Annotated in this window: 116 protein-coding genes, 1 tRNA gene, 1 other RNA gene and 2 pseudogenes (1 of these 120 only partly in view); 89 read left to right on the forward strand and 31 right to left on the reverse strand. The window is 42.4% G+C overall.

Annotated elements, in window-relative coordinates; genetic code table 11:
- The first annotated feature begins 23 nt into the window (after positions 1-23).
- From HT680_RS07760 to HT680_RS07820, 13 genes are all read left to right on the forward strand, one after another.
- Positions 24-97: transfer RNA gene (locus HT680_RS07760), tRNA-Asn, on the forward strand.
- A 398-nt stretch (positions 98-495) separates the two neighbouring features.
- A complete protein-coding gene (gene comW, locus HT680_RS07765; protein ID WP_000484932.1) occupies positions 496-732 on the forward strand; it encodes a sigma(X)-activator ComW in 237 nt (78 codons plus the stop codon).
- A 229-nt stretch (positions 733-961) separates the two neighbouring features.
- Positions 962-2,248 (forward strand): adenylosuccinate synthase, encoded by a 1,287-nt coding sequence (locus HT680_RS07770; RefSeq protein ID WP_173259635.1) that lies wholly within the window; start codon positions 962-964, stop codon positions 2,246-2,248.
- A 199-nt stretch (positions 2,249-2,447) separates the two neighbouring features.
- Positions 2,448-2,915: a tRNA adenosine(34) deaminase TadA gene (gene tadA, locus HT680_RS07775; RefSeq protein ID WP_038804313.1), complete on the forward strand. Its 468-nt coding sequence runs from the start codon at positions 2,448-2,450 to the stop codon at positions 2,913-2,915.
- A gap of 32 nt (positions 2,916-2,947) precedes the next feature.
- An RNA gene (gene ffs, locus HT680_RS07780) (signal recognition particle sRNA small type) lies at positions 2,948-3,046 on the forward strand.
- 55 nt (positions 3,047-3,101) lie between these two features.
- Positions 3,102-3,545: a dUTP diphosphatase gene (locus tag HT680_RS07785; RefSeq protein ID WP_173259460.1), complete on the forward strand. Its 444-nt coding sequence runs from the start codon at positions 3,102-3,104 to the stop codon at positions 3,543-3,545.
- Position 3,546: 1 nt separating this feature from the next.
- Complete coding sequence (locus HT680_RS07790) at positions 3,547-4,062, forward strand: histidine phosphatase family protein (RefSeq protein ID WP_173259462.1); 516 nt, start codon at positions 3,547-3,549, stop codon at positions 4,060-4,062.
- A 10-nt stretch (positions 4,063-4,072) separates the two neighbouring features.
- Entirely contained in the window at positions 4,073-5,437 is a 1,365-nt protein-coding gene (gene radA / locus HT680_RS07795) for a DNA repair protein RadA (RefSeq protein WP_173259637.1), read from the forward strand.
- A gap of 72 nt (positions 5,438-5,509) precedes the next feature.
- The gene (locus tag HT680_RS07800) at positions 5,510-6,004 is read left to right on the forward strand and encodes a carbonic anhydrase (RefSeq protein ID WP_004246703.1); all 495 of its coding nucleotides are present in this window, start codon (positions 5,510-5,512) and stop codon (positions 6,002-6,004) included.
- A gap of 214 nt (positions 6,005-6,218) precedes the next feature.
- A complete protein-coding gene (locus tag HT680_RS07805) occupies positions 6,219-7,187 on the forward strand; it encodes a ribose-phosphate diphosphokinase (protein ID WP_173259464.1) in 969 nt (322 codons plus the stop codon).
- A 311-nt stretch (positions 7,188-7,498) separates the two neighbouring features.
- Complete coding sequence (gene abpA / locus HT680_RS07810) at positions 7,499-8,131, forward strand: amylase-binding adhesin AbpA (protein ID WP_173259467.1); 633 nt, start codon at positions 7,499-7,501, stop codon at positions 8,129-8,131.
- An 83-nt stretch (positions 8,132-8,214) separates the two neighbouring features.
- Positions 8,215-9,051 (forward strand): class B sortase, LPKTxAVK-specific, encoded by an 837-nt coding sequence (srtB, locus tag HT680_RS07815; RefSeq protein WP_173259469.1) that lies wholly within the window; start codon positions 8,215-8,217, stop codon positions 9,049-9,051.
- Positions 9,052-9,174: 123 nt separating this feature from the next.
- Complete coding sequence (locus tag HT680_RS07820) at positions 9,175-9,612, forward strand: CoA-binding protein (protein ID WP_173259471.1); 438 nt, start codon at positions 9,175-9,177, stop codon at positions 9,610-9,612.
- 29 nt (positions 9,613-9,641) lie between these two features.
- Here HT680_RS07820 and HT680_RS07825 read toward each other — a convergent pair whose 3' ends face one another.
- A complete protein-coding gene (locus HT680_RS07825) occupies positions 9,642-10,652 on the reverse strand; it encodes a YeiH family protein (protein ID WP_173259473.1) in 1,011 nt (336 codons plus the stop codon).
- Between the two features lie 151 nt (positions 10,653-10,803).
- Between HT680_RS07825 and HT680_RS07830 the strand changes: the two genes are divergently transcribed.
- From HT680_RS07830 to purB, 25 genes are all read left to right on the forward strand, one after another.
- A complete protein-coding gene (locus tag HT680_RS07830; protein ID WP_173259475.1) occupies positions 10,804-11,973 on the forward strand; it encodes a pyridoxal phosphate-dependent aminotransferase in 1,170 nt (389 codons plus the stop codon).
- A complete protein-coding gene (recO, locus tag HT680_RS07835; RefSeq protein ID WP_173259478.1) occupies positions 11,970-12,740 on the forward strand; it encodes a DNA repair protein RecO in 771 nt (256 codons plus the stop codon). The genes HT680_RS07830 and recO overlap by 4 nt, the downstream gene beginning before the upstream one ends.
- On the forward strand, positions 12,737-13,729 hold the full coding sequence (gene plsX / locus HT680_RS07840; RefSeq protein WP_173259480.1) for a phosphate acyltransferase PlsX: 993 nt from the start codon (positions 12,737-12,739) through the stop codon (positions 13,727-13,729). The genes recO and plsX overlap by 4 nt, the downstream gene beginning before the upstream one ends.
- Before the next feature lie 4 nt (positions 13,730-13,733).
- Complete coding sequence (locus HT680_RS07845; protein WP_173259482.1) at positions 13,734-13,970, forward strand: acyl carrier protein; 237 nt, start codon at positions 13,734-13,736, stop codon at positions 13,968-13,970.
- 577 nt (positions 13,971-14,547) lie between these two features.
- On the forward strand, positions 14,548-14,736 hold the full coding sequence (locus HT680_RS07850; RefSeq protein ID WP_173259484.1) for a class IIb bacteriocin, lactobin A/cerein 7B family: 189 nt from the start codon (positions 14,548-14,550) through the stop codon (positions 14,734-14,736).
- 17 nt (positions 14,737-14,753) lie between these two features.
- On the forward strand, positions 14,754-14,921 hold the full coding sequence (locus tag HT680_RS07855) for a class IIb bacteriocin, lactobin A/cerein 7B family (RefSeq protein WP_173259486.1): 168 nt from the start codon (positions 14,754-14,756) through the stop codon (positions 14,919-14,921).
- A gap of 9 nt (positions 14,922-14,930) precedes the next feature.
- Positions 14,931-15,119, forward strand: a complete 189-nt coding sequence (locus HT680_RS07860; RefSeq protein WP_173259489.1) for a hypothetical protein — start codon at positions 14,931-14,933, stop codon at positions 15,117-15,119.
- A 24-nt stretch (positions 15,120-15,143) separates the two neighbouring features.
- On the forward strand, positions 15,144-15,353 hold the full coding sequence (locus HT680_RS07865) for a bacteriocin immunity protein (RefSeq protein WP_173259492.1): 210 nt from the start codon (positions 15,144-15,146) through the stop codon (positions 15,351-15,353).
- Positions 15,354-15,676: 323 nt separating this feature from the next.
- Positions 15,677-15,871 carry a hypothetical protein gene (locus HT680_RS07870; protein WP_173259494.1) on the forward strand — a complete coding sequence of 65 codons (195 nt, stop codon included), beginning with the start codon at positions 15,677-15,679 and terminating at the stop codon, positions 15,869-15,871.
- Positions 15,872-16,036: 165 nt separating this feature from the next.
- Entirely contained in the window at positions 16,037-18,190 is a 2,154-nt protein-coding gene (comA, locus tag HT680_RS07875; RefSeq protein WP_173259496.1) for a peptide cleavage/export ABC transporter ComA, read from the forward strand.
- 12 nt (positions 18,191-18,202) lie between these two features.
- Positions 18,203-19,552 carry a competence pheromone export protein ComB gene (comB, locus tag HT680_RS07880; RefSeq protein WP_173259498.1) on the forward strand — a complete coding sequence of 450 codons (1,350 nt, stop codon included), beginning with the start codon at positions 18,203-18,205 and terminating at the stop codon, positions 19,550-19,552.
- A 167-nt stretch (positions 19,553-19,719) separates the two neighbouring features.
- Positions 19,720-20,427, forward strand: coding sequence for a phosphoribosylaminoimidazolesuccinocarboxamide synthase (gene purC / locus HT680_RS07885; RefSeq protein ID WP_173259500.1), 708 nt, complete (start codon positions 19,720-19,722; stop codon positions 20,425-20,427).
- A gap of 55 nt (positions 20,428-20,482) precedes the next feature.
- Positions 20,483-24,208 carry a phosphoribosylformylglycinamidine synthase gene (locus HT680_RS07890; protein WP_173259502.1) on the forward strand — a complete coding sequence of 1,242 codons (3,726 nt, stop codon included), beginning with the start codon at positions 20,483-20,485 and terminating at the stop codon, positions 24,206-24,208.
- A gap of 12 nt (positions 24,209-24,220) precedes the next feature.
- Positions 24,221-25,663: an amidophosphoribosyltransferase gene (gene purF, locus HT680_RS07895; RefSeq protein ID WP_173259504.1), complete on the forward strand. Its 1,443-nt coding sequence runs from the start codon at positions 24,221-24,223 to the stop codon at positions 25,661-25,663.
- Between the two features lie 40 nt (positions 25,664-25,703).
- Entirely contained in the window at positions 25,704-26,726 is a 1,023-nt protein-coding gene (gene purM / locus HT680_RS07900; RefSeq protein ID WP_173259506.1) for a phosphoribosylformylglycinamidine cyclo-ligase, read from the forward strand.
- A complete protein-coding gene (purN, locus tag HT680_RS07905; RefSeq protein WP_173259508.1) occupies positions 26,723-27,274 on the forward strand; it encodes a phosphoribosylglycinamide formyltransferase in 552 nt (183 codons plus the stop codon). Before purM ends, purN begins: the two co-directional genes overlap by 4 nt.
- A 44-nt stretch (positions 27,275-27,318) precedes the next feature.
- A complete protein-coding gene (locus HT680_RS07910) occupies positions 27,319-27,783 on the forward strand; it encodes a GNAT family N-acetyltransferase (RefSeq protein ID WP_000571268.1) in 465 nt (154 codons plus the stop codon).
- 1 nt (position 27,784) lies between these two features.
- Positions 27,785-29,332 (forward strand): bifunctional phosphoribosylaminoimidazolecarboxamide formyltransferase/IMP cyclohydrolase, encoded by a 1,548-nt coding sequence (purH, locus tag HT680_RS07915; RefSeq protein WP_173259510.1) that lies wholly within the window; start codon positions 27,785-27,787, stop codon positions 29,330-29,332.
- A gap of 121 nt (positions 29,333-29,453) precedes the next feature.
- The gene (gene purD, locus HT680_RS07920; RefSeq protein WP_173259512.1) at positions 29,454-30,716 is read left to right on the forward strand and encodes a phosphoribosylamine--glycine ligase; all 1,263 of its coding nucleotides are present in this window, start codon (positions 29,454-29,456) and stop codon (positions 30,714-30,716) included.
- 94 nt (positions 30,717-30,810) lie between these two features.
- On the forward strand, positions 30,811-30,927 hold the full coding sequence (locus tag HT680_RS09280; protein ID WP_326845923.1) for a phosphoribosylaminoimidazole carboxylase: 117 nt from the start codon (positions 30,811-30,813) through the stop codon (positions 30,925-30,927).
- Between the two features lie 28 nt (positions 30,928-30,955).
- A complete protein-coding gene (gene purE, locus HT680_RS07925) occupies positions 30,956-31,444 on the forward strand; it encodes a 5-(carboxyamino)imidazole ribonucleotide mutase (RefSeq protein WP_000805610.1) in 489 nt (162 codons plus the stop codon).
- Positions 31,431-32,510 carry a 5-(carboxyamino)imidazole ribonucleotide synthase gene (purK, locus tag HT680_RS07930; RefSeq protein WP_173259514.1) on the forward strand — a complete coding sequence of 360 codons (1,080 nt, stop codon included), beginning with the start codon at positions 31,431-31,433 and terminating at the stop codon, positions 32,508-32,510. The genes purE and purK overlap by 14 nt, the downstream gene beginning before the upstream one ends.
- Positions 32,511-32,595: 85 nt before the next feature.
- Positions 32,596-34,056, forward strand: coding sequence for an ATP-binding protein (locus HT680_RS07935; protein WP_173259516.1), 1,461 nt, complete (start codon positions 32,596-32,598; stop codon positions 34,054-34,056).
- Positions 34,057-34,060: 4 nt separating this feature from the next.
- On the forward strand, positions 34,061-34,540 hold the full coding sequence (locus HT680_RS07940; RefSeq protein ID WP_173259519.1) for a hypothetical protein: 480 nt from the start codon (positions 34,061-34,063) through the stop codon (positions 34,538-34,540).
- A 267-nt stretch (positions 34,541-34,807) separates the two neighbouring features.
- Positions 34,808-36,106, forward strand: a complete 1,299-nt coding sequence (purB, locus tag HT680_RS07945; protein ID WP_173259521.1) for an adenylosuccinate lyase — start codon at positions 34,808-34,810, stop codon at positions 36,104-36,106.
- A gap of 57 nt (positions 36,107-36,163) precedes the next feature.
- Here purB and strH read toward each other — a convergent pair whose 3' ends face one another.
- Both strH and HT680_RS07955 read right to left on the reverse strand, forming a co-directional pair.
- On the reverse strand, positions 36,164-40,159 hold the full coding sequence (strH, locus tag HT680_RS07950; RefSeq protein ID WP_173259523.1) for an LPXTG-anchored beta-N-acetylhexosaminidase StrH: 3,996 nt from the start codon (positions 40,157-40,159) through the stop codon (positions 36,164-36,166).
- Between the two features lie 299 nt (positions 40,160-40,458).
- A complete protein-coding gene (locus HT680_RS07955; RefSeq protein ID WP_001007187.1) occupies positions 40,459-41,175 on the reverse strand; it encodes a GntR family transcriptional regulator in 717 nt (238 codons plus the stop codon).
- 315 nt (positions 41,176-41,490) lie between these two features.
- On the opposite strand from HT680_RS07955, the gene HT680_RS07960 reads away from it, so the two are divergent.
- The 8 genes from HT680_RS07960 (at position 41,491) to HT680_RS07995 (ending at position 49,484) form a co-directional block, all read left to right on the forward strand.
- On the forward strand, positions 41,491-43,278 hold the full coding sequence (locus tag HT680_RS07960; protein WP_173259525.1) for a beta-galactosidase family protein: 1,788 nt from the start codon (positions 41,491-41,493) through the stop codon (positions 43,276-43,278).
- Positions 43,275-43,751, forward strand: a complete 477-nt coding sequence (locus tag HT680_RS07965) for a PTS system mannose/fructose/N-acetylgalactosamine-transporter subunit IIB (RefSeq protein ID WP_000156959.1) — start codon at positions 43,275-43,277, stop codon at positions 43,749-43,751. Before HT680_RS07960 ends, HT680_RS07965 begins: the two co-directional genes overlap by 4 nt.
- Positions 43,752-43,777: 26 nt before the next feature.
- Positions 43,778-44,683 (forward strand): PTS mannose/fructose/sorbose/N-acetylgalactosamine transporter subunit IIC, encoded by a 906-nt coding sequence (locus tag HT680_RS07970; RefSeq protein WP_173259528.1) that lies wholly within the window; start codon positions 43,778-43,780, stop codon positions 44,681-44,683.
- On the forward strand, positions 44,670-45,491 hold the full coding sequence (locus HT680_RS07975; RefSeq protein WP_000185284.1) for a PTS system mannose/fructose/sorbose family transporter subunit IID: 822 nt from the start codon (positions 44,670-44,672) through the stop codon (positions 45,489-45,491). The genes HT680_RS07970 and HT680_RS07975 overlap by 14 nt, the downstream gene beginning before the upstream one ends.
- 3 nt (positions 45,492-45,494) lie before the next feature.
- Positions 45,495-45,899, forward strand: a complete 405-nt coding sequence (locus tag HT680_RS07980; protein ID WP_000045700.1) for a PTS sugar transporter subunit IIA — start codon at positions 45,495-45,497, stop codon at positions 45,897-45,899.
- Between the two features lie 228 nt (positions 45,900-46,127).
- Positions 46,128-47,294, forward strand: coding sequence for an SIS domain-containing protein (locus tag HT680_RS07985; protein ID WP_173259530.1), 1,167 nt, complete (start codon positions 46,128-46,130; stop codon positions 47,292-47,294).
- Between the two features lie 10 nt (positions 47,295-47,304).
- A complete protein-coding gene (gene lacD, locus HT680_RS07990; RefSeq protein ID WP_173259532.1) occupies positions 47,305-48,300 on the forward strand; it encodes a tagatose-bisphosphate aldolase in 996 nt (331 codons plus the stop codon).
- A 146-nt stretch (positions 48,301-48,446) separates the two neighbouring features.
- Positions 48,447-49,484, forward strand: a complete 1,038-nt coding sequence (locus HT680_RS07995; protein ID WP_173259534.1) for an aldose epimerase family protein — start codon at positions 48,447-48,449, stop codon at positions 49,482-49,484.
- Between the two features lie 78 nt (positions 49,485-49,562).
- On the opposite strand, the gene HT680_RS08000 is transcribed toward HT680_RS07995, so the two are convergent.
- From HT680_RS08000 to HT680_RS08030, 9 genes and pseudogenes are all read right to left on the reverse strand, one after another.
- Positions 49,563-50,120, reverse strand: coding sequence for an SMI1/KNR4 family protein (locus HT680_RS08000; protein WP_173259536.1), 558 nt, complete (start codon positions 50,118-50,120; stop codon positions 49,563-49,565).
- 12 nt (positions 50,121-50,132) lie between these two features.
- Positions 50,133-50,855: a DUF4241 domain-containing protein gene (locus HT680_RS08005; RefSeq protein WP_173259538.1), complete on the reverse strand. Its 723-nt coding sequence runs from the start codon at positions 50,853-50,855 to the stop codon at positions 50,133-50,135.
- Between the two features lie 96 nt (positions 50,856-50,951).
- A pseudogene (locus HT680_RS09205) lies at positions 50,952-51,110 on the reverse strand (SMI1/KNR4 family protein); the annotation flags it as partial.
- Positions 51,089-51,220 carry a hypothetical protein gene (locus tag HT680_RS09250; protein WP_275690370.1) on the reverse strand — a complete coding sequence of 44 codons (132 nt, stop codon included), beginning with the start codon at positions 51,218-51,220 and terminating at the stop codon, positions 51,089-51,091. The gene HT680_RS09250 and the pseudogene HT680_RS09205, both read right to left, overlap by 22 nt.
- Before the next feature lie 25 nt (positions 51,221-51,245).
- Complete coding sequence (locus HT680_RS08010) at positions 51,246-52,310, reverse strand: ankyrin repeat domain-containing protein (protein ID WP_173259540.1); 1,065 nt, start codon at positions 52,308-52,310, stop codon at positions 51,246-51,248.
- A 45-nt stretch (positions 52,311-52,355) separates the two neighbouring features.
- Positions 52,356-52,763 (reverse strand): hypothetical protein, encoded by a 408-nt coding sequence (locus HT680_RS08015; protein WP_173259542.1) that lies wholly within the window; start codon positions 52,761-52,763, stop codon positions 52,356-52,358.
- A 51-nt stretch (positions 52,764-52,814) separates the two neighbouring features.
- Positions 52,815-54,047, reverse strand: a complete 1,233-nt coding sequence (locus tag HT680_RS08020; protein ID WP_173259544.1) for a HAMP domain-containing sensor histidine kinase — start codon at positions 54,045-54,047, stop codon at positions 52,815-52,817.
- On the reverse strand, positions 54,048-54,722 hold the full coding sequence (locus tag HT680_RS08025) for a response regulator transcription factor (RefSeq protein ID WP_173259546.1): 675 nt from the start codon (positions 54,720-54,722) through the stop codon (positions 54,048-54,050).
- A 9-nt stretch (positions 54,723-54,731) separates the two neighbouring features.
- A complete protein-coding gene (locus HT680_RS08030; RefSeq protein WP_173259639.1) occupies positions 54,732-55,364 on the reverse strand; it encodes a GTP pyrophosphokinase family protein in 633 nt (210 codons plus the stop codon).
- 170 nt (positions 55,365-55,534) lie between these two features.
- Between HT680_RS08030 and HT680_RS08035 the strand changes: the two genes are divergently transcribed.
- From HT680_RS08035 to HT680_RS08050, 4 genes are all read left to right on the forward strand, one after another.
- A complete protein-coding gene (locus HT680_RS08035) occupies positions 55,535-55,792 on the forward strand; it encodes a metal-sensitive transcriptional regulator (protein WP_173259548.1) in 258 nt (85 codons plus the stop codon).
- A gap of 53 nt (positions 55,793-55,845) precedes the next feature.
- Positions 55,846-57,159: a DUF6630 family protein gene (locus HT680_RS08040; RefSeq protein ID WP_173259551.1), complete on the forward strand. Its 1,314-nt coding sequence runs from the start codon at positions 55,846-55,848 to the stop codon at positions 57,157-57,159.
- A gap of 31 nt (positions 57,160-57,190) precedes the next feature.
- Positions 57,191-57,469 (forward strand): hypothetical protein, encoded by a 279-nt coding sequence (locus HT680_RS08045; protein WP_084945498.1) that lies wholly within the window; start codon positions 57,191-57,193, stop codon positions 57,467-57,469.
- Positions 57,470-57,600: 131 nt separating this feature from the next.
- Positions 57,601-58,089, forward strand: coding sequence for a prolyl-tRNA synthetase associated domain-containing protein (locus HT680_RS08050; RefSeq protein ID WP_173259553.1), 489 nt, complete (start codon positions 57,601-57,603; stop codon positions 58,087-58,089).
- A gap of 43 nt (positions 58,090-58,132) precedes the next feature.
- On the opposite strand, the gene HT680_RS08055 is transcribed toward HT680_RS08050, so the two are convergent.
- From HT680_RS08055 to HT680_RS08065, 3 genes are read right to left on the reverse strand one after another with little or no spacing between them, the layout of a single operon-like run.
- Positions 58,133-58,429, reverse strand: a complete 297-nt coding sequence (locus HT680_RS08055) for a rhodanese-like domain-containing protein (protein WP_173259555.1) — start codon at positions 58,427-58,429, stop codon at positions 58,133-58,135.
- Positions 58,419-60,074: an FAD-dependent oxidoreductase gene (locus HT680_RS08060; RefSeq protein WP_173259557.1), complete on the reverse strand. Its 1,656-nt coding sequence runs from the start codon at positions 60,072-60,074 to the stop codon at positions 58,419-58,421. Before HT680_RS08060 ends, HT680_RS08055 begins: the two co-directional genes overlap by 11 nt.
- Positions 60,075-60,094: 20 nt before the next feature.
- Positions 60,095-60,403 carry a rhodanese-like domain-containing protein gene (locus tag HT680_RS08065; protein ID WP_000468869.1) on the reverse strand — a complete coding sequence of 103 codons (309 nt, stop codon included), beginning with the start codon at positions 60,401-60,403 and terminating at the stop codon, positions 60,095-60,097.
- 174 nt (positions 60,404-60,577) lie between these two features.
- Between HT680_RS08065 and HT680_RS08070 the strand changes: the two genes are divergently transcribed.
- Together HT680_RS08070 and HT680_RS08075 are read left to right on the forward strand one after the other, a co-directional pair.
- The gene (locus HT680_RS08070; protein ID WP_173259559.1) at positions 60,578-61,141 is read left to right on the forward strand and encodes a sugar O-acetyltransferase; all 564 of its coding nucleotides are present in this window, start codon (positions 60,578-60,580) and stop codon (positions 61,139-61,141) included.
- A 277-nt stretch (positions 61,142-61,418) separates the two neighbouring features.
- Positions 61,419-62,651 carry a carbohydrate-binding domain-containing protein gene (locus HT680_RS08075; protein ID WP_173259561.1) on the forward strand — a complete coding sequence of 411 codons (1,233 nt, stop codon included), beginning with the start codon at positions 61,419-61,421 and terminating at the stop codon, positions 62,649-62,651.
- 197 nt (positions 62,652-62,848) lie between these two features.
- Here HT680_RS08075 and HT680_RS08080 read toward each other — a convergent pair whose 3' ends face one another.
- A complete protein-coding gene (locus HT680_RS08080; RefSeq protein ID WP_345890223.1) occupies positions 62,849-63,883 on the reverse strand; it encodes a beta-eliminating lyase-related protein in 1,035 nt (344 codons plus the stop codon).
- 130 nt (positions 63,884-64,013) lie between these two features.
- Between HT680_RS08080 and HT680_RS08085 the strand changes: the two genes are divergently transcribed.
- The 8 genes from HT680_RS08085 to rpsD all read left to right on the forward strand — a co-directional run bounded on the left by HT680_RS08085 (position 64,014) and on the right by rpsD (position 72,333).
- Positions 64,014-64,919: a LysR family transcriptional regulator gene (locus HT680_RS08085; RefSeq protein WP_173259566.1), complete on the forward strand. Its 906-nt coding sequence runs from the start codon at positions 64,014-64,016 to the stop codon at positions 64,917-64,919.
- Between the two features lie 140 nt (positions 64,920-65,059).
- Positions 65,060-65,824 (forward strand): nucleoside phosphorylase, encoded by a 765-nt coding sequence (locus tag HT680_RS08090; protein ID WP_173259568.1) that lies wholly within the window; start codon positions 65,060-65,062, stop codon positions 65,822-65,824.
- A 33-nt stretch (positions 65,825-65,857) separates the two neighbouring features.
- The gene (locus tag HT680_RS08095; RefSeq protein WP_173259570.1) at positions 65,858-67,234 is read left to right on the forward strand and encodes a potassium transporter TrkG; all 1,377 of its coding nucleotides are present in this window, start codon (positions 65,858-65,860) and stop codon (positions 67,232-67,234) included.
- 13 nt (positions 67,235-67,247) lie between these two features.
- Positions 67,248-67,913, forward strand: a complete 666-nt coding sequence (locus HT680_RS08100) for a TrkA family potassium uptake protein (RefSeq protein WP_173259572.1) — start codon at positions 67,248-67,250, stop codon at positions 67,911-67,913.
- 155 nt (positions 67,914-68,068) lie between these two features.
- Complete coding sequence (locus HT680_RS08105) at positions 68,069-69,709, forward strand: fibronectin-binding SSURE repeat-containing protein (protein ID WP_173259574.1); 1,641 nt, start codon at positions 68,069-68,071, stop codon at positions 69,707-69,709.
- A gap of 80 nt (positions 69,710-69,789) precedes the next feature.
- Positions 69,790-70,488, forward strand: a complete 699-nt coding sequence (locus HT680_RS08110) for a response regulator transcription factor (RefSeq protein WP_173259576.1) — start codon at positions 69,790-69,792, stop codon at positions 70,486-70,488.
- Positions 70,485-71,519: a HAMP domain-containing sensor histidine kinase gene (locus HT680_RS08115; protein WP_173259578.1), complete on the forward strand. Its 1,035-nt coding sequence runs from the start codon at positions 70,485-70,487 to the stop codon at positions 71,517-71,519. The genes HT680_RS08110 and HT680_RS08115 overlap by 4 nt, the downstream gene beginning before the upstream one ends.
- A 202-nt stretch (positions 71,520-71,721) precedes the next feature.
- Positions 71,722-72,333 carry a 30S ribosomal protein S4 gene (rpsD, locus tag HT680_RS08120; RefSeq protein WP_000092756.1) on the forward strand — a complete coding sequence of 204 codons (612 nt, stop codon included), beginning with the start codon at positions 71,722-71,724 and terminating at the stop codon, positions 72,331-72,333.
- 131 nt (positions 72,334-72,464) lie between these two features.
- On the opposite strand, the pseudogene HT680_RS08125 reads toward rpsD, so the two are convergent.
- The 3 genes and pseudogenes from HT680_RS08125 to HT680_RS08135 all read right to left on the reverse strand — a co-directional run bounded on the left by HT680_RS08125 (position 72,465) and on the right by HT680_RS08135 (position 74,150).
- Positions 72,465-72,983, reverse strand: a pseudogene (locus tag HT680_RS08125) (HXXEE domain-containing protein).
- A gap of 202 nt (positions 72,984-73,185) precedes the next feature.
- Positions 73,186-73,524, reverse strand: coding sequence for a Cd(II)/Zn(II)-sensing metalloregulatory transcriptional regulator CadX (gene cadX / locus HT680_RS08130; RefSeq protein ID WP_000711085.1), 339 nt, complete (start codon positions 73,522-73,524; stop codon positions 73,186-73,188).
- A gap of 11 nt (positions 73,525-73,535) precedes the next feature.
- Complete coding sequence (locus HT680_RS08135; protein ID WP_021002064.1) at positions 73,536-74,150, reverse strand: CadD family cadmium resistance transporter; 615 nt, start codon at positions 74,148-74,150, stop codon at positions 73,536-73,538.
- A gap of 28 nt (positions 74,151-74,178) precedes the next feature.
- Here HT680_RS08135 and HT680_RS09210 point away from each other — a divergent pair, with 28 nt between their 5' ends.
- Positions 74,179-74,352, forward strand: coding sequence for a FanG protein (locus HT680_RS09210; RefSeq protein ID WP_084975733.1), 174 nt, complete (start codon positions 74,179-74,181; stop codon positions 74,350-74,352).
- Positions 74,353-74,429: 77 nt separating this feature from the next.
- Here HT680_RS09210 and rpmG read toward each other — a convergent pair whose 3' ends face one another.
- Both rpmG and rpmF read right to left on the reverse strand, forming a co-directional pair.
- On the reverse strand, positions 74,430-74,579 hold the full coding sequence (rpmG, locus tag HT680_RS08140) for a 50S ribosomal protein L33 (protein ID WP_001265622.1): 150 nt from the start codon (positions 74,577-74,579) through the stop codon (positions 74,430-74,432).
- A gap of 15 nt (positions 74,580-74,594) precedes the next feature.
- Positions 74,595-74,777 (reverse strand): 50S ribosomal protein L32, encoded by a 183-nt coding sequence (gene rpmF, locus HT680_RS08145; RefSeq protein ID WP_000290417.1) that lies wholly within the window; start codon positions 74,775-74,777, stop codon positions 74,595-74,597.
- Between the two features lie 230 nt (positions 74,778-75,007).
- On the opposite strand from rpmF, the gene ilvD reads away from it, so the two are divergent.
- Positions 75,008-76,711 carry a dihydroxy-acid dehydratase gene (gene ilvD / locus HT680_RS08150; protein WP_173259580.1) on the forward strand — a complete coding sequence of 568 codons (1,704 nt, stop codon included), beginning with the start codon at positions 75,008-75,010 and terminating at the stop codon, positions 76,709-76,711.
- 174 nt (positions 76,712-76,885) lie between these two features.
- Here ilvD and HT680_RS08155 read toward each other — a convergent pair whose 3' ends face one another.
- Entirely contained in the window at positions 76,886-77,227 is a 342-nt protein-coding gene (locus HT680_RS08155; protein WP_001204052.1) for a metal-sulfur cluster assembly factor, read from the reverse strand.
- Positions 77,228-77,350: 123 nt separating this feature from the next.
- On the opposite strand from HT680_RS08155, the gene HT680_RS08160 reads away from it, so the two are divergent.
- The 15 genes from HT680_RS08160 to HT680_RS08230 all read left to right on the forward strand — a co-directional run bounded on the left by HT680_RS08160 (position 77,351) and on the right by HT680_RS08230 (position 88,487).
- Positions 77,351-78,202 (forward strand): Rgg/GadR/MutR family transcriptional regulator, encoded by an 852-nt coding sequence (locus tag HT680_RS08160; protein ID WP_173259582.1) that lies wholly within the window; start codon positions 77,351-77,353, stop codon positions 78,200-78,202.
- 311 nt (positions 78,203-78,513) lie between these two features.
- A complete protein-coding gene (locus HT680_RS08165; RefSeq protein ID WP_173259584.1) occupies positions 78,514-79,761 on the forward strand; it encodes a transporter in 1,248 nt (415 codons plus the stop codon).
- Between the two features lie 77 nt (positions 79,762-79,838).
- Complete coding sequence (gene hisS, locus HT680_RS08170) at positions 79,839-81,119, forward strand: histidine--tRNA ligase (protein ID WP_173259586.1); 1,281 nt, start codon at positions 79,839-79,841, stop codon at positions 81,117-81,119.
- Entirely contained in the window at positions 81,119-81,583 is a 465-nt protein-coding gene (locus HT680_RS08175; RefSeq protein ID WP_173259588.1) for a hypothetical protein, read from the forward strand. The genes hisS and HT680_RS08175 overlap by 1 nt, the downstream gene beginning before the upstream one ends.
- Before the next feature lie 9 nt (positions 81,584-81,592).
- Positions 81,593-81,799 carry a helix-turn-helix transcriptional regulator gene (locus HT680_RS08180; protein WP_173259590.1) on the forward strand — a complete coding sequence of 69 codons (207 nt, stop codon included), beginning with the start codon at positions 81,593-81,595 and terminating at the stop codon, positions 81,797-81,799.
- Positions 81,799-81,987 carry a hypothetical protein gene (locus HT680_RS08185; RefSeq protein WP_001046118.1) on the forward strand — a complete coding sequence of 63 codons (189 nt, stop codon included), beginning with the start codon at positions 81,799-81,801 and terminating at the stop codon, positions 81,985-81,987. The genes HT680_RS08180 and HT680_RS08185 overlap by 1 nt, the downstream gene beginning before the upstream one ends.
- Positions 81,974-82,171, forward strand: coding sequence for a hypothetical protein (locus HT680_RS08190; protein ID WP_001046130.1), 198 nt, complete (start codon positions 81,974-81,976; stop codon positions 82,169-82,171). The genes HT680_RS08185 and HT680_RS08190 overlap by 14 nt, the downstream gene beginning before the upstream one ends.
- Positions 82,172-82,173: 2 nt before the next feature.
- The gene (locus HT680_RS08195) at positions 82,174-82,524 is read left to right on the forward strand and encodes a PspC domain-containing protein (RefSeq protein ID WP_173259592.1); all 351 of its coding nucleotides are present in this window, start codon (positions 82,174-82,176) and stop codon (positions 82,522-82,524) included.
- Between the two features lie 13 nt (positions 82,525-82,537).
- Positions 82,538-83,239 (forward strand): DUF3169 family protein, encoded by a 702-nt coding sequence (locus tag HT680_RS08200; protein WP_038804363.1) that lies wholly within the window; start codon positions 82,538-82,540, stop codon positions 83,237-83,239.
- Between the two features lie 11 nt (positions 83,240-83,250).
- Positions 83,251-84,075, forward strand: a complete 825-nt coding sequence (locus HT680_RS08205; RefSeq protein WP_173259594.1) for an ABC transporter ATP-binding protein — start codon at positions 83,251-83,253, stop codon at positions 84,073-84,075.
- A complete protein-coding gene (locus tag HT680_RS08210) occupies positions 84,068-84,766 on the forward strand; it encodes an ABC transporter permease (protein WP_173259596.1) in 699 nt (232 codons plus the stop codon). Before HT680_RS08205 ends, HT680_RS08210 begins: the two co-directional genes overlap by 8 nt.
- 9 nt (positions 84,767-84,775) lie before the next feature.
- Entirely contained in the window at positions 84,776-85,417 is a 642-nt protein-coding gene (locus HT680_RS08215) for a type II CAAX endopeptidase family protein (RefSeq protein ID WP_173259598.1), read from the forward strand.
- Between the two features lie 17 nt (positions 85,418-85,434).
- A complete protein-coding gene (locus HT680_RS08220; protein WP_038804236.1) occupies positions 85,435-85,653 on the forward strand; it encodes a hypothetical protein in 219 nt (72 codons plus the stop codon).
- Positions 85,654-85,804: 151 nt separating this feature from the next.
- Positions 85,805-87,568 carry an aspartate--tRNA ligase gene (aspS, locus tag HT680_RS08225; RefSeq protein WP_173259600.1) on the forward strand — a complete coding sequence of 588 codons (1,764 nt, stop codon included), beginning with the start codon at positions 85,805-85,807 and terminating at the stop codon, positions 87,566-87,568.
- Positions 87,546-88,487 (forward strand): YitT family protein, encoded by a 942-nt coding sequence (locus HT680_RS08230; RefSeq protein ID WP_173259602.1) that lies wholly within the window; start codon positions 87,546-87,548, stop codon positions 88,485-88,487. The genes aspS and HT680_RS08230 overlap by 23 nt, the downstream gene beginning before the upstream one ends.
- A gap of 33 nt (positions 88,488-88,520) precedes the next feature.
- Here the strand turns inward: HT680_RS08230 and HT680_RS08235 are convergent, their stop codons facing one another.
- The 5 genes from HT680_RS08235 to HT680_RS08255 all read right to left on the reverse strand — a co-directional run bounded on the left by HT680_RS08235 (position 88,521) and on the right by HT680_RS08255 (position 94,027).
- The gene (locus HT680_RS08235) at positions 88,521-89,507 is read right to left on the reverse strand and encodes a LacI family DNA-binding transcriptional regulator (protein WP_084973520.1); all 987 of its coding nucleotides are present in this window, start codon (positions 89,505-89,507) and stop codon (positions 88,521-88,523) included.
- Positions 89,508-89,516: 9 nt separating this feature from the next.
- Positions 89,517-90,317, reverse strand: coding sequence for a DUF1189 domain-containing protein (locus tag HT680_RS08240; RefSeq protein WP_084973522.1), 801 nt, complete (start codon positions 90,315-90,317; stop codon positions 89,517-89,519).
- 180 nt (positions 90,318-90,497) lie between these two features.
- Positions 90,498-91,340: a sugar ABC transporter permease gene (locus HT680_RS08245; RefSeq protein WP_061418910.1), complete on the reverse strand. Its 843-nt coding sequence runs from the start codon at positions 91,338-91,340 to the stop codon at positions 90,498-90,500.
- 1 nt (position 91,341) lies between these two features.
- Positions 91,342-92,634, reverse strand: coding sequence for a sugar ABC transporter permease (locus HT680_RS08250; RefSeq protein WP_000414944.1), 1,293 nt, complete (start codon positions 92,632-92,634; stop codon positions 91,342-91,344).
- 124 nt (positions 92,635-92,758) lie between these two features.
- Positions 92,759-94,027: an extracellular solute-binding protein gene (locus HT680_RS08255; protein WP_173259604.1), complete on the reverse strand. Its 1,269-nt coding sequence runs from the start codon at positions 94,025-94,027 to the stop codon at positions 92,759-92,761.
- 474 nt (positions 94,028-94,501) lie between these two features.
- Here HT680_RS08255 and malQ point away from each other — a divergent pair, with 474 nt between their 5' ends.
- Positions 94,502-96,019: a 4-alpha-glucanotransferase gene (gene malQ, locus HT680_RS08260; protein WP_173259606.1), complete on the forward strand. Its 1,518-nt coding sequence runs from the start codon at positions 94,502-94,504 to the stop codon at positions 96,017-96,019.
- A 24-nt stretch (positions 96,020-96,043) separates the two neighbouring features.
- A complete protein-coding gene (gene glgP / locus HT680_RS08265; RefSeq protein ID WP_173259608.1) occupies positions 96,044-98,302 on the forward strand; it encodes a glycogen/starch/alpha-glucan family phosphorylase in 2,259 nt (752 codons plus the stop codon).
- Between the two features lie 62 nt (positions 98,303-98,364).
- On the opposite strand, the gene HT680_RS08270 is transcribed toward glgP, so the two are convergent.
- Positions 98,365-99,213 (reverse strand): putative RNA methyltransferase, encoded by an 849-nt coding sequence (locus tag HT680_RS08270; protein ID WP_125416802.1) that lies wholly within the window; start codon positions 99,211-99,213, stop codon positions 98,365-98,367.
- Positions 99,214-99,364: 151 nt separating this feature from the next.
- Between HT680_RS08270 and HT680_RS08275 the strand changes: the two genes are divergently transcribed.
- Complete coding sequence (locus HT680_RS08275) at positions 99,365-99,643, forward strand: DUF6110 family protein (RefSeq protein ID WP_000910908.1); 279 nt, start codon at positions 99,365-99,367, stop codon at positions 99,641-99,643.
- 1 nt (position 99,644) lies between these two features.
- Positions 99,645-101,705, forward strand: coding sequence for a heavy metal translocating P-type ATPase (locus HT680_RS08280; protein ID WP_125416800.1), 2,061 nt, complete (start codon positions 99,645-99,647; stop codon positions 101,703-101,705).
- Positions 101,706-101,782: 77 nt separating this feature from the next.
- Here the strand turns inward: HT680_RS08280 and tyrS are convergent, their stop codons facing one another.
- Positions 101,783-103,039, reverse strand: a complete 1,257-nt coding sequence (gene tyrS / locus HT680_RS08285) for a tyrosine--tRNA ligase (protein WP_084936846.1) — start codon at positions 103,037-103,039, stop codon at positions 101,783-101,785.
- 140 nt (positions 103,040-103,179) lie between these two features.
- On the opposite strand from tyrS, the gene pbp1b reads away from it, so the two are divergent.
- The 6 genes from pbp1b (at position 103,180) to HT680_RS08315 (ending at position 109,831) form a co-directional block, all read left to right on the forward strand.
- Positions 103,180-105,642: a penicillin-binding protein PBP1B gene (pbp1b, locus tag HT680_RS08290; protein WP_173259610.1), complete on the forward strand. Its 2,463-nt coding sequence runs from the start codon at positions 103,180-103,182 to the stop codon at positions 105,640-105,642.
- Positions 105,643-105,723: 81 nt separating this feature from the next.
- Complete coding sequence (locus HT680_RS08295) at positions 105,724-106,632, forward strand: DMT family transporter (RefSeq protein ID WP_061418879.1); 909 nt, start codon at positions 105,724-105,726, stop codon at positions 106,630-106,632.
- Positions 106,633-106,717: 85 nt separating this feature from the next.
- Positions 106,718-107,416, forward strand: a complete 699-nt coding sequence (gene dapD / locus HT680_RS08300; protein WP_173259612.1) for a 2,3,4,5-tetrahydropyridine-2,6-dicarboxylate N-acetyltransferase — start codon at positions 106,718-106,720, stop codon at positions 107,414-107,416.
- A 69-nt stretch (positions 107,417-107,485) separates the two neighbouring features.
- Positions 107,486-108,616 carry an N-acetyldiaminopimelate deacetylase gene (locus HT680_RS08305; protein WP_173259614.1) on the forward strand — a complete coding sequence of 377 codons (1,131 nt, stop codon included), beginning with the start codon at positions 107,486-107,488 and terminating at the stop codon, positions 108,614-108,616.
- An 11-nt stretch (positions 108,617-108,627) separates the two neighbouring features.
- Positions 108,628-109,167 carry a 5-formyltetrahydrofolate cyclo-ligase gene (locus HT680_RS08310; RefSeq protein WP_173259616.1) on the forward strand — a complete coding sequence of 180 codons (540 nt, stop codon included), beginning with the start codon at positions 108,628-108,630 and terminating at the stop codon, positions 109,165-109,167.
- The gene (locus tag HT680_RS08315) at positions 109,151-109,831 is read left to right on the forward strand and encodes a rhomboid family intramembrane serine protease (RefSeq protein ID WP_173259618.1); all 681 of its coding nucleotides are present in this window, start codon (positions 109,151-109,153) and stop codon (positions 109,829-109,831) included. The genes HT680_RS08310 and HT680_RS08315 overlap by 17 nt, the downstream gene beginning before the upstream one ends.
- A 66-nt stretch (positions 109,832-109,897) precedes the next feature.
- Here HT680_RS08315 and galU read toward each other — a convergent pair whose 3' ends face one another.
- Positions 109,898-110,797, reverse strand: coding sequence for a UTP--glucose-1-phosphate uridylyltransferase GalU (gene galU, locus HT680_RS08320; protein ID WP_173259620.1), 900 nt, complete (start codon positions 110,795-110,797; stop codon positions 109,898-109,900).
- Positions 110,798-110,818: 21 nt separating this feature from the next.
- Positions 110,819-111,835 (reverse strand): NAD(P)H-dependent glycerol-3-phosphate dehydrogenase, encoded by a 1,017-nt coding sequence (locus HT680_RS08325; protein WP_173259622.1) that lies wholly within the window; start codon positions 111,833-111,835, stop codon positions 110,819-110,821.
- A 206-nt stretch (positions 111,836-112,041) separates the two neighbouring features.
- Here HT680_RS08325 and HT680_RS08330 point away from each other — a divergent pair, with 206 nt between their 5' ends.
- Positions 112,042-113,748 (forward strand): ABC transporter ATP-binding protein, encoded by a 1,707-nt coding sequence (locus tag HT680_RS08330; protein ID WP_173259624.1) that lies wholly within the window; start codon positions 112,042-112,044, stop codon positions 113,746-113,748.
- A 1-nt stretch (position 113,749) separates the two neighbouring features.
- Positions 113,750-114,762: the 5' portion of an ABC transporter ATP-binding protein gene (locus HT680_RS08335; protein ID WP_173259626.1), read on the forward strand. It continues 754 nt past the right edge of the window; the window shows 1,013 of its 1,767 coding nt (coding positions 1-1,013); its start codon is at positions 113,750-113,752; its stop codon lies off the right edge, out of view.

Here is a 114,762-nt window from a genome sequence, read left to right on the forward strand (position 1 = left end):
ATATGGAAGTCGCTTAGCTTTTATCCGCCATAGCTCAGTTGGTAGTAGCGCATGACTGTTAATCATGATGTCGTAGGTTCGAGTCCTACTGGCGGAGTATAGTAAGGGACGTTCTGATGAACGTTTTTTTTTGCTCTTTGTCAACTGTAGCAGCTTGAAGTCAGCTAATATTTGAAGGGAACCAATTTGCTCCCCTCCTTAGCACAGAAATTACAGAGCCTTTATTTTTTTATTCGATGTTTTTCAATCTATTTCGCTCTGTAAGGAGAGAAATATGGTACCAAAAGCTCATAGCTTATCTCACACGCTGTGAATATAGAGGAAAGGTCATCTATAATCAATTTTGAAATAGATGATTTTTTCTCTTTTCTTTCAGTATTTTTTATTTTTTTGTTCGTTTAGATTGCTATTTTCACTTTACAGGAATTTTGGACTAAAGTTTTTAAATTTTTGATATCCTAATACTATAAAAAAATGAAATGGAGATTATTGAGGATGTTTCAAGATATCTATGAACAAATTATTGAATTTTGTGATGCTGTTGAGCAGGAGTACAAAGGGTTATTTGCTGATAAAACGAAATGGGAAACCACACATCTTGGTTATTTGCATTATTATTTAATTCGCTATAAGATTACTGATGAAAGAGATTTTATTATCTATCATTTTAGAACATCTTATCGTTTATTTTTAGAAAAATTTGTGATGAAAAGGAATTTTATTTCTAATTGAGTCAAGGTTATTAAAAAACGAACAATAAACAACTAATTAGATTATATTAATAGTAATTAACAATTATTTTTCTTTAGATATTTTTAAATGGAGAGAATTTCCAGATGTTTCTACGCTGACTCTTGAAAAAATGATGAAGTTTTATTATAATAAATTGTAAGATATGATTGCGGGTGAGACTCCTGCCATGTATATGAGAAAGGAAGAGCCTAGCGGCTCAGACAAGATTATGACTTCAGTTGTTGTTGTAGGTACCCAATGGGGCGATGAAGGTAAAGGGAAAATTACAGATTTTCTTTCAGCTAATGCAGAAGTGATTGCTCGTTATCAAGGTGGTGATAATGCTGGTCACACAATTGTTATTGATGGTAAGAAATTTAAGTTGCACTTGATTCCATCTGGAATTTTCTTCCCTGAAAAAATTTCAGTTATTGGAAACGGTATGGTTGTAAACCCTAAATCTCTTGTGAAAGAGTTGAGCTATCTTCATGATGAAGGTGTGACAACTGATAACTTGCGTATTTCTGATCGTGCGCATGTTATTTTGCCTTACCACATTGAGTTGGATCGCTTGCAAGAAGAAGCTAAGGGTGATAATAAGATTGGTACTACAATAAAGGGAATTGGTCCAGCATATATGGACAAAGCTGCTCGTGTTGGAATTCGTATTGCGGATCTTTTGGATAAAGAGATTTTTCGTGAGCGTTTAGAACGCAATCTTGCGGAAAAGAATCGTTTGTTTGAAAAATTATATGATAGTGAACCTATTTCAGTTGATGATATTTTTGAAGAGTATTATGAGTATGGCCAACAAATTAAGCAGTATGTGACAGATACATCTGTTATCTTGAACGATGCGCTTGATAATGGCAAACGTGTACTGTTTGAAGGTGCGCAAGGTGTCATGTTGGACATTGACCAAGGGACTTATCCATTTGTTACTTCTTCAAACCCTGTCGCTGGTGGTGTGACAATTGGGTCAGGTGTTGGTCCAAGTAAGATTGACAAGGTTGTAGGTGTATGTAAAGCCTATACGAGTCGTGTAGGTGACGGACCTTTCCCAACGGAATTGTTTGATGAAGTGGGAGATCGTATCCGTGAAGTAGGTCATGAATACGGTACAACAACTGGCCGTCCACGTCGTGTAGGTTGGTTTGATTCAGTTGTGATGCGTCATAGCCGCCGTGTATCTGGGATTACAAATCTTTCATTGAACTCTATTGATGTTTTGAGTGGTTTGGATACAGTTAAAATCTGTGTAGCCTATGATCTTGATGGTCAACGTATTGACTACTATCCAGCTAGTCTTGAACAGTTGAAACGTTGCAAGCCAATCTACGAGGAATTGCCAGGTTGGTCAGAAGACATCACTGGAGTCCGTAATTTAGAAGACCTTCCTGAGAATGCACGTAACTATGTTCGTCGTGTGAGCGAGTTGGTTGGGGTTCGTATTTCTACTTTCTCAGTAGGTCCTGGTCGTGAACAAACCAATATTTTAGAAAGTGTTTGGTCATAGGAGATTTTTAAGATTAGTTTAAGACAGGGCGGGTATACTATAGATAGTTACAAGAAGACCTCCTAACTTGTTGTAACAAATATCCTAAACTTTTCTTTTTCATAATAATCTCCCTATTAAGTCACCCCATTGGGTGGCTTTTTTTGTGTTGGGAATCATGATATAATAATAAAACGACAAGCAGGAAAAGAGAGAAACTATGGATTATACAGTTGAAGAAAAAGAAGCTTTTATGAGAGAGGCTTTGAGAGAGGCTGAGATTGCCCTAGAACACGATGAAATTCCAATTGGTTGTGTGATTGTCAAGGATGGAGAGATCATTGGTAGGGGGCATAATGCGCGCGAGGAGTTGCAACGGGCGGTTATGCATGCAGAAATCATGGCCATAGAAAATGCGAATGCAAGTGAAGAGAGTTGGCGTCTGCTTGATTGTACGTTGTTTGTGACCATTGAGCCTTGTGTTATGTGTAGTGGGGCGATTGGGCTTGCACGCATTCCAAATGTAGTCTACGGGGCTAATAATCAGAAATTTGGTGCAGCTGGAAGTTTGTACGATATTTTGACAGATGAGCGTCTCAATCATCGTGTAGAGGTCGAAACGGGAGTTTTGGAGAGTGAGTGTGCAGCGATTATGCAGGACTTTTTCCGAAATCGACGGAAAAAATAATTTCTCTTTAAAAATAGAGGGGAATGTGGTATAATAAATAATGGAGCAACAGTTCTGCGTGAAGCGGGTCAGGGGAGGAATCCAGCAGCCCTAAGCGAGTGTGAATTGTGTGCTCTTTTTTCGTGCTTTTTTCGAATAAATAAGATAAAATAGCCTAGAATAAATGATTATAGAAAAGAGAAAAATATGAAAATTCGTGGTTTTGAATTGGTTTCGAGTTTTACAGATGAAAATTTGCTACCGAAGCGTGAGACAGCTCATGCAGCTGGTTATGATTTAAAGGTTGCGGAACGCACTGTGATTGCTCCAGGAGAGATTGTTCTCGTTCCGACTGGTGTCAAGGCTTACATGCAGCCGACAGAAGTGCTCTATCTCTATGACCGTTCTTCAAATCCTCGTAAGAAGGGTCTGGTCTTGATCAACTCTGTGGGGGTTATTGATGGGGATTATTATGGCAATTCCGGTAATGAGGGACATATCTTTGCGCAGATGAAAAACATTACTGATCAGGAAGTGGTTCTTGAAGTTGGGGAACGTGTGGTTCAGGCTGTCTTTGCACCATTTTTAATCGCAGACGGAGATGAGGCAGACGGCGTGCGAACTGGTGGATTTGGATCAACAGGGCACTAAGATGAAGATTATCTTTGTACGTCATGGGGAGCCAGATTACCGTGAGTTAGAGGAACGTTCTTATACAGGTTTTGGGATGGATTTGGCCCCCTTATCTGAGAAGGGACGACAACAAGCTCAGGAACTTTGCCAAAATCCTTTGCTACAATCAGCTAACCTACTAGTGACTTCTGCGGTGACGCGAGCTTTAGAAACGGCTTCTTATGTTTCTTGTGCTACTGGACTTCCTTTGAGAGTGGAGCCTATGTTACACGAATGGCAGGTCTATGAAACAGGAATAGAAAACTTCGAAAAAGCTAGAAGATTATTTTTAGAAAACAAGGGGGAGTTGCTTCCTAATAGCCCTATTCAATATGAGACAGCTGCGGAGATGAAGTCTCGTTTTCTAGAATGTATGGCTAAGTATCGAGAACATCAGACTGTGGTAGTTGTCGCTCATCGAATGCTCATGCGCCAGTTTGTACCAAATGAAACCATCGATTTTTGTCAAGTGATTGAGTGTGAGGTAGAGATTTAGAAAGAGGTTTATCATCGCAAAGAAAAAAGCGACATTTGTATGTCAAAATTGTGGGTATAATTCCCCAAAATATCTGGGGCGTTGTCCTAACTGTGGGTCTTGGTCTTCTTTTGTAGAAGAGGTTGAGATTGCCGAGGTCAAGAATGCGCGTGTATCCTTGACAGGGGAGAAAACCAAGCCCATGAAACTGGCTGAGGTGACTTCAATCAATGTCAATCGAACAAAGACCGAGATGGAGGAATTCAACCGTGTGCTTGGAGGCGGAGTAGTACCCGGAAGTCTTGTTCTCATCGGTGGGGATCCAGGGATTGGGAAATCAACCCTTCTCTTACAAGTATCAACCCAGCTGTCTCAAGTGGGGACTGTTCTCTATGTCAGTGGGGAGGAGTCTGCTCAGCAAATCAAGCTACGAGCAGAGCGCTTGGGTGATATTGATAGCGAGTTTTATCTCTATGCAGAGACCAATATGCAGAGTGTTCGTGCAGAAGTAGAAAGAATTCAGCCAGACTTTCTCATCATCGACTCTATTCAGACCATTATGTCTCCTGAGATTTCAGGGGTGCAAGGTTCTGTGTCTCAAGTACGTGAGGTGACGGCTGAGCTTATGCAGCTGGCTAAGACCAATAACATTGCTATCTTTATCGTAGGGCATGTGACCAAGGAAGGAACCTTGGCGGGTCCGCGTATGTTGGAGCATATGGTGGATACAGTGCTTTACTTTGAAGGGGAACGTCACCATACCTTTCGTATCTTGAGAGCGGTCAAAAACCGTTTTGGTTCCACTAATGAGATTGGCATCTTTGAGATGCAGTCGGGCGGATTGGTTGAGGTGCTCAATCCGAGTCAAGTTTTCCTAGAAGAGCGTTTGGATGGGGCTACTGGTTCATCAATCGTGGTGACTATGGAAGGGACCCGTCCGATTTTGGCGGAGGTTCAGGCTTTGGTGACACCGACCATGTTTGGAAATGCTAAACGCACGACGACAGGACTTGATTTCAATCGTGCGAGTTTGATTATGGCTGTTTTGGAAAAACGAGCAGGGCTTCTCTTGCAAAATCAGGATGCCTATCTCAAATCAGCTGGTGGTGTCAAATTGGATGAGCCCGCCATTGACTTAGCAGTTGCAGTGGCTATTGCCTCTAGTTACAAGGACAAGCCTACCAATCCTCAAGAATGTTTTGTGGGAGAACTTGGTTTGACCGGAGAAATTCGACGCGTAAATCGTATCGAACAACGCATCAATGAAGCGGCAAAACTGGGCTTTACCAAGATCTATGTACCCAAGAATTCCTTGACAGGAATCACTCCACCCAAAGAAATTGAGGTCATTGGTGTGACAACGATTCAGGAAGTTTTGAAAAAAGTCTTTGCATAATCCGTGACAAATCCTCTTAAAAATGATAAGATAGGAGAAATGTTTGATGATCAAATTTTTAAGGGGGAAATCGTGTCGTATTTTGAACAGTTTATGCAAGCCAATCAGGCTTATGTTGCCCTTCATGGGAAATTAAATCTGCCACTTAAGCCGAAAACAAGAGTAGCAATTGTGACCTGTATGGACTCACGGCTACACGTCGCGCAAGCTCTGGGTCTGGCACTTGGGGATGCCCATATCTTGCGGAATGCGGGTGGTCGAGTAACTGAGGACATGATTCGTTCACTGGTGATTTCCCAGCAACAAATGGGAACAAGAGAAATTGTGGTGCTTCACCATACAGACTGTGGAGCTCAAACTTTTCAAAATGAGTCTTTTCATGAACATTTGAAACACGAGCTCGGAGTTGATGTGTCTGATCAAGATTTTTTACCATTCCAGGATGTTGAAGAGAGTGTGAGAGAGGACATGCAGTTGCTTCGAGAATCTCCACTGATTCCTGATGATGTGGTTATTTCAGGTGCTGTCTATGATGTGGATACAGGAAGTATGAGAGAAGTATACTAACTTTGTCTCGAAAAAATTTCATCCTAGCATAAAATCGATTGTTAAAATGTAGGATTTTTAATTTTAATATAGCTAATATAAAAAAGTAAAAAACAAGGGTATAAATGTTTGCTCTTGTTTTATTTTTGATTGAAAAATAAAGGAAAAAGCGCTACAATGGTAGATGTAAAATGTTGTGTAAAAAACAAGCGATACATAAATACCGGAGGAAATCATGTCTTTTTCTGATTTAAAGCTGTTTGCCCTTTCTTCAAATAGAGAATTGGCAGAGCGTGTGGCGCAAGAGATTGGGATTGAGTTGGGGAAATCGACTGTTCGCCAATTTTCAGATGGGGAGATTCAGGTCAACATCGAAGAATCAATCCGTGGAAAACACGTCTTTATCCTACAATCAACGAGCTCACCTGTAAATGACAATCTGCTCGAAATTTTGATTATGGTAGATGCCTTGAAGCGGGCTAGTGCAGAATCTGTCAACGTTGTTATGCCTTACTATGGTTACGCACGTCAGGATAGAAAAGCAAGAGCGCGTGAGCCAATCACTTCAAAACTCGTTGCCAATATGCTAGAAGTGGCTGGAGTGGATCGTTTGTTGACGATTGATTTGCACGCTGCACAGATTCAGGGATTCTTTGATATTCCTGTAGATCACTTGATGGGTGCTCCATTGATTGCGGACTATTTTGAACGTCGTGGCATGGTCGGCTCTGACTACGTGGTTGTCAGTCCAGACCATGGTGGGGTGACTCGTGCTCGTAAGTTAGCAGAGTTTTTGAAAACTCCGATTGCGATTATTGACAAACGTCGTAGTGTAGATAAGATGAATACCAGCGAAGTGATGAATATTATCGGTAAGGTAGAAGGTAAGACTTGTATCTTGATTGACGACATGATCGATACAGCTGGAACCATTTGTCATGCAGCGGATGCGCTTGCTGAAGCGGGTGCAGTAGCAGTTTATGCAAGTTGTACTCACCCAGTTCTTTCAGGACCGGCTATGGATAATATCCAAAAATCAGCTATTAAGAAATTAGTTGTTTTGGATACTATCTACCTACCAGAAGAGCGTTTGATTGATAAGATTGAACAAATTTCGATTGCTCATCTTCTGGGCGATGCTATTATTCGTATCCACGAAAAACGTCCACTTTCTCCTCTATTTAGTATTGAGAAAACAATTTAAATCTCGTATCTGAAAGTCTATGAGCCTTCAAAAGTAGAGAAATTATCCTTAGATAGTGATGAAGTGTCGTTTTCAGAGGTAATGATTAAGGAGAAATCACCAAAAATGTTCGTCTTTTAGCCATTTATATCAGCTATTGCTAGTAAGAAAATCGCTTGTACAGCTTGTGCAGAGAAATTTTTCTTTGCTTTATCAGATTTTTTTGAAAAAAAATTAAAAAAGACTTGACAACCGACATATATATGATATACTTGTAGGTAATAAGGCTTGTCCTTATAAATTAATTATGAATTTAAAGAGGAGATAAAACAATGAAAAAAGTTTTATTATCATCAGTAGCAGCACTTGCAGTATTTTCTGCAGCAGCTCCAGCTTTTGCTCAAGGTGAAAACCCAAATTCTTCTAACCAATTGATCCAAAAGAAATATGTTTCTGAACGTGATATTGCTGATGAAGTTAATACACAAGTAGCAGCACACGAAGCTGAAATCAACGAAGAAGCTGAACGTCAACCAGCAGTTGTAGCAGCTAAGGCAGCTCTTGAAGCATACGGTTCAGGTCACCTTTACGGAGAATATGTAGCTAAAGTTGAAGCAGCTCGTACAGAAGCACGTAACATCGTTCGTAACCGTTATGTTCAAGTAATCCAAGAAAAAGTACGTGAAGCAGCAAAAGCTCAAGGTAACTACTGGAACGACCCAACTGGTATTGAAGACAACAAACCAAACGATGTTCGTAAAGCTGAAGACCAAGCTAACCAAACAGGTAAAGGATCAGGTAAAGGATCAGCTAAACCAACAGATGGTAAAGGATCAGCTACTCCAGAACCAGGTAAACCAGGTGTTGTAGATCAAGCTAAAAAAGCTGATGATGCAGCTAAAAAAGCTGGTGTAGCATCAAAAGCTGGTCAAAAAGCTCTTCCAAAAACACACGCTGCTAAATAATTCATTGATTTGATGAAGTAGCCTATCACTGAAACTTCGTTTCAGTGATTTTTTTGGTAAATAGGATAGATGAAGGAGAAAAGATGAGTATACGTTCTAAGAAAAAGAATTTGTCCATTTGGAAAATTATTGCTTCCGTAGTCGCAGTTGCTATTGTTGTGGTTGGTGGGTATTTTGTCATTAATAACCTTTCTACTCCCAACGACTCAACCAACGAACCAAAAGTTACTCAGGAAACTAAAAACCCAGCTTATACAGCCAGCGCAGAAGAAAAAGAATACCTTTCAAATAAATTTAAGGGCTTGACTTCGACCAACTCGGATACAATCGCTTATGTCTATGCTCCTGGTACACAGCTAGATGAGCCTGTTGTTCAAACAAAGGACAATGAGACCTACCTCAATAAAACTTTTGAAGGGGACAATGTTCCTTATCTAGGTGCTGTATTTATGGATATGGACAATAAGAAAGATTTTAGCGATCGCTTGACATGGTTGTTTGCTCATGCGAGAGGAAGCAAGCTCGGAGACCATCGTATGTTTAATGATGTGAACTATTATAGCCGTCAAGACTATTTTGATGAGAATCCTTATGTTGTTATCGAAACACCTGAGAGAAAGTTCTATTATGAAGCTGTTGCGATGATCATTGTACCAGAAGAAACAGCCTTCTATCGCACTAGTTTTGATGATGATAAAGATTTTGAAAAACAGCTAACCACTATTTACGACACAGCAGAGGTTAAAAAACCAAATGTGAAAGTATCTGCTAAAGATAAGTACCTTGTTCTTTCTACTTGTCGCGAAGAGGATGATACTATTCGTGCTAATCTCTATCTTCGTCAAATTCCTGACTCTGAGATGAGTGAGTTTGTCAAACAACATGGAGAGAAACTGACTTATAAACCAACCAGATCATAAAACCAAATCCTCCTAAAATCAGATAATATGATTTTAAGAGGATTTTTTGCATTTAGATAGTTTGTAGTAAAATCCTGCAAGCCTTTTCAAAATATGCTATACTGATGAAAAAGGAGGATTTCTATGAGTCAAGAATTTATCAATCCAAGTGATGGTGTGATTCGTCAGTATCTTGCAACCAGTAAAACATTAGCGGTAGTGGGTTTGTCTGACCGTGAGGAAACAACTAGCAATCGAGTGACTAAGGAAATGCAGGCTCGGGGCTATAAAATCATTCCAGTCAATCCCAAGGCTGCAGGTGGCGAAATCTTGGGAGAAAAGGCCTATGCAAGCCTAGCTGAGATTCCTTTTCCTGTAGATATTGTCAATGTATATCGTCGCAGTGAATTTTTACCTGATGTAGCACGAGACTTTCTCAAGGCGGATGCCAAAATTTTCTGGGCTCAACTGGGACTTGAAAGCCTAGAATCAGAAGAAATCTTGCGTGCTGGAGGATGCGACGACATCGTAATGAATCGCTGTATCAAGAGAGAACATACACGCTTAATTCTTGAACAATAAAAAGGTATCCAGTAGGCTACCTTTTTATTTTATAAAGTACCAATCAATGCTTGCATGCCAAGACTGGTGAGGATGATAGCAATCCAGCAAAGGGCTCCAAGAAGAATGGATTTACCGCTGGATTTGATCATGGCTACTAGATTGGTTTTGAGACCGATGGCACTCATAGCCATGATAATGAGAAATTTGGAGAGTTGTTTGAGAGGGGTGAAGAAGCTACTAGACACACCGAGAGAGGTGAGAAGAGTCGTTAAGAGAGAGGCTAAGATGAAATAAAGGATAAAAAGTGGGAAGACTTTTTTTAGTTGGAAATCTTGGCTGTTTTTTTGTTGGCGGCTTTGCCAGTAGGAGAGAAAGAGCGTAATAGGAATGATTGCTAAGGTGCGCGTGAGTTTAACAATGGTTGCGGACTCGAGGGTATTGCTTTGGTAAAGACTGTCCCAGGCGCTAGCTGTAGCCGTTACAGAGGAAGTGTCATTGACCGCAGTTCCTGCAAAGAGGGCGAAGCCTTCATTGGATAGGTGAAGCCAGGTTCCTAGAGTTGGAAAGATGAGCGCAGCAAAGACATTGAAGAAAAAGATAACGGAAATGGCTTGGGCGACTTCTTTTTCCTTGGCCTGGATAACGGGCGCTGTCGCGGCAATAGCAGAGCCACCACAGATAGAAGATCCCACTCCAATCAAGGTAGCAAGTTTAGTATCCAAAGCAAAAAAGCGCTGGAAGAGGTAGGCGACGATTAAGGAAATAGAAATGGTGGAAAGGATGACAGGGAGTGAAGATTGTCCAACTGCGAAGACTTGCGAGATATTGAGACCAAAACCGAGTAAGATAACGGCATACTGGAGCAATTTTTTGGAACTAAAGGTCAAACCTGCATCTAGTTGTTTGTAGGGTGAGAGCCAGGGGTGGAGGAGCATTCCAGCAAAAATTGCAAAGACAGGTGCGCCCACGACGGGGAAAAATCCTCCTAGAAACCAAGAAATGATAGAAATGAGAAGGCAGGCCAAGATTCCTGCCCCGTTTTTTGATAAAAATGACATATGAACCTCCGAAAATAAGCACTTATTATTATAGTCCTGTCGAGAAGAAAAGTAAAACAGAAAGTGAAAAATCCGGGTTTCAGATGGATTTTGCGGTCAGGGAGCTTTTGTAGTATAATAGTACTATGTTCTGTAAGCAAGGGGGATATCTATGGACTTAACCAAGCGCTTTAATAAACAGTTAGACAAGATTCAAGTTTCCTTGATTCGCCAGTTTGACCAGGCAATTTCAGCGATTCCTGGGGTCTTGCGTTTGACCTTGGGGGAACCTGATTTTACAACGCCAGATCATGTCAAGGAGGCAGCCAAGCGGGCCATTGACCAGAACCAATCCTACTATACAGGGATGAGCGGTTTGCTGACTTTGCGCCAGGCTGCTAGCGACTTTGTAAAAGAAAAATACAAATTGGACTACAATCCTGAAAATGAAATCCTGGTCACTATCGGAGCGACAGAGGCTTTATCTGCTACTTTGACGGCTATTTTGGAAGAGGGGGACAAGGTGCTCTTGCCAGCTCCTGCCTATCCAGGATATGAACCGATTGTCAATCTAGTTGGGGCAGAGATTATCGAGATTGATACAACTGAAAATGGTTTTGTCTTGACTCCTGAGATGTTGGAAAAGGCCATTTTGGAGCAAGGGGATAAGCTCAAGGCAGTTATTCTCAACTATCCAGCCAATCCGACAGGAATTACCTATAGTCGGGAGCAGTTGGAAGCCTTGGCAGACGTTTTACGCAAGTACGAGATTTTTGTTGTCTGTGATGAGGTTTACTCAGAATTAACCTATACAGGGGAAGCCCATGTATCTTTGGGAACTATGCTGAGAGACCAGGCTATTATTATCAATGGTTTATCTAAGTCTCATGCTATGACAGGTTGGCGTTTAGGCCTTATCTTTGCTCCTGCGGCTTTCACAGCTCAGTTAATCAAGAGTCACCAGTATTTGGTTACTGCTGCAAATACGATGGCTCAGCATGCTGCGGTGGAGGCTTTGACCGCTGGTAAAAACGACGCAGAGCCTATGAAAAAGGAATACATCCAGCGTCGAGATTATATCATCGAAAAGATGACTGCTCTTGGTTTTGAGATTATCAAACCAGATGGGGCCTTCTATATCTTTGCTAAGATTCCAGCGGGCTACAATCAAGACTCCTTTGCTTTTCTGAAGGATTTTGCTCAGAAGAAGGCCGTTGCCTTTATCCCTGGTGCAGCCTTTGGACGTTACGGAGAAGGCTATGTGCGTCTGTCTTATGCAGCCAGCATGGAAACAATCAGAGAGGCCATGAAACGACTTGAGGAGTACATGAGAGAAGCATGATTCAGTCTATCACGAGTCAAGGTCTCGTACTCTACAATCGTAACTTTCGTGAGGATGACAAGCTAGTCAAAATTTTTACCGAGCAGGCGGGCAAGCGCATGTTTTTCGTTAAACACGCTGGCCAGTCCAAACTAGCTCCAGTTATTCAGCCCTTGGTGTTGGCACGATTTCTCTTGCGCATCAATGATGATGGGCTTAGCTACATCGAGGACTACCATGAGGTGATGACCTTCCCCAAGATTAATAGTGATCTCTTTGTCATGGCCTATGCAACCTATGTGGCTGCCCTTGCAGATGCTAGTTTGCAGGATAATCAGCAGGATGCTCCCTTGTTTGCTTTTTTGCAAAAGACTTTGGAGTTGATGGAAGCAGGCATAGATTATCAGGTTTTAACCAATATTTTTGAAATTCAAATCTTGACTCGATTTGGAATCAGCCTTAATTTTAATGAGTGTGTCTTTTGCCATCGGGTGGGTCAGGCCTTTGATTTTTCTTTTAAATATGGAGCCTGCCTCTGCCCAGAGCATTATCATGAAGATGAGAGACGTTGTCATCTCAATCCCAATATCCCTTATCTGCTCAATCAATTTCAAGCCATTGATTTTGAAACCTTGGAGACCATTTCGCTTAAGGCAGAAATCAAGCAAGAGCTACGCCATTTTATGGATCAACTCTACGAAGAGTACGTTGGGATTCACCTTAAATCAAAGAAATTTATTGATTCCCTAGCAGACTGGGGACAATTACTAAAAGAGGAAAACAAATGAAAAAAATTGCAGTAGATGCTATGGGGGGCGATTACGCACCTCAAGCCATCGTTGAGGGTGTCAACCAAGCCCTTGCTGACTTTTCAGATATTGAGATTCAACTCTACGGAGATGAAAGCAAGATCAAGCAATATCTAACGGCGACAGAGCGTGTCAGCATTATCCATACGGATGAGAAAATCAACTCAGACGATGAGCCGACAAAAGCTATTCGTAAGAAGAAAAATGCCAGCATGGTATTAGCAGCCAAGGCAGTCAAGGAGGGAGAAGCAGACGCTGTCCTCTCAGCTGGGAACACAGGTGCCTTGTTGGCTGCAGGATTCTTCATTGTGGGTCGTATCAAAAATATCGATCGTCCAGGACTCATGTCTACCTTGCCGACCATTGATGGAAAAGGCTTTGACATGCTAGACCTTGGAGCCAATGCGGAAAATACAGCCCATCATCTGCACCAATACGCTGTTTTGGGTTCCTTCTATGCGAAAAATGTTCGTGGGATTGCACAACCACGTGTTGGTTTGCTCAACAATGGAACAGAAAGCAGCAAGGGAGATCCGCTTCGTAAGGAGACATACGACTTACTAGCGGCTGATGAAAGCTTGAATTTTGTCGGAAACGTGGAAGCGCGTGATTTGATGAATGGTGTTGCGGATGTTGTCGTAACAGATGGTTTCACGGGAAACGCTGTTCTCAAATCCATTGAAGGGACAGCCATGGGTATCATGGGCTTGCTTAAGACAGCTATCACAGGTGGTGGTCTTCGAGCGAAGCTAGGTGCTCTACTTCTCAAGGATAGTCTTAAGGGGTTGAAGACACAGCTCAACTATTCAGATATTGGAGGGGCAGTTTTGTTTGGTGTCAAGGCGCCAGTTGTAAAAACTCATGGCTCAAGTGATGCCAAGGCTGTGTACAGTACGATTCGTCAGATTCGTACCATGCTCGAAACAGACGTAGTTGCTCAGACTGCGCGTGAATTTTCAGGAGAATAAAAAGATGACAGAAAAAGAAATTTTTGACCGTATTGTAGCCATTATTCAAGAGCGACAGGGAGAAGACTTTGTCGTGACAGAAGCCTTGAGTTTGAAGGACGATCTCGATGCGGACTCAGTGGACTTGATGGAGTTTGTCTTGACGCTAGAAGATGAATTTGGAATCGAAATCAGCGATGAGGAAATTGACCAACTTCAAAATGTAACAGATGTAATTGAAACCATTAAAGGTAAAATATAGCAAAAAGCAACATGCAAGTCATGTTGCTTTTTTTGTTTGCAGGAAAAAGGAAAAATTTGAAACATTTTTGTAGAAATTGCGAATATAGAGATGAGACAGAAAAAAGGAGGACAGTTCATGTACATGCCAATCTTGTATCCATGGTTCATTAAGTGGTTTTTAAAATAAAAATAAAATAGTTGTTCATTTTCGAATAGTTTTTCGAATAGATAGGTAAGAAGAAAAGGAAGGAGACTACGCGATGTATTTACCAATCTTATTGCCATGGTTTATCAAATGGTATTTAAAATAAATGAAATTTATCTGTTCATTTTAAATCACTTCTCGAATAGATAAGTGAGAAGAAAAGGAAGGAGATTGCTTCATGTTTATGCCAATCATGTATCCATGGTTCATTAAGTGGTTTTTAAAATAAATTTGATTTAGCTGTTTATTTTAAAATTATTTCTCGAATAGACAAGTGAGAAGAGGAAGGAGATTAGAAATGATTATTTCAGTTATTTATCCAATCTGGTTTTTAAAATGGTTTAAGAGCTAGAAGTCGTAAACTAAAAAATAGAAATAAAGGAGAAAAAAGATGACAAACTTTGACAAAATGGAACAGAACTTTGCAGCTCTTACAGAAGAAGAGTTGATGGATGTGGATGGAGGAGCATGGCCGATTGTAGCTTGGGTGATTGCTAATCCTGTGACAGCAGCTAAAATTGCTGGTGGAATTACTGCAGCAGGAATTGCAGGTTATAATTATGTGACGAGTAGATGGTAATAGAAGGAGGAGATGATATGGAAAAATCTATTTTAAAATTTGAAACAATGACTGAGACGGACTTGCAGGAAATTCAAGGGGGAGCCTTTCCCCTTCTTATCCCTGTGGCAGTCGGTTTTGTAAAAGGTTTTGTATATACAGGTGGAGCTATTTTAACAACTCGAGCACTCTTGTCAGGTAAATAGGAGTCTACCATGAAAAAATTCTTATTAGGATTTGCTGAGGGGTATTTTATCGTATCGCTTATTATCTACATCGCAACGTATTTGATTTTGAAAAATCCGATCAATACCCTATTTTATCCAGAAACCTATCCAATTCTGCTTGGTCTGTTTTATGTAGGATACAAGTACAAAACAACAGAAAGTAAGATAGGAAATTGATTGACCATCAGATTGGAGTTTAAGATGAAAGTTGTTCGATTACTACGAAAAGCTTGGCCAGAGACCACTGTATTATTTAGCTTGATGGCTTATCTAATTATTAGAATCGTAGCTGATGTAAACAAAATAGACCTACCTAAATGGTTTGAATATTTTGATATACCTGCGATTTCATTATTTTTGATGACCTTTATCTTACTTTATAGAAGTGAAGAAAAAGATAACAAACGATGATAACATGAGTCTGATTTCTGTAGCTCCAGCATAAAGAAATCTTGGAGTGTTAGACCAATGGACCGTAATCTGCATTTAGTGAGGAAGGTGTTCGTATGTTAAAAAAGAAGTGATCTTATTAGGGGGCCTTCTACTAGTACGCATTGTACTTTCTATCCTTCAAGTTTTAATGGACTATAAGCTATTACTAGGAAAGTATAGTGTAAATTTCATGGAAGTTTCAGACCTGTTTTCTTACCCTCTACTTCTTTTAATCATTTACATAGCGGTAAAATACCACACTATTCTCGAAAGAAAAAGTAAAGAAGGTGATGAGGACGGGAATGAATAAGATTTTAAAATCTTTTGTTGTATTTGTTTTTCTATTTTTAATGAATATTCTCATCTTTACGATACTAGCAACTCTTGGATTTCAGGTAACAATGAGTGAAAGTAGTTATCTGGTGCCCCCTGTGTTTGCTTTTATCGTTTTATACACCATTCACAAAAGAAGTGGGAAAGGTAAGAAATCTCTGTAATTGAATGTTCTAGGCAGGACTCTTGTTCTGCCTATTTTCCTTGGCAAAAAGTGCTGTTCAGGTATGAATATTGTTTTTTCAGAAATAATTCCCTTATTTCTTCTTCGTTTGGTTAAAATAATCTTACAAAGTTTTTAAGAGATTGTTAGAAAAAAGGAGATAGATATGAAATTTGGGAAAAGACACTATCGCCCTCAGGTGGATCAGATGGATTGCGGCGTGGCTTCCTTGGCTATGGTATTTGGCTACTACGGTAGTTATTACTCCTTGGCTCATCTACGAGAGTTAGCCAAAACGACCATGGATGGGACGACTGCTTTGGGTCTTGTAAAGGTGGCAGAGGAGCTTGGTTTTGAAACGCGGGCTATCAAGGCGGATATGACGCTCTTTGACTTGCCAGATTTGACCTTTCCTTTTGTAGCCCATGTGCTCAAGGAAGGGAAATTGCTCCACTACTATGTGGTGACAGGTCAGGATAAGAAGACCATTCATATCGCTGATCCAGATCCTGGTGTCAAGCTGACTAAGATTTCTCGTGAGCGATTTGCGCAAGAGTGGACAGGGATCAGTCTCTTTATGGCGCCATCTCCAGACTATAAACCCCATAAGGAGAAAAAACAGGGGCTCCTATCTTTCTTGCCAATCTTACTCAAACAGCATGGCTTAATTACCAATATCGTCCTAGCGACACTCTTGGTAACCCTGATTAACATTGTGGGTTCTTATTATCTTCAGTCTATCATTGATACCTATGTGCCAGACCAGATGCGTTCGACACTGGGCATCATCTCTATTGGGCTGGTCATCGTCTATATCCTCCAGCAGATCTTGTCCTACGCGCAGGAGTATCTCTTACTTGTTTTGGGGCAACGTCTGTCAATTGATGTGATTTTGTCCTACATCAAGCATGTTTTTCACCTGCCAATGTCCTTTTTTGCGACACGCAGGACAGGGGAAATCGTGTCTCGTTTCACGGATGCTAACAGTATCATTGACGCGCTAGCGTCGACCATTTTATCTATCTTTTTGGATGTGTCGACGATTTTGATTATTTCGCTTGTCTTGTTTTCACAAAATATGACACTCTTTTTCATTAGTCTGCTTGCCCTTCCCATCTATACAGTGATTATCTTTGCCTTTATGAAACCTTTTGAAAAGATGAATCGGGACACTATGGAAGCCAATGCGGTTCTGTCTTCTTCTATCATCGAGGACATCAACGGTATTGAGACCATTAAATCTTTGACTAGTGAAAGTTCACGCTATCAAAAGATTGACAAGGAATTTGTAGCTTATCTGAAAAAATCCTTTACCTATAGTCGGGCAGAAAGCCAGCAAAAGGCTCTGAAAAAAGTTGCCCAGCTCCTGCTCAATGTTGCCGTTCTCTGGATGGGAGCAGTTCTCGTCATGGATGGAAAAATGAGTTTGGGCCAGCTGATTACCTATAATACTTTGCTTGTTTACTTTACCAATCCTTTGGAAAATATCATCAACCTGCAAACCAAACTTCAGACAGCGCAGGTTGCCAATAATCGCTTAAATGAGGTTTATCTAGTAGCTTCGGAGTTTGAGGAGAAGAAAACAGTCGAAGATTTGAGCATGATGAAAGGGGATATGACCTTTAAACAAGTCCACTATAAGTATGGCTATGGTCGTGACGTCTTGTCGGATATCAATTTGACTATCCCGCAAGGTTCTAAGGTGGCTTTTGTGGGGATTTCAGGGTCAGGCAAGACCACCTTGGCCAAGATGATGGTTAATTTTTACGATCCAAGTCAGGGAGAGATTAGTCTGGGTGGTGTCAATCTCAATCAGATTGATAAAAAGGCCCTGCGCCAGTATATCAACTACCTGCCTCAACAGCCCTATGTCTTTAACGGAACGATTTTGGAAAATCTTCTCCTTGGAGCCAAGGAGGGGACGACACAGGAGGATATCTTACGGGCTGTTGAATTGGCAGAAATTCGGGAGGATATCGAGCGGATGCCACTGAATTACCAGACAGAATTGACTTCGGATGGGGCTGGGATTTCTGGTGGGCAACGGCAGCGAATCGCTCTGGCGCGTGCTCTTTTAACGGATGCACCTGTTTTGATATTGGACGAGGCGACCAGCAGTCTGGATATCTTGACGGAGAAGCGGATTGTGGATAATCTCATGGATTTAGACAAGACCTTGATTTTCATTGCCCACCGCTTGACCATTGCTGAGCGGACAGAGAAGGTTCTTGTCTTGGATCAGGGCAAGATTATCGAAGAAGGAAACCATGTAGATTTGCTTGCTCGAGGTGGCTTTTACGCCCATTTGGTGAATAGCTAGAAAGAGGAGAAGATGCAACCAGAATTTTTAGAAAGTGCGGAGTTTTACCATCGTCGTTATCATAATTTTTCCAGTCGAGTGATTTTACCCATGTTTCTTCTACTCGTGTTTCTACTGGGATTTGCAGTCTTTGCAGAGAAGGAGATTAGTTTGTCTACCAGAGCGACTGTCGAACCTAGTCGGATCATTGCCAATATCCAATCGACTAGCAATCAACGCATCGTGGCCAATTATCTAGAAGAAAACAAACTAGTCAAGCAGGGTGATCTCCTTGTTCAGTACCAGCAAGGGGCAGAGGCTGTTCAAGCTGAAGCATACGCCAGTCAGCTGGAGATGTTAAAGGATCAAAAAAAACAGTTAGGGTATTTGCAATCCAGTTTGAAAGAGGGGAGTGATCAATTTCCAGAGGCGGATAAGTTTGGTTATCAGGAGATGTTTCGAGACTATCTCAGCCAAGCTAGTAGTCTTAGGAGTAATGTTTCTCAGCAAAATGCCAGCATCTCCTCTCAAAATGCGGTAGCAAGTCAGAGCCAGGCCGAGATTGGCAATCTTATCAGCCAAACACAGGATAAAATTCGAGATTACAAAACAGCTAAGTCAGCGATTGAAACAGGAGCTCAACTGGATAGTCAAAATGCAGCCTACTCATTTTATCAGACCTATAAAAACCAAGGTGAAGAAGATCCGCAAGCTAAATTGCAAGTTATTGCACAGGTGGATGCACAAATCACCCAGCTAGAGTCTAGTTTAGCTACTTATCGTGTGCAGTATGCGGGATCTGGGGCTCAACAAGCCTACGCAACGGGACTGGATAGTCAACTTGAATCCCTCAAGTCTCAGCACCTAGTCAAAGTCGGCCAGGAATTAACCCTTTTGGATCAGAAAATTTTAGAAGCAGAGTCGGGTAAGAAAGTCCAAGGAGGTCTGCTGGACAAGGGGAAAATTACAGCAAGTGAGGATGGGGTGCTTCACCTTAATCCTGAAACCAGTGATTCTACAATGGTTGCAGAGGGGACCTTGCTAGCCCAACTCTATCCATCCTTGGAAAAAGAAGGCAAAACTAAACTCACGGCTTATCTCAGTTCAAAAGATGTTGCAAGGCTCAAAGTAGGTGATTCTGTTCGCTTTACCACAACCAAGGATGCCAACAAAGAGCTCGTTCTTGTTTCTGCGATTACGAATATTGATGCGACAGCTACCAAGACTGAAAAGGGAAATTTCTTTAAAATAGAGGCGGAGACCAGTCTGACTCCTGAACAGGCAGAAAAACTTCGCTACGGTTCAGAAGGACGTTTGACACTAATCACAGGAAAGAAGAGTTATTTGCGCTATTATTGGGATCAATTTTTGAATAGAGAATAATGTTTGTCTTTAACGCAATATTATACTTTTAAAACTGTAAAATGTTTTGATTTTACAGTTTTTCTTAATATTAAAAAGAGCTAACTCCGACGTCGTTCGCAAATTCTTGCTATTTCCGTTATTTTGTAGTAGAATGAAGTAAAGAAATACGAAAGGCGAACTTTAAAATGTCAAAAAAACTGATCTATTCGGGAAAAGCCAAGGATATCTATACAACTGAGGATGAAAATCTCATTATTTCGACTTACAAAGACCAGGCGACTGCTTTCAACGGTGTCAAGAAGGAGCAGATTGTGGGCAAGGGAGTGTTAAATAATCAGATTTCATCTTTTATTTTTGAGAAATTAAATGCGGCTGGTGTAGCGACTCACTTTGTGGAGAAACTTTCAGACACGGAACAACTCAATAAAAAAGTTGAGATCATTCCTTTGGAGGTTGTGCTTCGCAACTACACGGCTGGTTCCTTTTCAAAACGTTTTGGCGTTGATGAGGGCATCGCATTTGAGACTCCGATCGTTGAATTTTACTATAAAAATGATGATTTGGATGATCCGTTTATCAATGATGAGCATGTGAAATTCCTAAAGATTGCAGATGACCAGCAGATTGCTTACTTGAAGGAAGAAACCCGTCGTATCAATAAACTTTTGAACGTTTGGTTTGCTGAGATTGGTCTCAAATTGATTGACTTTAAGCTAGAGTTCGGTTTTGACAAGGATGGTAAGATCATCTTGGCAGACGAATTTTCACCAGATAATTGCCGCTTGTGGGACGCAGATGGCAACCACATGGACAAGGATGTTTTCCGTAGGGGATTGGGAGAACTAACCGATGTTTACGAAGTTGTCTGGGAAAAGTTGCAGGAATTGAAATAACACCTAAAGGTCATTTAGGAATATTGCAAGAGCTGAAATAAAGGAATAAGAATTGATGGATAAACGTATTTTTGTTGAGAAAAAGGCTGATTTTCAGGTCAAGTCAGAGAGTTTGGTAAGGGAACTCCAGCATAACTTGGGACTTTCAACTTTGAAAAGTATTCGCATTGTGCAAGTTTATGATGTCTTTGATTTGGCTGAGGACTTGTTTGCGCCTGCAGAGAAACACATCTTCTCTGAGCAGGTGACCGACCATGTATTGGACGAAGCGGCCGTGCAAGAGGATCTTGCTAACTATGCTTTCTTTGCCATTGAAAGCCTGCCAGGGCAGTTTGACCAACGTGCAGCTTCTTCACAGGAAGCCTTGCTTTTGCTGGGAAGTTCGAGTGACGTGACGGTCAACACAGCCCAACTTTACTTGGTTAATAAAGATATTGATGCGACTGAGTTGGAAGCGGTCAAGAACTACTTGCTCAATCCAGTTGATTCTCGTTTCAAGGACATCACGACAGGGATTGCCAAGCAGGAATTCTCAGAGTCAGACAAGACCATTCCTAAATTGACTTTCTTTGAAAGCTATACAGCAGAAGACTTTGCTCGCTACAAGGCAGAGCAAGGGATGGCCATGGAAGTGGACGATTTGCTCTTTATCCAAGACTACTTCAAGTCAATCGGGCGCGTGCCAACGGAAACAGAGCTTAAGGTTTTGGACACTTATTGGTCCGACCACTGCCGTCACACGACTTTTGAGACAGAGTTGAAACAGATTGATTTCTCAGCTTCTAAATTCCAAAAGCAATTGCAAGCGACTTATGACAAGTATATTGCCATGCGTGATGAGTTGGGGCGTTCGGAGAAACCACAAACCTTAATGGATATGGCGACTATTTTCGGTCGTTATGAGCGTGCTAATGGGCGTTTGGACGACATGGAAGTGTCAGACGAAATCAATGCCTGCTCGGTTGAAATCGAAGTGGACGTTAATGGTGTGAAAGAGCCATGGCTTCTTATGTTCAAAAACGAAACCCACAACCACCCAACGGAAATTGAGCCATTTGGTGGCGCGGCTACTTGTATTGGTGGCGCCATTCGTGACCCGTTGTCAGGCCGATCTTACGTTTACCAAGCCATGCGTATCTCTGGTGCGGGTGATATTACGGCTCCGATTTCGGAAACGCGTGCTGGTAAATTGCCACAACAAGTCATTTCTAAAACAGCGGCTCATGGGTATTCTTCATACGGGAACCAGATTGGTCTGGCAACGACTTACGTTCGTGAATACTTCCACCTAGGCTTTGTAGCTAAACGCATGGAGCTTGGTGCTGTTGTTGGCGCCGCTCCTAAGGGTAACGTTGTCCGTGAAAAACCGGAAGCGGGCGATGTGATTATCCTCCTTGGAGGCAAGACCGGCCGTGATGGTGTCGGTGGTGCGACAGGGTCTTCTAAGGTTCAAACAGTTGAGTCTGTGGAGACTGCTGGTGCTGAGGTTCAAAAAGGGAATGCCATCGAAGAACGCAAGATTCAACGTCTTTTCCGTAATGGCGATGTCACTCGTCTTATCAAGAAGTCCAACGACTTTGGTGCAGGTGGTGTCTGTGTGGCCATCGGTGAATTGGCAGACGGTCTTGAAATCGACCTTAATAAGGTTCCTCTTAAATACCAAGGTTTGAACGGTACAGAAATTGCCATTTCTGAATCACAAGAACGGATGGCAGTTGTGGTGCGTCCTGAAGACGTAGATGCCTTCGTTGCGGAATGTAATAAAGAAAATATTGACGCTGTTGTTGTGGCAACAGTGACTGAAAAACCAAATCTAGTCATGCACTGGAATGGTGAAACGATTGTCGACTTGGAACGTCGTTTCCTTGATACAAACGGTGTGCGCGTAGTCGTTGATGCCAAGGTTGTGGACAAAGATGTCAACCTTCCAGAAGAGCGCACAACAAGTACTAACACACTTGAAGCAGATACTCTTGCGGTTCTGTCTGATCTCAACCATGCGAGTCAAAAAGGATTGCAAACCATCTTTGACTGTTCGGTCGGTCGTTCAACGGTCAATCACCCACTTGGTGGTCGCTACCAACTCACACCAACTGAAGCATCTGTTCAGAAATTGCCAGTTCAGCACGGGGTGACTCACACTGCGTCTGTCATGGCCCAAGGATTCAATCCATATGTGGCAGAATGGTCTCCATACCACGGTGCGGCTTATGCGGTTATCGAAGCAACTGCTCGTTTAGTGGCTGCTGGTGCAAACTGGTCCAAGGCTCGCTTCTCTTACCAAGAGTACTTTGAGCGCATGGACAAGCAGGCAGAGCGTTTTGGTCAGCCGGTAGCAGCTCTCCTAGGTTCTATTGAAGCACAAATCCAACTTGGCTTGCCATCTATCGGTGGTAAGGACTCTATGTCTGGTACCTTTGAAGAATTAACCGTACCACCAACCTTGGTTGCTTTTGGGGTGACGACAGCAGATAGCCGCAAGGTGCTCTCTCCTGAGTTCAAGACTGCTGGTGAAAACATCTACTACATCCCAGGCCAAGCCCTCTCTGCAGAGATTGATTTTGACTTGATTAAGCGCAACTTTGCTCAATTTGAAGCCATCCAAGCTGGCCACAAAGTAACATCTGCATCAGCTGTTAAATACGGAGGTGTCCTTGAAAGCTTGGCACTTGCTACCTTTGGAAATCATATCGGTGCAGAGGTGACCTTGCCTGAACTTGAAACAGCCTTGACAGCTCAATTAGGCGGATTTGTCTTTACATCTCCTGAAGAAATCACTGGAGTAGAGAAAATCGGTCAAACAAAAGCAAACTTTACACTCCTTGTCAACGGTGTGAAGCTAGATGGACAGAAACTTGACAGTGCCTTCCAAGGTAAACTGGAAGAAGTTTATCCAACAGAATTTGCCCAAGCTAAAGAATTGGACGAAGTGCCAGCTGTCGCTTCTAAGGCAGTCATCAAAGCCAAGGGAACTATTGAAAAACCTGTGGTTTACATCCCAGTCTTCCCAGGTACCAACTCGGAATATGACTCAGCCAAGGCCTTTGAAAAAGAAGGTGCAGAAGTCAACTTGGTGCCATTCGTGACCTTGAATGGAGAAGCCATTGTCAAGTCAGTTGAAACCATGGTTGACAATATCGGCAAGGCAAACATTCTCTTCTTTGCAGGTGGATTCTCAGCTGCGGATGAACCGGATGGATCAGCTAAGTTTATTGTCAATATCTTGCTCAATGAAAAAGTGCGTGCAGCCATTGATGGCTTTATCGCTCGTGGTGGCTTGATTATCGGTATCTGTAATGGGTTCCAGGCCTTGGTCAAATCAGGTCTTCTTCCATACGGAAACTTCGAGGATGCAAGCAGCACTAGCCCAACCCTTTTCTACAATGATGCCAACCAACACGTGGCTAAGATGGTGGAAACTCGGATTGCCAATACCAACTCGCCATGGTTGGCTGGTGTGCAAGTGGGCGATATCCACGCTATTCCTGTTTCGCACGGTGAAGGGAAGTTTGTCGTGACAGCTGAGGAATTTGCAGAGCTCCGTGACAATGGACAAATTTTCAGCCAATACGTTGACTTTGAAGGCAAACCAAGTATGGATTCTAAGTACAATCCGAATGGTTCGGTAAATGCCATCGAAGGAATTACCAGCAAGAATGGTCAAATCATCGGTAAAATGGGACACTCAGAACGTTATGAAGACGGTCTTTTCCAAAATATCCCAGGAAATAAAGACCAGCACCTGTTCGCGTCAGCTGTGCGTTATTTCACGGGGAAATAAAAGGTATAAAAAATGACATACGAAGTAAAATCTCTTAATGAAGAATGTGGTGTTTTCGGTATCTGGGGGTATCCAGATGCTGCTAAATTGACCTATTTTGGTCTCCATAGTCTTCAGCACCGTGGTCAGGAGGGGGCAGGAATCCTCTCCAATGATCAAGGACAATTGAAGCGTCATCGTGATATGGGGCTTTTATCAGAAGTGTTCAGAAATCCAGCTAATTTGGATAAACTAACTGGAACGAGCGCGATTGGGCATGTGCGTTATGCGACTGCTGGCGAAGCTTCTGTGGATAACATTCAGCCCTTCCTCTTTCGCTTTCATGATATGCAGTTTGGGCTGGCTCACAATGGAAATCTGACCAATGCCGAATCGCTCAAGAAAGAATTGGAACAAAGAGGTGCTATTTTCAGCTCAACCTCTGATTCAGAAATCTTAGCTCATTTGATTCGTCGTAGTCACAATCCTAGTTTGATGGGCAAAATCAAGGAAGCGCTCAGTCTTGTCAAAGGTGGCTTTGCTTATATCTTGCTTTTTGAGGACAAGTTGATTGCGGCGCTTGACCCTAATGGCTTCCGTCCGCTTTCGATTGGGAAAATGACCAACGGAGCGGTAGTGGTTTCCTCCGAAACCTGTGCTTTTGAAGTTATTGGTGCTGAGTGGATTCGAGATTTGAAGCCTGGAGAGATTGTGATCATTGATGATAAGGGCATCCAGTATGATAGCTATACAGATGATACACAGTTGGCGATTTGCTCTATGGAGTATATCTATTTTGCTCGCCCCGATTCCAATATCCACGGTGTCAATGTCCATACAGCTCGCAAACGTATGGGAGCTCAATTGGCGCGTGAATTTAAGCATGAAGCGGATATAGTGGTCGGTGTGCCAAATTCATCACTCAGCGCAGCCATGGGATTTGCGGAAGAGTCTGGTCTGCCAAATGAAATGGGGCTGATTAAAAACCAATACACGCAACGAACCTTTATCCAACCGACTCAAGAATTGCGGGAGCAAGGGGTACGGATGAAACTGTCTGCCGTTTCGGGTGTTGTCAAAGGCAAACGTGTGGTCATGATTGATGATTCCATTGTTCGTGGGACAACCTCTCGCCGTATCGTTCAGCTTTTGAAAGAAGCGGGTGCTTCTGAGGTTCACGTTGCTATTGGAAGTCCTGCGCTAGCTTATCCATGTTTCTACGGGATTGATATCCAGACTCGTCAGGAGCTGATTGCTGCCAATCATACGGTCGAAGAAACTCGCCAAATCATTGGTGCGGATAGCCTGACCTATCTTTCTGTTGAAGGTTTGATTGATTCGATTGGTATTGAAACAGATGCTCCGAACGGTGGTCTCTGTGTCGCTTACTTTGACGGCGACTACCCAACTCCTCTCTACGACTATGAGGAAGAATATCGTAGAAGTTTGGAAGAAAAGACCAGTTTTTACAAATAGGCGGATAACGATTTTCCATTAAAGGAAAGGAATGAACAAAATGACGAATAAAAATGCTTATGCGCAGTCTGGTGTGGATGTTGAAGCGGGTTATGAAGTAGTTGAACGAATAAAAAAACATGTGGCTCGCACGGAGCGTGCGGGTGTCATGGGAGCTCTTGGTGGTTTCGGTGGCATGTTTGACCTTTCAAAGACAGGTGTCAAAGAGCCGGTCTTGATCTCAGGGACTGACGGTGTCGGAACCAAGCTCATGCTGGCTATCAAGTACGACAAGCACGATACCATCGGGCAGGACTGTGTGGCTATGTGTGTCAACGATATTATTGCTGCAGGTGCGGAGCCTCTTTACTTCCTCGACTATGTGGCGACAGGGAAGAATGAACCAGCCAAGCTAGAACAAGTCGTCGCTGGTGTGGCAGAAGGTTGTGTGCAGGCAGGCGCTGCCCTCATCGGTGGGGAAACGGCTGAAATGCCTGGTATGTATGGCGAAGATGACTACGACTTGGCTGGTTTTGCAGTTGGTGTGGCTGAAAAATCTCAAATCATTGACGGCTCAAAGGTGGCAGAAGGCGATGTTCTTCTCGGGCTTGCTTCAAGTGGGATTCACTCAAATGGTTACTCACTTGTTCGTCGTGTCTTTGCCGACTATACAGGTGAGGAAGTCTTGCCAGAATTGGAAGGCAAGAAACTCAAGGAAGTCCTGCTTGAGCCGACTCGTATCTATGTCAAGGCTGTCTTACCGCTCATCAAAGAAGAGTTGGTCAACGGTATTGCCCATATCACTGGTGGTGGCTTTATCGAGAATGTCCCTCGTATGTTTGCGGATGACCTAGCTGCGGAAATTGAAGAAGACAAGGTCCCAGTGCTTCCGATTTTCAAGGCTCTTGAAAAATACGGTGAAATCAAGCATGAGGAAATGTTTGAAATCTTCAATATGGGTGTGGGACTCATGTTGGCAGTTAGCCCTGAAAATGTAGCTCGTGTCAAGGAATTGCTGGATGAACCAGTCTATGAAATTGGTCGCATCGTCAAGAAAGAAAACGAAAGTGTCATTATCAAATGAAAAAAATAGCGGTTTTTGCCTCTGGTAATGGGTCGAATTTTCAGGTGATTGCCGAAGAATTTCCGGTGGAGTTTGTCTTTTCAGACCATCGTGACGCCTATGTGCTCGAGCGTGCAGATAAGCTCGATGTTTTGTCCTATGCTTTTGAACTCAAGGAGTTTGAGAACAAGGCAGACTACGAAGCAGCCCTTGTCGAACTCTTGGAAGAACACCAGATTGACTTGGTTTGCCTCGCCGGCTACATGAAAATCGTTGGGCCAACCTTACTTGGAGCCTACGAGGGGCGTATTATCAATATCCATCCAGCCTACCTGCCCGAATTTCCAGGAGCTCATGGGATTGAGGATGCTTGGGATGCTGGGGTTACTGAGAGTGGCGTGACCATTCACTGGGTGGATTCAGGTGTAGATACTGGAAAGATTATCAAGCAGGTCCGTGTGCCACGGCTAGATGATGATACTATCGAAAGCTTCGAAGCTCGTATTCATGAGGCTGAGTACAAGTTGTATCCAGAGGTGCTGGATAGCTTGGGAGTGGAGAGAAGGTAAGAAGTAAATCAAGTTTTGATTGCGCAATCTTGCTAGGAGAAAAAATGATTGAACTGAAATTGGTAGATGAGAGCAGTTTTCAGGCAGTGCTGGATTTGAAAATATCAGAAGCTGATGAACGAGCACGTTTCGTAGCTCCAAATGTGCGCTCTTTAGCTGATGCATGGCTCTACCGGAAAAACGAAGATGTGTTTCCGATGGCAATCTATTGGGATAAGCAAGTGGTTGGCTTTCTCCTGCTAGAAATAGACAAGGATGAAGCGGAATACTTTATCTGGCGGATAATGATTGGTCAGCAGTACCAAGGAAGAGGTTATGGTCGAAAAGCCTTGGAAGTTCTAATCAAAGAGGCCCAGATGGATAGAGCTTGCAGTCATATTACCGCAGATTATGTGGTTGGAAATGAAAAAATGAAGCACCTGTTGACTAGTCTGGGTTTTCAGGAAACAGGATTTATAGAAGAAAATAACGAAGTCGCTATGCGCTTGGATCTAAAGAAAGAGGAATAGAATGACGAAAAAAGCCTTAATCAGCGTCTCAGACAAAGCGGGCATTGTTGAATTTGCCCAAGAACTTAAAAAACTCGGTTGGGAGATTATCTCGACAGGTGGGACCAAGGTTGCCCTTGATAATGCTGGGGTGGAGACCATTGCGATCGATGATGTGACGGGCTTCCCAGAAATGATGGACGGTCGTGTCAAGACCCTTCACCCAAATATCCACGGTGGTCTCCTCGCTCGTCGTGACTTGGATAGTCACCTGGAAGCGGCCAAAGACAATCAAATCGAGCTCATTGATCTTGTAGTGGTCAATCTCTATCCTTTCAAGGAAACGATTCTCAAACCAGATGTGACGTACGCTGATGCAGTCGAAAACATCGATATCGGTGGTCCGTCTATGCTTCGTTCAGCAGCTAAAAACCACGCCAGCGTAACGGTTGTGGTAGACCCTGCTGACTATGCAGTGGTGCTTGACGAATTGGCAGCAAATGGTGAAACGACTTATGAAACTCGTCAACGTTTGGCAGCCAAGGTTTTCCGTCACACAGCAGCTTATGATGCCTTGATTGCAGAATACTTCACAGCTCAAGTGGGTGAAGAAAAACCTGAAAAGCTCACTTTGACCTATGACCTGAAGCAACCAATGCGTTATGGGGAAAATCCTCAGCAGGATGCGGACTTCTACCAAAAAGCTTTGCCGACAGACTACTCAATTGCATCAGCCAAACAGCTCAACGGTAAAGAATTGTCCTTCAATAACATTCGTGACGCTGATGCTGCCATTCGTATTATCCGTGACTTCAAAGACCGTCCAACCGTTGTAGCTCTCAAACACATGAACCCGTGCGGTATCGGTCAAGCTGATGACATCGAAACTGCTTGGGACTACGCATATGAGTCTGACCCAGTGTCTATCTTTGGTGGCATTGTCGTCCTTAACCGTGAGGTGGATGCTGCGACAGCTGAGAAGATGCACGGCGTTTTCCTCGAAATCATCATCGCACCAAGCTATACGGATGAAGCGCTAGCCATTTTGACCAACAAAAAGAAAAACTTGCGTATCCTTGCCTTGCCATTTGACGCTCAAGAGGCTAGTGAAGTGGAAGAGGAATACACAGGTGTGGTCGGTGGACTTCTGGTGCAAAACCAAGACGTGGTCAAGGAAAGCCCAGCTGACTGGCAAGTGGTGACCAAACGCCAACCAACTGAGACAGAAGCGACAGCCCTTGAGTTCGCTTGGAAAGCAATTAAGTACGTCAAATCAAACGGGATCATCATAACCAACGACCACATGACACTTGGTGTTGGCCCAGGTCAAACCAACCGAGTGGCTTCTGTTCGCATCGCCATTGACCAAGCTAAAGACCGCCTTGACGGAGCTGTTCTTGCTTCCGATGCCTTCTTCCCATTCGCCGATAACGTGGAAGAAATCGCTAAAGCAGGAATTAAGGCTATCATCCAGCCGGGTGGCTCTGTCCGTGACCAAGAATCCATCGAAGCAGCGGACAAATATGGCTTGACTATGGTCTTCACAGGCGTGAGACATTTTAGACATTAAGAAGACAAAAGGGAGGAGAACAGTTTCTTTCCTTTTTTTGCTTAAAAAACGGAGCGGAACGAGATTAAAACGAACGTTTGTGATATAATATTAGTAAATAATTCGCAAAAGAGGTTGAAAGATGAAGCTGTTGGTTGTCGGTTCGGGTGGTCGTGAACATGCGATTGCTAAGAAGTTGCTTGAATCAAAAGATGTTGAAAAGGTCTTTGTAGCTCCAGGAAATGACGGGATGACTCTGGATGGGCTGGAGTTAGTAAATATCTCTATTTCCGAACATTCTAAGTTAATTGAATTTGCAAAGGTCAACGATATCGCTTGGACCTTCATTGGGCCGGATGATGCTCTTGCCGCTGGAATAGTGGATGATTTCAATGCAGCAGGCCTCAAGGCTTTTGGTCCGACTAGGGCTGCAGCCGAGCTGGAGTGGTCCAAGGATTTCGCAAAGGAAATCATGGTCAAATATGGTGTTCCGACAGCAGCCTATGGCACTTTTTCAGATTTCGAGGAGGCCAAGGCCTATATCGAGGAGAAAGGCGCTCCAATCGTCGTCAAGGCGGATGGATTGGCTCTTGGGAAAGGTGTCGTCGTTGCTGAAACGGTTGAGCAAGCGGTTGAAGCCGCTCATGAGATGCTCTTAGACAATAAATTCGGTGATTCTGGTGCGCGTGTGGTTATTGAGGAATTCCTTGACGGGGAAGAGTTCTCTCTCTTTGCCTTTGTCAATGGAGACAAGTTCTACATCATGCCAACGGCTCAGGATCACAAACGTGCCTACGATGGCGACAAGGGGCCTAACACTGGTGGCATGGGTGCCTATGCGCCAGTTCCTCACTTGCCACAGAGCGTGGTTGACACAGCGGTCGAGACCATTGTCAAACCAGTTCTTGAAGGGATGATTAAAGAAGGTCGTCCGTATCTTGGTGTCCTCTACGCGGGGCTTATTTTGACTGCTGACGGACCTAAGGTTATAGAGTTTAACGCTCGTTTTGGAGATCCTGAAACTCAGATTATCCTGCCTCGTCTGACATCTGATTTTGCTCAAAATATCACAGATATCCTCGATGGCAAGGAGCCGAGCATTACTTGGACGGACAAGGGCGTGACTCTGGGTGTGGTTGTCGCATCAAACGGTTACCCGCTAGATTATGAAAAGGGTGTCAAGCTTCCAGCCAAGACCGAAGGCGACATCATCACCTACTATGCAGGGGCTAAGTTTGCGGAAAATAGCAGAGCACTGATATCAAACGGTGGACGTGTCTACATGCTAGTTACCACAGCAGACACCGTCAAAGAAGCCCAAGAAACCATCTACCAAGAACTCTCCCAACAAAAAACAGAAGGCCTCTTTTACCGAACAGATATCGGAAGTAAGGCTATTAAGTAAAGATATAAGAATAACGCGACGAAGTCGCCAAATACGATAATGGTCGTTTGATTTGCGAGCATTAGCGAGCTGATATAGAGCAATCACCGCCGTTGTGAAAGAACGATTGGATTATAAGCCAATCGTTCAGGGAAATCGGAAGACCTTGGGCTTCCGATTTAGGCATGAGACAACTTTGGTGGCTGCTGCCGTCCCTCACAACCTAAGGTGATTGTTGAAAGGAAGAAAAAGGAGAAGAAATGAAACCAGTAATTTCCATCATCATGGGCTCAAAATCCGACTGGGCAACCATGCAAAAAACAGCAGAAGTCCTAGACCGCTTCGGTGTAGTCTACGAAAAGAAGGTTGTCTCTGCCCACCGTACACCAGACCTCATGTTTAGACATGCGGAGGAAGCACGTAGTCGTGGTATTAAGGTCATTATCGCGGGTGCTGGTGGCGCAGCCCATTTACCAGGTATGGTTGCTGCTAAAACAACCCTTCCTGTCATCGGTGTACCTGTCAAATCGCGCGCTCTTAGTGGCGTGGATTCACTCTACTCTATCGTTCAGATGCCAGGTGGGGTACCAGTCGCAACCATGGCCATTGGTGAAGCAGGTGCGACCAATGCGGCCCTCTTTGCACTCCGTCTCCTTTCAGTAGAAGATCAGGCTATCGCGACAGCTTTAGCAGATTTCGCAGAAGAGCAAGGAAAAATCGCAGAGGAGTCTACCAATGAGCTCATCTAAAACAATCGGAATTATCGGTGGCGGTCAGCTAGGGCAGATGATGGCCATTTCTGCTATCTACATGGGGCACAAGGTCATCGCGCTGGATCCTGCGGCGGATTGCCCAGCTTCTCGTGTGGCAGAAATCATCGTGGCTCCTTATAACGATGTGGATGCCCTTCGTCAGTTAGCTGAGCGATGCGATGTTCTGACCTATGAGTTTGAAAATGTCGATGCTGATGGTCTTGATGCTGTTATCAAGAATGGTCAGCTCCCTCAAGGGACAGACCTACTCCGCATTTCTCAAAATCGCATCTTTGAAAAGGATTTTCTCTCAAACAAGGCACAAGTCACTGTGGCACCTTACAAGGTCGTGACCTCAAGCCAAGACTTGGCAGATATTGACCTATCGAAAAACTATGTTCTCAAGACTGCGACTGGTGGCTATGATGGGCATGGACAAAAGGTTATTCGCTCAGAAGCAGATTTAGAAGAAGCTTATGCACTAGCGGATTCAGCAGATTGCGTTTTAGAAGAATTCGTCAATTTCGACCTTGAAATTTCTGTCATTGTGTCAGGAAATGGCAAGGACGTGACAGTTTTCCCGGTTCAGGAAAATATCCACCGCAACAACATTCTTTCGAAAACCATTGTCCCTGCTCGCGTTTCAGAAAGTCTAGCAGCCAAAGCCAAAGTCATGGCAGTACGAATCGCAGAGCAACTGAACTTGTCTGGAACTCTTTGTGTGGAAATGTTTGCGACCGCTGATGACATCATCGTCAATGAAATTGCGCCACGTCCACACAATTCTGGCCACTACTCCATTGAAGCCTGCGACTTCTCCCAGTTTGACACCCATATTCTCGGTGTTCTCGGAGCACCATTGCCAGCTATCAAACTCCAAGCGCCCGCTGTTATGCTCAATGTTCTCGGTCAGCACGTCGAGGCTGCTGAAAAATATGTCACAGAAAATCCAAGCGCCCACCTCCACATGTATGGTAAAATAGAAGCGAAGCACAACCGCAAGATGGGGCATGTGACTTTGTTTAGTGATGAACCAGATAGTGTGGATGAGTTTGGGGAGTAAGACAAAATTCAGAAAAGTAATTTTTATAACAACTTAATAAAAGATTTTATGCTGTTTGAGTTGTTTTTTTTGAAAGGAATACATAATGTCTGCAAAATTAAAAACGTTAATATTAGAAAATTTTAAAAGTTTTGATGGAAGGAGCAATTTTTTTGTTGAAGAATTGACAACTATTATTGGTTTAAATGCTTCGGGTAAATCCAATGTTATTGAAGCGCTTTCAATATTATCTATGGTTAGTAGAGATATATTAATTACAAATATTTTAAACAATACAAGTACAGTGGCCTTACCTATTAGGGGAGGAGCGCAAGGCTGTTTAAGAGGTAATAAGAAAACATTTGGTCTTGGGTGTACAATAGAAAAAGAAAATGGGAGTGTATTAGAGTATTTTATTAAATTTAAAGTCGAAAATAGTGATAGAGTTTTTGTAGATGAAGAGTCTCTCTTTGAGTTGCACATGAAAAAGCATGAGGATAAATCTCTCATATTTAAAACAATCAAAAGTAAAAATAGTATTGCAGATATTAATGTAGAATATGATAATAAAAAACGCGGGAAAAATCCTAGAATGATGATGGATAGAAGTCGTTCAATCTTATCACAATTAGATCGGAATCGTATTGATACGAGCACTCAATTAAATAATTTTTATGATTTTATTGAAAGTGCTAAAAAATCAGGGAAAGAAATAAATATTAATGAGTTCGATGAAATAAAGGAGATATCACGTAGCGAGAATACAATATTCAAAGAAATAGAGATTGTAAAAGAAGTATTAAAATCTATGTTCATATTGAATATTGATTCAAATAAGATTAGATCTTATACACGTAGAGATAATTCACGATTAACCTATGATGCCGGGAATCTATCTGCGGTTTTAGATAGATTATACATTGATGTTAAACGTTATCGTAAAATCAACCCATCTTCATCTATGATAGTAGACCGGATGACTATGAGTAAAAGAAAATGGGATAGTATATTAGATACTATCAGTGTGATACCTGAGTACAAGATTGTTGATTTGACCATTACTGTTACACCACTTCCTTATCGTGATGTTATTTTTACTTGTACGGAGCAAATAGAAGGAAAAGAAGTTAAAATCCCAGCGACATCTTTATCTGATGGGACAATCTCAGTTATTGCGATTACAACGGCTGTTGCAACATATCCTGAAAATTCTATTATTGTAATTGATGAGTTTGACAATGGTATTCATCATAGTAAGGCAATAAAATTTTTAGAGAAAATACAAAGAATTGCTCAAAAAAAGAATATTACTTTGGTATTAACTACACATAATACCACCTTATTAAATTCCTTACAAGGTAGAGATTATAAGGGGATTAACATAATATATAGGGAACAAAATACTAGTAATAGTAGTATATTAAGATTTGTAGATTTACAAAATTATGAGAAAGTAATAGCTACTGGAGGCATAGGTAATGCTGTTGCAAAAGATGGACTGCTTTCGTATATAGAGCAAGAAGAATATGAAATTGAGTTACCTAGTTGGTTGAGAGGTTTGGAATAGACTTATGAAAGAGACTAGATTTATTGATACTAGTATTTTATTGGAGATTTTAGAAGTTCCAGATAAATGTGAGGATCCTAAAAAATATCAAAAAGAATTTGCAGACTTTACTACACAATCACAGGCAAATGTGATTATGCCTATTTCTGTATTAGTCGAGACAGGGAATCATATTAATCATATTAAGTCGAATCCACAAGCAAAGGAAACATCGACTAAAAGATTTCTTGAAATTTTAAAATTATTTATCAATAGTGCTAACCCATGGTTTTTCTATGGATATGATTTTAATGCAGATGATATTGAGAGAGTGATAGAAAAATATCAAGAATTGAGATATACTGGTACAGGTATAGGAGATATATTCATTCTAGATTCCTATAATGAATATGTTTCTAAGTTGAAAGATGGAGGTAACCAAAATCACAAAATTGTGATATGGACTTTGGATAAACATTTGCAAGGTTATTGTGAAATACTCTAATTTCAAAATCATAACGGAATATGAGTATAGGATTTAGCCCAATTAGGATAGAATAAAATAGAAAGGAACAAGGGCATCGTATTCACTAAAACTGAATATGGGTTCCGGACTTCCTGATTGTAAACAAAGAAAGGAAACGGGTACCTAGTTTGCAGAACTGAACCCGGGCGGAAAGCTCGGAATTTAGATAAACCTCCTAGGACGTAAGCGTCCGTCGTTGGTTTCCTAAAATTCAGTCGCTTTCTAGTCGCCCTTGGTATCTTAATCATGATCAACCGTTACTCTCGCCCTGAGATGGCGAATATTTGGAGTGAAGAAAATAAATACCGTGCTTGGCTTGAGGTGGAAATCTTGGCTGATGAGGCATGGGCTGAGTTGGGAGAAATCCCTAAGGAAGATGTGGCTTTGATTCGCGAGAAGGCGGACTTTGACATCGACCGTATTTTGGAGATTGAGCAGGAGACGCGTCACGATGTGGTTGCCTTCACGCGTGCGGTTTCTGAGACGCTTGGTGAAGAGCGCAAGTGGGTTCACTATGGGTTGACTTCTACCGACGTGGTGGATACGGCCTATGGTTACCTTTACAAGCAGGCCAACGACATCATCCGTCGTGACCTTGAAAACTTCACAAACATCATCGCTGACAAGGCTAAGGAGCACAAGTTCACTATCATGATGGGTCGTACCCATGGTGTGCACGCTGAGCCGACAACTTTTGGTCTTAAATTGGCGACTTGGTACAGCGAAATGAAGCGCAACATCGAGCGTTTCGAGCATGCAGCTGCTGGTGTGGAAGCTGGTAAGATTTCTGGTGCGGTTGGTAACTTTGCCAATATCCCACCGTTTGTAGAACAATACGTCTGCGACAAGTTGGGTATCCGTGCTCAAGAAATCTCTACACAGGTGCTTCCTCGTGACCTTCACGCTGAGTACTTTGCAGTTCTTGCTAGCATCGCAACTTCAATCGAACGTATGGCGACTGAGATTCGTGGTCTGCAAAAGTCTGAGCAACGCGAAGTGGAAGAGTTCTTTGCCAAGGGGCAAAAGGGGTCTTCAGCAATGCCTCACAAACGCAACCCTATTGGTTCTGAGAACATGACAGGTCTTGCGCGTGTCATCCGTGGGCACATGATTACAGCTTATGAGAACGTCGCTCTCTGGCACGAACGTGATATCTCTCACTCATCAGCTGAGCGCATCATAACACCAGATACGACCATTTTGATCGACTACATGCTCAACCGTTTTGGAAATATCGTCAAGAACTTGACAGTCTTCCCAGAAAATATGATCCGCAACATGAACTCTACTTTTGGTCTGATCTTTAGCCAACGTGCCATGTTGACCTTGATTGAAAAAGGCATGACCCGTGAGCAAGCCTATGACTTGGTGCAACCAAAAACAGCCTATTCTTGGGACAATCAAGTGGACTTCAAACCACTTCTTGAAGCAGATCCAGAAGTGACTTCACGCCTGACTCAAGAGGAAATCGACGAAATCTTCAACCCAGCATACTACACCAAACGAGTGGATGATATCTTTGAACGTATCGGACTTGGTGATTAATCCTAACAATAAAAAGCGAGATTCAATCTCGCTTTTTTGTATGCTTATCGAAGGGGGTTAATCTTCTTTTCTCTTAGTGAGCCCGTAGGCTGCTAGTGTGGCCATGAGTCCTACTGCGACCAAGCCTGCAGAGTCTTGGCTTCCTGTTGCAGGGAGTTGTTTTTCTTCTGCTTTGCTAGTAGTTGCTTCAGCTTGCTCAGCTTTCTCAACGGCAGTTCCGACTTCGACAACCTGAGCGACCGCTTCCTGCGATACCGCACTATTGACAAGGGTTCTTTCTTCCTTGCTATCAGCAGTAGTGCTAACAGAGTAGAAAATCGTACGGCGACCATTTACTCCAGCAACGACTACTTGCGTTTGTCCTTTTGGCAATTGAGGATTTTCACGTGTCACAGTAGTGAATGGAATTTCTTCTTCTTGGATATCCAGTCTTGGTTTTGTTTCTGCAGCTGGAGCAAGACCGTGTTCGTCTCCTACATGGGTTACAAGGGTTCCGACTTCAATAACTTGGGTCACTGCTTCTTGAGTCACAAGGCTATCTACAAGAGTTTTCACTTCCTTACCGTCAGCACTAGTGCTTACAGAGTAGTAATGACTGCGACGACCGTTAACACCTTCGGTAAGGACTTGAGTCTTCCCTTTGAGCAAGAGTGGATTTTCACGTGTCACGGTGGTGAAAGGAATCTCTTCCTCTTGGATGTCCAGTCTAGGTTTTGCCTCCGCGGCTGGGGCAAGACCGTGTTCATCCCCTTTGTGAGTAATAGGGGCACCGATTTCAACCACTTGGGTCACAGGTTCTTTGGTCACTTGGCTATCTAGAACTATTTCTGTTTGTTTCCCATTTTCAGTAAGAACAGAGATGTAATGGGTGCGTTCGCCCTCTACACCTGGTGTGATGATCTTTTTCTGACCAGCTGGGAGATTCGGATTTTCCTTCTTGATGACCTCAAATGGAATCTTTTCTGCTCTTGTGATGAGTTCCGGTTTGCTTTCAACATTGGCAGCTAGTTCATTTTCATCGAGGCTTCCTGAGTGAGTTGCCGCTGGCTTTAGGCCTAGGCGGGCTGCCTTGAGTTTGGCTACGAGAGCGTCTAACTCGGCTTGTTTGTTACGGTTGAGGTTGTAGTTGAGAGCTTCTTTAGCTACATTTAGAGCGTCCAAGCTTTCCTTGCTGTATCCATCCAAGTTTGCAGGGATTTGAGCAAGTTCCTCACGGAGTGCATTGTAGTTAGCGCGGAAGTAGTCTTTGTTATGGTCTGCAAAGGCAGTCATGAGTTCAAAGATTTCTTCTTCCTTGTACTCAGCACTTGGTTTGTCTGCCCAGATAGCAAGCATGCTTCCAACTGTTGGAAGGTCTACCTCAGGATATTTGGTAGATGCAAGCTGGTTAAATGGTGTTTTTTTAGTGTTTTCAATTGCTTTTTTGAGGAAACCGCCACCATCTTCAGGTTTTTGGCCGAGAATGTAGTACCAGTCTCCGTTGGTGTTAAGGAATTTGTAGCCTTTGCTTGCCAGGTACTGAGGCGTTGCAAGGTTGTAACCCCACCATCCCTTAGACCAGTAAGAGATGATGACATCCTTGTCAAACTCAACATCATCCTTGTCTTCATAGTAGAAACCATCGTTGAAGGCCATTGGTTGAAGGCCTCTTTCTTTGGCCATGGCAGCAAGGGTGTTAGAGTACTCAGCAAATTTGCCATAGAGTCCATACCATTTGAGGTAGTACCAGCCTTGAGCGTTGGTGGCATCATTGGCATATTCGTCTGTACCGTAGTTGAAGATCTTTGTCTTGCCTGCAAAGAAGTCCATGTACTTGCCGATGAGGGCTTTGACAAAGTTCATCGCCTCTTCGTTTTCAAGGTCCATGGTTGTTTTAGAGACCTTGTCAAAGTTGGCTTGAGGATTCTTGATTCCAAGTTTTTCCATAGCGACGAGCATGGCATCCATGTGACCTGGGCTGTTGATTGCTGGGATGAGTCCGAGGCCTTTTGATTTTGCGTACTCGATCAATTCAGTGATTTCAGCTTGACTAAGAGTAGTTCCGTTTGGATCATCGTAGTAAGCTTTTGTTCCTTCGATGATGGCCTTTTTGACATCGTCACTTGCATAAGTTTTTCCGTTAGCTGTGATGGTCATGTCATCAAGGAGGAAGCGAAGTCCATCATTTCCTAGGAGAAGATGCACATCAGAGTAGCCGAGCTCGCTCGCCTTGTCTACGATGCGTTTGAGTTGGTCGAGCGTGAAGTACTTACGTCCGGCATCGATAGAGATTACCTTGTTCTTGGCAAGTTTTTCAACTTCGCGTTTCGCGTCTTCTTCTTTTTGAGCTTCTGGTGTGAAGGTCAAATTGCTTACAGCCTCTTGGAGTTTTGCGATTGCTTGATCAATGGTGTCTTGTTGAGCACGGCTGAGGTTGCTATCGAGTGAGCGAATGGTTTTTTCAGCTTCTTTTACAGCTGCGACACTTTCTGCAGTATAGCGGTTAAGGTCTGTTGGTACTTCTTTCAGAGCTTGCTCAGCAGACTCATAGTCAGCTGCGAAGTATTCAGCATTGGCATTTGCGAAGCTACGCATGAGTTTGAAGAGGCGTGATGGTGAATAGCGTGCAGATGGGGTATCCGCCCAAGCAGCTACCATACCACCGATGAATGGGATAGTAGCCCCATCAGATTTTGGTACAGAAGTGATTGGAGTGTTCTTGATACCATTGAGTCCTTGGTCGAGGTTGTACCAGCCTTGACCATCGGCATTTCGTCCGAGGACGTAGTACCAAGCATCGTTGGTGTTAAGGATTTGGTGGCCTTTTTCAACTAGAAGTTTAGAAGAAGCGACGTCGTATCCGCCCCATCCACCAGTCCACATTGAAACGATGATGTCTTTGTCAAAGGTTCCAAAGCTAGTATCACTATTGTAGTAGATACCATCGTTGAAGGCCATCGGTTTGAGTCCGTGAGATTTAACGATACGAGCAAGGTCATTGGCGTAGGCGATAAATTTTTCATATCCTCCTACAGGGTATCCTTCATTTGGATAGTATTTATCAGCCTGAAGAACGCTCCAGCCTTTAGCATCTGTAGCATCATTGGCGTACTCGTCTAGCCCGATGTTGAAGATGTCAGATTTGCCAGCGAAGTAAGCAGCATACTTGTCGATCAGAGCTTTGGTAAATGCAACAGCCTCCTTGTTATCAAGGTCAACGGTACGAGCAGATTCCTTACCAAAGTAGTTGAAGTTCGGTTTTTGGATGCCTAGTTCTTTCATGGCATGCAAAATCGCATCCATATGACCAGGGCTGTTTACAGTTGGGATGAGACCAATACCTTTATTTTTAGCATAGTTGATCAAGTCCGTCATCTGACTTTCTGTCAAATGGTTGCCGTTCGGATCCTTGTAGTAGGCATCGGTTCCGTTTTCGAGTGCACGTTTGACATCGTCACTTGCATAGGTTTTGCCATTGGCTGTGATCGTCATGTCGTCCAACATAAAACGCATGCCGTCATTTCCAACTAGTAAATGAAGATCAGTATAACCGTAGTGTTTGGCTTTGTCGATGATTTCTTTGAGTTGGTCTGGAGAGAAGTACTTGCGTCCAGCGTCGATTGAGATCATTTTTCTTTTTGCCAGTTTTTCATTTACCTGAGCTGCACGTTCCGTGCTAGGAGTGGCTACTGCAGGTGTGACGGCTTCATTTCTCTTGTCTTCGTCGGTTTTTACTGGTTCTGAGTTTTCTTCTGAAACAGGAGTAGCTTTTTCAGTGACTGGAGTCTCGTCAACTTTCTCTGCAACTGCTGGGGATTCAGTTTTTTTGACTGTTGGAGCGAGTGTGGCTGAGGCTTCCTTTGTCTCGACTGTTTCTTCAAGCTTGCTTTCAGTCGATGTTTCAGCAGTCTGTGGCTGTTCCTGAGCAGTTTGAGCTGCGCTTGGATTTTCTGGTGTTGGAGTGACGCTGTTGGCAGACACGACTTGGGTACCAAAAGCAAATCCTATGAGTACAGAAGCTGCTCCAATAGCGTACTTACGAATGGAGAAGCGCTGTTTCTTTTCTAGTTTCATGATAAAACCTCCCTGTTATTATATTGTATGATAGCGTTTACATAAAACTGTTTTTATTTTATTATCTAAGATATAAAAAGTCAAGTGGCTTTATGAAAGAACTATAATAAATGGAGGAAATCATAAGATTTAGGAAAAAATTGTAAAAAAACTAAAAACAAGGAAAATCTAGCCAATATTTAACTTGTTTTTAGTAAAAGCACTACTAATTAAAGAATTACCCTTCGTCATATGTTCATACTAAATGGTGCATGCTATAATGAACATAGAAAAAGCCTGAGCTAGGCTCAAGCTTTTTCTTAATGACCTCGATCACACGAGATGAATTTGATTTTGTAGTAGTCAGCTCGCTTATAAGTTTCACTATAGGCAAGGACTTGGCCAGTGGCTTCAAGTTTTGTAGTCTTTGTTTGGAAGACAGTTGGAAATTGTGTATCAATTCCCAACGTAGAAGCAGCATGCTCGGGTGTTGGGAACGCGATTTCGTTGATTTCCTCAAAATGCTCATCAGTCATGTGAATGCGGTAATCCAATTTAAAACGTTTATAGATAGAACTATAATAGTCAAGATTTGGATAGTTGGCATTGATATATTGTTCGGGAATATAAGAAGTGTGGTAGATATAGGTCACACCGTTAGTTTGACGTGTCCGTTCGATCTTGTAGTAGAACTGGTCTCCACGCAAACCAAGTTTTTCCAAATATTCAAGCTTATTTCCACGTTCGATAGAAAGGACAGTTACCTTATCGTCTTTTGTTTCAAAAATTTCTACGTCTGAAAACTCAACGAGTTTGTGCTTACGAGCGCGTGAAACAAAAGTTCCTTTTCCTTGTTGGCGGACAATATAGCCATCTTTGGCAAGGTCGTTCAAGGCACGAACAACTGTGATAGAACTGACATCATACATGGCGATCAACTCTGCTTCAGTATAAAACTTGTCTCCACTCGCAAATTGACCTGAGATGATTTTATTCTTGAGTTCGTCTTTAATATATTGGTATTTTGGAATAGCCATAATTGCACCTCAATTTTTTTCTTTCTCCTTCTTTGATTTTACCACAAACACAAAGAAAATAGTAGCATTTAGATGAAAAAATAACATAATACATTAAAAATATTATTTTGCACATATATAAAAGCACCATCAAAACAGAGGTCGTGCAAAAGCCCTCATTTCATGCTATTTTTAGACAATTTTGGTAAAAAAGAAGTAAAAAAATAGAAAAATTTTAAAGAATTTTCTAAAACCTATTGACAAATGCAAAAGATTTGATTATAGTTAATATTATAATAAATGAAAGCGCAAACTTAATTCGTCAGAGGTAATAACATGACAAGATTTAAAATTGAGGACGATTTCTATTTAGACGAAAAACCGTTCAAGATTTTGTCCGGCGCCATTCATTATTTTAGGATTCCAGCAGAGGATTGGTATCATTCCCTCTATAACTTAAAGGCGCTTGGCTTTAATACAGTCGAGACTTATGTGGCTTGGAATTTACACGAACCTGTTGAAGGGGAGTTTGATTTTGAAGGTGCCAGAAATTTGGAGAGATTTCTTCAAATTGCACAAGATTTGGGTCTCTATGCCATTGTACGCCCGTCTCCATTTATCTGTGCGGAATGGGAATTTGGTGGCTTGCCGGCTTGGCTCTTGACCAAGGACATGCGAATTCGCTCGTCTGACCCGGCCTACATCGAGGCTGTTGCTCGCTATTATGACCAATTATTGCCAAGGCTTGTACCTCGCTTGTTGGATAATGGCGGAAACATTCTCATGATGCAAGTCGAAAATGAATATGGCTCTTATGGAGAAGATAAGTCTTATCTGAGAGCGATTCGAAAATTGATGAAAGACCGAGGGATTGATTGCCCACTCTTTACTTCAGATGGTCCATGGAGGGCTACTCTGAAAGCCGGAACCTTGATCGAAGACGACCTCTTTGTGACAGGGAACTTCGGTTCTAAAGCTCCGTACAACTTTTCACAGATGCAAGAATTCTTTGATGAGTATGGCAAAAAATGGCCCCTCATGTGTATGGAATTCTGGGATGGTTGGTTCAACCGTTGGAAAGAACCCATCATCACACGTGATCCCAAAGAATTGGCAGAAGCTGTTCGAGAGGTATTGGAGCAAGGCTCTATCAACCTTTACATGTTCCATGGTGGCACAAACTTTGGTTTCATGAATGGTTGCTCGGCTCGAGGAACTCTGGATTTGCCACAAGTTACATCTTACGACTATGATGCCCTTCTCGATGAAGAAGGAAATCCAACTGCTAAATACCTGGCAGTCAAGAAGATGATGGCAACACACTTCCCAGAGTATCCACAGTTGGAACCACTCTATAAGGAAAGCATGGAAATGGAATCCATTCCACTAGTCGAAAAAGTTTCCTTGTTTGAAACCCTGGATAGTCTCTCTAGTCCTACTGAAAGCCTCTATCCAAAAGCGATGGAAGAACTTGGTCAAAGTTATGGCTACCTTCTCTATCGTACCGAAGCAAGTTGGGATGCAGAAGAGGAACGTCTACGTATCATCGATGGACGTGACCGAGCTCAACTCTATGTAGATAGTCAATGGATTGCTACTCAATACCAGACAGAGATTGGTGAAGATATCTACTGTCAAGGCAACCGAGAAGGCTTTTCAGAGATTGACATCTTGATCGAAAATATGGGGCGTGTCAACTACGGGCATAAGTTCTTGGCAGATACGCAGCGTAAAGGAATTCGAACAGGTGTCTGCAAGGATCTACATTTCTTACTGAATTGGAAACAATATCCACTGCCACTGGATAATCCTGAGAAAATTGATTTTTCAAAAGGATGGACAGAAGGACAACCAGCCTTTTACGCTTTCGACTTTACGGTCGAAGAGCCGAAGGATACCTACTTAGACTTGTCTGAGTTTGGTAAGGGAGTTGCCTTTGTCAACGGGCGTCACCTAGGACGTTTCTGGAATGTCGGCCCGACCCTCTCACTTTATATCCCTCATAGCTACCTCAAGCAAGGTGATAACCGCATCATCATCTTTGAAACTGAGGGTGAATATAAAGAAGAGATTCATTTAACTCGTAAACCTACACTAAAACACATAAAGGGGGAAAATTTATGACAATTGTAGGATGCCGTATCGATGGACGTTTGATCCACGGTCAAGTAGCCAATCTTTGGGCTGGAAAACTAAATGTTTCGCGCATTATGGTTGTAGACGATGAAGTCGTTAACAACGATATTGAAAAGAGCGGCTTGAAACTTGCGACACCACCAGGTGTGAAACTTAGTATCTTGCCAATTGAGAAAGCAGCAGCAAATATCCTTGCTGGTAAATACGATAGCCAACGTCTCTTTATCGTTGCACGTAAACCAGACCGTTTCCTTGGTTTGGTCGAAGCAGGTGTACCGCTTGAAACACTCAACGTCGGCAATATGTCTCAAACACCAGAAACTCGCTCTATCACACGTTCTATCAACGTGGTAGATAAGGATGTGGAAGACTTCCACAAACTTGCAGAAAAAGGTGTTAAACTCACTGCTCAAATGGTTCCAAATGATCCAGTTTCAGACTTTTTGAGCTTATTAAAATAGGAAAAAATTTTTAGGAGGTCATTGTTATGATACAATGGTGGCAAATTTTACTTCTCACTTTGTACTCAGCTTATCAAATCTGTGATGAGTTGACAATCGTTTCATCTGCAGGTTCCCCTGTATTCGCTGGTTTCATTACTGGTTTGATCATGGGAGATGTGACAACTGGTTTGTTTATCGGTGGTAGCTTGCAGTTGTTCGTTCTCGGTGTTGGTACCTTCGGTGGTGCTTCTCGTATTGACGCAACTTCTGGTGCGGTTCTTGCAACAGCATTCTCTATCTCTCAAGGTATTGATACAGACCTTGCGATTACAACAATCGCTGTACCAGTAGCAGCACTTTTGACATACTTCGACGTTCTTGGACGTATGACAACTACTTTCTTTGCACACCGTATTGATGCTGCAATCGAACGCTTTGACTACAAAGGTATCGAACGCAACTACCTACTTGGTGCGCTTCCATGGGCTCTTTCTCGTGCCCTTCCAGTATTCTTCGCTCTTGCTTTTGGTGGTGCTTTCGTACAATCAGTAGTAGACCTTGTTAAAGAATACCAATGGGTTGCAGACGGTTTGACACTTGCAGGTCGTATGCTTCCAGGTCTCGGATTTGCAATCTTGCTTCGTTACCTTCCAGTTAAACGTAACCTTCACTACCTTGCAATGGGATTCGGTTTGACAGCTATGTTGACTGTTCTTTACTCATATGTAACAGGTCTTGGTGGAGCTGTTGCGGGTATCCTTGGTACTCTACCTAAAGATGTTGCTGAAAAAATTGCTTTTGCGAATAACTTCAAAGGTTTGTCTATGATTGGTATTTCTATCGTAGGTATCTTCCTTGCAGTTGTTCACTTTAAGAACAGCCAAAAAGTAGCTGTAGCAGCACCTTCTACACCATCAGAAAGTGGGGAAATCGAAGATGACGAATTCTAATTACAAACTTACAAAAGAAGATTTTAATCAAATCAACAAACGTAGCTTGTTTACTTTCCAATTAGGTTGGAACTACGAACGTATGCAAGCTTCTGGTTACCTTTACATGATCTTGCCTCAATTGCGTAAAATGTATGGGGATGGAACTCCTGAATTGAAAGAAATGATGAAAGTTCATACTCAATTCTTCAATACTTCACCATTCTTCCACACAATTATCGCTGGTTTTGACCTTGCCATGGAAGAAAAAGATGGTGTGGGTTCAAAAGATGCCGTTAACGGTATCAAGACAGGTTTGATGGGACCATTTGCTCCTCTTGGAGATACAATCTTTGGTTCACTTGTACCTGCTATCATGGGATCTATCGCAGCAACTATGGCTATCGCTGGCCAACCATGGGGTATCTTCCTTTGGATCGCAGTTGCAGTTGCTTATGACATCTTCCGTTGGAAACAATTGGAATTTGCCTATAAAGAAGGGGTTAACCTTATCAACAACATGCAAAGTACCTTGACAGCTTTGATTGACGCTGCATCTGTACTTGGTGTCTTCATGATGGGTGCTCTTGTAGCAACAATGATCAACTTTGACATTTCTTACAAATTGCCAATCGGTGAAAAGATGATTGACTTCCAAGACATCTTGAACTCAATCTTCCCACGTTTGCTCCCAGCAATCTTTACTGCCTTTATCTTCTGGTTGCTTGGTAAGAAAGGTATGAACTCTACTAAAGCGATCGGTATCATTATCGTTCTTGCAGTAGGTCTTTCATTCATCGGTAAATTCTTGCTTGGAATGGGCGCATAATTTATGAGTAAATCATTAATTTTGGTGAGTCATGGTCGTTTCTGTGAAGAACTTAAAGGTAGCACAGAAATGATCATGGGTCCACAGGACAACATTCATGCAGTGGCTCTTCTTCCAGAAGATGGTCCAGAAGAATTTACTGCAAAATTTGAAGCTGCTATCGAAGGATTGGATGATTTCCTAGTCTTTGCGGACCTTCTCGGTGGTACACCATGTAACGTGGTAAGCCGTTTGATCATGGAAGGTCGCGACATTGAACTCTACGCAGGGATGAATCTTCCAATGGTGATTGAATTTATCAATGCAAGCCTTACAGGTGCAGATGCGGACTACAAGAGCCGTGCTGCAGAAAGCATCGTAAAAGTCAACGATTTGTTAGCGGGCTTCGATGATGACGAAGATGAATAAGATGTGACAACGTGAAAATCACAGGGAAAATAGGCGATAGGAGGATGGAGCGATGCTCCGACGATAATCGGTTTTTTTCCCCAAGATTTTAGTTGAAACTCAATTCAATAAGATGTGATAACGGCTAAATCGTTAGAACAGCTTGTATAGAATATACATGGGAATGGGAGTCAATCCCATTCCCATATTTTCAATAGGAATGAAACAACAATAGATTAGAGGAACTCTATGCTAAATTACACAAAAGAAGAATTGCTTGAACTGGGTGCAGAAATCACGACTCGTGAGATCTACCAACAGCCTGATGTATGGAAAGAAGCTTTTGAAGCCTATCAAGCGAAACGAGAAGAAATTGCAGCCTTTCTGCAAGGGATCGCTGATAAACATGACTATATTAAGGTCATCTTGACGGGTGCGGGTACTTCCGCTTATGTGGGAGATACCTTGGTGCCTTACTTTAAGGAAGTCTATGACGAACGCAAATGGAATTTCAATGCCATTGCGACAACAGATATTGTTGCCAACCCAGAAACCTATCTGAAAAAAGATGTGGCGACTGTTCTTGTTTCCTTTGCTCGTAGTGGAAATTCACCTGAAAGTGTGGCGACGGTTGATTTGGCTAAAGCCTTGGTTGACGACCTCTATCAAGTGACCATTACATGTGCTGCAGAAGGGAAATTAGCTCTTCAAGCTCATGGCGATGACCGCAATCTCTTACTCTTGCAACCAGCTGCTTCCAATGACGCTGGATTTGCCATGACTTCTAGCTTTACGTCCATGATGCTAACAGCTCTCTTGGTCTTTGATCCTACAGAATTTGCTGTGAAAGCTGAACGTTTTGAAGTTGTGACTAACCTTGCGCGTAAGGTTCTAGACAATGCAGCAGATGTTAAAGAGCTGGTTGACCTTGACTTTAACCGTGTTATCTACCTGGGCGCTGGTCCTTTCTTTGGACTTGCTCATGAAGCTCAGCTCAAGATTTTGGAATTAACAGCTGGTCAAGTGGCGACTATGTATGAAAGCCCAGTCGGCTTCCGTCACGGTCCAAAATCATTGATCAACGAAGATACCGTTGTTTTGGTCTTTGGCACAACGACAGACTACACTCGCAAGTACGACTTGGACTTGGTTCGTGAAGTGGCTGGTGACCAGATTGCTCGTCGTGTTGTGCTCTTGAGTGATCAAGCTTTTGGTCTTGAGAATGTCAAAGAAGTAGCCCTTGGTTGTGGCGGTGTCTTGAACGATATTTACCGTGTCTTCCCTTACATCGTTTATGCTCAACTCTTTGCCCTATTGACTTCACTCAAGGTAGAAAATAAACCAGATACACCGTCTCCTACAGGCACAGTAAACCGTGTGGTACAAGGTGTGATCATTCATGACTATCAAAAATAAGGAAGTGTCTATGAGTAAATTACAATTAAGTCCTAATAAAGTAGCCTGCTTGCAAAAACTCTCTGACGAGAACGGCATTATCTCAGCTCTTGCCTTTGACCAACGTGGTGCTTTGAAACGCCTCATGGCTCAGTACCAAACAGAAGAGCCAACAGTGGCTCAAATGGAAGAACTCAAAGTCTTGGTAGCAGATGAATTGACAAAATACGCATCCTCTATGCTTCTAGACCCTGAATATGGTCTTCCAGCTACAAAAGCGCTTGATGCCAATGCTGGCCTTCTCCTTGCTTATGAGAAAACTGGCTACGACACAACTAGCACCAAACGCTTGCCTGACTGCTTGGATGTTTGGTCTGCCAAACGCATCAAAGAACAAGGCGCTGACGCAGTCAAATTCTTGCTTTACTACGATGTAGACAGTTCTGACGAACTCAACCAACAAAAACAAGCCTACATCGAACGCATTGGTTCTGAGTGTGTGGCAGAAGACATTCCATTCTTCCTTGAAATCCTTGCTTACGATGAAAAAATCGCTGACGCAGGTTCTGCAGAATACGCAAAAGTGAAACCACACAAGGTTATCGGTGCTATGAAGGTCTTCTCAGACCCACGCTTCAACATTGATGTTTTGAAAGTGGAAGTTCCAGTCAACGTCAAATACGTTGAAGGCTTTGGCGATGGTAAAATCGTTCATACACGCGAAGAAGCAGCAGCCTTCTTTAAAGCACAAGATGAAGCAACTAACTTGCCATACATCTACTTGAGTGCAGGAGTGTCAGCAAAACTCTTCCAAGAAACACTTGTCTTTGCTCATGAATCAGGCGCAAACTTTAACGGTGTTCTTTGCGGACGTGCAACATGGGCAGGATCAGTTGAAGCCTACATCAAAGACGGTGAAGCAGCAGCTCGTGAATGGCTACGCACAACTGGATTTGAGAACATTGACGAACTCAACAAAGTTCTCCAAACCACAGCGACTTCATGGACTGAACGTGTGGAAGCATAAAACAAGTATAGAAGAACCCCTTTTTGTTAAGAAGATACTTAAGGTTTTCTGACAAAGGATTCTGAAAATAGAAACTACAACCATAGATGGTGAATACACTCTCTATGGTTTGTTTACTTAAGAGAAATGAGTCAAAGGAGAGAAGAATGAAAGCATACACAGAGCGTGTATTTGGAAATCATGAGGGCAAGGATGTCTTGGTCTATCGCTTTGAGACTGAGGCAGGTTATCAGCTAGAGGTCATGACTTATGGTGCGACCATCTTGCGCTATGTCACACCTGACAAGGCTGGAAATTTTGCCAATGTTATCTTGGGCTTTGATGATTTTGATAGCTATGTAGGCAATAGTCCCAAGCATGGAGCAAGTGTAGGTCCTGTAGCGGGCCGTATTGCAGGTGCGACATTTGAGCTCAATGGTAAGACCTACAATCTTGAAGTCAACAATGCCAGCAACTGTAACCATAGTGGTTCAACAGGTTGGGATTCGAGCTTGTTTGAATTGGTCGAGGTGAGCGACCATGGCTTGACTCTCTACACAGAGCGTACAGACGGGACAGGAGGATTTCCTGGTAATCTCAAGATCTGGATCAGCTATCACTTGGAAGAGACTGGTGCTTACGAAGTCAGCTACAAGGTAACGACTGATCAGGATACGCTTGTCAATCCAACCAACCACAGCTACTTCAACTTGTCTGGTGATTTTACGCAGACAATTGACCGCCATGTCTTCCAGCTAAATACGGAGGGCATTTACCCAATTGCTCCGGACGGTGTTCCGGCTAAGACCCCAGACGCTACTCGTGATGTGGTTAAACATATCTACAATGGTGCTTTGTTGAAGGACATCTTTGCAGAGGAAGATGAGCAAATCCAGCTGGTATCTGGTTTGGATCACCCATTTGCTCTTCCTGCCGGTCATGACAATGCTGGTTTCCTTTATGACCAAAACTCAGGTCGTTTCCTGCTGTTCAAGACAGAGGCCCCTTGCTTTGTGGTCTACACAGCAAACTTTGTGGATGAGAGTGTGCTCATAGCTGGTCAGCCAATGGTACAGCACAATGGGATTGCCCTTGAAGCGCAAGCTTTACCAGATGCCATTCACAGCGACCTCAAAGACCAAGTCATTCTCAAAGCAGGGGAAACTTTCACCAGCAAAACTCGTTACGAGCTTGTTGTTAAATAAAAAGAAGAGCTGGTTTCCAGCTCTTTTGAGTTTCGTGCTATTGTGATGACATTTGAGATAACTTTACTAGTCCAAGGCTTATTTTCCTTTTTTCTGTTTCTCGATTCTCTCTAACATTCTGTTTTTACGCTCCTCCAGTTCTTGGATTTGCTTGAGTAAAAGATCTGAAAAGTCACTATCGAGCTCTTCAGCCTCTCCACTACTATACCAATCTAAGGCGACAATGTGATTATTTTTATCAAAGCAGAAAATCACATCTCCATCACCGATGATAGACAGAAAAGGGATATAATCTACAAAGCCAAGTTCATGTAATTCTTTGGTCTTCAGTCGAATATCTAGAAAGTCAGGAATCCCATTTGCAATACCATAGACTTTAATACCACGGCAAAATGTCCAAAATGGTGCCACATCAAATGCTTTAGCTCTAGGCCACAGTTCCTCCCTGACTTCCATATAGAGTCCGCCTAGGGATGACATGGTAAATTCTTTAAAGTCGTCTGGAAGACTGATTTGATACAGTTTTTCAAAATCTTCTATATCCTGTTCGGAGGGTTCATTTCCCATGCAGGCTACAACTTGGTAGGTTTTAGAATCATAATGATGAAAATAATCATAGACTTTTTCTAGTGACATGACTACACCTTTCTATCCTAGGTAAATATATTCGACAACCAAATCACAAAGCTGATTATCCTTATCATAGCCAAAGTAGACGGGATAGACTCCGTCTCCAAAACCTGATTGGATCATCGGAATGCTTAGGTCAGTGTTGGGGATTTTAAAATTAATCCAATCCCCACCCTCACGTTGATAAAGGGGATTGTCTATGGCATTTTGAGCAAAAACTGCTGCAAAGAAATCATCGTAGATATTTTTGTCAGGATTTTCTTTATACCAATTATCTTCAAAATCGCAGTAGGCATTCTTGGTTTCAACATCTACTATCGTTGCCAGACCTGCATCAACTGCAAATCCAAAATAAGAGTCTTTTTCAACAGTGTCTATATCTTCATCACCAGTCAGTGCTTCATAGTAGATGACTGGTACTTGATCTGTAAATTGGATTCTCGTTGCTACATACCTGTAGTGATCTTCTTCTAACTTGGCTACTAAGGTTTTTATTCTATATGTTCCTTTGGGAACAGATTGTAAGTAGGGTTTTTCCTCTCTACGGAGCCAGACCAAAGGATCGCGAACCAGAATTTCTCCGCTAGGGAAAGTCACTTCCCCCATATCCAAAACAAAAATTTCTGCACCCTGTATTTCTTTCCTCTCAAAATACTCTGCATAATTGACAGACGAAGTGAGCAGGTGTTTTATTTCTTGGTATTTCTGTAACCACTCTTGTGAAGTTTGTATTTTTTCCATAAACGGTTTCTTTCTAAATCTTTTATTTTAGGTTGGTACTTTCTGAGTTAGAGAATTGTGTACTCATTATACATTTTCCTACACAAAGGATGCATTTTATGCTTTTATTTCCCTAATGATCGAAAAAATTAGGTCTTTAAGATTTTCTGCCACATACACAACTTCATCAGGATCATGAATATAGCAAAGAATCTGACCTTCTTTTCCTTCTTTGTCAGGATCAAAATCCAGCATCAGGAAACAACTGTCACAATATCCCATCCCTTTGAAAAATACTCATCTAGTGCGGGTATATTTCCCTTTATAATATCATCTACAATTTGTGGAACAGATTTAAAATTTCCTATATCTTTTAATTTGACCATTTTAAGTCTCCTACAGATTATGTACTCATCTGTTATAATTTATTTCCCCTAAAGGAAGTGGATCAGGATTTAAGCTTACCCAGAGAACCGAAAGTTCACACAAACGTTCAGTTATAGTATCTTCATCACTGTCTTTTGCACGGATGCTGGAGATCAGTTCCTTAGTTTCTTCCAGTTCTTCTTCGGAAAGTGGTGTACCTGAAGCGAAATGATTTGGCAGGGCTTTCAGCATGTTCCGATAGTGTTTATCCCAGTTGACACCGCCATTTCTATAGAGCTCATCCTGTACGCGCCCTGTTATACGGATCACTTCGCCTTGTACAGTTTTCGCTGGCCCGCTTGAAGGAATGAGTAAATCCCAAAGCTCGTTATACTGCTCCTTCCAAGAACCTTTTTTTACAATAATAGGAGAAACTCCGTCATGTATCTTGCGTTTCGGAGCAGGCTTTACATCAAACAGTGCATAGAGTCTCTCAAGCCCTGCTTCTGTTTCAGTCAAGTAATCTTTATTAAAGTTTTCTCTGTGAAATTCAAAATCCTTTCCGATTAGTTCGACTCTTTCTGCCATATCAGGAGTTACCTCAGCGCCCGCCTTTATGAGCATTTCTGCAATTTCTGCTACCTGTGCAATATTAATCTGCCTACAAGTAGCAAGGGCTTCAGCTAAAGGAGTTCGTCCCATAACAGTTTTGGGATTAACATCTGCACCTTTTTCAATCAAAAAACTGACTATCTTAGGTCGGAAAAACCTTGCTGCCGTATGTAGAGGTGTACTCCCATATGTATCAGTTTTTTGTATATCTCCGCCTAATTCATATAGCAGTTTTACAGTATCTCTCCCCAGAGCGGCATGTGTATATAATGGTGTACGTCCATAATAATCAGGAGTATTTACATCTAAACCCTGTTCCACCAGCCAGATAACAAGCTCATCAGGAACACCTCCAAAATGAAGTGCCGTATTTAAGCTGTATCTGCCGTCATGAGCAGTAAGCTCACATTTATCATATACGGCTTTAAGAGCTTCAATATCTCCTGCTGTAATCAGTTCATCAAAATTTTTAGGTAAGGTCACTCTTTTTTTGGCCATTGTTCTTCTCCTTTAATATAAAACTAACATTTGCATTTTACATTTCTAAAGCCACTTAAGCCCATCAACATTTTTTAAAATCCTAGATCTTCCATCGTAGTCATTTTTTAACTCGATTTCTTTTTCCTTGACCGAAATGTTGTTGTACCAGTGGTCCAAACTTGCATATTTTCCTGTATGGATATTGATAAGCATGCTTGTTATAGGATTCCAAGTGCCCTTTTCCACTGTTTCTGCAAGCAAATAATAGGCATCTAAAAATATGAGATTTCTTCCATACATCCAAAATGGAAGTTGAATATTTAACAAAGGCAATCTTGCAGAAAAAATATCATCTCCATGTGGTGGCACGGTTTCATAATGAAATTCTATCTCACTCCCATAATATGCTATCGTTGCTCCTTCGCAACCGATGCTTTGAGGAATCCCCTCCTCAACTACTAAAAATTCCATTGGCGTCTCCTTATGTTGTAATTGAATGAACTCCGACTAGACTCTCCACGTTTACAACCAGATGGTAAAGGTAATCACCTGTTTTTTGTAGGTGACAAAGATTTTCCCTCTAAACAGGCTGACAAGGTGTTGAGCCATAGAGAGGCCAATGCCATACCCAGAGGTGGTTTGGTTATTGTGTGATGTTTCAGCGCGATAAAAGCGGTCAAAGAAGCGTTTAATATTGGCAGGTCGCCCGTCTTTGTAGTCGTTAGATACGGTGATACAGGTGCGCTTGCGTAGGAGATAGGCTTTGCGTTTGAGAGTTAGACGGATGGTGCCTGCTGGATCACAGTATTTGCGGGCATTATCGAGTAAAATACTGAGTAATTCGTAAAATTCCTCCTGAGAAACTTTTTCTATGATATCTGCTTCAATCAGGCTTTCAAATTTTTTATCCTCTTTGGTAAAGAGAGGAGCAAAGTCTGAGGCGACCTTTTCAGCGATGACGGAGATGTTTTGAGGAGCTAGCTTGATATCTTCTTGTTCTTCGAGACGAGCAAGTCGGATCAGTCTTCCAATCAAGTGATTGAGACGCTCGGTCTGTTCCTTGGTACTGATGCTCCACTCGGTCTCTCCTTCCATGAGTTCCTGAAGCTCGGTATTGGCCGAAATGATAGCCAGCGGTGTTTTGAGTTCATGACCTGCATTGGTGATAAACATCCGTTGTTTTTCATAGTTCTTGACAAAGGGACGGATAACAATCCCAGAAATCAAGGTAAAGAGCAGAGCAAGGAGAAATAGGCTAGCCAGTGATAACCAGATAGAGACTTGAAAGAGGGTATCCCGTTCGCGAATGTAGTTGGTAGCTTCAAAGAAGACTAGGAGCTTGCCCGAAGCTGTCTGACTAATCTGGTAGGTGAAGTAGCGCCCGTTGCGAGTAATCGTGCCATAGGTTTCCGGTTTTTTAAGAATTTTCTGGAGAAAACCTCTGACGTCTGCTTCGGTTAGTGATTGGACATTCCCTAGAGAAATAGTGTAGTCATTCCCCTTTTCTCTGACAGAGAAGTACTGAAAATTGTAGATAATCCCTTCTTGGATGTTCTTTTTGGTGAAACTCTCCTTGATTTCATCTGTAATTGGGAGTTCGCCTTCATTTTTAGACAAGATGGAGAGGACGGTTTGGATATTATCCTCTGTCTGAGTATAGACGATGCTATTCATCAAGACCAGAAAGAAAGCAAGAATCAGAGCGATAGCAGCAGTGGCTGTGACAATAAACTTGATGCGTAGTTTTCGAAACATCTAGTCTCCTCCTATCAGTTGGAAAGGCCCTTCTGCAGATCCTAAGATTTGCAAGTTGGACTGAACGCTTTGGAGTTTTTGGCGGAGATAGGAAATATAGAGAAAAACGAGCTCGTAATCACTTTCTTCCAGCTCCTCTGGCCAGACTTGCTCTAGTAGTTGTTGACAACTGAGGGTCTGGTTAGCATGCTGAATGAGGAGGGTCAAGAGTTGAGTCTCCTTTTTCCCTAAACGAATGCTGTTTGTAGCAGCTAATTCTTGTTCGTCAATATCCAAGCGAGTATTTCCTAATTGGACCGTATCTGGGGTATAGTCCTCCAGACGGCGGGCAGTAGAACGGAGTCTAGCCAATAGTTCCTTGAGAGAGAAGGGTTTGGTCAAGTAGTCGTCGGCACCTGCATCTAGTCCAGTTACGCGGTCGTCCACTTCGGCCATGGCTGTCAGCATGATGACGTGGGTCGTATTGCCCAACTGACGGATTTCTTTGAGGGCTTCGATTCCAGTTTTGATTGGCATCATGATGTCAAAAATCATGAGGTGATAGTGGTTAGTTGTAGCTTTTTCGACAGCATCTTGTCCATTAAAAACAGAATCAACGCTATAGCCCTCGCGTTCTAAAGCAACAGTGATGACGCGATTTAGTTGAGTTTCATCTTCGGCAAGTAGGATTTTCATAGGTTCTCCTTAGTCTTGGTCAGATCGCTGAATCAAATCACGGATGGTCTGCATGGTCAAGTCACAAGAAGCAAGCTCATCGGCACAACGTTTGAGCTCACGTGTGATTCGCTCAGGATTTTGGATGTTTTTCTTATATTTCATCTGGTGTTCAAGGCTGGCCCAAGAGTCCATAGCAATCGTGCGTAGCTGGATCTCGATAAAGTAGGTACCTTGGGCATTTCCCAGACAGTCTGGGTAGGGGGTAGTCACCTCGAGAATCAGATGGTAGGAACGGTAGCCATTGGGCTTGACCTGACGGATATAGTCTTTCTCTTTGAAAATATGGATGGTGGGTATCTGACGAATATACTCTACGATGCGGTAGATATCATCTGTAAAGCCTGTGATGATCCGAACACCGATAGCATCTCGGATTTCTTTAAGAGCGGATTGACTCGTCTGAGGAAGGCCTTTGCGTTGGCATTTTTCACGCATACTTTCCTCGGTTTTGATACGCGCATGCAAATGCTCATATAGTTTGAGGGAGGTTTCTTTTTTATAATTAGCTGCGGCTTCTTCCATATCTTGAATAAAAGTCTGCAAGATAGTGGGTAAGTAGACTTCGCAAGGGCCATAGATAGAGTTCATAGGCTGGTCCATTCTAAGAATGACTCGTATTGCTACGAGCATAGATTCTAATAGTATTTGTCATTCTATTATACCATGAAAGCGATAGCAGGGTAAGATTCTATAGATAAAGAGGGAACGAGAACTTTGACAAAGGAGTCCATTAGAGATATAATGAAGAAAAATCGACCAAGGATAAATAAATGACAAACTCAAAGTATATAACACGCCTGAAACGTTCAGAGGGGCAGTTGCGTGGAATTCAAAAGATGATCGAAGAAGATCGTGATTGTGCAGATATCATTACTCAGTTGACAGCGGTTCGTTCGAGTGTGGAGCGCGTGATTGAGATGATCATTACCGAGAATCTCACGGCCTGCATCAACCAACCCCTAGACGACCCTGAGGCTCAAAAAGAGCGCTTAGAAAAGGCTGTTCAGTACCTAATCAAACGAAAATAGTAGTTCTCTATGTGATAGAACAAGATAAGAAAGTGGATCACAGGAGGGGAAAGATGACAAAAGAAGAACGAGCAGAAAAATGGTTTCAGAGTGTTCCTGAGGCAGAAGCTATTCCTATACAAGCTAAAATGGAGATCTGTAGTCAGGCAGCGAAACGAATGGCGCTTATCTGGCTTGGCCTACTTGGTGTGGAATGTTTGTTCCTATTCTGGTTCACTGGGGGTGGACTGTTCAATCAAGTAGCGAACTTTCTAAATCAGCTATCAGAAGGGAGCCCCACAAAAAATCGATATAAGGGTCTCGCACTTGCAGGGACTCTTATTTGTCTGCCTGTCTTGATCTTTCCTAGCGTTGTTGCCCATTTCTTTAGACAAGTTTGGATTCAAAAAGAGGCTGAAAAGGTAGTCAAAGAGATGGCCCCTGTTACAAGTGATCAGCCTTATCTAGCAGGAGATGAGGGAGAAGATTTTGCGAGTATTTCCGGAAGAATCTTTGCGGATTGGGTGCTAGATGATGGTGAGAAGGAACAAAATGGCTTTGAACTTGAGGAAGTATGGCAGCAACTGGCAGCTGTCCAAGATGGTGATAGGGATTTTCTCACTTTAATACCTCAGCAACCAGTTAAACTAAAGGGGAGTCAGCTTGTATCGGATTTTGTACAGGTTTGTCAGGATGAAGATTCGGACGCTTTTCGTTTTGAGATCAGTATTGCCGACGCCGAACGAATCAACGAGAATGTAATCTACGAAAAAAATGGTCTGAGCGAGAAAGAAACTCAAGACTTGCTTCGGGCATATTTGGAGAACAGAGTCACACCGGACCTAGAAGACTGGGAAATTGTATTAGATATGCGGACAGATGAGCAGAAAAATATCGCAATCTATCAGGAAATAACCCAATTGCTAACAGATGATAGTGAGGTACGATCTCGTTTGACCTTCTGTTTTGAGTCACCGAAAGCCTATTTCAAGCAGTATGCAGAGAGATATGACGAGCGGGGCATAGGAGAAGAAGTCAATGAAGCTACGATAAAATGGCTTGCTATTGCTGATGAACTGCTCACTGTGAATACAGTCATTGAGTTAGACTGGAAGACAGATAAGGAAGAATTCTTGTACCAACTAGAGCCTCTGGCAACTAAACAAACTCTTGATTTGGAGGAGAATTGGTTCGACGAGGGTGATGACCTCCCTACTTGGTGTAAAATTTTGGACGAAAGATGGGCTGGACACGATTTCTGTCTTGCTTGTATGGATATTAATAGCGATAGTTATGTGCTATTTATCTGCAAGAGGGATATTCTGGAAAAATTAGTCACCTTAAGTCACACAATCAATCAGCGTTTCGGCCATGCAAAAAATATGTAATGGCTAGTGTATTTCAAGGAGGGAGTTCAAGATGATTTTTGCATTTAAGGATGCACCCAACACAGCCTGTATAGTTTGTCACCATGTCTTGGCTGGCAAAAATCCGATCACCTTTATCTCCCACGATGAAGAGGATGGCATGTGGCAATTTTTGTGTTCAGAAGACCACACTGGAGAGGATGCACGTCTCATTTCCCTAGCTGAAGCATTTAAACTAGACGCATCTATCGGACAAGTCGCGGATATACCTTGTGGCTATGCGGTGGAAAGAAAAGATGGGCTTGCTGGCTGGAAATCATGCCCATCCTAACAGTTGGGGCTCTGTCTAAGATAACTTGTATGAAAATGAAAGAAACCTAGAGATACTTGGATATAAATTGGAAGAAACCCCATTTTTTGGTATAATTAAAGGTAGTAAGACAAGTTAAAGGAGGCCAGCAAATGGAAGCATACGAAAAAGTAGTAGAGATGCTAAATGAGCTAGATATTCCCTTTGAAATCGTGGAGCACGAGCCAGCCTTGACGACAGAGCAAGCCGATAGCTTTATCGAAGGGATCGAAGGTGTCCGTACCAAAACCATGTTTCTCACCAACAAAAAGAAAACAGCCTATTATCTCGTGATTATGGATGATAAGAAACGTTTGGATATGGACCTCTTGAAAGACTTGGTAGGAGCCAATAGAATCCGTATGGCTTCCTCTGAGAGCTTGTTTGAAAAAATGAGCTTGCCCGCAGGCGTTGTCTCTCCATTTGGCTTGCTGAACAATACTGACAAGGACATTCAAGTTTATTTTGACAAAGAAATCATGTCTGAAAAACGGATGAGTTTTCACCCCAATACCAATGAAAAAACTCTCTTTTTAGATACGACAGATATACTCAAATTCCTAGAAGCCTTTGGCTATGAGGCTCATATCATCGAGTTATAAATATTAAAGAAACCGACTAAGTTCATCTTAATCGGTTTTTTGATTATTCTACTTGACCGGGCCAAGCATTCATACCACCTTCTACGTTGATAACGGTGAGACCTTGGGCACTAAGAAATTGACAGGCAGAGGCAGAACGCACTCCACCTTGACAGATGACATGGTATTCATGGTCAGGTTTGAGTTCTTTGTAGCCTTGCTCCAAGGTACTTAACGGAAGATTTTTTGCACTTGGCGCATGTCCTGCTTGAAACTCATGTACTTCACGTACATCGATAAGATCTAGTTTTTCATTTTGATATTTTTCATAAAAGTCAGCCATGCTGATATTAGTTACCATATTCTACTCCTTCTGGGTTAGCCATTTTGTATAGTGAATAAGCGCCGTCAAGGTTTTGAACGGTAAATCCTGCTTGTTTGAGGATACGCTCTGCGATATAGCTGCGCAAACCACTGTGGCAGCTAACGATGTAGGCTTGGTTCTTGTCCAGTTCATCCAAGCGTTCACGAAGTTCGTTTAGGGGAATGTGGATAGTGTCGACTTTGAGTCGACCACTCTGAAATTCGCCACTTGTCCGCACATCTAGGAATTTCTTACCAGAAGCTAGTTCGTCTTCGAGCTGGTACCATTGAACGTTGTCGCTGAGACCTTCGATAAGGTTCAAGGCTGCGTAACCCAGCATATTGACGGGATCCTTAGCGGAGCCAAATGGTGGCGCGTAGGTGAACTCCAATTCTGGTAAGTCAAAGACGGTGAGATTTCCCTTGATAGCAGTTGCCAGGATATCGATTCGCTTGTCAACACCTTTCTTCCCGACTCCTTGGGCACCGTAGATTTTTCCAGTGGTTGGGTCAAAGAGGAGCTTCAAGGTCATATCAGTAGCGCCTGGATAATAACCAGCGTGGTCTTTCCCACTGACATGAAGGGCTTGATATGGGATTTGGTTGGTACGAAGAGTACGCTCGCTGAGACCAGTCGAAACAGCTGTCATATCAAAGGCACGAACGATAGCAGTGCCGATACTGCCCTTGTTTGTACGACCGAGTCCTGCGATGACGTCCGCCACTTGGCGTCCTTGACGATTGGCAGGAGAAGCTAGAGAGATGAGGGCATCTTGGCCAGTAATCTCTTGCTTGACGACGATGGCATCTCCAACTGCAAAAATATCTTTTTGACTGGTTTCGTAGTGTTCGTCGACCAAGATACCGCCACGTAGTCCCAGTTCAATCCCAGCTGCCTGAGCCAGTCCGTTTTCAGGTTCAACACCGACAGAAAGGATGGTGAGGTCAGAAGCAATCTTTTGACCATTTTCGAGAACGATGGTTTTTCCTTGCTCTTCAAATCGAGTCGCAGACTGAGAAGTGATAACGAGAACGCCGTTTTTGACCAATTCTGCTTGGACAAAGGCCGCCATTTCCTGATCTAATGGTGGCAAGACATGGGGTGCTTTCTCCACGATGGTGACTTGCAATCCACGTTTTGCCAGATTTTCAGCCATTTCAAGCCCGATAAAGCCTGCACCGATAACGACAGCTTCTTTTGGATGATTGTCCAAGGCTGCCATAATTTCGTCGAGATCAGGAACATTGCGAAGCGTGTAGGTATGCTTAGCTTCTGCCAAGCCTTCGATGGTAGGGATAAAGGGCTTGGCTCCTGGGGAGAGAATCAGCTTGTCGTAGCTTTCTGTGAATTCCTGTCCATCGTGTCGCACCGTTACAGTGTGTTCTTCTGGCGAAATCTGGATGACCTCGTGAAATGGCCGCACATCGAGATTAAAGCGTGCCCGGAGACTTTCAGGAGTTTGGACCAATAAACTCTCACGGTTTGCAATTTCTCCTGAAACATAGTAAGGAAGTCCGCAGTTTGCAAAGGAAACAAAGGGACCTTTCTCAAAAATAGTGATTTCAGCGTCTTCCATGAGGCGTCTGAGACGGGTTGCTGCTGACATACCGCCTGCAACTCCTCCGACAATGATAATTTTCATTGACTTTCTCCTTTATACTTCTAGATGACCTTACCTGTCCAAGCGCTCATACCGCCTCGGACATTGATGACATCGTAGCCTTTTTTCTTAAGCTTTTTCGCAGCTAGTTTGCTTCGTACACCAGAATGACAAATGACATAGAGTGTTTCTTTTGTCGCTGGTGTGTAAGAACCGATTTCCGTTAAAGGAACATTTTTGGCATTTTTGATATGACCTCTACGGAATTCCATAGGCGTCCGAACATCTAGTAGCTGAATCGGTTCCTTGAGTTTAGCTTCTAACTCGCTGGTAGAAATACTGTCAATTTTTGTAAATAATAAGTGAAACATAGGCACCTCCAAATATACCCTTATGGGGTATATTAAACCATGAAGTCAAGCTTTTGTCAAGCAAGTTGTTTTAACTTGGAGGGGATTGGTTTTGAGAGTCTAGAAAGCAGGCTATTCTTGACCTTTCAAAGGCTTTTTGATATGATGAGTCCAAAGTAAGTATGAGGTGTTAAGATGACCAGCGAATACCAGAAAATGATAGCGGGAGAGCCCTATCATCCGTTTGATCCCGAGTTGCGGGCCTTGGCTCAGACAGCACGTCAGAAGCAGGCTGATTTCAACCAGGAGTTAGATCCCTTGAAAGGGGCGGAGATTATCAAGACTTGGTTTGGTTCAACTGGGCAAAATCTCTATGTCAATTCACGCCTGGTGGTCGATTATGGAGTCAATATCCATCTAGGGGAAAATTTTTATTCTAATTGGAATTTGACCATGCTGGATGTTTGTCCGATTCGCATCGGCAACAATGCCATGCTTGGCCCCAACTGTCAGTTTTTAACCCCACTCCATCCACTGGATCCGCATGAACGCAATTCAGGGGTCGAATACGGCAAGCCCATCACCATCGGAGACAATTTCTGGGCTGGAGGTGGCGTCATTGTCCTTCCTGGAGTGACACTGGGAAATAACGTAGTGGCGGGAGCAGGGGCTGTGATTACCAAGTCCTTCGGAGACAATGTTGTTTTAGGTGGCAATCCTGCGCGTGTGATTAAGGAGATACCTGTAAAAGAAAATTAAAAAGTACAGCTGGGGCTGTTCTTTTTGTAATCTTTATCGTAGTCTTATAAATTTTTCTTCTTTTTGGCTTTTTTGGTTAGAGTGACATGGCACAGGGGGATGTTGGTTTTAAAAACTATTAACTGTACTTTAGTATTCTCAAATTGTTTCTAGTAGCCTTTTCAAAAGAATACTAAGTGAAACTATATTTAAGGAAACTTTCAGAAAAGTTTTAGTTTTGTTTCAGGAATCTTCTGTAGACTGTCTAGCTATATCATACGAAGGAGAGGAAAAAGGTATGAAATCAAAAAAATGGCTCCTACTCGCAACGAGTCTAACAGCAATGGTGCTGATGGCAGCATGTGCCCAGTCAACAACTACATCCAATACCAATGCAACTACAAATAATGCAACAACTTCAACCAAAACAAACCAAACTTCCTATTTCACAGAGAAGGACTATGATACTTCCTATAATGAAAGCACAGCTTCTAAGATCGAGCTATCTGGCTCATCTGCAAACGTCTCTGGAGATGGTGTGACAGTCTCTGGCTCAACAGTGACCATCACAAAATCTGGAACCTATGTAATTTCAGGTCAGTCTGACGGAGTACAGATCAAGGTTGAAGCAGATGAGTCGGCAAATGTTCAGCTAGTCTTAAAAGGTGTTACCATGACCAATAGCAATGCAGCGATATCTGCTACATCAGCTGGTCATGTCTACCTGACTCTAGCAGAAGGAACAACCAACAGTCTTTCTGACTCAAGCTCGAACAGCGACGAAAAAGGCGACGCAGCCTTATTTTCTAAGGTGGATTTAACCATCAACGGGAAAGGAACTCTTAATGTAGAAGGTAAGAAAAATAATGGTATTAAGGCTAACGACACCCTCCATATCACGGGTGGAATCTATAACATCACAGCAGTTGGCGATGCCTTTAATGTCAATGATGAACTCAATATCACTGGTACAACCATGACCATCGATGCTAAAGAAGATGGAGTCAAGGTGGACAATGATGAGGATACTTCAGTCGGAACCATGTACCTATCTAACAACAACATCACCGTTACAGCAGGGGATGATGGCATCCACGCTTCTGGGGACCTTGTCATCGATAGTGGGACCTACACCGTCAAGAATTCGATAGAAGGACTTGAAGGTAAGTCAATCACTATCAACGGAGGGGACATTAGCATCTATTCAACAGATGATGGAGTCAACGCGGCTAATAAAAACGCCCAACAAAGTGAAATCTTCTTCACCATGAACGGTGGAAATCTAACAGTAGAAGTAGGCCAAGGGGACACAGACCCAATCGACTCAAACGGGAACGTGACGGTCACAGGCGGAACCATTAAAATGACAGGTCAAACAGGTTTTGACTTTGATGGAACTGCGACCTATACAGGCGGAGACATCTATCTCAACGGTGAAAAACAAACGGAAATTGTCAATTCTATGCCTGGAGGCGGTGGACCGAATGGGGGTCCTCAAGGCGGAGGACCAGCTCCTGGCGGACAAGGATAAACAAAAAAGGATAGCATTCAATTAGATTGCTATCTTTTTTAATTAGTAATTTCTGTGTATCTTATTCTGGGGAAGTAGATTTTGTTTTTATTTATACTCAATGAAAATCAAAGAGCAAACTAGGAAGCTAGCCGCAGGCTGTACTTGAGTACGGCAAGGTGAAGCTGACGTGGTTTGAATTTGATTTTCGAAGAGTATTATAACTCCTCAATCGCCTTGCATAGAGCCTCTACATCTTCTTTTCGACTAGACCAAGAAGTAGCAAAACGTATGATGGTATGCTTATCATCGTATTTTTCCCAGTAAGAGAAGCTCACCTTTTGCCCCAGTTTTTTCATCTGTTCATCATTCACAATACAAAAGACCTGATTTGTTGGATTTTCAAAATAAAGGGGGAGACCAGTATTTTTACAAGCTAGACGAATCTGGTTGGCGTAGGAAATCGCATCTTTGCCAATCGTTTGATAGAGATTGTCTTTAAACAACTCGTCAAATTGGATACCGAGAAGTCTTCCTTTAGCTAGAAGGGCACCATGTTGTTTGATAATGGTGGTCATGTGAGGAAGAAGTTGAGGATTTGGGATAACGACTGCTTCCCCGAGAAGAGCGCCACATTTGGTACCTCCGATATAGAAAGCGTCGCATAAGCGAGCCAAATCAGCAAGATTAACATCATTTTTAGGGCAGGCAAGAGCGTAAGCAAGACGAGCACCATCTACAAAGAGTTTAACATTCTTTTCCTTACAAACTTGAGAAATAGCTTCTAATTCTGCTTTTGAATAAAGGGTTCCAAGCTCAGTTGGTTGAGAGAGATAGACCATTCCTGGCATGACCATATGCTCATGGTTTTTATCAGCCCAATAGTCTTCAATAGTTTCTTTGACTTGCTGGGCTGTCAATTTTCCATCTGCTCCCTCCAGTTCGAGTATCTTGTGACCTCCAAATTCGATAGCACCAGCCTCATGAACGCTGATATGACCCGTTTTTGCAGCAATCACCCCTTGGTAAGATTGGAGGAGACTGTCAATCATGACTTGATTGGTTTGGGTTCCACCGACAAGAAGATGAACCGCTGCCTGTGGACAAGCGCAGGCTTTGCGAATGTTTTCAACAGCACTGGCACTAATCGAATCGCTCCCATATCCGCTCATTTCCATTTCGTTGGTTTCCATGATTCGTTGAAGAATCGCAGGGTGTGCTCCTTGAAGATAATCATTTGCAAAATTTAGGATTTCGTTTGTCATAAAAGACCTCTTTCTTGATTGATGTATTTATTGTACAAGAAATACATTCATTACACAAACGTCAAAAAATCATATCAACTATGATAAAATGGAATAGATAAAAGAAAAGGAGTGAAAAATGGACACAAGTAAATGCCAGGCGGTTCTAATTGCCAGTGAAACAGGTTCTTTTTCAGCTGCAGCAGAACAACTCAACTATACTCAGTCAGGGATCACTAGAATGATTTCTAGCTTGGAAGAGGAATTAGAATTTTCTTTGTTTATCCGCAGTAAAAAAGGAGTTCGTTTAACTGAAAATGGGAAATTGATGTTGCCTTATTTCAGGGAAATCGTTGAATCTAGTCAGGCTGCGCAAGAGATGAGCGATGATATAAAAGGAGTCGTCCGTGGTTCTATCACGATTGCCTGCTACTTTAGTGTATCCTCTATGTGGATGCCTCGTCTTTTAAAAGTCTTTTCAGAAAGCTATCCCAATATACAGATTAAGTTGTTGGAGGGTGGGAATAAGGAAATAGCTAAGTGGTTGGCAGAAAAATCTGTCGATATCTGTTTATGTGCAGAACCTCAAGATAAGACGGATTATAGTTGGGAAGAACTCTATCGGGATCCACTTCTTGTTTGGCTTCCTAAAAATCATCCTAAGGTTAGACAAGCTCAATACGAGATAAAGGATTTAGAGGCAGAGGATTTTATTCATACCTTACCAGCTCAAGACACAGATCAGGACAGACTAATTGAGCAAGAAGGTTTACATTTAAAAACACGTTTTACAACAAAAGATGGATTTACTACCTATCAGTTAGTAAAAGCAGGATTAGGAGTGAGTTTTAATCAGGCTATGATAGCACAGGATTGGAAAGAAGATGTAGTCCAGTTGCCCCTAAACCCACCACGGTTTGTCTCACTCGGGCTTGCTTTGCCAAGACAGAGACCAACTTCTCCAGCAGTGCAACGATTTCTTAAATGTATGGAAGAGGAGCTTTCGGAATTGCTAATATTCAATGAAAATCAAAGAGCAAACTAGGAAGCTAGCCGCAGGCTGTACTTGAGTACGGCAAGGTGAAGCTGACGTGGTTTGAATTTGATTTTCGAAGAGTATAAAGACAACTCCTTGACACTGTGTCATCTTTTGATACAATAGTACAAAATTAGAGGAGGTGGGCTATGATTCAGAAGCATGCGATTCCCATTTTAGAGTTTGATGACAATCCTCAGGCGGTCATTATGCCAACGCATGAGGGGTTAGATTTGAAGTTGCCAAAGAAGTGTATCTATGCATTTTTGGAGGAGGAGATTGACCGTTATGCTCAGGAAGTAGGGGCGGACTGTATTGGTGAGTTCGTTTCTGCCACTAAAACGTATCCAGTGTACGTCCTCCACTACAAGGGCGAGAAGATTTGTCTGGCCCAAGCGCCTGTTGGTTCTGCTCCAGCAGCCCAGTTTATGGATTGGTTGATTGGCTATGGTGTGGAGCAAATCATTTCCACTGGAACCTGTGGCGTCCTAGCCGATATAGAGGAAAATATCTTTCTCGTCCCTGTTCGCGCTCTGCGAGATGAGGGGACCAGCTACCACTATGCAGCGCCTTCTCGTTATATGGAGATGCAGATTGAGGCTATCTCTGCCATTGAGCAAGTCTTGGAACAAAGAGGCATTCCTTACGAGGAGGTCATGACCTGGACGACAGATGGTTTTTACCGAGAGACGGCTGAAAAGGTTGCCTATCGCAAGGAAGAAGGCTGTGCTGTTGTGGAGATGGAGTGCTCTGCTCTTGCGGCAGTAGCCCAGCTACGTGGGGTTATCTGGGGAGAGTTGCTCTTTACCGCAGACTCCTTAGCGGATCTAGATAACTACGACAGTCGTGACTGGGGCGCAGAAGCTTTTGATAAGGCACTCGAACTCTGTCTTGCCATTGTGCACTACATGTGAGTGTTCTTACTGTTTTTATGGTAGAATGTAGCTATGTTATTCAAATCTTTTTTGGAAAAAATCAGGACGACACTGGCTCGTTTATCGCCAGCCCGTCGCATCTTTTTAAGTTTTGCTCTAGTAATCTTCTTGGGCTCGCTTCTTTTAAGCCTTCCCTTTGTGCAAGCAACAACGTCACAAGCGACCTATTTTGACCATCTCTTTACGACTGTGTCTATGGTCTGTGTGACAGGGCTCTTTACCCAGCCGGTAGCCTCTACTTACAATATATGGGGCCAGTTGATCTGTATGCTCTTGATCCAGATTGGCGGTTTGGGGCTCATGACTTTTATCGGAATCTTTTATATCCAAGGCAAGCAAAAGCTCAGTCTTCGTGGCCGTGAGACTATTCAAGAAAGTTTTGGTTATGGAGAAACCCAGTCTCTAAAGGACTTCATCCGCTCGATTTTTCTGACGACTTTTTTGGTGGAAGGGATCGGTGCCTTTCTTCTGAGTTTCCGCTTCATTCCTGAATTTGGATGGGGACGAGGGGTTTTAACTTCTATCTTTTTGGCTGTTTCAGCTTTCTGTAATGCTGGATTTGATAATTTTGGAAGTACGAGTTTGGTAGCTTTTCAAACGGATCCCTTGATCAATCTAGTGATTGCAGGATTGATTATCACGGGGGGGCTAGGATTTATGGTCTGGTTTGACCTAGCGACCCAGTTTGGGAAGAAAAAACGCCGTCTTCGCTTTCATACCAAGCTGGTTCTCTTTTTAACGGCGGGAATTCTGCTCTTTGGAACCGTATCGACTTTGTTCATCGAGTGGAACAATCCTGGAACGATTGGAAATCTCAGCGCTCCAGAAAAACTGCTAGTTAGTTTCTTCCAGACAGTCAGTATGAGAACTGCAGGCTTTGCTTCAATTGACTACACCCAGGCTCGACCAGTTACCTTACTGATCTACATTTTGCAGATGTTTCTGGGCGGGGCACCTGGAGGGACAGCAGGGGGGCTCAAGATTACGACCTTCTTTGTCTTGTTGGTCTTTGCTCGCAGTGAATTATTGGGCTTGCCTCATGCCAATGTAGCTCGGAGGACCATTGAACCCCGAACCGTGCAAAAATCTTTCAGTGTCTTTATTATCTTCTTGCTGACCTTCTTGCTGGGCTTGATTCTATTAGGGGTAACCGCAGAAGGAAATCCGCGCTTTATCTACCTCATGTTTGAGACCATTTCAGCACTTGCAACTGTTGGGGTAACGGCGAATTTAACGCCGGAGTTAGGTAAGTTAGCCCTCAGTATCGTCATGTTGCTGATGTTTATCGGCCGTATTGGTCCCTTGACACTACTGGTCAGTGTAGCGGAATACCAGCCAGACAAGAAAGATACGATTCACTATATGAAAGCAGATATCACTATCGGATAAGAAAGGAAGAACGATGTCAGATCGGACAATTGGAATTTTAGGCTTGGGAATTTTTGGGAGCAGTGTTTTGGCTGCCCTAGCCAAGCATGACATGAATATCATTGCTATTGATGACCACGAGGAACGCATCAATCAATTTGAACCTGTGCTGGCGCGTGGGGTAGTTGGAGATATCACGGATGAAGAACTCCTTCTATCAGCGGGGATTGACACCTGTGATACCGTAGTTGTCGCAACGGGTGAAAATCTGGAGTCCAGTGTTCTAGCGGTTATGCACTGCAAGAGTCTAGGAGTGCCGACCGTTATTGCCAAGGTCAAAAGCCATACAGCTAAAAAGGTGTTGGAAAAAATTGGCGCGGACGCAGTCATCTCACCAGAGTTTGAAATGGGGCGCTCATTGGCACAGACCATCCTCTTTCATAACAGTGTAGACGTCTTTCAGCTGGACAAGAATGTATCGATTGTCGAGATGAAAATCCCTCAATCGTGGGTAGGTAAAAGCCTCAGTCAGCTAGATTTACGTGGGCGATACAACCTCAACGTACTTGGCTTTCGTGCCTACGAAAATGCTCCTCTGGATGTCCAATTCGGGCCCAATGACCTCTTGCAGGCAGATAGCTATATCATGGCCGTCATTAATAACCAACATCTGGACACCCTGGCTGAACTGAGTGAGTAGGAGAGGAAGGGTACTCTCTTTCCAAATAATTAACGATTCAATATAAGTATTTTATAAGAGGGATTTAAGAAAAATTTTAACTTTTTCTTAATCCTTTTTAATTTTAGGAGATTATACTAGAATCATCAAAAAAAGAAAACCCTAAGGAGAATCCTATGAAATTCAATCCAAATCAGAGATATACTCGTTGGTCAATTCGCCGTCTCAGTGTCGGTGTTGCTTCAGTTGTTGTGGCTAGTGGCTTCTTTGTCCTAGTTGGTCAACCAAGTTCTGCACGTGCTGATGTCGTCAATCCGACTCCTGCCCAAGTCGTGCCAGACGCTGCTTCGGTGAGTGAAAAGAGCGACTTACCAGCAGAGGTTCTCAAAAAAGCAGTCGATGTAGCTCTTCCTTCAGAACAGTCTATTCCAACACCTAAAGCAAGTGTGGATACCACAAGCTCTTCAGAAAAAGCGGACGAAACTGCTAAAGAGCCAGTAGTAGCACCAAAAGAAGAAGTGCAAGCACAACCTGACTCTAAGAAACAAACAGAAGATGCAGTTAAACCTGTGGAAAGTTCTGAGTCTACAGTTTCTGGACAAGACCGTGAAGCCAGTGAAGCGCAACCAGCGACCACCCCAGCTGAAGTGCAAAAAGGTGTGGCTGACAATACTAAAGACACAGTAGATGTCCCAGCTACTTACTTGGACAAAGCCAATTTCCCGGGACCATTTACAGCCGGTGTCAACCAAGTCATTCCATATGAATTCTTCGCTGGTGACGGCATGTTAACTCGTCTTATCTTGAAAGCATCCGATAAGGCTCCATGGTCCGACAACGGAACAGCTAAAAATCCTGCTCTCCCACCAGTAGAGAAATTGGGCAAAGGTCTTTACTTCTACGAAGTAGACTTGGCAGGTACCCAAGGAAAATCAGATAAAGAGCTGCTTGACCTCTTAAAACAAAACGGCACTCAAAGCTATAAGGCAACCATCAAGGTGTACGGTGCGAAAGACGGCAAGCCTGACTTAACTAATTTGGTAGCGACTAAAGATTTGGATGTTAACTTGAATGGCTTGACCACACCAAATCAGGTTAAAGAGTCTGTTGTTAACAATGTCAAAGACATGATTGATGTTCCAGCTAGCTACCTTGATAAGGCTAAGGTTCCTGGACCTTTCTTGGCCGGTGTCAACCAAGTTATTCCATACGAAGCTTTTGGTGGAGATGGTATGTTGACTCGCCTCTTGTTAAAAGCCTCAGACAAAGCCCCATGGTCCGACAACGGAACAGCTAAAAATCCTGCTCTATTGCCACTTGAAGGCTTGGCTAAAGGCCAATATTTCTACGAAGTGGATTTGAATGGCAATACGGTTGGCAAAGATGGTCAGGCCTTGCTGGATCAACTTCGAGCTAACGGAACACATACATACCTAGCTACTGTTAAAGTCTATGGCGCTAAAGACGGCAAACCTGATTTGACCAATCTGATTGCTACTCGTCAAGTAACGATTCGACTTCGTGGAAAAGAAATGGCGACAATACCATCTCAACAAGGTCAGATGAATACGAAGCCTTCTGAAACAGGCTCTACAGGTACGACTGAGGGTATGATGGGTACAAATCACCATATGTCAGATATGAAAGTAGATCAACCAGCTTCTAGCCCAATGGCTAATATGATGAAAAAAGATGATAAAGCGATGCTACCCAATACTGGGGAAGCTAAAACGGCTACAGCTGGCCTTGGTATCTTTGGTCTAGCCTTGGCAGGTCTTGTTGGACTTTTGGGCTTGACAACCAAACGAGAAGATTAAGATTCAAATCACTTAAACATTAGGGAAAATAGTGTTATACTAAAGCAAGTATAACACTGTTTTTATCGAAGGAGTGTCAGATGAAAAAGACAATTTTGCTGGTTGATGATGAGATAGATATTCTAGATATTCAAAACCGCTATCTTATACAGGCAGGTTACGATGTTTTGGTCGCCCATGATGGTAGGGAGGGATTAGAACTTTTCAGAAAAAAATCTATCGACCTCATTATCACAGATATCATGATGCCCAATATGGACGGTTATGATTTTATCAGTGAGGTTCAGTATATCGCTCCGGATCAACCCTTCCTCTTTACAACTGCTAAGACAAGCGAACAGGATAAGATTTATGGATTAAGTTTGGGGGCAGATGATTTTATAGTCAAACCCTTTAGCCCACGCGAATTGGTTTTGAGAGTGAATAATATCTTGCGTCGCCTTAGCCGTGGAGGAGAGACAGAACAGATCGAGTTTGGTGACTTGGTAATCAACCATGTGACTCATGAGGTTCGCATTGGGGAGCAACCTTTGGAATTGACAGTAAAATCCTTTGAACTTCTATGGGTACTAGCCAGCAATCCTGAGAGAGTCTTTTCAAAGACGGAACTTTACGAGAAGGTATGGCAAGAGGACTATGTGGATGATACCAATACACTCAATGTTCATATCCATGCTTTGAGGCAAGAGTTGACCAAGTATACAAATTCAAATGCTCCTGCTATCAAAACTGTCTGGGGTTTGGGCTATAAGATGGAAAGACCAAGAGGTAGAAAATGAAATTAAAAAACTATATTTTAGTGGGGTATCTAGTGTCGACTCTACTAACGATTTTGGTCGTTTTCTGGGCAGTCCAACGAATGTTGATTGAGAAAAGTGAAGTTTACTTTCTAGTTGGAATGACCTTGATTGCTAGTTTCATTGGCGCTGCAGTGAGCATCTTTCTTTTGTCGCCTGTGTTCTCTTCTCTGAAACATTTGAAAAAACAAGCTCAGGATATAGCAAGCAAGGATTTCAGCACAGAAATTGAAACCAAAGGACCATTAGAATTTCAAGAGCTGGGCCAGGCTTTTAATGACATGTCCCACAATTTGCAAGCCACCTTTCAATCACTTGATGAGAGCGAGCAAGAAAAGAGAATGATGATTGCGCAGCTCTCTCACGATATTAAAACTCCCATTACTTCTATTCAGGTTACTGTGGAGGGAATTCTAGATGGAGTGATTAAGGAAGAGGAGCGGCTCCACTACTTAACCACGATTGGTCGGCAAACCGAGCGCCTGAACAAGCTAGTGGAGGAATTGGATGTTTTGACTCTTAACACACAACCTCAAGATACTGCTGATGAAGAAGTCGAAGAGGTCTTTTTAGATCAGTTGCTGATTGAGTCAATGAGTGAATTTCAACTCCAGATTGAACAAGAGGAGCGGGATGTTTACATTCAAGTGTCACCTGAGTCGGCGAAAATCAAGAGCCATTCTGACAAACTTTCTCGCATTTTAGTTAATTTGTTAAACAATGCCTTTAAATATTCAGAACCAGGAACCAGAATCGAGGTTCTTGCCCAATTAACAGAACAAGAGCTGACAATCAGTGTGAAAGACGAGGGTCAGGGGATCCTTCCTGAAGATTTGGAAAAGATCTTTAAACGACTTTATCGTGTAGAAACTTCGCGCAATATGAAGACAGGTGGGCATGGATTAGGACTTGCGATTGCACGAGAACTAGCACATCAGCTTGGTGGCGAAATCACAGCAGAAAGTCAGTATGGCTTAGGAAGCAAGTTTACATTCAGCCTCAAATTGAAATAAAGGCGTAAAATCCCTTTACAAATCTAGCTTTTCATGGTACAATAGCCTTTGTGTGAAATAGCAGCAGGAAAGCATGAAGCTCGTCAACAGGTGTCTTATGACAAGTAACCTTGGCTGTTTAGGCGAAGGGCATCTGCACGAATCAGGGCTTTCTAAGTGACTATTTCCACCGAAATATTATTTATATCAGGAGGACATACACATGTCACGTTATACAGGACCATCTTGGAAACAAGCTCGTCGCCTTGGCCTTTCACTTACAGGTACAGGTAAAGAATTGGCACGTCGTAACTACGTACCAGGACAACACGGACCAAACAACCGTTCTAAATTGTCAGAATACGGTTTGCAATTGGCTGAAAAACAAAAACTTCGTTTCACTTACGGTGTAGGTGAAAAACAATTCCGTAACTTGTTCGTACAAGCTACAAAAATCAAAGGCGGAATCCTAGGTTTCAACTTCATGCTTCTTTTGGAACGTCGTTTGGATAACGTTGTTTACCGTCTTGGTCTTGCGACTACTCGTCGTCAAGCACGTCAATTCGTAAACCACGGTCACATCCTTGTTGACGGAAAACGTGTTGATATCCCATCATACCGCGTAACTCCAGGTCAAGTGATCTCAGTTCGCGAAAAATCATTGAAAGTTCCAGCAATCCTTGAAGCAGTAGAAGCTACTCTTGGACGTCCAGCATTCGTATCATTCGACGCTGAAAAATTGGAAGGTTCATTGACTCGCTTGCCAGAACGCGACGAAATCAACCCAGAAATCAACGAAGCACTTGTCGTTGAATTCTACAACAAAATGCTTTAATTTTAAGAAATATCTTACAGAAAGCCTACAACAGTGGGCTTTTTGCTTTGTATTAAAAAATAGAATACCTCCTAGTCGTGAAGGAGGATAAGAAAAAATTCCCTGCAAATTGAAATTGCAAGGAACTTTTGTTAATAGTAATGGACAAGCCAGGCGGAATACTTTTTTCCAAGCCAGAGAGCAAAGAGGAGATTGATGACGACAATGCCTGAACCGACCAGTGAAAATAGGAAAAATTCGCTAGTCGAAACTTGCCACAAATGTACGATGTCTGTAATCAAATAAGCACTGACAGGAAAACAAATTGTAGAAGTAACCAGAGCAGGAATATACTTGCGAAGAAGGATTGATTGTCCGATATGGAGCAAGAGATGAAGCGCAAAGGCTACAAATCCCCCTAACCAAACTAATTAGAGCGCTCTAGATTGACTAAAATGTGCTAATAAAGTGATGGATAAGACAAGGAAAAATTCCTCAAAAACAGCGAGGGCAAATCCCTCTGTTGTAACTCCTTTGTGGATTTTGAGAATAGTTGGAGCCTTTTGGGCCAGCAAGGTTTTGTTGAGACGGATCCAAGGGACAAGACCGATAATTTCTTCCATATCGTGAAAGATAAAAAGTAGAGGAAACATCCAAAGATAAAACGCCATAAATCTCTCCTGAAAAGCTAAAGATTGCTCACCAATCAAGCAAAAAACGCCCAGTAAGGCGTTTTGAGTTAGGTATGCTTATTTAACCTCTGTAAAGATTAAATAATTTCTATTTTAGCTGTTAGAAACATTGATGTAGCAATGTTTTTAGAATGCTACATAATAAAAGGTAGAGTGAATGGTAGAGTAGTAAAAATAGTTGTTATCCTAGTTGATTAAAAAAATCTCTGATTTCCTCATCTTTTATAAAATAATATATAATTTTCCCCTCTCTTCTAGTATCCAAGATGTTTTGATTGGCTAGTTTACGAAGATGGTGGGAGGCAGATGCCATACTGAGATTTAGTAAACAGGCTATATCACAGACACAGAGTTCTTCAACAGCAAGGAGATAAAAGATGATATTTATCTGTTTATTATCGGTAAATTTTGATAAAATGCGAAGTGATTTTTGGACTTTTTCCTTTTCAAGGTAGTTCGTTGCGGTTGTAACATTTTGTTGATTTATAATATTCACTTGGCATATACTATCTTTTTTCATAATTTTTTCTCCTAGCCGAACACAGTCCTTAGTATGTTAAAGCTGTTGTTTTCAATCAGGATATACATCCCCAATCCTAAATAAACAACGGCAATAAACCATCTGCTATATTTTTCCAAAGTTTCTCCAACAGAAGGGACTTGTGCCAATTTTTGGGCAGAAAAAACCAAGAGATAAATCATGACTAGAAAAGTAAGTAAAGCCACTATCAAATTCGCTAAATTTAAGGTAATAAAATATGGGACAAAAACACCAATATTGTCAGCACCACAACTTGCAAAAGTAATCATAGCTACTAGAAAAATCAGGTTTTTATCATCTTTGCGCAAACCATCTTTTGCAATAGCTTCCCCATCAGAATCTCCTAAAAGCAAAACTTTGAGTCCTAGGAAAATTGGAATCAAACCGAGCAAACCTAAAATCTCTTTACTAGGAATATAATTTAAGACAAATGCAAAAAGTAAACTTAGCAATATTAGACTAACAGAGCCTAGAAATTGTCCTAAATAGATGTTAATGATGTCTTTTCTGCTTTTTCTTTTGGCAAAAAATAACATTAGGATAATAAGTAAGTCTACGGCTGTCCCAGAATACAGGATTATTGAAGTAACAACATTTTGAACCATAAAACACCTCGTTCAAATATATTTTTGAATGTATTTTAACATTAAACTTTGTAGATGTCAACTTCAGCTCCATCAAAATACAGATAAGAAGGTAGTGTACCAAACATTAAAAAGCCCTGCCATCGAAATGATAGCAGGGCTTAACTTCAATATCCAGATGATATATTTATCTAAAAAAGGTAGAGTTTGGACTGAAATATAGTGAAATGTATTGAAATTGAAAAAAGAAAAAACGCTTGAAATCAGCGTTTTTCTTATGTATTGATTCGTATTGAATGCTTACTTAACTTCTGTAAACACTACGTGTTTGCGAAGTTTTGGTGAGTATTTCTTCAATTGAAGACGGTCTGGAGTGTTACGTTTGTTTTTAGAAGTAAGGTACAAGCGTTCACCAGATTCTTTGTGTTCAAGTGTGATATTTACGCGCATGGTATCTCCCTTCTATTATTCAGCTGATGCAGCTTTGGCGATTTTACGTCCTTTGTAGTATCCTTTAAGTGATACGCGGTGAGAACGTGAGTAATCTCCAGTAGTTTCGTCAAAGTTTACAGATGGAGCTGTTACTTTGTAGTGTGTACGACGTTTGTTTTTCTTCGCTTTTGACGTGCGACGTGCAGGTACTGCCATTTTGATTTCTCCTTTAGGTATTTATATTCGATTCAATCTACTGATTTTCATCAACCATATTAGAATAACACATTTTTTTTGTAAAGTAAAGTTACTTGACAAAAAAAGATGAAAAAATTAGAAGCCATTCAATCAAATTAATCGAAATTTTCTGAAAATTCAAGAATTTCCTTCTGTTCATTGCCTTTAAAATGTGCTATAATAGTAAAAACTGAAACGGGAGGGATAAGATGACTGAATTAGATAAACGTCACCGCAGTAGCATTTATGACAGTATGGTTAAATCACCAAACCGTGCCATGCTTCGTGCGACTGGTATGACAGATAAGGACTTTGAAACACCGATTGTGGGAGTGATTTCAACTTGGGCGGAAAATACACCATGTAACATTCACTTGCATGATTTTGGGAAATTGGCTAAAGAAGGTGTCAAATCTGCGGGCGCTTGGCCGGTACAGTTTGGAACCATTACCGTAGCAGACGGGATTGCCATGGGGACGCCAGGTATGCGTTTCTCTCTAACATCTCGTGACATCATCGCGGACTCCATCGAGGCGGCTATGGGTGGTCACAACGTGGATGCCTTCGTCGCTATCGGTGGCTGTGACAAGAACATGCCTGGTTCTATGATTGCCATTGCCAACATGAATATCCCAGCTATTTTCGCCTATGGTGGGACTATTGCACCGGGTAATCTTGATGGCAAAGACATTGACTTGGTTTCTGTTTTTGAGGGAATCGGAAAATGGAACCACGGTGATATGACAGCTGAGGACGTGAAACGTCTCGAATGTAATGCCTGCCCTGGCCCTGGTGGCTGTGGTGGTATGTATACAGCTAATACCATGGCGACTGCTATCGAAGTTCTAGGGATGAGTTTGCCAGGATCTTCATCTCACCCAGCTGAATCAGCCGACAAGAAAGAAGATATCGAAGCAGCAGGACGTGCTGTTGTTAAGATGCTTGAGCTTGGTCTCAAACCATCAGATATCTTGACTCGTGAAGCCTTTGAAGATGCTATCACAGTAACCATGGCGCTCGGTGGTTCTACTAATGCCACTCTTCACTTGCTTGCTATTGCCCATGCGGCTAATGTTGACTTGTCACTTGAGGACTTCAATACGATCCAAGAGCGTGTGCCTCACTTGGCTGATTTGAAACCATCTGGTCAGTATGTCTTCCAAGACCTCTACGAAGTCGGTGGTGTGCCTGCGGTTATGAAATACCTCTTGGCAAATGGTTTCCTTCATGGCGACCGCATCACATGTACTGGTAAGACCGTTGCTGAAAACTTGGCTGACTTTGCAGACCTCACACCAGGTCAAAAAGTTATCATGCCACTGGAAAATCCAAAACGTGCAGATGGTCCATTGATTATCTTGAACGGGAACCTTGCCCCTGATGGAGCAGTTGCCAAGGTATCAGGTGTTAAAGTTCGTCGTCACGTTGGACCGGCTAAAGTCTTTGACTCAGAAGAAGATGCTATCAAGGCTGTCTTGATAGATGAAATCGTTGATGGCGATGTTGTCGTTGTTCGTTTCGTGGGACCTAAGGGAGGTCCTGGTATGCCTGAGATGCTATCACTTTCATCCATGATCGTTGGTAAAGGTCAAGGAGATAAGGTCGCCCTCTTGACGGATGGCCGTTTCTCTGGTGGTACTTATGGTCTGGTTGTCGGACATATCGCTCCTGAAGCTCAGGATGGTGGACCGATTGCCTACCTCCGTACAGGCGATATCGTTACGGTCGACCAAGATACCAAAGAAATTTCGATGGCCGTATCCGAAGAAGAACTTGAAAAACGCAAGGCAGAAACAACCTTGCCACCACTTTACAGCCGCGGTGTTCTCGGTAAATATGCCCACATCGTATCATCCGCTTCTCGCGGAGCCGTGACAGACTTTTGGAATATGGACAAGTCAGGTAAAAAATAAACAAGAAAAGCAAGCCATTTTCGGCTTGCTTCTTTTCATCTTCAAAAGTGATTTGCCTGCTTATACTCAATAAAAATCAAAGAGCAAACTAGAAAGCTAGGTGCAGGTTGCTCAAAGCACAGCTTTGAGGTTGGAGATAAAGCTGACGTGGTTTGAAGAGATTTTTGAAGAGTATTAACGAGGTGGCAGTCCAAGGGCGATACGGCCGTAGCGACTGATTCGTGTAATCTTCCAAGCGGGAGACCAGGTAACTTCAACCTTGACGTCCTCGATACCCTCGATTTGTTTCAGACCTGCGACGATTTCGATAGGCAAGCTTTCGGCGCAATCACAGGCAGTATCGGTGAAAGTCATGACAATCTTGCAGAGACCTGTTTCGTCCAGATTGATTTCATAAATCAAGCCCAGATTGTAAACATCCAATTCCACATCTGTATCAAAAACCTTCTCTAGTTTTTCGATAATTTGGTCTTGTAAGGCCAAAGCGCGGTCATTGATTTTGATATCGTCTCTCATAACAGTCCCTCCACGTGACAAATATCCTCTATTTTCTCATAATTCTGACAATTTAGCAAGTTTTTGATGAATTTTCTGAAAAATATGATAAAATGAAGAAAATATGGAATCAAGGGGAAGGCGATGGAGCAGATTGGAACAGTCTTTAGACAATTACGAGAATCAAGAAATATCTCGCTAAGACAAGCAACTGGGGGACAATTTTCGCCGTCCATGTTGTCCCGATTTGAAACAGGTCAGAGTGAACTTTCGGTGGGAAAGTTTCTGTTTGCCTTAGAAAATATATCTGCGAGTGTAGAGGAAATCCTCTTTCTGGCGAGAGGTTTTCAGTATGATACAGATTCTGAGTTGAGAAAAGAAATCACAGATATCTTGGATCCAAAGAACATAGCACCTCTCGAGGACTTGTATCGCAAGGAGTATCAAAAGCATGCCGATTCTCAAAACAAACAGAAACATATTCTAAATGCTATTATTATCAAGTCTTATATGAAAAGCATGGATGAAACGGTAGAGTTAACAGCAGAGGAAGAGAAAGTCCTTCATGATTACCTGTTTTCTACCGAGATTTGGGGAATTTATGAACTCAATTTGTTCTCAGTTAGTTCCCCACTCTTATCTGTTCCTCTTTTTACTAGATATGTACGAGAAATGGTCCGCAAATCTGATTTTCTAATGGAAATGAAGGGAAATCGGAACCTTTTTCACACCATGCTACTGAATGGTTTTTTAGCCAGCATTGAGTGTGAAGAATTTACCAATGCCCATTATTTTAAACGTGTCATCGAAGAGCATTTCTACAAGGAAAATGAGACCTATTTCCGAATTGTCTATTTGTGGGCAGAAGGCCTCCTTGATAACAAGCAAGGCAGGGTCAAGCAAGGACAAAAGAAGATGGAAGATGCTGTCCGTATTTTTGAGATGCTTGGCTGTAACAAATCTGCCGAATACTATAGAAATACGACCGATTATTGAATATTTGCAAGTTAAGAAAATAATTTGAAATTTGAAGCGATAGAACTCTGGCCCTCTCTCAGGTCATTACAAAAGTTCTATCGTTTTTTTCTTATTTTGTGTGTTGCATATATTCAAAAAAATTCCTCGCTAATTCATAAGTGCTATACTGTAGTCATACTTCATATAGAACTTATACTCTTCGAAGATCTCTTCAAACCACGTCAGCTTCCGTCCACAACCTCAAAACCCTGTGTTGAGCAACCTTCGGCTAGCTTCCTAGTTTGCCCTTTGATTTTCATTGAGTATTCGAACAAAAAGGGAGATTATCTATGAAACTATTGTTCAAAAATCAAGCTTATCGACTGTTAACTTTGTCACGATTCTTCAATGCTTTTGGTGCTTCGATTTTTAACCTGGTATTTATCGTCTATGCATCGACCTTGCCACAAGCCTCTTTTGCGGTTGCTATGGCGAATATTGTCATGATTCTTCCGACTCTCTTTACAGTTTTTGTAGGGATTCGGGCAGATTACACGAGGGACAAGGTCAAATGGATGACCTATAGCGGTTTGTTTCAGGCTCTTCTCTTTTTCCTAGCAGCTTTGGTACTTGGTCAAGCCAGTCTCTTTGCCTTTTCTAGCCTGTGTTTGATTAATGTCATCAGTGATGTGATCAGTGATTTTGCAGGTGGCTTGCGCATGCCTCTCATTAAGGAAAAAGTAGCTGAAAATGATTTGATGGAAGCTTACTCTTTTTCCCAGTTTATCACCTATATTTCAGCTATTGGTGGTCAAGCTTTCGGAGTCTGGCTCTTAGGTCTATCGGTCAACAATTTTTCTCTCGTTGCGGGAATCAATGCTTGTTTTTTCCTAGTATCAGCCTCTATTCTCTTTTTAGGAAGAAGCAAATTAAACCTGTCAATCTCATCTCCTGATGGCGAATTAGTAAAAAATGAGAAGCTTTCTATCAAAGACCAGTTCCTAACAATTTACCGAAATTTACGTCTCGTTTTTCTTAAAAGTGGACAGAAAAACTTTGGTTTCATGATCTTTGCTGTCTTGCTTATCAATTCCTTGGGTGGCGCTTTAGGAAGCATTTATAATATCTTCTTTTTGAGCCATTCTCTCTTGAATTTTTCTTACACAGAGGCAATATTTATCAATCAATTCTGTGTTTTAGTAGCAGTCATCATCAGTAGCCTTACGGGCAATGATTATTTTGGAAAGCGGTCCTTGCCTAGATTGATGATGTGGGCGACATTAGGGATCGGTCTAGTTGGTCTAGCTAACTTATTCAATCAAGTCGTGCTTGGTTTGCTATTTCTCTTTTTTACTCTGTATGTGTCTGGTAAAGTTTCACCAAAGATTAGTTCCATGCTCATGAAAAATCTAGCTCCAGAGGTTCTAGCTCGTACCAGTAATTTTTTGGGTTTATTGTTTACCCTATCCATACCTGTAGGAACAGCTTGTTTTTCATTTGTAGCCGTATGGAATATACAGTTGACTTGGATGCTATTTGTTGGTTTTTCCTTGCTAGCTATTTTTTTGACAATTCTTAATCTCAAAAATGATATTTGAATCCTAATTTTTTTCTCACTGTTTTATTCCTCTATTTATGGTAAAATAGGACTATTAAGTTATAAAGAGGATTTTCTATGAAATTACAAAAACCAAAAGGAACGCAGGATATTTTACCTGCTGAGTCTGCCAAATGGCAGTACGTTGAAGGCTTTGCCCGTGAAATTTTCAAGCGCTATAATTACGCAGAAGTGCGCACGCCTATTTTTGAGCATTACGAGGTCATCAGTCGTTCCGTTGGAGACACGACCGATATCGTAACCAAGGAAATGTACGATTTTTACGACAAGGGAGATCGTCATATTACTCTCCGTCCAGAAGGAACAGCGCCAGTTGTCCGTTCCTATGTGGAAAACAAACTCTTTGCACCAGAAGTTCAAAAACCAAGCAAGTTCTACTACATGGGCCCAATGTTCCGCTATGAGCGTCCGCAAGCAGGACGTTTGCGCCAGTTCCACCAGATCGGTGTGGAGTGCTTTGGTTCTAGCAATCCAGCTACCGATGTGGAAACCATCGCTATGGCAGCCCATTTCTTGAAAGAGATTGGTATTAAAGATGTGAAACTGCACCTCAACACTCTTGGAAATCCTGAGAGCCGTGCGGCCTACCGTCAAGCCCTGATCGACTACTTAACACCGCTCAAGGAGACCTTGTCTAAGGATAGCCAACGTCGTTTGGAGGAAAATCCTCTCCGTGTCTTGGACTCTAAGGAAAAAGAAGACAAGCTAGCAGTAGAGAATGCACCGTCTATCTTGGACTTCCTTGATGAAGAAAGCCAAGCCCACTTTGATGCTGTGCGTCAGATGTTGGAAACTCTCGGAGTAGACTACATCATCGATACTAATATGGTGCGTGGTTTGGACTATTACAACCACACAATTTTTGAATTTATCACAGAGATCGAGGGCAATGACTTGACAGTCTGTGCGGGTGGTCGCTACGATGGCTTGGTTGCTTACTTTGGAGGCCCAGAAACTGCTGGATTTGGTTTTGGACTTGGTGTAGAGCGCCTGCTTCTCATCCTTGAAAAGCAAGGGGTGGTCCTCCCTATCGAAAATGCCCTAGATGTCTATATCGCAGTCTTGGGCGAAGAAGCAAATGTCAAGGCCTTGGAGTTGGTACAAGCCCTTCGCCAACAAGGATTTAAAGCAGAACGTGACTACCTCAACCGGAAGCTCAAAGCTCAGTTCAAGTCAGCCGATGTCTTTGCGGCTAAGACCCTCATCACGCTAGGAGAGAGCGAAGTCGAAAGCGGACAAGTGACAGTTAAGAACAACCAAACCCGAGAAGAAGTTCAAGTGTCACTTGAGGCAATCAGCCAAAACTTCTCAGAAATCTTTGAAAAATTGGGCTTTTAATGACAGATAAACTGGTCAGGATCTTGTTCCTGACTTTTTTCTTTTGCATAATGACAATAATCATAAACTTTTTGACAAATATACTTGTCAAAAAGAAAAGGATGTGTTACAATATAAGCAAGTTAAGAGAAAAGGAGAAAAGAACGATTATGTGGGCATTAGGATTTGTACCTCTTGTGATTATGTATTATATATACCATTCCCAAAAGGTCAAGAAATTAGAGAATAAAATCAAAAGAATTGAGCAAAAAGAGAAAGGAAATATAGAAATGTCAAGAATTTTAAAAGAATTGATTGGGAAAAAACCAACAATCGTTGGACAATTATTTGGAACAGACAACTGGGAAGTTGTGGATGTTGATGAGGAATGGGTCAAGCTACGCCGTGTTGATAAAAAGGGAAAAGAAAAATTTAAACTACAACGTATTGAGGATATCCAAACCGTTGAATTTGGCGGAAAGTAGGTCTGTGACATGCAACTTAAAAATCGTTTAAAAGAGCTTCGGGCTCGCGATGGTCTCAATCAGACCGAACTGGCCAAGTTAGCAGGAGTTTCCAGACAGACCATTAGTCTACTAGAACGGGACGAATACACCCCGTCCATTGTGATCGCCCTGAAGATTTCGCATATATTCAATGAACCAGTCGAGTCGGTATTTCGTATAGAGGAGGATGAGTGATGAACAAGTATAAAGTGATTTATTATATGAGTGTTTTTGCCTTTATTGTGAATGCTTTCGCTATGATTGGAACATTATTCGGTTGGTTTTATTTTGTTGAAAGTAAGTATTTGTTTTGGATTAATTTAGTCCTCTTGTCCATTCTCAATTGGTTAAAGAAGAAGGAGAAAAATGATGAACAAGTATAAAGTGATTTATTATGTAGTTGCCATAGCCCTATTAGTCAGCGTATTTCTACTGATTGGGATGGACCTAGGCTGGTTTAATCTGTATCAAAGTGACCAATTTATTTGGGTCTACTTTGCTCTCATCCCAGTAATTGAATGGATTGAAAAGAAAGCAAACAATTTAGCAAGTGAAAAAGGAGAATGAATATGAAAAAGTTTTTAGCAGATTTTCAAGTAGATACTGAACATAAAGAACTTGCAGGTGTTTGTGCAGGTTTAGGAAATTATTTTAACATTCAAGCCAATATCGTTCGTTTGGTGACAGTCTTGTTGTTTCTCTCTTCTACGGAGATTGGGATTATAACAGTAACTCTCTATGCCTATCTAGCAGGTTGGCTTGGCAATGAACCCTTGGGAGATGGAGCAAAAAAAGCTAGAAACCAAGCTATTCTTTTGTTTGCTGTTTGTTTGATTTTGGTGTCACTTGGAACAGAGGGCTTGACAGCTATTTATGAATCAGGTAAAGTGTTTGGTCAGTGGTTAGCTGGATTAGTTTAGAGAAAGGATGAATATGAAAAAGAAACATTTATTAATTTTGTTGGGGAGTTTACTGTTAGGTGTTTTATTGGGAATGATCGGTACGGGTTTTGCTAGTCTTCGTTCAGAGATTTCTCAAGATCAAGTACTGTTTGTTTTAGATACCTTCTTTTTCTGGCTTGGAATTATTTCAACAATTTTAGCTCTTTATTTTACCAGAATGAGTCGTAAAGCCTACAATAACTACCAAAGAGAAGAAGACGATGAACAAAGTGAACAAGACTATATTAGGATGTATCGTTTCTTAGATTATGGTACAGTGGCTAACAGTATTTTGCTAATTAGTATGTTATTCAGCTTAGTTGCTATGTTTCCTGAGTTTAGATTATCTTTATCTCCTTTTCTCTTAGCCATACTTGTAATTTTTGTGGGTAGCTATTGCTTCAACACGACTAGCTTGATCCGTAATTATAAACTTTCTATCATGGCAACCCCTAAGGAAATGTTAGAATTCCTAGATACTTATGATGAGGGAGAAAAACAAGCAGAAATGGAAGAAGCTTACTTAATCTTGCTCAAGATTAATCAGACGATCTTGCCAGCTATCTACATTCTCTTGATGGTTTTATCACTGGTGTTAGGTGAAGTACAGCTGATTGCTTTAATTATAGCGGTTGCTATTCATATTTATATCAACCTTGCACAATTACGCAAAACAAAACGTTACTTTAAGTAAAAGGAGTTTTTATGATTCGTGTTGAAAATGTAAGCAAAAGTTTTGGGAGCAAAAAAGCTCTTCATCAGATTTCTTTTGAGATTAAGGAAGGCGAAATCTTTGGTTTTCTTGGACCTTCTGGCTCAGGTAAAACAACCATGATCAACGTCTTAACAGGTCAGTTGGCTGCCGATCAAGGTAAGACAATTTTGTTAGGCAAGAATTCTCAAGATTTAACCTCAAACGATTTGGAACAAATCGGTATAGTTAGTGATGGCAGTGGTTTTTATGAAAAGATGAGTCTTTACAAAAATCTTCTCATCTACGCTAAGTTATATGGCCTCAAGTCGGATAGAGTAAATCAGGTGCTCCAACAGGTTGGATTATCAGATGCTAAAAACCTTATCGCAGAAAAATTATCTACAGGTATGAAACAGCGAATGTTCTTGGCCCGTGCTCTTCTAAACTCTCCCAAAATTCTCTTTCTAGATGAGCCAACAAGTGGTCTTGATCCTACCACCTCAAAATCGATTCATGCTCTCTTACAAGAATTGAAGCAGACTGGGACAACGATCTTTTTAACAACCCACGATATGAATGAAGCAACCTTGCTTTGCGACCGACTGTCTCTTTTAAATAAGGGAAACTTGATTGAGTATGGTAGCCCACAAGAGATTATCCAGAAATACCATGTGGATAAAAAGGTTCGTTTACGCTATCAAGATGGGTGCGAACAAGTGGTTCCTTTTGAAGAATTGCCTCATTTGAATACGACAAATCTAATAGCTGTTCATTCGTGTGAACCGACTTTAGAAGAAATCTTTATTAGATTGACAGGAGAAAAGTTAGATGTTTAGAAAATTAAATGCCCTTCTTTGGTTGAGGTTACAAGTTATTATTAGCAATTCAACCTTGTTAGCGACTTTGCTGATGCCCTTTGGTATTGCTATCCTAAATAATGAATTCTTAAACAAGAGTGGAGAATTGAGTATGTTTCTTCTCTCTACGAGTTTGACAATGGTCTTGAGTATGGGAAGTGGTTATATAGTATCGATTATGATAGCTGAGGACAAGGAAAAACGCAATCTTAAATCACTCATACTAAGTGGAGTGACAGCAACGGAGTATACTCTGAGCATGATGGCTCTTCCTCTTCTCGTGATGCTTCTTTCGATGGTTGTTCTACCTCTGTATCTTAAAGTTGATTTGACAAACTACTTTCTTGTTTATGGACTCTATCTGTTTTTGGCAACTATCAGCATGATCTTTCTTAATCTTCTTATCGGTGCAGTATCAGATACTCAGTCTAAGGCGCAAGTGTATAGTATTTTTCCTATGCTGACTTTCTCTTTCTTGCCCATTCTTGCCGTTCAAAACGAAACTGCTCAAAAACTGTTGGACTATTCTTTCATTGGACCTTTGGTAAGTCTGTTAAAAGAAGGTGGCGGAGAGTTATCTTTGAGAAGTCTTGCTCTTTTGCTAGCATGGATCCTTTTGCTAGGATTAGCTAGTCTCTTTGTATTGAAAAATAGTTATAAAGGAAAGTAGGAGTCTTTTATGAAATTACTTAAAAATCTTGGCTGGTTTCTTCTAGCTGTTCTATCCTTTTTCTTTGGCTATGGTCTGGTTCAGAGTATGGCTCTGTCAGCTCTTGGACTAGGGGCTTCAATCTTTGGAGTCTTGCCACTTTATATCGTCCTGTCAGGAGCCTATGTTTATGGAGTTTACAGATGGTATCAGACAGAAAAGGTTAGCATCCAGACGACGGCTTTTAATCGTTTCATTTGGTTGCCAACCCTAGTTTTGCTAGTGGCGATTACAGCCCAGTTCTTTTTGCCAGATGATCCATCAGTCAATCAACAAATCGTATCACAATTGACAGTTGCTCAGCCTGTCTTTGGTTTCTTTATGGTAGTGGTCTTTGCTCCTCTGACGGAAGAACTCATCTTTAGAGGGATGCTGGCGCGCTATCTCTTTCCTAAGCAAAACAACAGCAAACAGACAGCTCTGTTTCTCCTCGTATCGAGTGTGCTTTTTGCCTTGATTCATTTTCCAGGGACTTTGCAACAGTTTTTAGTTTATGCCAGTCTGGGATTGAGTTTGGGTCTGGCTTATGTGAGCCGAAAAGGTCTTCTTTATAGCATTTCTTTACACGCTTTGAATAATTTAATCGGCTTTTTGATGATACTCATGCTATAATAGAGTCAGGAGGTCACATGAAACGAGTAATTTTATTAGCAGTGATACAGGCGGTCGTTCTCTTCTTTATCATCGGGGCACTTGCCTATGCCTTTAAAGGCGACTTCTTTTACAACTATCTAGCAGTTGTCTTTGCGCCTATTGCTGGAATCTTACGTTTTGCAACAGCTTATGCGACGGAGATTGTTCTACCCAAAAAGGCAGCTGAGATTGCCGAAAAGCGTAAAAAAGGTTAAAAATCCTATTCAGGGAATCCGATGACATTTTCATCGGATTTTTTGTCTGTTTGTTTTGATTTCTAAAGGCAACCAAACTTTTCTGCTGATTTTCATGAAGAGCCTGCGCTTTTATGGTAAAATAGTAACAGAATAAAAGAGGAGAGAAAACATGAAACGTAGTATGTATGCTGGTCGTGTTCGTGAGGAACACATCGGACAAGAAATGACCTTGAAAGGGTGGGTTGGCCGTCGTCGTGACTTGGGTGGTTTGATTTTTATTGACCTTCGTGACCGTGAAGGGATCATGCAGTTGGTTATCAACCCCGAAAAAGTATCTGCAGAAGTCATGGCAATAGCAGAAAGCCTTCGCAGTGAGTTTGTCATTGAGGTGACTGGTCAGGTTGCTGCGCGTGAGCAAGCAAATGATAAATTAGCGACTGGTGCGGTTGAGTTAAATGTGACAGCTCTGATAGTACTTAATACAGCCAAAACAACACCTTTTGAAATTAAGGATGGGATTGAGGCCAATGACGATACACGTTTGCGTTACCGTTACCTTGACCTTCGTCGTCCAGAAATGCTAGAAAACCTTAAGCTTCGTGCTAAGGTGACCCACTCTATCCGCAACTACTTGGATGAGTTGGAATTTATCGATGTGGAGACGCCATTCCTTTCTAAGTCAACGCCAGAAGGGGCGCGTGACTATTTGGTGCCATCTCGTGTCAATAAAGGACATTTCTACGCTCTTCCTCAGAGCCCACAAATCACGAAACAGCTCTTGATGAATGCTGGTTTCGACCGCTATTACCAAATCGTCAAATGTTTCCGTGACGAGGACTTGCGTGGGGATCGCCAGCCGGAGTTTACCCAGGTCGACTTGGAAACGTCTTTCCTTAGTGAGCAAGAAATTCAAGATATCACAGAAGGCTTGATTGCGCGCGTAATGAAAGAAACAAAAGGCATCGACGTGACGCTTCCATTTCCTCGTATGAAGTACGATGACGCGATGGCTCTGTATGGTTCTGACAAACCTGATACCCGTTTTGATATGTTGCTTCAGGACTTGACAGAAGTTGTCAAGGGTGTTGATTTTAAAGTCTTCTCAGAAGCACCTGCCGTTAAAGCCATTGTGGTTAAAGGAGCTGCGGACAACTATTCACGTAAAGACATCGACAAGATGACCGAAGTAGCTAAGCAGTACGGGGCCAAAGGTCTTGCTTGGGTCAAGGTTGTGGATGGGGAATTAAACGGACCAGTTGCCAAATTCTTGACTGTCATCCAAGCAAACTTGACTGCAGCACTTGGTCTTGAAGATAAGGATTTGGTTCTCTTTGTGGCGGATACGCTTGAAGTGGCGAATGCAACACTTGGTGCCCTTCGTGGCCGTATTGCTAAAGAGCTTGACTTGATTGATAACGATAAGTTCAACTTCCTTTGGGTGGTTGATTGGCCAATGTTTGAATGGTCTGAAGAAGAAGGCCGCTACATGAGCGCCCACCATCCATTTACCCTTCCACAGGAAGAAACAGCCCACGAATTAGAAGGTGAATTGGCCAATGTTCGTGCCATTGCTTACGATATCGTCTTGAACGGTTATGAGCTTGGCGGTGGTAGTCTTCGTATCAACCAAAAAGACCTTCAAGAACGCATGTTTAAGGCTCTTGGTTTCTCAGCTGAGGAAGCCAATGACCAGTTTGGTTTTCTTCTTGAAGCCATGGACTATGGTTTCCCACCACACGGTGGTTTGGCTATCGGTCTTGACCGTTTTGTGATGCTCTTAGCAGGAGAAGAAAATATCCGTGAAGTCATTGCCTTTCCTAAGAACAATAAGGCAACCGACCCAATGACACAAGCTCCATCAACAGTCGCTCTCAAACAACTAGAGGAACTCAGCTTACAAGTAGAAGAAGATGAAACAAGCAAAACGAATTAAGCGGTGGCGCTATTATCTGCGCCGCTTTGCTTATCAGATAAAAATCTTACGAGTTTTACAAAGTATCTCTCGGGAAAAATACGATGAGAAAGTATCGGCTTCTCTGGTTTATGGCTTTCTGTCAGCAGTAGCAGTCAATTTCTTTTTTCAACCAGGACACGTTTACTCCAGTGGTGCGACAGGTTTGGCACAGATCATCTCTGCCTTGAGTCATCACTGGTTTGGGTTTTACATTCCGATATCGCTGACCTTTTATGCCATCAATTTTCCGTTGATGATTTTGGCTTGGTATCAGATTGGGCATAAGTTTACAATCTTTACCTTTATCACAGTATCCATGAGTTCCCTCTTTATCCAGATTGTACCAGTTGTGACCTTGACAGAGGATCCCATTATCAATGCCCTTTTTGGGGGGGTTGTCATGGGCTTGGGAATCGGTTTTGCGCTCCGTAACAATATTTCTAGCGGAGGTACAGATATCGTCAGTCTGACCATTCGAAAGAAGACAGGGAGAAATGTCGGCAGTATTTCTTTCTTAGTGAATGGGACCATTATGCTGATAGCAGGATTGACCTTTGGTTGGAAATACGCCCTTTACTCAATGATCACCATCTTTGTCTCTAGTCGTGTGACAGACGCTGTCTTTACCAAGCAAAAACGCATGCAGGCTATGATTGTGACCAGTAATCCTGACAAGGTAATCGAAAAAATCCATAAAAAATTGCACCGCGGAGCTACTATGATCCACGATGCGGAAGGAACCTATAATCATGAGAGAAAAGCAGTCTTGATTACGGTTATCACGCGAGCAGAGTTTAATGATTTTAAACACATCATGAAACAGGTTGATCCAACAGCCTTTGTCTCTGTATCCGAAAATGTCCACATCTTAGGACGATTCGTAGAAACAGACAATTAATAATACTCAAAAGACCAGCCGCAAGGCTGGTCTTTATTTTTCGATAATTTTGTGGGCAATCAGCTGACGGTAACAAATCTGTCTATTATTTTTCGCGTCATTGATAATCTGCAAAATCGTTTCAAATGATGTTCGTCCAAGTTCAAGACTATTAATGTCAACATAGGCTACTAGGTCGAGACGAGGATTGACAGAGTCGAAACTCAAGACAGGAACATTTAACTGATGCTTACTGATGTAGTCGCAAACCCCCTCAGCTAGAAGGCTGTCGGTTGTGATGATGGCATCAATCTGCGGATCGTGCTCAAATAGGAGTTTGCTGAATTGATACCCTTTTTCTTCTAGAAATTCATTTGCAAAGTAAGTCAGGTTGGTATCAATCGAAAGTTGGTGTTGTTTGAGTGCCAATTCGTAACCTTTTAGACGGTCTTGTGTAACGAAAAGTTTCTTGGTTCCTCCGATAAAGGCGATTCTGCTACAGCCCTTTTTGATGAAATACTCAGTTGCATCAAAACCGGCTTGGACATTATCATTGTCGACAAGTGGGATAAAGGGTGAGAGGGATTTTCCAAGGATGAGGAAAGGAAACTGTTCTTCCGCTACGAGCTTCACCAGTGGATCTTCTTCTTGAGCGTAGAGGAAGATCAGGCCATCGACACGTTTCCCATAGACCATTTGAGAAATGGCATTGAGACGCTCCTTCTCATCTTTACCAGTCGCAATCTGAATAGCATAGTGGTTTTCAGATGCGACTTGGGCGATCCCTCGTAGGACAGATGGGAAGAAAGGATTTTGGTAGAAGGCATCTGAGTCGTCAGGCAATACCAAACCAATAACTTGAGTATAGCTGCTAACTAGACTACGAGCATTGAGATTGGGATGGTAGTTGAGTTCCTTCATTGCCTTGCGAACTCGTTTTTTGGTTTCATCACTAATCGTTGATTTGTTTTGAATAACGCGGGTTACGGTTGAAGGTGAGACACCTGCAGCCTTGGCCACATCTTTAATCGTAACGGGCATAAAAATCTCCTATTTATGATAATCTGGATCACGGAAATGTGTCTTGTAAAAAATAGTGACCAGATACAGAACAAAAAGAATGTTTTGTACAGTGATAAGGGTTGTCATATTTTGGCCAAAAAGTCCCAAAATAAGTGTAATCAGAGTTGGTAATCCTAAACAGTTCAAGATAAAATGGTAGCACTCTTTAAAGCTCCTAAATGAAAAGAGGCGTGATTTTTTGGTGATATAAAGGAGAAGACTAGCTCCAAGAGAGACAATGAAGAAATTCAATCCAAAGAGGAAGCTAGCACCAAGGACGAGAAAGAGACTGATATAGACACGGTTCTGTTGGTACCAGTCTTTAGAAATAGCCTGAGTTAAAGTTTCCTTACTCTGGAAACTCTCCGTTTGAATGGCGTGGTAGCGAATACGAGTCAGCTCTTTACTTTCCTTGCTGATGACGAGTTCTTCGGTATCAAAATGAAGTTGCAAATCCTTTGGCAATTCCTTGCTTGGACTTGGACCAATCAGAAGAGAAGCTTGCTGATTTTTGGTTCCAGCATAGCTCAGTTTTCCATCTATTATCTGCGCATTCTCTGACAAGTCCATGATAGTTTCATCTGTCAGGGGTGTGTAGACATTATCGATAAACGTATCCAATGGATACGTTTCCTGTGAGCTGTTTTGAATGGCAATTGGAATCATGGACAAGCTGATGAGGAAAATGCTAGTAAAGAGGAGTTGAAACCAGTTGAGTCCGAAACGTTTTGACAGGGGCTTACGAAATCCCCAGATACTAGTAAAATACGAGAATGGATATGGAAGCATAGGCATCTTTCTAAAAATGTTTTCTATATGAGTAATATTATATAGAGAAATATACTTTATTTCAAGTCTAGTAGATAAATTGCTTATTTAAAAGCGAATCTTGCTACTATTTGTGATCTTGTGTCTAATCTTTCAACTTTACAAGCAAGATAAAAAATGAAAAAGGGTGGCGGGGATAGATTATCCCTTGTCGCCACCACTTGTAAGTCCTGAAACAAAGTTCTTTTGTAGGAAGAAGAAGAGAATACAGATTGGAAGGGCGATGAGGATAGCACCTGCTGAGAAGTAGGCAATCTTCATGTTTTTCACGTTGTTAACGAAGGTTTGGAGACCGACGGCAACAGTAAAGTATTCTTTCTCACGAAGCAAGAAACTAGAGAGAATGTAGTCTCCGAAAGGTCCCATGAAGGCCCATAGAGCTTGTACAGCCACCATTGGGCGAACGAGTGGGAGAACAATTTGCCAGAAGCGGCGGAAGTGTCCAGCACCATCTAGTTTTGCAGATTCGTCTAGAGACATTGGCACGGTATCGAAGTAGCCTTTCATCAGCCAAGCATTCATCGGAATACCTCCACCGACGTAGAGGAAGATGAGGAACCAGCTATGGTTAAGGGCGTTCAACATAAGTGCCATAACGAAGAAGGCTGTCAAAGCGGCCATAGTTGGCACCATTTGGATAATCAAGAAGAAGACCAAACTTTGCTTACGAGCCAAGAAGTTGTAACGACTGTAGGCGTAACCTGCAAGTACGATGATACTTGTTTGAACAGCCATTGTGATAAAGGCAATAATCAAAGTATTAAGGTACCAAGTGCCATACAAGGTTTCGGTGAAGAGCCCTTTAAAGTTATCAAAATTGAAGTCGATGTTAGTATCTAGTTTAAAGGCTGCGACGTTACCTGCTTTGAAGGCGGACATGATGGTGATCAAAAGTGGGTAGATGATCACGATTGATAGGCCAATCAAGTAGAGGTAAGTGAGGGTTTGAGTCAGTCTACGTTTGAGTTTGATTGAGTTATTCATCTTAGACGTCCTCCATATCAAATGCGTGTAGTTTCTTGAATGCGATCATAGAGATAGAGATGACAATGATTGAGATAATCAAGGTAACAGCTGCCGCCATAGAGTATTGAGGAGATGTACCTGTTGTCAAACGGTAAATCCATGAGATCAAGATATCAGTTGAACCGGCTCCGCCTCCAACAGTACCAGGACCTCCGCCATTAAAGAGGTACATGATAGAGAAGTTGTTAAAGTTGAAGGTGTATTGGCTGATCAATGTTGGTGCTGCAACAGCCAAGATCATTGGGAAAGTGATGTTGCGGAATTTTTGCCAAGCATTAGCACCATCGATGTAAGCCGCTTCGTAGAGGTCGTTAGGAATAGACTGCAAGATACCCAAGGTCAAAACGTAGATGTATGGGAATCCAAGCCAACCTTGCATCATAATCAAGGCAACCTTAGTCCAAGTTGGATTTGTTTTCCAAGGGATAAGAGCTCCATCTAGGAAGGGAAGGACCTTAGACAAAAGAGGCAAGACTTGGGTGTTGATGGCACCGACACTATCATTAAACATGTTTGAGAATGTCAAGATAGTGATGAAAGCTGGAACAGCCCAAGGAAGAAGGAAAATGACACCAAAGATACGTTTTCCTTTGATAAATGGTTGATTAGCAATGATAGCGGTGAAGATACCAATCACAATCTGCAAAGTAGAAGCAGACAAGGCCCAGATAATGGTCCAAGAAAGAACGGAACCAAAGGCTGAACGGAAGGTACTTAAGCTCCAGATGTTTGTGAAGTTAGTCAAACCAACCCAGTCCAACAATTTGTTTGGTGGCAAGTGTTGGAAGTCATAGTTGGTAAAGGCGATCATCAAGGTTACGATAACTGGGAAGATAATCGCAAATGTCATCGCTACATACGATGGGATAATCAAAAGGTATGGGAATCCATTCTCATAAATACCTTTAATCATATCCTTGAAGGTACGAGCTACAGGAATACCATTGTTGATACGTTTAGCAGTCGTATGTGCGTCCTTGATATTAAAGATATAAAAGAGCAGGTAGACGACAACAAAGATAGAGTGGAAGGCACCACGAATCAGCATGAAAAGTGAATTGTCACGACCAGGTTTCACACCAAGTGTGATCAAATTGCTCAATTCAGGGCTTGCAAGTGTTAGAAAATACAGAACAAATAAAACGGTAACACCAAGGAAAATAAATCCTTTAGCTTTTTGTTTGTTATAGATTTGTCCTAAACCAGGAATGATTGACAGCAAGGCTGCTTTGCGAGGCTGTTGTTTTTCCATGATTACTCCTTTCATAGGATGCGAGATAAAACTCGGGTTCAATCGCAAGATACGCATATTTAATAAGAAACGCATCTATACATTCAAAGGGGGATTTCACTTCCACCCCCCTTGAACAAATCAATTATTCACCAAATTTTTGTTTGATTGTTTCTTTGATCAATGTTACAGCATCGTTAGCAGCTGTTTTCGCATCTTTCTTACCACTTACAGCTTCAAAGAGCATAGTTTTCGCTGGGTCCCAAACAGCTGACATTTGTGAGATGTTTGGCATTGGTTGAGCGTTCTTGAACTGTTCGATAACAGCTGTTGTCAACTCATCTTTTTTACCTTCAGCATAAGTACGAGCTTCTGTGTTAGCTGGGATTTCGTTGGTTGCATCGTAGAAGGCTTTTTGTTGTTCAGTTGATACAAGGAAGTCTACAAATTTTTGAGCAGCTTCAAGGTTCTTAGTGCTTGATGGAATGATCCAAGCTTTACCACCACCGAATGTTTCGTAGTTTTTCCCGTTTGGAAGAGTTGGGATAGTAGCAACACCGTAGTTTACTTTAGCATCTTTGAATGCTTGAGCTTTCCAAGGACCATCGATGATGGCAGCTGTTTTACCTTCTTGGAATTGAGTTTGGATTAAGTTTGGAGCTCCTTCAGTATCTTGCATACCTTTAGGCCATTTTTCGTACCAAGATTTAGCGTAGTTGATAGCTGTAATGGCACCTTCGTTTGCAAGTCCGATGTCTTTAGGATCTTTACCGTTTTGTCCGAATACGTAAGCACCGTTACCAGCAAGAAGTCCATATGAGTAGTAGAAGTTTGTCCAGTCAGCAAGGAAGGCAGTTGTTTTACCATCTTCACCAGCGAAAGCGTATTTGCTGTCCTTAGCAAGATTTTCTAGGTCACCAAAAGTTTTAGGAGCTTCTTTTAGCAAGTCTTTATTGTAGTACAAAACGAGTGATTCGATAACGGCTGGAGCACCATACACTTTACCACCAACAGTTACAAGAGATTTTGTTTTATCGTCTGTCTTTGCACCGTCGCTAAGAGTAACTTCTGAAAGTTGTCCGTCAGTACCAAGGCTACCTACACGGTCGTATGGAGCCATCATGACATCAGCAGCTTTACCAGATTGGTTGTCAAGTGAAAGATTGTCAAGACCACCCATTTGGTCTCCTGTTTTGATAGTAACTTTTACACCTGCTTCTTTTTCATAAGCTTTTGCAGCTGATTCAGCAAAGGCTTTATATTGGTCTTCAACATAGAAAGTGAGTTCTTTTGCTTCTGAAGAGCTAGTATCAGCCGCTTTATCAGCAGATTTGCTTCCGCAAGCTACCAAGAGCAAGCTAGCAAGAGTAGCAGTTCCGAGCACAGCAGCGCTCTTCATGAATTTAGATGACATAGTGTATTCCTCCTAAAGAATAACAAAAATAATTTAATGAGAAAACGCAAACGTTTTCTTTTATGTGCCTAGTATAGCACAAACAGAAAACGGTTGCAAGCATTTTTAGAAAAAATTTTAAAAAATTTTTAAGGTTTCAAACATTTGTTAAAGCCCTTATATAAGAAAGAACTTAAAATATTTGTTTTTCTTGAATTGAAAATATATTAGGGAAACGATTGCGCAAATTTGGCTCGATTTTTCAGAAAATAGAGCAGAAGTTTGGAATGAATTATCTTAAATCAGAAAATTTTTAAAAAAATTTTCGCTCATTTCATAAAATATCAATGGGAACAAGTTTTGGTTGATTAAAATAATTCAAAAAATTTTTTAAAAACGCTTGCATTTGTGTTTAAAATGCGCTATACTTAACTTAACGCAAACGTTTGCGCCTTGATTGCGCAACGTTTTATAACAAACACATGAGGTGCTATTATGAAAAAACGTCAAAGTGGTGTGTTGATGCACATCTCTTCTCTACCAGGAGCATACGGGATTGGATCATTTGGTCAGACTGCCTATGATTTCGTTGATTTCTTGGTTCGTACGAAGCAACGTTACTGGCAAATTCTCCCTCTTGGGACAACAAGCTATGGAGATTCTCCATACCAATCATTCTCAGCCTTTGCTGGAAATACGCATTTTATTGACCTTGATATCTTGGTAGAGCAAGGCTTGCTCGAAGCTAGTGACCTTGAAGGTGTTGACTTTGGTAGCGATGCATCTGAGGTTGACTATGCGAAGATTTACCACGCACGTCGTCCGCTTTTAGAAAAAGCAGTTAAACGCTTCTTGGAAGTAGGAGATGTCAAAGATTTTGAGAAATTTGCTCAAGACAACCAATCATGGCTCGAACTCTTCGCAGAATATATGGCGATTAAAGAGCATTTTGACAATCTTGCTTGGACAGAATGGCCAGACGCAGATGCTCGTGCGCGTAAAGCTTCAGCACTTGAAAGCTACCGTGAGAAATTGGCAGACAAGTTGGTTTACCATCGTGTGACTCAATACTTCTTCTTCCAACAATGGTTGAAATTGAAAGCCTACGCTAACGATAACCACATCGAAATTGTTGGAGACATGCCTATCTACGTAGCGGAAGATTCAAGCGACATGTGGGCAAATCCACACCTCTTCAAGACAGATGCCAATGGTAAAGCAACTTGCATCGCAGGATGCCCACCAGATGAGTTTTCTGCCACTGGTCAGCTTTGGGGGAACCCAATCTATGACTGGGAAGCAATGGACAAAGACGGTTACAAATGGTGGGTTGAACGCTTGCGTGAAAGCTTTAAGATCTATGACATCGTTCGTATCGACCATTTCCGTGGTTTCGAATCTTACTGGGAAATTCCTGCTGGTTCCGATACAGCAGCACCTGGTAAATGGGTGAAAGGTCCAGGCTACAAACTCTTCGCAGCTGTTAAAGAAGAACTTGGTGACTTAAACATCATCGCAGAAGACCTTGGTTTCATGACAGATGAAGTCATCGAGTTACGTGAACGCACTGGCTTCCCAGGGATGAAGATTCTTCAATTCGCCTTCAACCCAGAAGACGAAAGTATCGACAGCCCACACTTGGCACCTGCCAACTCTGTTATGTACACAGGAACACACGATAACAACACGGTCCTTGGTTGGTACCGTAATGAGATCGACGATCCAACTCGCGAGTACATGGCTCGTTACACGAACCGTAAAGAGTATGAAACAGTGCCACACGCAATGCTTCGCACAGTATTTTCATCCGTTAGCTTCATGGCTATTGCAACTATGCAAGACTTGCTAGAACTAGATGAGTCAGCTCGTATGAACTTCCCATCTACTCTTGGCGGAAACTGGTCATGGCGTATGACAGCAGACCAACTCACACCAGCTGTTGAAGAAACTTTGCTTGACTTGACTACAATTTATCGCCGAATTAATGAAAATTTGGTAGAATTAAAGAAATAAGACAATATCAGGAGACACATAAACATGTTACCATTAAACGAATTTGTACAAAAACGTTACAATAAAACCATTGCAGAATGTAGCAATGAAGAGCTTTACCTTGCTCTTCTCAACTACAGCAAGCTTGCAAGCAGCCAAAAACCAGTTAATACTGGTAAGAAAAAAGTTTACTACATCTCTGCTGAGTTCTTGATCGGTAAACTCTTGTCAAACAACTTGATTAACCTCGGACTTTACGATGACGTGAAAAAAGAACTTGCAGATGCTGGTAAAGAGTTGATCGAAATCGAAGAAGTAGAATTGGAACCATCACTTGGTAACGGTGGCTTGGGACGTTTGGCAGCTTGCTTTATCGACTCAATCGCTACACTTGGTTTGAATGGTGATGGTGTTGGTTTGAACTACCACTTCGGTCTTTTCCAACAAGTTCTTAAAAACAACCAACAAGAAACAATTCCTAACGCTTGGTTGACAGAGCAAAACTGGTTGGTACGCTCAAGCCGTAGCTACCAAGTGCCATTTGCACACTTCACATTGACATCGACTCTTTACGATATTGATGTACCTGGTTACAAGACAGCTACTAAAAACCGCTTGCGTTTATTTGACTTGGATTCAGTTGATTCTTCTATCATCGAAGATGGTATCAACTTTGACAAGACAGATATCGCTCGCAACTTGACTCTCTTCCTTTACCCAGACGACAGCGACAAGCAAGGTGAATTGCTCCGTATCTTCCAACAATACTTCATGGTTTCAAACGGTGCGCAATTGATCATCGACGAAGCAATCGAAAAAGGAAGCAACTTGCATGACCTTGCGGACTACGCAGTTGTACAAATCAACGATACTCACCCATCAATGGTGATCCCTGAATTGATCCGTCTCTTGACTGCACGTGGTATCGAACTTGATGAAGCAATCTCGATCGTACGTAGCATGACTGCCTACACTAACCACACAATCCTTGCTGAAGCCCTTGAAAAATGGCCTCTTGAATTCTTGGAAGAAGTGGTTCCTCACTTGGTACCAATCATCGAAGAATTGGACCGTCGTGTGAAGGCAGAATACAAAGATCCAGCTGTTCAAATCATCGATGAGAGCGAACGTGTCCACATGGCTCACATGGATATCCACTATGGATACAGCGTAAACGGGGTTGCGGCTCTCCACACTGAGATTTTGAAAAACTCAGAGTTGAAAGCTTTCTACGACATCTACCCAGAAAAATTCAACAACAAAACAAACGGTATCACTTTCCGTCGTTGGCTCATGCATGCTAACCCAAGCTTGTCTCACTACTTGGATGAGATCATTGGCCGTGGTTGGCACCATGAAGCGGATGAGCTTGAAAAACTTTTGTCATACGAAGACAAGGCTGCTGTCAAAGAAAAATTGGAAAGCATCAAGGCTCACAACAAACGTAAATTGGCTCGTCACTTGAAAGAACACCAAGGTGTGGAGATCAATACAAACTCTATCTTTGATATCCAAATCAAACGTCTTCACGAGTACAAACGCCAACAAATGAACGCTTTGTATGTGATCCACAAATACCTTGATATCAAGGCTGGTAATATCCCTGCTCGTCCAATCACAGTCTTCTTTGGTGGTAAAGCAGCTCCTGCCTACACAATCGCTCAAGATATCATCCACTTGATTCTTTGCTTATCAGAAGTGATTGCAAATGACCCAGCAGTAGCTCCACACTTGCAAGTTGTAATGGTTGAAAACTATAACGTTACTGCAGCAAGCTTCCTCATCCCAGCATGTGACATCTCAGAACAAATCTCACTTGCTTCTAAAGAAGCTTCAGGTACTGGTAACATGAAATTCATGTTGAATGGAGCTTTGACTCTTGGTACTATGGACGGAGCTAACGTGGAAATTGCTGAATTGGTTGGCGACGAAAACATCTACATCTTCGGTGAAGATTCAGAAACTGTTATTGACCTTTACGCAAAAGCAGCTTACAAATCAAGCGAATTCTACGCTCGTGAAGCTATCAAACCATTGGTTGACTTCATCGTGAGCGATGCTGTTCTTGCAGTAGGTAAGAAAGAACGCTTGGAACGTCTTTACAACGAATTGATCAACAAAGACTGGTTCATGACTCTACTTGACTTGGAAGACTACATCAAAGTGAAAGAGCAAATGCTTGCTGACTACGAAGACCGTGACGCATGGTTGGATAAAGTCATCGTCAACATTGCCAAAGCAGGATTCTTCTCATCTGACCGTACAATCGCTCAGTATAACGAAGATATCTGGCACTTGAACTAATAATTACATAATTTAAACCCGTACCTTGAAGGTGCGGGTTTTGTTTTATCTGAAAGTTTTATTTACAGTGCTTTCCCAACCAGAATCTCTGCTTCGATGGTAATCTCTGTCAGTTGGCTCCAGTCAATCTTGGTTTGATCAACGTGAAAGAGTAAGGGTGTCATGGCAAGCAGGGCTTGGCGTTGCTCTGCTGTGATGGGTTTGGTTAGGGAAGCTATTTGGCTAGATTGGATACTGAAGTGTTCCTGGAAATGTTCTTTGATATCTTGATTGGAATAGTCCTTCTTTGTCAGCTGGTCCTGCACCATATGACGGATTTCTTTGAGGTGATTTTCAGTCGGGATGACCTTAATCAAGATACCGTCTTTGGATAAAACGCGACGAAATTCCCCATAGTTGGCAGGTGAAAAGATATCAAGCAGGATATCCATGCTAGCGTCTTTTATAGGAAGACGAGCCAGGTCACCGACAAACCAATTAACCGCCCAGTTGGGTTCGCTTTTGGCAGCGATTTGAACGGAATCTTTGGAAATATCAAAGGCATAGAAGGTTTTATCAGAGTGTTTTTCTTGGAGCTTGCGAGAGTAGAATCCTTCGCCACAGCCGATATCCAAAACTGTTTTTGCGGATGGATTAGTTGTTAGTAAGTCCGAGATACCTTCTAAAATAGCCTGATAAAAACCAGCTTCAAGAATTTGCTGGCGATTTTGAAAGTTTTCTTTGTTGTAGTTGGCAGATTGCTTGATCTGAGGAGCCAAGTTGACATAGCCGAATTTTGCCAGATCAAAAGAATGGCGATTGCTACACTTGAGACTAGTTTCGACCAAGGTCAGATTTTCTTGGCAGATGGGGCAGGCAAAGGAGCTAGCAGCAACAAAGCGCTGGAGTTTTGGTTTGAGGTTTGTATTCATAGTTTAAGTGTATCAAAAGAGACAAGTGAAAGCAACTTCAGGAGTAAGTAGATGGGAGATTCAGTAGAAATAAAACTAATTCTTCAATTTATAAAATGAAATTGCTTTTATATCTAAATTGCTATATAATAATGATAAGGAGGAAATAAGTATGTTAAAAGAAGTACTAACCGTTGCAAAAGTTGCGAAAAAATCTTCATTATTTTTGGGTGGTGTCGCATTTGGTACCCTTGGTTTGAAAATCTTAGCAAGTAAGGAAGCTAAAAAAGGTTATTCTAAAGCTTTGGCTAAGGCTTACAAGTTTAAAGATGAGCTAGATGCATCTGTTTCTGTTGTGAAGCAACATGGAGACGATGTTTTGCAAGATGCTAAATATTTGTATGAGCAAGAGAAAAAAGAAGAGCAATTAGATAGCCTTATAGGAGAATAATATGTCTTTTAAAGTGCTATATAGAGGATATCAACATATCCGACTATCATCTTCTTTTTCACTCACCTTGGATATTCAAGACTATCTTCGTTCCTTGGCGAGAGATGAGAAGGGAATTGAGTCTATTCAGTTTTACATGGATCAACAGCACTTTACCCTACGTATAAAAGAAGGCTTCTCTGTATTAGACAATGCAGAAGCCTTTTTAAAAAGAATTGATAAAGGGAAAGTTTCTGAGTTGATGACTCTTCCTGTTCGTAGAGAAGAGAGTGCCTATTCTATCGTTTCAGGTGCAGCGATTAAGCGTGTGCTTTTTCGTAGTTTTGTACCTTATCCTATTCGATATATCTGGACCTGTTACCAGGCTTTGGGTTATGTTAGAGAAGCCTATCAGACCCTAGCGCGTAAGGAACTAACGATGGAGGTCTTGGACTGTTCGGCGATTTTATTGTCTTTGTTCATGAATCAATCCAAGACTGCCAGCAACATCATGTTTATGCTTGATTTGGGGAATCATTTAGATCAGTGGTCCTTGAAAAAAACTGCAACAGATTTAGAACAAAGCCTTCTTGCAAAAGAAAGCGATGTATTCTTGGTACAGGGTGATACGGTCGTTAGTATCAAGAGTTCCGATGTTCAAATAGGAGATGTCTTGGTCCTATCTCAAGGAAATGAAATTCTGTTTGATGGACAAGTAGTTTCAGGTTTAGGTATGGTCAACGAAAGTTCCTTGACGGGAGAGAGTTTTCCAGTTGAAAAAAGAGAGTCTGATTTGGTTTGTGCAAACACAGTCTTGGAGACTGGGGAGCTACGCATTCGTGTAACCGATAATCAGATGAACAGCCGTATTTTACAGCTGATTGAGTTGATGAAGAAATCTGAAGAAAATAAGAAAACGAAACAACGCTATTTCATCAAGATGGCGGACAAGGTCGTCAAATATAATTTCTTGGGGGCTGGTCTGACTTACCTATTAACGGGCTCTTTTTCTAAGGCTATTTCATTCCTATTGGTCGATTTCTCCTGCGCTTTGAAAATCTCTACTCCTGTAGCTTATTTGACAGCTATCAAAGAGGGGTTGAACCGTGAAATGGTGATTAAGGATGGAGATGTTCTAGAGAAATATCTGGAAGTTGATACTTTCTTGTTTGATAAGACAGGAACAATCACAACTAGCTATCCTATAGTTGAAAAGGTGTTACCTTTTGGGGATTATAGCGAGGAAGATATTCTCAGAATCAGTGCCTGTCTTGAGGAACACATTTATCATCCTATTGCTAATGCCATTGTCAAGCAAGCTGAGATAGAGGGGATTGAACATGAGGAAATGCATGGGAAACTCCAATATATTGCAAGCAAGGGAATTAAGTCCCATATTGATGGGCAACCAGTTCTTATTGGAAATTATGTCTTGATGCAGGATGAGCAGATTCATATCAGTTCGGAGCAAAATGCTTTAATTGAAGAGTACAAGAGTCACTACAATCTCTTATTCTTAGCTTATCAGAATGAATTGATTGGAATGTTCTGCATTCATACTCCTTTGAGAAAAGAAGCAAAAGTAGCCTTGGAGAAACTTAAGGCACAAGGGAAAAAATTGATTCTGGCCACAGGGGACACCCTGGTTAGGACAGAGGAATTAGTAAAAGATTTGCCGTTTGATCAGGTCTATACAGACTTGAAACCTGATGGGAAATTTGAGTTAGTAGAGGAACTGCAGAAAGCAGGTCATACTATTTTGATGGTTGGAGATGGGTTGAATGACTCAGCGGCTCTAACCCTATCAGATATCGGTGTGGTGATGAATGAGAGCGCAGATATTTCTAAGCAGATGAGTGATATCTTATTGTTAGATAATCGCTTGGATTTCTTCCAAGAGTTGGATTCGCTATCATCATCTTTGCAAATACTCATCAAGAAGAATATTCAAGATACCATTGTCGTAAATAGTAGTTTGATTGGCTTTGGCTTATTTAATTGGCTCAGTCCTTCAAATCTCTCTATCTTACATAATCTAACAACCTTGCGCATTGTCTTGCGTAGTCTGTCTATTAAGGGATAGGTGGGAACTATTCACAGCAAAAAGGAGTTACCTTTCTCGAGGGTAACTCCTTTGTTTATAGGTAAATGTTTAACAATTTAGTAAGTCAATACAAAGTATTTCTTCTTTCCGCGGCGGATAACAGTTAGTTCATTTTCTAACTTATCTGCGTCACTCAAGACATAGTCCAGGTCTTGGATGCGGTCGCCGTTGACGTAAATAGCTCCATTTTGGACATCTTCACGGGCTTGGCGTTTTGAGTTAACTACACCAGATGAGACGAGCAGTTCCACGATATTGTGGTTTTCGTCTGCTTGTACTTGGTAGTTTGGCACACCACGAAGTCCTTGTTTGAGTTCTTTGACAGAAAGGTTTTTGATATTTCCAGCAAAGAGTTGCTCTGTGATATTGAGGGCTTCCTTATAGGCTTCTTCGCCGTGAACAAGTGTGACAACTTCACGAGCCAAGACCTTTTGAGCCAAGCGTTCGTGTGGAGCTGCTTCAAACTGTTTGCGGATCTCTTCAATCTCATCAAGTGATAAGAAAGTAAAGATCTTCAAGAAGCGAACAGCGTCAGCGTCCATGACGTTCATCCAGAATTGGTACATTTCGTATGGAGAAGTCTTTTCAGGATTGAGCCAGACTGCGTTTCCTTCTGATTTACCAAATTTCTTACCAGTCGCATCAGTGATAAGGGGAACGGTGATAACGTGACCAGTCTTGTCAGCCTTCCGACGAAGTAATTCGGTACCAGCTGTCATATTTCCCCACTGGTCAGAACCACCGATTTGTAGCGTCACGTTGTGCTCTTGGTTAAGGACAAAGAAGTCATACCCTTGCATGATTTGGTAAGCAAACTCAGTGTAAGAAATCCCTGTTTCAATACGTTTCTTCACAGACTCCTTGCTCATCATGTAGTTGACAGTGAAGTATTTCCCGATATCACGGAGGAAGTCAATGAAGCTGATGCTGCCAAACCAGTCGTAGTTGTTGACCATGACAGCTTTATTTTCACCATTTTCAAAGTCAAGAAAGCGAGAAAGTTGTCCTTGGATAGACTTGACCCAGCCCTCTACTGTGTCTTTTGTTTGGAGACTACGCTCAGCATCTTTGAAGGACGGATCTCCGATGAGACCTGTAGCACCGCCAACGAGCGCATAAGGTTTGTGACCTGCTAGTTGCAAACGACGACTTGTCAAGATTGCGACAAGGTGGCCTAGGTGAAGGCTGTCAGCAGTTGGATCGTAGCCAGTATAATAAGAAACTTGACCTTCTTCTAGGGCTTTACGCAAAGCTTCTTCATCAGTCGTTTGAAAAATCAAACCACGCTCTTTTAGCTCATCAAAAATGTGCATGTGTCTTTTCTCCTTTATAAAATATTGTTTCTACCTATTGTATCACAAACTTGATTAATAGCCTAGTAGAATAGGGAAGAAAGTGGCTATTTTATTGAAAGTTTCCCTTTTATGGTATAATAAAGAAAGTGAGGACATTCATGAAAAAAAGAAACAATGAATTAAAAACAAAGTTGCTGCAATTTTTCCAGCAACTATCTGTCAAATGGAAGAAAAAACAAGCAAGTGAAAAGATCAATAAGAAAGTGGCTTCTTCTGACAAAGTCAGAAGGGTTGGGTCTATTTTGGCTAAGGTTTTGAGTGGGTTTAAAATAGTTTTTAACACTCTCTTTATCTTAGGTTTTATCGCTGGACTGTTTGGTGCTGGGGTGGCTATGGGCTATGGCGTCGCTCTATTTGACAAGGCTCAAGTCCCTCAAGCAGAAGAGTTGGTCAAGCAAGTGAAGGATATTGCCTCTATCTCAGAAATCACTTATTCTGACGGCAGTACCATTGCCTCGATTGAGGGCGATTTGTTGCGAACTTCAGTAGCTTCGGATGCTATATCAGATAATCTTAAAAAGGCTATCATTGCGACAGAGGACGAGCATTTCAATGAGCACAAGGGAGTTATGCCTAAGGCCGTTATTCGTGCGACCTTGGGAACCTTTGTCGGTCTGGGATCGTCCAGTGGCGGTTCAACCTTGACTCAGCAGGTTATCAAGCAACAGGTGGTAGGGGATGCTCCGACCTTGGCTCGTAAGGCGACAGAAATCGTAGATGCTCTTGCTTTGGAACGCATCATGAGCAAGGATGAAATTCTGACAACCTATCTGAATATTGCTCCTTTCGGTCGCAATCACAAAGGTCAAAATATTGCAGGTGCCCAGCAGGCTGCAGAAGGAATTTTCGGTGTTAATGCTTCAGATTTGACGATACCTCAAGCGGCCTTTATCGCAGGCTTGCCACAGAGTCCGATTAGTTATTCCCCTTATGAATTTGATGGTAGTATGAAGAGTGATGAGGACATGGCTTTGGGGATTAAGCGTGCCAAGGATGTCCTCTACAACATGTACCGGACAGGGGCTCTAAGTCAGGAAGAGTACGATAAGTACAAAGATTATGACTTTAAGCAAGATTTTCTACCATCAGGTAGTGTCAACGGAAGCTCACGCGACTATCTTTACTTTGCAACCTTGGCAGAAGCTACAGATCGGATGTATGATTATCTAGTTGAGAGAGATCATGTCTCTGCTCAAGAGTTAAAGAATGAGTCTATCCAGAAAGCTTATCATGACCTAGCAACCAAGGAAATTGAAAACGGTGGTTATAAAATTACCACTACCATTAATAAAAACGTTCATACCGCAATGCAAAATGCGGTTGCGACCTACGGCTATCTGCTAGATGATTCGACAGGCCAGCCTGAAGTAGGGAATGTCCTCATGGACAACCAAACGGGAGCCATCCTTGGATTTGTTGGTGGCCGTAATTACCAAGAAAATCAGAACAATCACGCTATCGATACCAAGCGTTCTCCAGCTTCAACCACTAAGCCTATACTGGCCTATGGTATCGCGATTGACCAAGGTTTTATGGGAAGTGCAAGCATCTTGTCTAACTACCCGACAAACTTTTCAAACGGCAATCCCATCATGTATGTCAATAGTCCTGGTACAGGGATGATGACCTTAGGAGAAGCCCTCAACTATTCATGGAATATCCCAGCCTACTGGACTTATCGTACGCTTCGAGAGAAGGGTGTCGATGTCAAAGGTTATATGGAAAAAATGGGTTATGAAATCCCAGAATATGGTATCGAAAGTTTACCGATGGGTGGGGGGATTGATGTTACAGTTGCCCAGCATACCAACGGATATCAGACTCTGGCCAACAACGGAGTTTACCATAAGAAACATATGATTGCGAAGATTGAATCGACGACGGGACAAGTGATTTATGAGCATAAAAGTCAACCTGTCCAAGTTTATTCAAAAGCGACAGCGACCATTATGCAGAGTCTGCTTCGCGAGGTGATCTCATCTCGAATTACTTCGAGCTTCCAGACCGACTTGGCTTCCATCAATCCAAGCCTAGCTCGCGCCGATTGGATTGGAAAGACTGGTACGACCAATGAAGATGAAAACATGTGGCTCATGCTTTCTACGCCACGCTTGACTCTAGGGGGCTGGTTAGGTCACGACGACAACCGACCACTAGCTAAAGGAGCAGGTCACTACCGCAACGCCAATTATATGGCTCACTTGGTCAATGCCATTCAACAAGCCGAACCTGGCATATGGGGAAATGAGCGCTTTAGTCTAGATCCAAGCGTGACCAAGTCTCAAGTCCTCAAATCGACAGGAGAGAAACCTGGCAAGGTCACAATCAATGGCAAAGAAGTCACCGTTTCAGGTTCTACAGTAACGAGCTATTGGGCTACTAAAGAAGGGGCGCCAGTAACCACTTACCGCTTTGCCATCGGAGGGAGCGATGCCGATTATCAAAATGCTTGGAAGAGTATTTTAGGAAGTTTACCCACTCTTCCTACCCCAACTCTCCCAAGCTCAAGTGGTAGTTCGGGAACAAGCTCATCAACTCGCTCAAATCAATCAAATCGATAGAATAAAAAAGTAGCATGATTCATTCAATAATATTTTTTCATGCTACTTTTTTCTTTTTTCATTTCGTGTTACAATAGGAGAATGAATAAGTATCAAAAGAAGATTTTTAAGGGAACTTTATATTCACTGTTGTCAGGTCTGATTTGGGGAATTTGTGGTATTTTAGGAGAATATTTTTTCGCCCATTATCAGGTGTCGTCTGGCTGGATCACTTCCATGCGCTTGCTAGTGGCAGGGAGTTTGGTTTTAGTTTTATCAGCCTTTCAGTTACGCACCCAGTTATTGGACATCTGGCGGGACAAGAAAAATTATCTGCCTTTTTTAGCCTATGCTATTCTAGGTATTTTTTCTGTGCAGTTTTTCTTTTATCTCTGTGTTGAGTATTCCAATGCGACGACAGCAACGATTTTGCAATTTATCAGTCCAGTTTTTATCTTGTTTTATAATCGTATCGTCTATCAAAAGAAGGCTTCTATCACAGCTATTCTCTATGTTTTGATTGCCATGTTAGGTGTTTTTTTGATGGCCACAAAAGGAGATTTGTCCCAGTTATCCATGACTCCCTTAGCTTTGGTCACTGGACTCCTCAGTGCTGTAGGGGTTATGTTCAACGTTATCCTGCCTCAGCGTTTTGCACGTGACTATGGTTTTGTGCCGACTGTTGGTTGGGGGATGTTGCTAGCAGGTGTTTTTAGCAATTTTCTTTATCCTATTCATCAGATTACCTTCCAACTTGATGTGACGAGCCTTTTGATTTGTTTTACTATTGCTGTGTTTGGAACGGCTTTTGCTTTTTTCCTTTCGATGAAGGCTGTGCTACTCGTCTCACCTTTAGTTGTATCAGTTGTGAGTGCCAGCGAACCTTTATCTTCCGCATTGTTAAGTGTACTATTTCTAGGTATGGTTTTGGATGGTTTTCTAGCTTTGGCTATGATTTTGATTATCGTCCCAATGGTTTTCTTATCAATAGAGGAAACGAAGGAAAGGTAAAATGTTCTGTTCGAGTGCTTAAGGCTTCAAATTTGAAGCCTTTTTTGGTAGAATAGGTATCATTATAACGAACCAGGAGGCGCCTATGACTGCCACAAAAATGAATGCTCAAGAGATTATCCAATTTATCGCCAATGCTGAAAAGAAAACCAGTGTCAAAGTAACCTTTGAGGGACAACTCGCATCTGCTCTACCTAGCTCTGTTGTCAAACTAGGGAATGTTCTATTTGGAGACTGGAAGGACGTCGCTCCACTTCTCGATGGTTTGGTAGAAAATCAAGACTATATTGTCGAGCAAGATGCTCGTAATTCTGCAGTTCCTTTGCTAGATAAGCGTGCTATCAACGCTCGTATCGAGCCAGGTGCTATTATCCGTGACCAGGTTGAAATTGGTGACAATGCTGTTATCATGATGGGAGCAGTTATCAATATCGGTGCTGAGATTGGTGCAGGAACCATGATTGACATGGGTGCCATCCTTGGTGGTCGTGCTATCGTTGGAAAAAATAGCCACGTTGGTGCAGGTGCAGTTTTGGCGGGTGTGATTGAGCCAGCTAGTGCTGAACCAGTCCGCGTTGGAGATAATGTTCTTATCGGTGCCAATGCAGTGGTTATCGAAGGAGTCCAAATCGGCAGTGGATCAGTTGTTGCAGCAGGAGCTATTGTTACCCAAGATGTTCCAGAAAATGTGGTGGTAGCAGGTGTTCCGGCTCGTATCATCAAAGAAATTGATGCCCAAACCCAACAAAAAACAGCGCTTGAGGATGCACTTCGTACCTTGTAATTGTAAAAGTAAAAAAGAGGCGGAACCCTTTTTCCAGCCTCTTTCTTCTATCAAAAGGAGGATCGATAGATGTTAGATTTGATTCAGACTAGACGAGATTTGCACCAGATTCCAGAGATTGGCTTGGAAGAGTTCAAGACTCAGGCTTATTTGCTGGATGTGATTGAGAAATTGACAACGGGCAAGGATTTTGTTCAAGTTCGTACTTGGCGGACAGGGATTTTGGTCTACCTGCAGGGAAGTCAGCCGGAACGAACCATTGGTTGGCGAACAGATATTGATGGCCTGCCTATCGTCGAACAAACAGGACTGCCTTTCGTCTCTCAACACCAAGGTCGCATGCATGCCTGTGGCCATGATTTTCATATGACCATTGCCTTGGGCTGTCTCGAACGCGCCCTTGAGGAGCAACCCAAGAATAATCTGCTCTTTCTGTTTCAGCCTGCTGAAGAAAATGAAGCTGGTGGGATGCTTATGTATGAGGACGGCGCTTTTGGGGACTGGTTGCCAGATCAATTTTATGGCCTTCATGTTCGTCCGGATCTGAAGGTTGGACAGATTGCGACCAATACACACACTCTCTTTGCAGGGACTTGTGAGGTGAAGGTTCGTTTCAAAGGAAAGGGCGGACACGCAGCCTTTCCGCACGAGGCTAATGACGCCTTGGTGGCTGCTAGTTACTTTGTAACCCAAGTGCAGTCAGTTGTCAGCCGCAATGTCAACCCCATCGAGGGAGCGGTGGTGACCTTTGGCCTTTTCCAAGCTGGAACAACCAACAATGTCATCACAGACACAGCTTTTTTACATGGAACTATTCGCGCCTTGACTCAGGAAATGAGCCTTTTGGTACAAAAGAGAGTCAAAACAGTCGCAGAAGGAGTTGCGGCAGCCTTTGGTATGGAAGTAGAAGTGGAACTCAAACAAGGGGGCTACCTGCCTGTTGAGAACCATCCAGCCTTGGCGCGTAAACTAATGACATTCTTTGAAGAGAAAGATGGAATCGAGTTGATTGATATCGAGCCTGCTATGACAGGTGAGGACTTTGGTTACCTCCTTTCAAAAGTTGATGGCGTCATGTTCTGGCTAGGTATTGATAGTCCCTACGCCCTTCATCACCCTCAGATGAGTCCTAAGGAAGAAGCCTTAGCCATTGGGGTAGATGCGGTCTCTAGTTTCCTGAAAAAGAAGGCAGCAGAGTAGAGGAATTGTCTATGAAAGCAGAACTACGCAAGCAAGTCTTGCAAGAAATGAAGGCTTTATCTCAGGAGCAAAAACAGGCTATGGATCAAGTTTTAACTGAGCGTTTCTTACAACACCCCTTTTACCAAGAAGCCAAGACCATCGCAACCTATCTCTCTTTCCCGCATGAGTTTCAAACGCAGGAACTGATCAAGCAGGTGCTGAAGGACGGCAAAAAGGTTCTGATACCCAAAACCTATCCCAAGGGGCGCATGGAATTTGTGGTCTATGATCCGCAGCAGTTGGCAAAAACTTCCTTTGGTTTACTGGAACCGCAAGGAGACTTGGAAGTGGTGGAACCGTCTCAGATTGATTTAATTCATGTTCCGGGCTTGGCTTTTACAACAGAGGGCTATCGGATTGGATATGGTGGAGGCTACTACGACCGCTATCTGGAAAATTTTGCTGGGCATACCATGAGCACAATCTATCCTTGTCAAATCCAGAATTTCAACTCGGAAGATTACGATATTCCCGTCCAGGAGGTGCTAATCTATGAAGGAAATCTTTGATAAACGCTACCCTGTGACTAGTTTTTTCCTCCTAGTGACAGCTTTGGTATTTCTCTTGATGCTGATTACTACGGGTATCAACTTTGATCAGGCAAAAACTCTTTTTCAGTTTGGAGCTATGTATGGACCGATCATTCGCCTGTTCCCCGAGCAGATTTGGCGCCTTTTTTCGGCTATATTTGTGCATATCGGTTGGGAGCATTTCATTGTCAATATGATTTCACTCTACTTTCTTGGGCGACAGGTGGAGGAGATTTTCGGCTCTAGGCAGTTCTTCTTTCTCTATCTTTTATCAGGAATGCTGGGGAATCTCTTTGTTTTTGCTTTTACGCCGAAAGTCCTAGCAGCAGGAGCATCCACCTCCCTCTATGGACTATTTGCTGCGATTATCGTCTTGCGTTACGCAACTCGCAACCCCTATATTCAGCAGTTGGGGCAATCCTATCTGACACTTTTCGTGATAAATATCATTGGAAGTGTTCTGATTCCAGGAATCAGCCTAGCAGGGCATATCGGTGGCGCAGTAGGCGGGGCTTTTCTAGCAGTCATCTTCCCAGTCAAAGGGGAGAGAAGGATGTATAGTACTAGCCAGAGAATCGGAGCCACTGTACTTTTTATTGCATTGGCCGTTTTCCTTTTCTACAAAGGAATGAGCTATGTGTAGGGGTGGAATAGTTTAAAAAGAGCCACGGGACTATTGTCCCAGGCTCTTTATTGTATAAGGTGTTTTTTATTTCCCCTCAGATAACTCTTTTCCGAGTTGGATGAGGTAGTCTTTCAAATCGTCTTTGACCTGTGGGTGTTTGAGAGCGTAGTCGATGGACGTTTTCATAAAGCCAAACTTATCTCCGACATCGTAGCGAGCTCCCTTGAACTCACGAGCAAATACACGTTGTGTTTTATTGAGGGTGTTGATCGCATCTGTCAGCTGAATTTCATTTCCTGCACCTGGAGTTTGGTTTTCGAGGATTTGAAAAATTTCAGGTGTGAGGAGGTAACGTCCGATGATAGCAAGGTCGCTAGGAGCATCCTCTGGAGCTGGTTTTTCAACGAAGATATCAACGCTGTAAAGACCGTTTTTTCCTTCGCCTTGCGGAGCAATCACCCCATAGGCAGATACTTCGTCGTGAGGGACAGGCATGACAGCGATAGTGGACGCGTGCGTACGCTCGTAGTCATCCATGAGTTGTTTGGTAAGCGGAACAGCCTTGTCGTTGGTGATATCCATCAAGTCATCACCAAGCATAACGACAAAAGGTTCATTTCCGACGAAAGCCTTGGCTTGCAAAACAGCGTCTCCGAGACCGCGTGGATGAGTTTGGCGGATAAAATGCAGACGCATGCCAGTTGTTTCATCAACTAGTTTCAAAAGATCCGTTTTCCCTTTTTCTTTGAGGTTGTATTCCAATTCGAAGTTTGAATCAAAATGGTCCTCGATGGAACGTTTTGACTTACCAGTAACAACCAAGATATCTTCGATTCCAGACTTGAGGGCTTCTTCAACGATAAATTGGATGGTTGGTTTGTCTACGATTGGCAACATTTCCTTGGCCAAGGCTTTAGTTGCAGGGAGGAAACGAGTTCCCAATCCAGCGGCAGGGATGACTGCTTTTCTGACTTTTTGTTTCATAATGTTCCTTTCTATAAGGGTCTAAGACCATTCGTTTTCTGCTTTAAATTCATTGTTCATGATGTCATTGATTGCTTCTTTAATATTGACACCTTCATAGATAACTCGGTAGATGGCTTGTGTGATTGGCATGTAGACACCCAATTCCTGAGCTAGTTCGTAAGCTGCTCGGGTTGTTGAAATTCCTTCAATGACCATGCCCATGTTGGCTTCGATGTCTGCTAGAGATTCTCCACGACCGAGAGCGTCACCAGCCCTCCAGTTACGAGAGTGGACGGATGTCCCCGTTACGATCAAATCACCGACTCCAGAAAGACCGCTATAAGTTAGAGGATTAGCTCCAAGAGCTACTCCTAGACGGGTGATTTCTGTCAAGCCACGGGCGATGATGGCTGCCTTGGCATTGTCGCCAAATCCTAGACCATGCAATGCTCCTGCGCCAACTGCAATGATATTTTTAAGAGCGCCAGCGGTTTCAACCCCGATAACATCCGTATTGGTATAGAGGCGGAAGTAGTGATTGCTAAAGAGATTTTGGACGTACTGGGCAGTTTCAAGATCTTTGGAGGCCGCAGTAATCAAGGTAATATCCCGTACAATGGTTTCCTCAGCGTGGCTAGGTCCAGAAACAACGACGATTTCACTACGGAGATCAGCTGGAATTTCTTCTTCAAGAATGGTTGATAGGCGTTTGTGACTATCTGGTTCCAAGCCTTTGGAGGCATGCATGATGACAACCTTGTGATCGAGTACCTTTGCTACTTGTTGGGCAACCAGTCTCGTTACTTTTGTTGGGACAACAAATAAAACAGCATCCACACCCTTTAATGTTTCTCCCAAGTCATGGTAGGCCTTGATTTTTTTGTCAAGTAGGATATCTTTAAAGTAGCGTTTGTTTGTATGTTGGCTATTGATTTCATCGATCTGGTCAGGAATATTTCCCCAAATCCGAACCTCGTGTCCATTGTCGTTTAGAACCTGCGAAAGGGCAGTTCCCCAAGAACCAGGACCCAAGACAGCGATGGTTTGTTTCTTCATTTTTTCCTCCTTGTAAGAGTTCTTCTTATCATTTTATCATAAAAAACCTTTTCATGCATTACTTGCGAGTGAAAGCGCACTAATTTATAATACGAAAACGCCTTTGACAAGATTCCTCTTTTTTGCTAGAATAGCATCAACATGAAAGAATGAGAGGAGCTGGCGAATTTCGTCACTCCCTTTTGTCTATCTGATTAGGAGGAAGTATGCTGATTAAAAAAATTAAAGCCTATAAATGGCAAGCCTTGGCATCCTTTGTGATGACAGGCTTGATGGTTGCGAGCTCGCTCTTGCAACCTCGCTATTTGCAGGAGGTTTTAGATGCTTTACTGGCTGGCCGACATGAGGCTATTTATAGTATTGGAGCATGGTTGATAGGAGTAGCCCTCGTGGGTCTGGTTGCAGGTGGTGTCAATGTTCTTCTTGCAGCCTATATCGCTCAGGGAGTATCTTCGGATCTTCGGGAAGATGCTTTTCGTAAAATCCAAACCTTTTCTTATGCTAATATTGAGCAGTTTAACGCTGGAAATTTAGTAGTCCGTATGACCAATGATATCAACCAAATTCAGAATGTGGTGATGATGGTTTTCCAAATCCTTTTCCGTCTTCCCTTGCTTTTTATCGGTTCCTTTATCTTAGCGGTTCACACCCTGCCTTCGCTTTGGTGGGTAATTGTCCTTATGGTAGTGCTGATTTTTGTGCTTACAGGTATCATGATGGGGATGATGGGGCCGCGCTTTGCCAAGTTTCAAACCCTTCTTGAACGAATTAATGCTATCGCCAAGGAAAATCTACGTGGTGTGCGTGTGGTTAAATCCTTTGTGCAAGAAAAAGAGCAATTTAACAAGTTTACTGAGGTCTCAGATGAGCTTCTGGGTCAAAATCTCTACATCGGTTATGCTTTTTCTGTAATGCAGCCCTTTATGATGTTAGTCGGATATGGAGCAGTTTTTCTTTCAATCTGGCTGGTGGGTGGAATGGCCCAATCAGATTCGTCTGTCGTTGGTTCCCTTGCTTCCTTCGTTAACTATCTCAGTCAGATTATTTTCACCATTGTCATGATAGGTTTTTTGGGGAATACAGTCAGTCGTGGTATGATTTCGATGATGCGTATCCGTGAGGTTCTAGATACCGAGCCAGCGATGACATTTAAAGATCTCCCAGACGAAGAGTTAGAAGGAAGTCTTTCTTTTGAAAATGTGACCTTCACTTATCCTACCGATGAAGAGCCCATGCTTAAGAATGTAACCTTTGATATTGCGCCTGGTCAGATGGTCGGTGTTGTTGGAGCGACTGGGGCAGGTAAGTCCACTCTTGCTCAGTTAATTCCACGACTTTTTGACCCACAGGAGGGTTCTATCAAGATTGGTGGCAAGGATATTCGAGACGTCAGCGAGGGAACCTTGCGTAAAACAGTCTCCATTGTCTTGCAACGGGCTATTCTCTTTAGTGGAACCATTGCAGATAATCTCCGTCAAGGAAAAAGTAATGCCAGCGTGTCAGAACTGGAACGTGCAGCACAAATCGCCCAAGCCAGCGAATTTATCGGACGCATGGAAAACAAATTTGAGAGTCAGGTCGAGGAACGTGGCACCAACTTTTCTGGTGGGCAAAAACAACGGATGTCGATTGCCCGTGGGATTGTCAGCAATCCCCGTATCTTGATTTTTGACGATTCGACTTCGGCCTTGGATGCCAAGTCAGAAAGACTCGTGCAGGAAGCTTTGAATAAAGACCTGAAAGGGACAACAACGATTATCATCGCTCAAAAAATCAGTTCAGTCGTCCATGCAGACAAGATTTTGGTCTTGGACCAAGGACGTTTGATTGGAGAAGGAAAACATGCAGACTTGGTAGCTAGCAATGCCGTCTACCGTGAAATCTACGAAACACAAAAGGGAAAGGAGGAATAAAATGAAAACAGTTCGATTTTTCTGGAATTATTTTAAAGTTTACAAGCTCTCCTTTGTCATTGTGATTCTGATGGTTGCGCTTGCGACAATTGCCCAAGCCCTCTTTCCCGTTTTTTCAGGTCAAGCAGTGACGGAGCTCGCTAATCTGGTTCTAGCTTATCAAAATGGGACTTCAGAACAAGCCTGGCAAAGTTTGTCAGCTCTGATGCTGAATCTAGCTCTGGTTGTCCTTGTCTTGGTTGTGTCCAGCTTGATTTACATGGCCTTGATGACCCGTGTGATTGCCGAGTCAACAAATGAGATGCGTAAGGGCCTCTTTGGCAAACTTTCCCGTTTGACGGTTTCTTTCTTTGACCGCCATCAGGATGGTGATATCCTTTCTCGCTTCACTAGTGACTTGGATAACATCCTTCAAGCCTTCAATGAAAGTCTAGTTCAGGTTATGAGCAATATTGCTCTTTACATCGGTTTGATTTTTGTCATGTTTTCAAAAAATGTGACGCTAGCCCTGATAACAGTAGCCAGCACCCCAGTGGCCTTTCTCATGTTGGTCTTCATCGTGAAAATGGCCCGCAAGTACACCAATCTCCAGCAAAAAGAGGTTGGGAAACTCAATGCTTATATGGACGAAAGCATTTCTGGGCAGAAAACTGTTATCGTACAAGGGATTCAAGACGACATTGTAGCAGGCTTTGTGGAGCAAAATGAGCGTGTGCGCAAGGCAACCTTTAAAGGGAGAATGTTCTCAGGCATCCTCTTTCCAGTTATGAATGGGATGAGCTTGGTCAATACGGCTATCGTCATTTTTGCAGGTTCGGCTGTCCTGCTGAACGATCCAAGTATCGAAACAACGACGGCTCTAGGTTTGATCGTTATGTTTACCCAATTTTCTCAGCAGTACTACCAGCCGATTATCCAAGTGGCTGCTAGCTGGGGGAGTCTTCAGTTGGCCTTTACTGGGGCAGATCGTATCCAGGAAATGTTTGATGCAGAAGAAGAGATTCGCCCGCAAAA

The sequence above is a fragment of the Streptococcus sp. 5905 genome (genome assembly GCF_013276505.1).
Classification (GTDB): Bacteria; Bacillota; Bacilli; order Lactobacillales; family Streptococcaceae; genus Streptococcus.

Coding starts and splice junctions, on each gene's coding strand:
- glgP (WP_173259608.1), top strand. CDS start 96,044: ATGTTACCATTAAACGAATTTGTACAAAAACGTTACAATAAAACCATT.
- HT680_RS07870 (WP_173259494.1), top strand. CDS start 15,677: ATGAATAAGATTTTAAAATCTTTTGTTGTATTTGTTTTTCTATTTTTA.
- HT680_RS07995 (WP_173259534.1), top strand. CDS start 48,447: ATGAAAGCATACACAGAGCGTGTATTTGGAAATCATGAGGGCAAGGAT.
- HT680_RS08255 (WP_173259604.1), bottom strand. CDS start 94,027: ATGTCATCTAAATTCATGAAGAGCGCTGCTGTGCTCGGAACTGCTACT.
- HT680_RS08020 (WP_173259544.1), bottom strand. CDS start 54,047: ATGTTTCGAAAACTACGCATCAAGTTTATTGTCACAGCCACTGCTGCT.
- HT680_RS08310 (WP_173259616.1), top strand. CDS start 108,628: ATGAAAGCAGAACTACGCAAGCAAGTCTTGCAAGAAATGAAGGCTTTA.
- HT680_RS08035 (WP_173259548.1), top strand. CDS start 55,535: ATGACAAACTCAAAGTATATAACACGCCTGAAACGTTCAGAGGGGCAG.
- HT680_RS08280 (WP_125416800.1), top strand. CDS start 99,645: ATGTCTTTTAAAGTGCTATATAGAGGATATCAACATATCCGACTATCA.
- HT680_RS07960 (WP_173259525.1), top strand. CDS start 41,491: ATGACAAGATTTAAAATTGAGGACGATTTCTATTTAGACGAAAAACCG.
- HT680_RS07965 (WP_000156959.1), top strand. CDS start 43,275: ATGACAATTGTAGGATGCCGTATCGATGGACGTTTGATCCACGGTCAA.
- HT680_RS08110 (WP_173259576.1), top strand. CDS start 69,790: ATGAAAAAGACAATTTTGCTGGTTGATGATGAGATAGATATTCTAGAT.
- HT680_RS08095 (WP_173259570.1), top strand. CDS start 65,858: ATGTTATTCAAATCTTTTTTGGAAAAAATCAGGACGACACTGGCTCGT.
- HT680_RS08025 (WP_173259546.1), bottom strand. CDS start 54,722: ATGAAAATCCTACTTGCCGAAGATGAAACTCAACTAAATCGCGTCATC.
- HT680_RS08115 (WP_173259578.1), top strand. CDS start 70,485: ATGAAATTAAAAAACTATATTTTAGTGGGGTATCTAGTGTCGACTCTA.
- HT680_RS08105 (WP_173259574.1), top strand. CDS start 68,069: ATGAAATTCAATCCAAATCAGAGATATACTCGTTGGTCAATTCGCCGT.
- dapD (WP_173259612.1), top strand. CDS start 106,718: ATGACTGCCACAAAAATGAATGCTCAAGAGATTATCCAATTTATCGCC.
- HT680_RS08210 (WP_173259596.1), top strand. CDS start 84,068: ATGTTTAGAAAATTAAATGCCCTTCTTTGGTTGAGGTTACAAGTTATT.
- plsX (WP_173259480.1), top strand. CDS start 12,737: ATGAAAAAAATTGCAGTAGATGCTATGGGGGGCGATTACGCACCTCAA.
- galU (WP_173259620.1), bottom strand. CDS start 110,797: ATGAAACAAAAAGTCAGAAAAGCAGTCATCCCTGCCGCTGGATTGGGA.
- malQ (WP_173259606.1), top strand. CDS start 94,502: ATGAAAAAACGTCAAAGTGGTGTGTTGATGCACATCTCTTCTCTACCA.
- HT680_RS08180 (WP_173259590.1), top strand. CDS start 81,593: ATGCAACTTAAAAATCGTTTAAAAGAGCTTCGGGCTCGCGATGGTCTC.
- HT680_RS08235 (WP_084973520.1), bottom strand. CDS start 89,507: ATGCCCGTTACGATTAAAGATGTGGCCAAGGCTGCAGGTGTCTCACCT.
- HT680_RS09250 (WP_275690370.1), bottom strand. CDS start 51,220: ATGGTCAAATTAAAAGATATAGGAAATTTTAAATCTGTTCCACAAATT.
- hisS (WP_173259586.1), top strand. CDS start 79,839: ATGAAATTACAAAAACCAAAAGGAACGCAGGATATTTTACCTGCTGAG.
- HT680_RS08245 (WP_061418910.1), bottom strand. CDS start 91,340: ATGAATAACTCAATCAAACTCAAACGTAGACTGACTCAAACCCTCACT.
- HT680_RS08040 (WP_173259551.1), top strand. CDS start 55,846: ATGACAAAAGAAGAACGAGCAGAAAAATGGTTTCAGAGTGTTCCTGAG.
- HT680_RS08185 (WP_001046118.1), top strand. CDS start 81,799: ATGAACAAGTATAAAGTGATTTATTATATGAGTGTTTTTGCCTTTATT.
- purB (WP_173259521.1), top strand. CDS start 34,808: ATGATCAACCGTTACTCTCGCCCTGAGATGGCGAATATTTGGAGTGAA.
- purE (WP_000805610.1), top strand. CDS start 30,956: ATGAAACCAGTAATTTCCATCATCATGGGCTCAAAATCCGACTGGGCA.
- HT680_RS08155 (WP_001204052.1), bottom strand. CDS start 77,227: ATGAGAGACGATATCAAAATCAATGACCGCGCTTTGGCCTTACAAGAC.
- HT680_RS08175 (WP_173259588.1), top strand. CDS start 81,119: ATGACAGATAAACTGGTCAGGATCTTGTTCCTGACTTTTTTCTTTTGC.
- tadA (WP_038804313.1), top strand. CDS start 2,448: ATGGATTATACAGTTGAAGAAAAAGAAGCTTTTATGAGAGAGGCTTTG.
- HT680_RS07850 (WP_173259484.1), top strand. CDS start 14,548: ATGACAAACTTTGACAAAATGGAACAGAACTTTGCAGCTCTTACAGAA.
- HT680_RS07770 (WP_173259635.1), top strand. CDS start 962: ATGACTTCAGTTGTTGTTGTAGGTACCCAATGGGGCGATGAAGGTAAA.
- abpA (WP_173259467.1), top strand. CDS start 7,499: ATGAAAAAAGTTTTATTATCATCAGTAGCAGCACTTGCAGTATTTTCT.
- rpmF (WP_000290417.1), bottom strand. CDS start 74,777: ATGGCAGTACCTGCACGTCGCACGTCAAAAGCGAAGAAAAACAAACGT.
- HT680_RS08085 (WP_173259566.1), top strand. CDS start 64,014: ATGGACACAAGTAAATGCCAGGCGGTTCTAATTGCCAGTGAAACAGGT.
- HT680_RS08275 (WP_000910908.1), top strand. CDS start 99,365: ATGTTAAAAGAAGTACTAACCGTTGCAAAAGTTGCGAAAAAATCTTCA.
- HT680_RS08200 (WP_038804363.1), top strand. CDS start 82,538: ATGAAAAAGAAACATTTATTAATTTTGTTGGGGAGTTTACTGTTAGGT.
- purM (WP_173259506.1), top strand. CDS start 25,704: ATGACGAATAAAAATGCTTATGCGCAGTCTGGTGTGGATGTTGAAGCG.
- HT680_RS08230 (WP_173259602.1), top strand. CDS start 87,546: ATGAAACAAGCAAAACGAATTAAGCGGTGGCGCTATTATCTGCGCCGC.
- HT680_RS08075 (WP_173259561.1), top strand. CDS start 61,419: ATGAAATCAAAAAAATGGCTCCTACTCGCAACGAGTCTAACAGCAATG.
- purF (WP_173259504.1), top strand. CDS start 24,221: ATGACATACGAAGTAAAATCTCTTAATGAAGAATGTGGTGTTTTCGGT.
- purD (WP_173259512.1), top strand. CDS start 29,454: ATGAAGCTGTTGGTTGTCGGTTCGGGTGGTCGTGAACATGCGATTGCT.
- HT680_RS08165 (WP_173259584.1), top strand. CDS start 78,514: ATGAAACTATTGTTCAAAAATCAAGCTTATCGACTGTTAACTTTGTCA.
- strH (WP_173259523.1), bottom strand. CDS start 40,159: ATGAAACTAGAAAAGAAACAGCGCTTCTCCATTCGTAAGTACGCTATT.
- HT680_RS08160 (WP_173259582.1), top strand. CDS start 77,351: ATGGAGCAGATTGGAACAGTCTTTAGACAATTACGAGAATCAAGAAAT.
- purK (WP_173259514.1), top strand. CDS start 31,431: ATGAGCTCATCTAAAACAATCGGAATTATCGGTGGCGGTCAGCTAGGG.
- HT680_RS08270 (WP_125416802.1), bottom strand. CDS start 99,213: ATGAATACAAACCTCAAACCAAAACTCCAGCGCTTTGTTGCTGCTAGC.
- HT680_RS07985 (WP_173259530.1), top strand. CDS start 46,128: ATGCTAAATTACACAAAAGAAGAATTGCTTGAACTGGGTGCAGAAATC.
- lacD (WP_173259532.1), top strand. CDS start 47,305: ATGAGTAAATTACAATTAAGTCCTAATAAAGTAGCCTGCTTGCAAAAA.
- rpmG (WP_001265622.1), bottom strand. CDS start 74,579: ATGCGCGTAAATATCACACTTGAACACAAAGAATCTGGTGAACGCTTG.
- purN (WP_173259508.1), top strand. CDS start 26,723: ATGAAAAAAATAGCGGTTTTTGCCTCTGGTAATGGGTCGAATTTTCAG.
- HT680_RS07845 (WP_173259482.1), top strand. CDS start 13,734: ATGACAGAAAAAGAAATTTTTGACCGTATTGTAGCCATTATTCAAGAG.
- HT680_RS08330 (WP_173259624.1), top strand. CDS start 112,042: ATGCTGATTAAAAAAATTAAAGCCTATAAATGGCAAGCCTTGGCATCC.
- rpsD (WP_000092756.1), top strand. CDS start 71,722: ATGTCACGTTATACAGGACCATCTTGGAAACAAGCTCGTCGCCTTGGC.
- pbp1b (WP_173259610.1), top strand. CDS start 103,180: ATGAAAAAAAGAAACAATGAATTAAAAACAAAGTTGCTGCAATTTTTC.
- HT680_RS08295 (WP_061418879.1), top strand. CDS start 105,724: ATGAATAAGTATCAAAAGAAGATTTTTAAGGGAACTTTATATTCACTG.
- HT680_RS08190 (WP_001046130.1), top strand. CDS start 81,974: ATGAACAAGTATAAAGTGATTTATTATGTAGTTGCCATAGCCCTATTA.
- HT680_RS07855 (WP_173259486.1), top strand. CDS start 14,754: ATGGAAAAATCTATTTTAAAATTTGAAACAATGACTGAGACGGACTTG.
- HT680_RS07970 (WP_173259528.1), top strand. CDS start 43,778: ATGATACAATGGTGGCAAATTTTACTTCTCACTTTGTACTCAGCTTAT.
- HT680_RS08005 (WP_173259538.1), bottom strand. CDS start 50,855: ATGGAAAAAATACAAACTTCACAAGAGTGGTTACAGAAATACCAAGAA.
- recO (WP_173259478.1), top strand. CDS start 11,970: ATGATTCAGTCTATCACGAGTCAAGGTCTCGTACTCTACAATCGTAAC.
- aspS (WP_173259600.1), top strand. CDS start 85,805: ATGAAACGTAGTATGTATGCTGGTCGTGTTCGTGAGGAACACATCGGA.
- tyrS (WP_084936846.1), bottom strand. CDS start 103,039: ATGCACATTTTTGATGAGCTAAAAGAGCGTGGTTTGATTTTTCAAACG.
- comA (WP_173259496.1), top strand. CDS start 16,037: ATGAAATTTGGGAAAAGACACTATCGCCCTCAGGTGGATCAGATGGAT.
- HT680_RS08250 (WP_000414944.1), bottom strand. CDS start 92,634: ATGGAAAAACAACAGCCTCGCAAAGCAGCCTTGCTGTCAATCATTCCT.
- HT680_RS08090 (WP_173259568.1), top strand. CDS start 65,060: ATGATTCAGAAGCATGCGATTCCCATTTTAGAGTTTGATGACAATCCT.
- HT680_RS08055 (WP_173259555.1), bottom strand. CDS start 58,429: ATGGTAACTAATATCAGCATGGCTGACTTTTATGAAAAATATCAAAAT.
- comB (WP_173259498.1), top strand. CDS start 18,203: ATGCAACCAGAATTTTTAGAAAGTGCGGAGTTTTACCATCGTCGTTAT.
- HT680_RS07865 (WP_173259492.1), top strand. CDS start 15,144: ATGAAAGTTGTTCGATTACTACGAAAAGCTTGGCCAGAGACCACTGTA.
- HT680_RS08305 (WP_173259614.1), top strand. CDS start 107,486: ATGTTAGATTTGATTCAGACTAGACGAGATTTGCACCAGATTCCAGAG.
- HT680_RS08240 (WP_084973522.1), bottom strand. CDS start 90,317: ATGCTTCCATATCCATTCTCGTATTTTACTAGTATCTGGGGATTTCGT.
- HT680_RS07785 (WP_173259460.1), top strand. CDS start 3,102: ATGAAAATTCGTGGTTTTGAATTGGTTTCGAGTTTTACAGATGAAAAT.
- HT680_RS07935 (WP_173259516.1), top strand. CDS start 32,596: ATGTCTGCAAAATTAAAAACGTTAATATTAGAAAATTTTAAAAGTTTT.
- HT680_RS07805 (WP_173259464.1), top strand. CDS start 6,219: ATGTCTTTTTCTGATTTAAAGCTGTTTGCCCTTTCTTCAAATAGAGAA.
- HT680_RS08045 (WP_084945498.1), top strand. CDS start 57,191: ATGATTTTTGCATTTAAGGATGCACCCAACACAGCCTGTATAGTTTGT.
- purC (WP_173259500.1), top strand. CDS start 19,720: ATGTCAAAAAAACTGATCTATTCGGGAAAAGCCAAGGATATCTATACA.
- HT680_RS08015 (WP_173259542.1), bottom strand. CDS start 52,763: ATGGAATTTTTAGTAGTTGAGGAGGGGATTCCTCAAAGCATCGGTTGC.
- HT680_RS08325 (WP_173259622.1), bottom strand. CDS start 111,835: ATGAAGAAACAAACCATCGCTGTCTTGGGTCCTGGTTCTTGGGGAACT.
- HT680_RS07820 (WP_173259471.1), top strand. CDS start 9,175: ATGAGTCAAGAATTTATCAATCCAAGTGATGGTGTGATTCGTCAGTAT.
- HT680_RS07860 (WP_173259489.1), top strand. CDS start 14,931: ATGAAAAAATTCTTATTAGGATTTGCTGAGGGGTATTTTATCGTATCG.
- HT680_RS08070 (WP_173259559.1), top strand. CDS start 60,578: ATGACCAGCGAATACCAGAAAATGATAGCGGGAGAGCCCTATCATCCG.
- HT680_RS07980 (WP_000045700.1), top strand. CDS start 45,495: ATGAGTAAATCATTAATTTTGGTGAGTCATGGTCGTTTCTGTGAAGAA.
- HT680_RS08010 (WP_173259540.1), bottom strand. CDS start 52,310: ATGGCCAAAAAAAGAGTGACCTTACCTAAAAATTTTGATGAACTGATT.
- srtB (WP_173259469.1), top strand. CDS start 8,215: ATGAGTATACGTTCTAAGAAAAAGAATTTGTCCATTTGGAAAATTATT.
- HT680_RS08220 (WP_038804236.1), top strand. CDS start 85,435: ATGAAACGAGTAATTTTATTAGCAGTGATACAGGCGGTCGTTCTCTTC.
- HT680_RS08065 (WP_000468869.1), bottom strand. CDS start 60,403: ATGTTTCACTTATTATTTACAAAAATTGACAGTATTTCTACCAGCGAG.
- HT680_RS07910 (WP_000571268.1), top strand. CDS start 27,319: ATGATTGAACTGAAATTGGTAGATGAGAGCAGTTTTCAGGCAGTGCTG.
- HT680_RS08135 (WP_021002064.1), bottom strand. CDS start 74,150: ATGGTTCAAAATGTTGTTACTTCAATAATCCTGTATTCTGGGACAGCC.
- HT680_RS07830 (WP_173259475.1), top strand. CDS start 10,804: ATGGACTTAACCAAGCGCTTTAATAAACAGTTAGACAAGATTCAAGTT.
- HT680_RS09210 (WP_084975733.1), top strand. CDS start 74,179: ATGTATTTTAACATTAAACTTTGTAGATGTCAACTTCAGCTCCATCAA.
- HT680_RS07975 (WP_000185284.1), top strand. CDS start 44,670: ATGACGAATTCTAATTACAAACTTACAAAAGAAGATTTTAATCAAATC.
- HT680_RS07890 (WP_173259502.1), top strand. CDS start 20,483: ATGGATAAACGTATTTTTGTTGAGAAAAAGGCTGATTTTCAGGTCAAG.
- HT680_RS08060 (WP_173259557.1), bottom strand. CDS start 60,074: ATGAAAATTATCATTGTCGGAGGAGTTGCAGGCGGTATGTCAGCAGCA.
- ilvD (WP_173259580.1), top strand. CDS start 75,008: ATGACTGAATTAGATAAACGTCACCGCAGTAGCATTTATGACAGTATG.
- purH (WP_173259510.1), top strand. CDS start 27,785: ATGACGAAAAAAGCCTTAATCAGCGTCTCAGACAAAGCGGGCATTGTT.
- comW (WP_000484932.1), top strand. CDS start 496: ATGTTTCAAGATATCTATGAACAAATTATTGAATTTTGTGATGCTGTT.
- HT680_RS07825 (WP_173259473.1), bottom strand. CDS start 10,652: ATGTCATTTTTATCAAAAAACGGGGCAGGAATCTTGGCCTGCCTTCTC.
- HT680_RS08315 (WP_173259618.1), top strand. CDS start 109,151: ATGAAGGAAATCTTTGATAAACGCTACCCTGTGACTAGTTTTTTCCTC.
- HT680_RS08100 (WP_173259572.1), top strand. CDS start 67,248: ATGTCAGATCGGACAATTGGAATTTTAGGCTTGGGAATTTTTGGGAGC.
- HT680_RS08215 (WP_173259598.1), top strand. CDS start 84,776: ATGAAATTACTTAAAAATCTTGGCTGGTTTCTTCTAGCTGTTCTATCC.
- HT680_RS07940 (WP_173259519.1), top strand. CDS start 34,061: ATGAAAGAGACTAGATTTATTGATACTAGTATTTTATTGGAGATTTTA.
- HT680_RS07790 (WP_173259462.1), top strand. CDS start 3,547: ATGAAGATTATCTTTGTACGTCATGGGGAGCCAGATTACCGTGAGTTA.
- HT680_RS08030 (WP_173259639.1), bottom strand. CDS start 55,364: ATGGACCAGCCTATGAACTCTATCTATGGCCCTTGCGAAGTCTACTTA.
- HT680_RS08000 (WP_173259536.1), bottom strand. CDS start 50,120: ATGTCACTAGAAAAAGTCTATGATTATTTTCATCATTATGATTCTAAA.
- cadX (WP_000711085.1), bottom strand. CDS start 73,524: ATGAAAAAAGATAGTATATGCCAAGTGAATATTATAAATCAACAAAAT.
- HT680_RS08195 (WP_173259592.1), top strand. CDS start 82,174: ATGAAAAAGTTTTTAGCAGATTTTCAAGTAGATACTGAACATAAAGAA.
- HT680_RS07955 (WP_001007187.1), bottom strand. CDS start 41,175: ATGGCTATTCCAAAATACCAATATATTAAAGACGAACTCAAGAATAAA.
- HT680_RS08205 (WP_173259594.1), top strand. CDS start 83,251: ATGATTCGTGTTGAAAATGTAAGCAAAAGTTTTGGGAGCAAAAAAGCT.
- HT680_RS08050 (WP_173259553.1), top strand. CDS start 57,601: ATGGAAGCATACGAAAAAGTAGTAGAGATGCTAAATGAGCTAGATATT.